The 115343-nt window shown below is 74.0% G+C and carries 107 protein-coding genes and 3 tRNA genes (1 of these 110 running past the window's edge); 72 read left to right on the top strand and 38 right to left on the bottom strand.

Features of this window, described 5'->3' with window-relative positions:
• Positions 1-1565 carry the 3' portion of an energy-dependent translational throttle protein EttA gene (ettA, locus tag O2W15_RS00550; RefSeq protein WP_269177963.1) on the top strand. The gene continues 106 nt to the left of window position 1, outside the view, so only the last 1565 of its 1671 coding nucleotides appear in the window; the start codon falls outside the window, past its left edge; its stop codon occupies positions 1563-1565.
• Positions 1566-1714: 149 nt separating this feature from the next.
• Here ettA and O2W15_RS00545 read toward each other — a convergent pair whose 3' ends face one another.
• Positions 1715-2062 carry a protein-tyrosine phosphatase family protein gene (locus tag O2W15_RS00545; RefSeq protein ID WP_269161887.1) on the bottom strand — a complete coding sequence of 116 codons (348 nt, stop codon included), beginning with the start codon at positions 2060-2062 and terminating at the stop codon, positions 1715-1717.
• Between the two features lie 165 nt (positions 2063-2227).
• Here O2W15_RS00545 and O2W15_RS00540 point away from each other — a divergent pair, with 165 nt between their 5' ends.
• Entirely contained in the window at positions 2228-2641 is a 414-nt protein-coding gene (locus O2W15_RS00540) for an acyl-CoA thioesterase (protein ID WP_269161888.1), read from the top strand.
• A gap of 48 nt (positions 2642-2689) precedes the next feature.
• Here the strand turns inward: O2W15_RS00540 and O2W15_RS00535 are convergent, their stop codons facing one another.
• From O2W15_RS00535 to O2W15_RS00520, 4 genes are read right to left on the bottom strand one after another with little or no spacing between them, the layout of a single operon-like run.
• Complete coding sequence (locus O2W15_RS00535; RefSeq protein ID WP_269177962.1) at positions 2690-3235, bottom strand: MOSC domain-containing protein; 546 nt, start codon at positions 3233-3235, stop codon at positions 2690-2692.
• Positions 3232-3891 carry an energy-coupling factor transporter transmembrane component T gene (locus tag O2W15_RS00530; RefSeq protein ID WP_269161890.1) on the bottom strand — a complete coding sequence of 220 codons (660 nt, stop codon included), beginning with the start codon at positions 3889-3891 and terminating at the stop codon, positions 3232-3234. Before O2W15_RS00530 ends, O2W15_RS00535 begins: the two co-directional genes overlap by 4 nt.
• Entirely contained in the window at positions 3888-4628 is a 741-nt protein-coding gene (locus O2W15_RS00525; protein ID WP_269177961.1) for an energy-coupling factor ABC transporter ATP-binding protein, read from the bottom strand. The genes O2W15_RS00530 and O2W15_RS00525 overlap by 4 nt, the downstream gene beginning before the upstream one ends.
• Positions 4625-5188: a biotin transporter BioY gene (locus O2W15_RS00520; RefSeq protein ID WP_269161892.1), complete on the bottom strand. Its 564-nt coding sequence runs from the start codon at positions 5186-5188 to the stop codon at positions 4625-4627. Before O2W15_RS00520 ends, O2W15_RS00525 begins: the two co-directional genes overlap by 4 nt.
• A gap of 584 nt (positions 5189-5772) precedes the next feature.
• Between O2W15_RS00520 and O2W15_RS00515 the strand changes: the two genes are divergently transcribed.
• Entirely contained in the window at positions 5773-6141 is a 369-nt protein-coding gene (locus tag O2W15_RS00515) for a hypothetical protein (RefSeq protein WP_036336489.1), read from the top strand.
• A 106-nt stretch (positions 6142-6247) separates the two neighbouring features.
• Here the strand turns inward: O2W15_RS00515 and O2W15_RS00510 are convergent, their stop codons facing one another.
• The 4 genes from O2W15_RS00510 to O2W15_RS00495 form a co-directional block, all read right to left on the bottom strand.
• Positions 6248-7771 carry an ATP-binding cassette domain-containing protein gene (locus O2W15_RS00510; RefSeq protein WP_269161893.1) on the bottom strand — a complete coding sequence of 508 codons (1524 nt, stop codon included), beginning with the start codon at positions 7769-7771 and terminating at the stop codon, positions 6248-6250.
• Positions 7772-7927: 156 nt separating this feature from the next.
• Positions 7928-9457 (bottom strand): glycoside hydrolase family 13 protein, encoded by a 1530-nt coding sequence (locus O2W15_RS00505; protein WP_269161894.1) that lies wholly within the window; start codon positions 9455-9457, stop codon positions 7928-7930.
• 109 nt (positions 9458-9566) lie between these two features.
• The gene (locus O2W15_RS00500) at positions 9567-9965 is read right to left on the bottom strand and encodes a globin (protein ID WP_269177960.1); all 399 of its coding nucleotides are present in this window, start codon (positions 9963-9965) and stop codon (positions 9567-9569) included.
• Entirely contained in the window at positions 9962-11365 is a 1404-nt protein-coding gene (locus O2W15_RS00495) for an MFS transporter (RefSeq protein WP_269177959.1), read from the bottom strand. Before O2W15_RS00495 ends, O2W15_RS00500 begins: the two co-directional genes overlap by 4 nt.
• Before the next feature lie 202 nt (positions 11366-11567).
• On the opposite strand from O2W15_RS00495, the gene O2W15_RS00490 reads away from it, so the two are divergent.
• Positions 11568-12560, top strand: a complete 993-nt coding sequence (locus O2W15_RS00490) for an ABC transporter substrate-binding protein (protein ID WP_269161897.1) — start codon at positions 11568-11570, stop codon at positions 12558-12560.
• 28 nt (positions 12561-12588) lie between these two features.
• Here O2W15_RS00490 and O2W15_RS00485 read toward each other — a convergent pair whose 3' ends face one another.
• Entirely contained in the window at positions 12589-14667 is a 2079-nt protein-coding gene (locus tag O2W15_RS00485; RefSeq protein WP_269177958.1) for a prolyl oligopeptidase family serine peptidase, read from the bottom strand.
• Positions 14668-14800: 133 nt separating this feature from the next.
• Here O2W15_RS00485 and O2W15_RS00480 point away from each other — a divergent pair, with 133 nt between their 5' ends.
• Together O2W15_RS00480 and O2W15_RS00475 are read left to right on the top strand one after the other, a co-directional pair.
• Positions 14801-15412, top strand: coding sequence for an HNH endonuclease (locus O2W15_RS00480; RefSeq protein WP_331253852.1), 612 nt, complete (start codon positions 14801-14803; stop codon positions 15410-15412).
• Positions 15409-16266: an SCO6745 family protein gene (locus tag O2W15_RS00475; protein ID WP_269177957.1), complete on the top strand. Its 858-nt coding sequence runs from the start codon at positions 15409-15411 to the stop codon at positions 16264-16266. The genes O2W15_RS00480 and O2W15_RS00475 overlap by 4 nt, the downstream gene beginning before the upstream one ends.
• 10 nt (positions 16267-16276) lie before the next feature.
• Here O2W15_RS00475 and kynU read toward each other — a convergent pair whose 3' ends face one another.
• On the bottom strand, positions 16277-17542 hold the full coding sequence (gene kynU / locus O2W15_RS00470; protein WP_269177956.1) for a kynureninase: 1266 nt from the start codon (positions 17540-17542) through the stop codon (positions 16277-16279).
• 36 nt (positions 17543-17578) lie between these two features.
• Between kynU and O2W15_RS00465 the strand changes: the two genes are divergently transcribed.
• The 3 genes from O2W15_RS00465 (at position 17579) to O2W15_RS00455 (ending at position 19934) form a co-directional block, all read left to right on the top strand.
• Positions 17579-19015 (top strand): amidase, encoded by a 1437-nt coding sequence (locus tag O2W15_RS00465; protein WP_269177955.1) that lies wholly within the window; start codon positions 17579-17581, stop codon positions 19013-19015.
• A 45-nt stretch (positions 19016-19060) separates the two neighbouring features.
• Positions 19061-19393, top strand: coding sequence for an aa3-type cytochrome oxidase subunit CtaJ (gene ctaJ / locus O2W15_RS00460; protein ID WP_269177954.1), 333 nt, complete (start codon positions 19061-19063; stop codon positions 19391-19393).
• Positions 19394-19463: 70 nt separating this feature from the next.
• Complete coding sequence (locus tag O2W15_RS00455; RefSeq protein ID WP_269177953.1) at positions 19464-19934, top strand: DUF5130 family protein; 471 nt, start codon at positions 19464-19466, stop codon at positions 19932-19934.
• Positions 19935-20014: 80 nt separating this feature from the next.
• Here the strand turns inward: O2W15_RS00455 and pepN are convergent, their stop codons facing one another.
• The gene (pepN, locus tag O2W15_RS00450) at positions 20015-22570 is read right to left on the bottom strand and encodes an aminopeptidase N (protein WP_269177952.1); all 2556 of its coding nucleotides are present in this window, start codon (positions 22568-22570) and stop codon (positions 20015-20017) included.
• Positions 22571-22726: 156 nt separating this feature from the next.
• On the opposite strand from pepN, the gene O2W15_RS00445 reads away from it, so the two are divergent.
• The 3 genes from O2W15_RS00445 to O2W15_RS00435 all read left to right on the top strand — a co-directional run bounded on the left by O2W15_RS00445 (position 22727) and on the right by O2W15_RS00435 (position 25232).
• Complete coding sequence (locus O2W15_RS00445; RefSeq protein ID WP_269161905.1) at positions 22727-23392, top strand: mycothiol-dependent nitroreductase Rv2466c family protein; 666 nt, start codon at positions 22727-22729, stop codon at positions 23390-23392.
• Positions 23393-23644: 252 nt separating this feature from the next.
• Positions 23645-24232, top strand: coding sequence for a hypothetical protein (locus O2W15_RS00440; RefSeq protein ID WP_269177951.1), 588 nt, complete (start codon positions 23645-23647; stop codon positions 24230-24232).
• A gap of 232 nt (positions 24233-24464) precedes the next feature.
• Positions 24465-25232: an SDR family oxidoreductase gene (locus O2W15_RS00435; protein WP_269161907.1), complete on the top strand. Its 768-nt coding sequence runs from the start codon at positions 24465-24467 to the stop codon at positions 25230-25232.
• A gap of 6 nt (positions 25233-25238) precedes the next feature.
• Here the strand turns inward: O2W15_RS00435 and O2W15_RS00430 are convergent, their stop codons facing one another.
• Genes O2W15_RS00430 through O2W15_RS00420 form a run of 3 tightly spaced genes read right to left on the bottom strand, consistent with a single transcriptional unit; the run spans position 25239 to position 28564 of the window.
• Positions 25239-27080, bottom strand: coding sequence for a SpoIIE family protein phosphatase (locus O2W15_RS00430; protein WP_442928862.1), 1842 nt, complete (start codon positions 27078-27080; stop codon positions 25239-25241).
• Positions 27081-27134: 54 nt separating this feature from the next.
• Complete coding sequence (locus O2W15_RS00425; RefSeq protein WP_269177949.1) at positions 27135-27890, bottom strand: MBL fold metallo-hydrolase; 756 nt, start codon at positions 27888-27890, stop codon at positions 27135-27137.
• Positions 27887-28564 carry a DUF429 domain-containing protein gene (locus tag O2W15_RS00420; RefSeq protein WP_269177948.1) on the bottom strand — a complete coding sequence of 226 codons (678 nt, stop codon included), beginning with the start codon at positions 28562-28564 and terminating at the stop codon, positions 27887-27889. The genes O2W15_RS00425 and O2W15_RS00420 overlap by 4 nt, the downstream gene beginning before the upstream one ends.
• Before the next feature lie 38 nt (positions 28565-28602).
• Here O2W15_RS00420 and O2W15_RS00415 point away from each other — a divergent pair, with 38 nt between their 5' ends.
• Both O2W15_RS00415 and O2W15_RS00410 read left to right on the top strand, forming a co-directional pair.
• Entirely contained in the window at positions 28603-29088 is a 486-nt protein-coding gene (locus tag O2W15_RS00415) for a ribose-5-phosphate isomerase (protein WP_269161910.1), read from the top strand.
• Positions 29089-29098: 10 nt separating this feature from the next.
• On the top strand, positions 29099-29689 hold the full coding sequence (locus O2W15_RS00410; protein WP_269177947.1) for a hypothetical protein: 591 nt from the start codon (positions 29099-29101) through the stop codon (positions 29687-29689).
• Positions 29690-29737: 48 nt separating this feature from the next.
• Here the strand turns inward: O2W15_RS00410 and O2W15_RS00405 are convergent, their stop codons facing one another.
• Together O2W15_RS00405 and O2W15_RS00400 are read right to left on the bottom strand one after the other, a co-directional pair.
• Positions 29738-30979 carry a GNAT family N-acetyltransferase gene (locus O2W15_RS00405; protein WP_269177946.1) on the bottom strand — a complete coding sequence of 414 codons (1242 nt, stop codon included), beginning with the start codon at positions 30977-30979 and terminating at the stop codon, positions 29738-29740.
• Between the two features lie 70 nt (positions 30980-31049).
• A complete protein-coding gene (locus O2W15_RS00400; RefSeq protein WP_269177945.1) occupies positions 31050-33245 on the bottom strand; it encodes an MMPL family transporter in 2196 nt (731 codons plus the stop codon).
• Between the two features lie 196 nt (positions 33246-33441).
• Here O2W15_RS00400 and O2W15_RS00395 point away from each other — a divergent pair, with 196 nt between their 5' ends.
• On the top strand, positions 33442-33789 hold the full coding sequence (locus tag O2W15_RS00395) for an MmcQ/YjbR family DNA-binding protein (RefSeq protein ID WP_269161913.1): 348 nt from the start codon (positions 33442-33444) through the stop codon (positions 33787-33789).
• Between the two features lie 15 nt (positions 33790-33804).
• Here the strand turns inward: O2W15_RS00395 and O2W15_RS00390 are convergent, their stop codons facing one another.
• Positions 33805-34476, bottom strand: coding sequence for a response regulator transcription factor (locus tag O2W15_RS00390; RefSeq protein ID WP_269177944.1), 672 nt, complete (start codon positions 34474-34476; stop codon positions 33805-33807).
• A complete protein-coding gene (locus O2W15_RS00385; RefSeq protein ID WP_269177943.1) occupies positions 34467-35792 on the bottom strand; it encodes a sensor histidine kinase in 1326 nt (441 codons plus the stop codon). Before O2W15_RS00385 ends, O2W15_RS00390 begins: the two co-directional genes overlap by 10 nt.
• A 261-nt stretch (positions 35793-36053) precedes the next feature.
• Here O2W15_RS00385 and O2W15_RS00380 point away from each other — a divergent pair, with 261 nt between their 5' ends.
• Together O2W15_RS00380 and O2W15_RS00375 are read left to right on the top strand one after the other, a co-directional pair.
• Positions 36054-37841, top strand: a complete 1788-nt coding sequence (locus O2W15_RS00380) for a hypothetical protein (protein ID WP_269177942.1) — start codon at positions 36054-36056, stop codon at positions 37839-37841.
• A gap of 107 nt (positions 37842-37948) precedes the next feature.
• A complete protein-coding gene (locus tag O2W15_RS00375; protein WP_269177941.1) occupies positions 37949-38962 on the top strand; it encodes a sigma-70 family RNA polymerase sigma factor in 1014 nt (337 codons plus the stop codon).
• Between the two features lie 95 nt (positions 38963-39057).
• Here O2W15_RS00375 and O2W15_RS00370 read toward each other — a convergent pair whose 3' ends face one another.
• Both O2W15_RS00370 and O2W15_RS00365 read right to left on the bottom strand, forming a co-directional pair.
• A complete protein-coding gene (locus tag O2W15_RS00370; protein WP_269161916.1) occupies positions 39058-39735 on the bottom strand; it encodes a response regulator in 678 nt (225 codons plus the stop codon).
• Positions 39732-41018 carry a sensor histidine kinase gene (locus O2W15_RS00365; protein ID WP_269177940.1) on the bottom strand — a complete coding sequence of 429 codons (1287 nt, stop codon included), beginning with the start codon at positions 41016-41018 and terminating at the stop codon, positions 39732-39734. Before O2W15_RS00365 ends, O2W15_RS00370 begins: the two co-directional genes overlap by 4 nt.
• A gap of 259 nt (positions 41019-41277) precedes the next feature.
• Here O2W15_RS00365 and O2W15_RS00360 point away from each other — a divergent pair, with 259 nt between their 5' ends.
• The 3 genes from O2W15_RS00360 to O2W15_RS00350 are packed head-to-tail and all read left to right on the top strand — an operon-like array spanning position 41278 to position 43807.
• Positions 41278-41886, top strand: a complete 609-nt coding sequence (locus O2W15_RS00360; protein ID WP_269177939.1) for a DedA family protein — start codon at positions 41278-41280, stop codon at positions 41884-41886.
• Positions 41883-43091, top strand: a complete 1209-nt coding sequence (locus O2W15_RS00355; RefSeq protein ID WP_269177938.1) for a glycosyltransferase — start codon at positions 41883-41885, stop codon at positions 43089-43091. Before O2W15_RS00360 ends, O2W15_RS00355 begins: the two co-directional genes overlap by 4 nt.
• A complete protein-coding gene (locus tag O2W15_RS00350) occupies positions 43088-43807 on the top strand; it encodes a DUF998 domain-containing protein (RefSeq protein ID WP_269177937.1) in 720 nt (239 codons plus the stop codon). Before O2W15_RS00355 ends, O2W15_RS00350 begins: the two co-directional genes overlap by 4 nt.
• 76 nt (positions 43808-43883) lie before the next feature.
• On the opposite strand, the gene O2W15_RS00345 is transcribed toward O2W15_RS00350, so the two are convergent.
• Together O2W15_RS00345 and O2W15_RS00340 are read right to left on the bottom strand one after the other, a co-directional pair.
• On the bottom strand, positions 43884-44189 hold the full coding sequence (locus tag O2W15_RS00345) for a hypothetical protein (RefSeq protein ID WP_269177936.1): 306 nt from the start codon (positions 44187-44189) through the stop codon (positions 43884-43886).
• A gap of 11 nt (positions 44190-44200) precedes the next feature.
• Positions 44201-44274 (bottom strand) — tRNA-Gly (locus tag O2W15_RS00340).
• 76 nt (positions 44275-44350) lie between these two features.
• On the opposite strand from O2W15_RS00340, the gene O2W15_RS00335 reads away from it, so the two are divergent.
• The 6 genes from O2W15_RS00335 (at position 44351) to O2W15_RS00310 (ending at position 50283) form a co-directional block, all read left to right on the top strand.
• A tRNA-Pro gene (locus O2W15_RS00335) sits at positions 44351-44424 on the top strand.
• 95 nt (positions 44425-44519) lie between these two features.
• Positions 44520-45983, top strand: a complete 1464-nt coding sequence (gene tig, locus O2W15_RS00330; protein ID WP_269177935.1) for a trigger factor — start codon at positions 44520-44522, stop codon at positions 45981-45983.
• A gap of 325 nt (positions 45984-46308) precedes the next feature.
• Positions 46309-46959, top strand: coding sequence for an ATP-dependent Clp protease proteolytic subunit (locus O2W15_RS00325; RefSeq protein ID WP_442928863.1), 651 nt, complete (start codon positions 46309-46311; stop codon positions 46957-46959).
• Positions 46960-46961: 2 nt separating this feature from the next.
• A complete protein-coding gene (locus tag O2W15_RS00320; RefSeq protein ID WP_036336713.1) occupies positions 46962-47594 on the top strand; it encodes an ATP-dependent Clp protease proteolytic subunit in 633 nt (210 codons plus the stop codon).
• Positions 47595-47914: 320 nt separating this feature from the next.
• Positions 47915-49186 (top strand): ATP-dependent Clp protease ATP-binding subunit ClpX, encoded by a 1272-nt coding sequence (gene clpX, locus O2W15_RS00315; protein WP_269161923.1) that lies wholly within the window; start codon positions 47915-47917, stop codon positions 49184-49186.
• Positions 49187-49431: 245 nt separating this feature from the next.
• Positions 49432-50283 carry a DUF559 domain-containing protein gene (locus O2W15_RS00310; RefSeq protein ID WP_269177934.1) on the top strand — a complete coding sequence of 284 codons (852 nt, stop codon included), beginning with the start codon at positions 49432-49434 and terminating at the stop codon, positions 50281-50283.
• 43 nt (positions 50284-50326) lie between these two features.
• On the opposite strand, the gene valS is transcribed toward O2W15_RS00310, so the two are convergent.
• A complete protein-coding gene (valS, locus tag O2W15_RS00305) occupies positions 50327-52912 on the bottom strand; it encodes a valine--tRNA ligase (protein WP_269177933.1) in 2586 nt (861 codons plus the stop codon).
• Positions 52913-52931: 19 nt separating this feature from the next.
• On the opposite strand from valS, the gene O2W15_RS00300 reads away from it, so the two are divergent.
• On the top strand, positions 52932-54329 hold the full coding sequence (locus O2W15_RS00300; RefSeq protein ID WP_269177932.1) for a bifunctional folylpolyglutamate synthase/dihydrofolate synthase: 1398 nt from the start codon (positions 52932-52934) through the stop codon (positions 54327-54329).
• Positions 54326-54715 (top strand): DUF4233 domain-containing protein, encoded by a 390-nt coding sequence (locus O2W15_RS00295; protein WP_269177931.1) that lies wholly within the window; start codon positions 54326-54328, stop codon positions 54713-54715. The genes O2W15_RS00300 and O2W15_RS00295 overlap by 4 nt, the downstream gene beginning before the upstream one ends.
• A gap of 5 nt (positions 54716-54720) precedes the next feature.
• Here O2W15_RS00295 and O2W15_RS00290 read toward each other — a convergent pair whose 3' ends face one another.
• Both O2W15_RS00290 and O2W15_RS00285 read right to left on the bottom strand, forming a co-directional pair.
• A complete protein-coding gene (locus tag O2W15_RS00290; protein WP_269177930.1) occupies positions 54721-55215 on the bottom strand; it encodes a Clp protease N-terminal domain-containing protein in 495 nt (164 codons plus the stop codon).
• 43 nt (positions 55216-55258) lie between these two features.
• Positions 55259-55480, bottom strand: a complete 222-nt coding sequence (locus O2W15_RS00285) for a helix-turn-helix domain-containing protein (RefSeq protein WP_036336706.1) — start codon at positions 55478-55480, stop codon at positions 55259-55261.
• Positions 55481-55552: 72 nt separating this feature from the next.
• On the opposite strand from O2W15_RS00285, the gene ndk reads away from it, so the two are divergent.
• From ndk to holA, 19 genes are all read left to right on the top strand, one after another.
• Positions 55553-55972 (top strand): nucleoside-diphosphate kinase, encoded by a 420-nt coding sequence (gene ndk / locus O2W15_RS00280; protein WP_036336704.1) that lies wholly within the window; start codon positions 55553-55555, stop codon positions 55970-55972.
• Positions 55973-56087: 115 nt separating this feature from the next.
• Complete coding sequence (locus O2W15_RS00275; protein ID WP_269177929.1) at positions 56088-58016, top strand: TIGR03960 family B12-binding radical SAM protein; 1929 nt, start codon at positions 56088-56090, stop codon at positions 58014-58016.
• A complete protein-coding gene (locus O2W15_RS00270; RefSeq protein ID WP_269177928.1) occupies positions 58016-58783 on the top strand; it encodes a TIGR03936 family radical SAM-associated protein in 768 nt (255 codons plus the stop codon). The genes O2W15_RS00275 and O2W15_RS00270 overlap by 1 nt, the downstream gene beginning before the upstream one ends.
• A gap of 287 nt (positions 58784-59070) precedes the next feature.
• Positions 59071-62463, top strand: a complete 3393-nt coding sequence (locus O2W15_RS00265; protein ID WP_269177927.1) for an Rne/Rng family ribonuclease — start codon at positions 59071-59073, stop codon at positions 62461-62463.
• Between the two features lie 207 nt (positions 62464-62670).
• Complete coding sequence (gene rplU / locus O2W15_RS00260) at positions 62671-63006, top strand: 50S ribosomal protein L21 (protein ID WP_442928864.1); 336 nt, start codon at positions 62671-62673, stop codon at positions 63004-63006.
• 4 nt (positions 63007-63010) lie between these two features.
• Entirely contained in the window at positions 63011-63298 is a 288-nt protein-coding gene (rpmA, locus tag O2W15_RS00255) for a 50S ribosomal protein L27 (protein WP_036336698.1), read from the top strand.
• Positions 63299-63406: 108 nt separating this feature from the next.
• Positions 63407-64894: a GTPase ObgE gene (gene obgE, locus O2W15_RS00250; protein WP_269177926.1), complete on the top strand. Its 1488-nt coding sequence runs from the start codon at positions 63407-63409 to the stop codon at positions 64892-64894.
• On the top strand, positions 64891-66012 hold the full coding sequence (proB, locus tag O2W15_RS00245; RefSeq protein ID WP_269177925.1) for a glutamate 5-kinase: 1122 nt from the start codon (positions 64891-64893) through the stop codon (positions 66010-66012). The genes obgE and proB overlap by 4 nt, the downstream gene beginning before the upstream one ends.
• A 12-nt stretch (positions 66013-66024) precedes the next feature.
• Positions 66025-66504 (top strand): peptide deformylase, encoded by a 480-nt coding sequence (gene def / locus O2W15_RS00240; protein ID WP_269161934.1) that lies wholly within the window; start codon positions 66025-66027, stop codon positions 66502-66504.
• A 67-nt stretch (positions 66505-66571) separates the two neighbouring features.
• Positions 66572-67822: a glutamate-5-semialdehyde dehydrogenase gene (locus tag O2W15_RS00235; RefSeq protein ID WP_269177924.1), complete on the top strand. Its 1251-nt coding sequence runs from the start codon at positions 66572-66574 to the stop codon at positions 67820-67822.
• Positions 67823-67854: 32 nt separating this feature from the next.
• On the top strand, positions 67855-68739 hold the full coding sequence (locus O2W15_RS00230; RefSeq protein ID WP_269161936.1) for an AAA family ATPase: 885 nt from the start codon (positions 67855-67857) through the stop codon (positions 68737-68739).
• Positions 68739-70178 carry a vWA domain-containing protein gene (locus O2W15_RS00225; RefSeq protein ID WP_269177923.1) on the top strand — a complete coding sequence of 480 codons (1440 nt, stop codon included), beginning with the start codon at positions 68739-68741 and terminating at the stop codon, positions 70176-70178. The genes O2W15_RS00230 and O2W15_RS00225 overlap by 1 nt, the downstream gene beginning before the upstream one ends.
• Before the next feature lie 316 nt (positions 70179-70494).
• A complete protein-coding gene (gene nadD, locus O2W15_RS00220) occupies positions 70495-71274 on the top strand; it encodes a nicotinate-nucleotide adenylyltransferase (RefSeq protein WP_269161938.1) in 780 nt (259 codons plus the stop codon).
• On the top strand, positions 71271-71720 hold the full coding sequence (gene rsfS / locus O2W15_RS00215) for a ribosome silencing factor (RefSeq protein WP_269161939.1): 450 nt from the start codon (positions 71271-71273) through the stop codon (positions 71718-71720). The genes nadD and rsfS overlap by 4 nt, the downstream gene beginning before the upstream one ends.
• Complete coding sequence (locus O2W15_RS00210) at positions 71717-72487, top strand: histidine phosphatase family protein (protein ID WP_269177922.1); 771 nt, start codon at positions 71717-71719, stop codon at positions 72485-72487. Before rsfS ends, O2W15_RS00210 begins: the two co-directional genes overlap by 4 nt.
• Positions 72488-72533: 46 nt before the next feature.
• Positions 72534-73454, top strand: a complete 921-nt coding sequence (locus O2W15_RS00205) for a DegV family protein (protein ID WP_269161941.1) — start codon at positions 72534-72536, stop codon at positions 73452-73454.
• A gap of 138 nt (positions 73455-73592) precedes the next feature.
• Positions 73593-74444, top strand: coding sequence for a ComEA family DNA-binding protein (locus O2W15_RS00200; protein WP_269177921.1), 852 nt, complete (start codon positions 73593-73595; stop codon positions 74442-74444).
• 44 nt (positions 74445-74488) lie between these two features.
• Complete coding sequence (locus O2W15_RS00195; RefSeq protein ID WP_269177920.1) at positions 74489-77062, top strand: ComEC/Rec2 family competence protein; 2574 nt, start codon at positions 74489-74491, stop codon at positions 77060-77062.
• Positions 76980-77939 (top strand): DNA polymerase III subunit delta, encoded by a 960-nt coding sequence (holA, locus tag O2W15_RS00190; protein ID WP_269161944.1) that lies wholly within the window; start codon positions 76980-76982, stop codon positions 77937-77939. The genes O2W15_RS00195 and holA overlap by 83 nt, the downstream gene beginning before the upstream one ends.
• 153 nt (positions 77940-78092) lie before the next feature.
• Here holA and rpsT read toward each other — a convergent pair whose 3' ends face one another.
• A complete protein-coding gene (rpsT, locus tag O2W15_RS00185; protein ID WP_269161945.1) occupies positions 78093-78353 on the bottom strand; it encodes a 30S ribosomal protein S20 in 261 nt (86 codons plus the stop codon).
• 211 nt (positions 78354-78564) lie between these two features.
• Here rpsT and lepA point away from each other — a divergent pair, with 211 nt between their 5' ends.
• The gene (gene lepA, locus O2W15_RS00180) at positions 78565-80412 is read left to right on the top strand and encodes a translation elongation factor 4 (RefSeq protein ID WP_269161946.1); all 1848 of its coding nucleotides are present in this window, start codon (positions 78565-78567) and stop codon (positions 80410-80412) included.
• On the top strand, positions 80409-81065 hold the full coding sequence (locus O2W15_RS00175) for an MOSC domain-containing protein (protein ID WP_269177919.1): 657 nt from the start codon (positions 80409-80411) through the stop codon (positions 81063-81065). Before lepA ends, O2W15_RS00175 begins: the two co-directional genes overlap by 4 nt.
• 4 nt (positions 81066-81069) lie before the next feature.
• Here O2W15_RS00175 and O2W15_RS00170 read toward each other — a convergent pair whose 3' ends face one another.
• The 3 genes from O2W15_RS00170 to selD form a co-directional block, all read right to left on the bottom strand.
• Positions 81070-82035: a zinc-binding dehydrogenase gene (locus O2W15_RS00170; RefSeq protein WP_269177918.1), complete on the bottom strand. Its 966-nt coding sequence runs from the start codon at positions 82033-82035 to the stop codon at positions 81070-81072.
• A 70-nt stretch (positions 82036-82105) separates the two neighbouring features.
• Positions 82106-82684: a hypothetical protein gene (locus O2W15_RS00165; protein WP_269177917.1), complete on the bottom strand. Its 579-nt coding sequence runs from the start codon at positions 82682-82684 to the stop codon at positions 82106-82108.
• Positions 82685-82844: 160 nt separating this feature from the next.
• Entirely contained in the window at positions 82845-83852 is a 1008-nt protein-coding gene (selD, locus tag O2W15_RS00160; RefSeq protein ID WP_269177916.1) for a selenide, water dikinase SelD, read from the bottom strand.
• Positions 83853-84033: 181 nt separating this feature from the next.
• Between selD and O2W15_RS00155 the strand changes: the two genes are divergently transcribed.
• The 10 genes from O2W15_RS00155 to O2W15_RS00110 all read left to right on the top strand — a co-directional run bounded on the left by O2W15_RS00155 (position 84034) and on the right by O2W15_RS00110 (position 95135).
• Positions 84034-85032: a LacI family DNA-binding transcriptional regulator gene (locus O2W15_RS00155; RefSeq protein ID WP_269161951.1), complete on the top strand. Its 999-nt coding sequence runs from the start codon at positions 84034-84036 to the stop codon at positions 85030-85032.
• 378 nt (positions 85033-85410) lie between these two features.
• Positions 85411-86769, top strand: coding sequence for an extracellular solute-binding protein (locus tag O2W15_RS00150; RefSeq protein WP_269177915.1), 1359 nt, complete (start codon positions 85411-85413; stop codon positions 86767-86769).
• Positions 86770-86876: 107 nt separating this feature from the next.
• Positions 86877-87833: a carbohydrate ABC transporter permease gene (locus tag O2W15_RS00145; RefSeq protein ID WP_269177914.1), complete on the top strand. Its 957-nt coding sequence runs from the start codon at positions 86877-86879 to the stop codon at positions 87831-87833.
• Positions 87830-88756: a carbohydrate ABC transporter permease gene (locus O2W15_RS00140; protein WP_269177913.1), complete on the top strand. Its 927-nt coding sequence runs from the start codon at positions 87830-87832 to the stop codon at positions 88754-88756. Before O2W15_RS00145 ends, O2W15_RS00140 begins: the two co-directional genes overlap by 4 nt.
• A gap of 142 nt (positions 88757-88898) precedes the next feature.
• Complete coding sequence (arfA, locus tag O2W15_RS00135; protein ID WP_269177912.1) at positions 88899-90410, top strand: arabinosylfuranosidase ArfA; 1512 nt, start codon at positions 88899-88901, stop codon at positions 90408-90410.
• Between the two features lie 107 nt (positions 90411-90517).
• Positions 90518-91591 carry an ABC transporter ATP-binding protein gene (locus O2W15_RS00130; RefSeq protein ID WP_269177911.1) on the top strand — a complete coding sequence of 358 codons (1074 nt, stop codon included), beginning with the start codon at positions 90518-90520 and terminating at the stop codon, positions 91589-91591.
• Positions 91592-91655: 64 nt separating this feature from the next.
• Positions 91656-91751: transfer RNA gene (locus tag O2W15_RS00125), tRNA-OTHER, on the top strand.
• Positions 91752-91811: 60 nt separating this feature from the next.
• The gene (gene selA / locus O2W15_RS00120) at positions 91812-93149 is read left to right on the top strand and encodes an L-seryl-tRNA(Sec) selenium transferase (RefSeq protein ID WP_269177910.1); all 1338 of its coding nucleotides are present in this window, start codon (positions 91812-91814) and stop codon (positions 93147-93149) included.
• Positions 93140-94909 (top strand): selenocysteine-specific translation elongation factor, encoded by a 1770-nt coding sequence (selB, locus tag O2W15_RS00115; protein WP_269177909.1) that lies wholly within the window; start codon positions 93140-93142, stop codon positions 94907-94909. Before selA ends, selB begins: the two co-directional genes overlap by 10 nt.
• A gap of 94 nt (positions 94910-95003) precedes the next feature.
• Positions 95004-95135: a hypothetical protein gene (locus tag O2W15_RS00110; RefSeq protein WP_269177908.1), complete on the top strand. Its 132-nt coding sequence runs from the start codon at positions 95004-95006 to the stop codon at positions 95133-95135.
• Between the two features lie 25 nt (positions 95136-95160).
• On the opposite strand, the gene O2W15_RS00105 is transcribed toward O2W15_RS00110, so the two are convergent.
• A complete protein-coding gene (locus O2W15_RS00105) occupies positions 95161-95322 on the bottom strand; it encodes a hypothetical protein (RefSeq protein ID WP_269177907.1) in 162 nt (53 codons plus the stop codon).
• A gap of 98 nt (positions 95323-95420) precedes the next feature.
• The gene (locus tag O2W15_RS00100) at positions 95421-96206 is read right to left on the bottom strand and encodes an enoyl-CoA hydratase-related protein (protein ID WP_269177906.1); all 786 of its coding nucleotides are present in this window, start codon (positions 96204-96206) and stop codon (positions 95421-95423) included.
• Between the two features lie 39 nt (positions 96207-96245).
• Here O2W15_RS00100 and hemW point away from each other — a divergent pair, with 39 nt between their 5' ends.
• The gene (gene hemW, locus O2W15_RS00095) at positions 96246-97478 is read left to right on the top strand and encodes a radical SAM family heme chaperone HemW (RefSeq protein ID WP_269177905.1); all 1233 of its coding nucleotides are present in this window, start codon (positions 96246-96248) and stop codon (positions 97476-97478) included.
• Between the two features lie 40 nt (positions 97479-97518).
• Here hemW and recQ read toward each other — a convergent pair whose 3' ends face one another.
• Positions 97519-99363: a DNA helicase RecQ gene (recQ, locus tag O2W15_RS00090; RefSeq protein WP_269177904.1), complete on the bottom strand. Its 1845-nt coding sequence runs from the start codon at positions 99361-99363 to the stop codon at positions 97519-97521.
• 105 nt (positions 99364-99468) lie between these two features.
• Here recQ and O2W15_RS00085 point away from each other — a divergent pair, with 105 nt between their 5' ends.
• Genes O2W15_RS00085 through O2W15_RS00070 form a run of 4 tightly spaced genes read left to right on the top strand, consistent with a single transcriptional unit; the run spans position 99469 to position 102895 of the window.
• A complete protein-coding gene (locus O2W15_RS00085) occupies positions 99469-100407 on the top strand; it encodes an ATP-binding cassette domain-containing protein (protein WP_269177903.1) in 939 nt (312 codons plus the stop codon).
• On the top strand, positions 100404-101144 hold the full coding sequence (locus O2W15_RS00080) for an ABC transporter permease (protein ID WP_269177902.1): 741 nt from the start codon (positions 100404-100406) through the stop codon (positions 101142-101144). The genes O2W15_RS00085 and O2W15_RS00080 overlap by 4 nt, the downstream gene beginning before the upstream one ends.
• A 36-nt stretch (positions 101145-101180) precedes the next feature.
• Positions 101181-102290: a sensor histidine kinase gene (locus O2W15_RS00075; RefSeq protein ID WP_269177901.1), complete on the top strand. Its 1110-nt coding sequence runs from the start codon at positions 101181-101183 to the stop codon at positions 102288-102290.
• Positions 102287-102895: a response regulator transcription factor gene (locus tag O2W15_RS00070; protein ID WP_269177900.1), complete on the top strand. Its 609-nt coding sequence runs from the start codon at positions 102287-102289 to the stop codon at positions 102893-102895. Before O2W15_RS00075 ends, O2W15_RS00070 begins: the two co-directional genes overlap by 4 nt.
• Before the next feature lie 4 nt (positions 102896-102899).
• On the opposite strand, the gene O2W15_RS00065 is transcribed toward O2W15_RS00070, so the two are convergent.
• Positions 102900-103265 carry a type II toxin-antitoxin system VapB family antitoxin gene (locus O2W15_RS00065; RefSeq protein WP_442929948.1) on the bottom strand — a complete coding sequence of 122 codons (366 nt, stop codon included), beginning with the start codon at positions 103263-103265 and terminating at the stop codon, positions 102900-102902.
• A 247-nt stretch (positions 103266-103512) separates the two neighbouring features.
• Between O2W15_RS00065 and hrcA the strand changes: the two genes are divergently transcribed.
• Genes hrcA through O2W15_RS00050 form a run of 3 tightly spaced genes read left to right on the top strand, consistent with a single transcriptional unit; the run spans position 103513 to position 106443 of the window.
• On the top strand, positions 103513-104535 hold the full coding sequence (gene hrcA, locus O2W15_RS00060) for a heat-inducible transcriptional repressor HrcA (protein WP_269177899.1): 1023 nt from the start codon (positions 103513-103515) through the stop codon (positions 104533-104535).
• A 16-nt stretch (positions 104536-104551) separates the two neighbouring features.
• The gene (dnaJ, locus tag O2W15_RS00055) at positions 104552-105688 is read left to right on the top strand and encodes a molecular chaperone DnaJ (protein ID WP_269177898.1); all 1137 of its coding nucleotides are present in this window, start codon (positions 104552-104554) and stop codon (positions 105686-105688) included.
• Positions 105685-106443 carry a 16S rRNA (uracil(1498)-N(3))-methyltransferase gene (locus tag O2W15_RS00050; protein WP_269177897.1) on the top strand — a complete coding sequence of 253 codons (759 nt, stop codon included), beginning with the start codon at positions 105685-105687 and terminating at the stop codon, positions 106441-106443. The genes dnaJ and O2W15_RS00050 overlap by 4 nt, the downstream gene beginning before the upstream one ends.
• 84 nt (positions 106444-106527) lie before the next feature.
• Here the strand turns inward: O2W15_RS00050 and O2W15_RS00045 are convergent, their stop codons facing one another.
• The 4 genes from O2W15_RS00045 to O2W15_RS00030 all read right to left on the bottom strand — a co-directional run bounded on the left by O2W15_RS00045 (position 106528) and on the right by O2W15_RS00030 (position 111533).
• Complete coding sequence (locus tag O2W15_RS00045; RefSeq protein WP_269177896.1) at positions 106528-108141, bottom strand: PhnE/PtxC family ABC transporter permease; 1614 nt, start codon at positions 108139-108141, stop codon at positions 106528-106530.
• On the bottom strand, positions 108138-108827 hold the full coding sequence (locus tag O2W15_RS00040; protein WP_269178513.1) for a phosphonate ABC transporter ATP-binding protein: 690 nt from the start codon (positions 108825-108827) through the stop codon (positions 108138-108140). The genes O2W15_RS00045 and O2W15_RS00040 overlap by 4 nt, the downstream gene beginning before the upstream one ends.
• Positions 108828-108880: 53 nt before the next feature.
• Positions 108881-109831: a putative selenate ABC transporter substrate-binding protein gene (locus O2W15_RS00035; RefSeq protein ID WP_269177895.1), complete on the bottom strand. Its 951-nt coding sequence runs from the start codon at positions 109829-109831 to the stop codon at positions 108881-108883.
• A 142-nt stretch (positions 109832-109973) separates the two neighbouring features.
• Complete coding sequence (locus tag O2W15_RS00030) at positions 109974-111533, bottom strand: GAF domain-containing protein (protein ID WP_269177894.1); 1560 nt, start codon at positions 111531-111533, stop codon at positions 109974-109976.
• Between the two features lie 150 nt (positions 111534-111683).
• On the opposite strand from O2W15_RS00030, the gene O2W15_RS00025 reads away from it, so the two are divergent.
• The 5 genes from O2W15_RS00025 to O2W15_RS00005 all read left to right on the top strand — a co-directional run.
• Positions 111684-112055, top strand: a complete 372-nt coding sequence (locus tag O2W15_RS00025) for a histidine triad nucleotide-binding protein (RefSeq protein ID WP_269177893.1) — start codon at positions 111684-111686, stop codon at positions 112053-112055.
• A gap of 28 nt (positions 112056-112083) precedes the next feature.
• Positions 112084-112905, top strand: a complete 822-nt coding sequence (locus tag O2W15_RS00020; protein ID WP_269177892.1) for an enoyl-CoA hydratase/isomerase family protein — start codon at positions 112084-112086, stop codon at positions 112903-112905.
• 96 nt (positions 112906-113001) lie between these two features.
• Complete coding sequence (locus O2W15_RS00015) at positions 113002-114132, top strand: PhoH family protein (protein ID WP_269177891.1); 1131 nt, start codon at positions 113002-113004, stop codon at positions 114130-114132.
• Positions 114133-114134: 2 nt separating this feature from the next.
• On the top strand, positions 114135-114632 hold the full coding sequence (gene ybeY / locus O2W15_RS00010) for an rRNA maturation RNase YbeY (RefSeq protein ID WP_036333675.1): 498 nt from the start codon (positions 114135-114137) through the stop codon (positions 114630-114632).
• Positions 114629-115343 (top strand): CNNM domain-containing protein (locus tag O2W15_RS00005; RefSeq protein WP_269177890.1); only part of this gene is annotated, 715 nt, incomplete at its 3' end. The genes ybeY and O2W15_RS00005, both read left to right, overlap by 4 nt.

Below are 115343 nucleotides of genomic sequence, written 5' to 3'. Positions count from 1 at the left end.
TCGTCGGCCCCAACGGTGCCGGCAAGTCGACCGTCCTGAAGATCATGGCCGGCATGGAGACCGCCTCCAACGGGGACACCGTGCTGGCCCCCGGCGCCTCGGTCGGCATCCTCGAGCAGGAGCCGCCGCTCAACGAGGACCTCGACGTCCGCGGCAACGTCGAGGAGGCGGTGAAGGACCTCCGCGCGGCGCTCACCCGCTTCGAGGAGGTCAGCGCCGCCATGGGCGAGCCCGACGCCGACTTCGACGCGCTGATGGGCGAGCAGGGCGAGCTCATGGAGGTCATCGAGAACGCCGACGGCTGGGAGCTCGACAACCGCATCGAGCAGGCCATGGACGCGCTGCGCTGCCCGCCCGGCGACGCCGACGTCCGGGTGCTCTCCGGTGGTGAGCGCCGCCGCGTGGCGCTGTGCAAGCTGCTGCTGGAGGCCCCCGACCTGCTGCTTCTCGACGAGCCCACCAACCACCTGGACGCGGAGAGCGTCGCGTGGCTGGAGCAGCACCTGGAGAAGTACGCCGGCACCGTCGTCGCCGTCACCCACGACCGGTACTTCCTGGACAACGTCGCCCAGTGGATCCTCGAGCTCGACCGCGGCCGGGCCTACCCCTACGAGGGCAACTACTCCACCTACCTGGAGACCAAGCAGACCCGGCTCAAGGTCGAGGGCGCCAAGGACGCCAAGCGCGCCAAGCGGCTGAAGGACGAGCTGGAGTGGGTCCGCTCCGGCGCGAAGGCCCGCCAGGCGAAGAGCAAGGCGCGGCTGGCCCGCTACGAGGAGATGGCCACCGAGGCGGACAAGTTCCGCAAGCTGGACTTCGAGGAGATCCAGATCCCGCCGGGTCCGCGGCTGGGCAACGTGGTCATCGAGACCAAGGACCTCACCAAGGGCTTCGGCGACCGGGTGCTCATCGACGAGCTTTCCTTCACGCTGCCGCGCAACGGCATCGTCGGCGTGGTGGGGCCCAACGGCGTCGGCAAGACCACGCTGTTCAAGATGCTGGTCGGCGAGGACAAGCCCGACGACGGCGACATCAAGATCGGCGAGACGGTCAAGGTCGCCTACGTCGCGCAGGACCGCAGCGGCATCGACCCGGCGAAGAGCCTGTGGGAGGTCGTCTCCGACGGTCTGGACCACATCAAGGTCGGCAACGTCGAGATGCCCTCCCGCGCCTACGTCTCCGCGTTCGGGTTCAAGGGCCCGGACCAGCAGAAGAAGGCCGGCGTGCTCTCCGGCGGTGAGCGCAACCGGCTGAACCTGGCGCTGACCCTCAAGCAGGGCGGCAACCTGCTGCTGCTCGACGAGCCCACCAACGACCTGGACACCGAGACCCTGACCAGCCTGGAGGGCGCGCTCCTGGAGTTCCCCGGCTGTGCCGTGGTGGTGAGCCACGACCGCTGGTTCCTGGACCGGGTGGCGACGCACATCCTGGCCTACGAGGGCGACTCGAAGTGGTTCTGGTTCGAGGGCAACTTCGACGACTACGAGAAGAACAAGGTCGAGCGGCTCGGCCAGGACGCCGCCCGCCCGCACCGCGCCACCTACCGGAAGCTCACGCGGGACTGACGAAGGACCCCGCTGCCCCCCACGCCTCGTACCTCGGCGCGGGCCCCTGCAGCGGGGCCGGGCGTCACCGGACGGCCGGTCGGAGCTCCGTGCTCCGGCCGGCCGTCGCCGTCTGCGGGCCCCTCGTCAGCGGATGCGGGGGCGCTCCGTCAGGCGGTGAAGCTGGCGACGAAACGGGCCTGGCCGCGGGTCTCGACCGCGTGCCTGCGGTAGTGGCCGCGCACGAAGGCGACCGCCCGGGCCGGGGGGAGCCCGTCCAGGACAGCCAGGCAGGCCAGCGCCGTCCCGGTGCGCCCGGTGCCGCCCGAGCAGGCGACCTCGACCCGCTCGGTGTCCGCCCGCCGCCACAGCTCGCGCAACGCGTCGTGCAGGTCGACAGGAGCGGTGGGCAACCGGAAGTCCGGCCAGCACACCCAGCGGGTCGTCCACGGGACGGGGCACGGCGGGCGGCCCAGCAGGTACAGGCCGAAGGCCGGTGGGGGGCTGCCGTCGGGCAACGGTCGCCGCAGGCCCCGACCGCGGACGCGGCGTCCTGACGGCAGCACCAACACGCCTGGCTCTGTCTCCGCCCACGGGTCCACGACGGCACCGTAGGCCTGCACGGCCCGGTACGGAACAGGGGCGGTGCGGACGGCGGCGGGCCATGAGGCAGGGTGACGGGTGTGAGGCACACCGTCGCCGTCCCGATGCGCTGGTCGGACATGGACGCCTACCAGCACATCAACAACGTGGCCTTCCTCGGCTACTTCGAGATGGCCCGGGTGGACCTGTTCTTCGACCAGCCCACCCACGACGAGAAGACCGGCCTGCGCCGGGGGATCGTGGTCGCGTCGCACGAGATCGCCTACAAGCGGCCGGTCCTCTACGACGCCGAGCCGCTCCAGGTGCAGATCTGGGTCTCCGGCGTCCGGGCGGCCGCGTTCACCTGCCACTACGAGCTCTTCGATCACGGCCGGCTGGCCGTCACCGGCAGCACCCTGCTGGTGACCTTCGACTTCGCGCTGGACCGGCCCCGTCGGCTCAACCCGGAGGAGAAGACCTTCCTCAGCCGCTACCTGGACGAGCCCGCGGCCTGACCCCCACGGCGCCCTGCCTCCTCGCCCCAGGGTGCGCAGGCCGCGGCGTCAGTCGGGGAGGGGGAGCATCCGAGGCTCCGGACGGCCGGTACCGGTCGGCGCCCCCCGCCGGGTGGCCTCCTCCTCCGACACCGGCCGGACGACGGCGCCCTCGGCGATCTCCGCCCCGCCGAAGACGGCCGCGTTGATGCCGCCGCGGCGGACCATCGGCTTCACCAGCCGGGCCCCGGTCAGCCGCTCGAGGTGGGCACAGGGCGGGCAGCGCTTCATGCCGAACAGCAGGGCGTCCCCGACCGCGAACCAGTGACCGACCAGCGCGGGCAGGTCCACGCCGGCCGTCACGAGGTTGCGGCGGGTCTCGCCGGGCGTCAGCGGCACGCCCGCCTCGGCGGCGACGGCGGCGACGTCCTCCCGATCGATGAGCGTCACCTGCTTCTCCAGGTCCGGGTACTGCGCCCAAGTGCCGCCGCCGAGGGCGTAGCGGTCGCCGTCCAACCCCCGCCCGGCCAGCAACCACGCGGCGGGCACCCGCTGCATCGGCCCGGCCGCCACCGGGGTGCGCCAGATCTCGTGCAGAGTGCCGGGCTCGGTCACGGGGCCTCCAGGACGGGGGAGCGCCGGCGGCGCGGCGGGGGGACGTCGTCGGCCCCGCGGGCGTCGAGCGCCTCGCTCACGTCGTGGGCCATCTGCAGCACCTGCACCAGCAGCGGGGCGATCGTCGTCCGCAGCGCACGCAGCCCGCGAGGCTGACCACCACGGGCCGCCTGGGCGGCCCGGATGCGGTCGGTGCGCTCGATCAGCACCGGGATGAACCGCAACGCCATGGTGATGGCCAGCCCCACCCGCGCCGGCCGGACGCCGACCAGCCGCAGCGGCGCGCACAGCCACTCGACCACCGCCACCATCGCGTTCACCCGGGTCGTCGCCGTCACCACCGCCGCGGCCAGCACCAGCGTCAGCAGCCGGAGGCTGACGTGCGCGCCGGTGCGCACGTCGGTGGTCAGCGCGTGCACGACGAGCAGCGCCAGCAGCCACCAGCGCACCGCGCGGGCCTGCCGGGCCAGGACGGCGACCGGCAACCGGGCCACGAGCAACCCCACGGCGAGCACCCCGGCCAGTGCCGCGCCGGCCGCGGTGAGCGTCGGCAGGGCGAAGAGCAGGACGGCGAGGACGGCCAGGCCCAGCAGCTTGACCCCGGCCGGCAGCCGGTGGACCGCGCTGCTGCGCGGGACGTAGAGCGCCAGGGTCACCGGTCGGCCATCAGCGTGCGGTAGGCGGCCACGGCCGGGCCCGGAGCGGCATCCTCGACGACCCGGCCGCGGTCGATGACCAGCACCCGGTCGAAGCCGTCGAGCAGGTCGAGCTGGTGGGTCACCACGACGACCTGCTGCTCGAGCCCGGTGACCAGCTCGGCGATCCGGCGGGCGTTGACCAGGTCGAGCAGGGTCGTCGGCTCGTCGAAGACGATGCGAGCCGGCCGCATCACCAGCACGCCGGCGATGGCCAGGAGTTGCTTCTGCCCGCCGGAGAGCAGGTGGGCCGGGTGGTCGGCGTGTCCGGCGAGTCCGTGGCGGGCGAGCACCTCGGCGACGCGGACGGCGCGCTCCTCGGCCGGCACGGCCTGATTCTCCAGCCCGTAGGCGACGTCCTCGGCGACGGTCGGGTGCACGATCTGCGCGTCGGGGTCCTGGAACACGAAGCCCACCCGGCGACGGACCGCACGCACCTGGGTGCGGGTGTCCAGCCCGTCGACGAGCACCTGGCCCTCGCTGGGCACCACCAGCCCGTTGAGCAGCCGGGCGAAGGTGCTCTTGCCCGACCCGTTGGCGCCGATCACCCCGACCCGCTGCTCGCCGAGCGTGAGGTCGATGCCGTCGAGCACCACCCGGTCGCCGTACCGGTGCCCGACCCCTCGCAGCTCGATGCCGCGGGTCGGGTCGGCGACGTCGACGTCGGTGCCGGCGGCACCGGGACGACGGAACCTCACCGGGTGCCGACGGCCCGTCGTGGTCGCTCGATCACCGGGTAGCTGCGCCGGACGACGTCGGCGATGGCCGCCGCGGCGAAGGCCTTGACCAGGTCGCCGGGGACGAAGACGGCGGCGCCGCTCCACAGCGCGGTCTCCCAGGGCAGGCCGGCGACGACCTTGAGCACCGGGACGCCGACCGCGTAGATGACGACGATGCCGCCGAGGACGTTGGCCAGCATGCCGAGGGCGACGTTGTAGCGGTCCCAGGTGCGCTCGGTCAGCCAGCCGATGACGGCGGCGGCGAGCGGCCAGCTGAACAGGTACCCGGCCGAGGCCCCGGCGAAGGGCGCCAGGCCGCCGGCGCCGCTGGCCAGCAACGGCAGCCCGACCGCGACCAGGACGAGGAAGAGCAGCACGGCGAGGAAGCCGCGGCGGGCGCCCAGCACGCTGCCGGCGAGCATGACGCCGAGGGTCTGCGCCGTGATCGGCACCGGACCGACGTTGATGGCGGGCAGGGTCCCGAGCACCGCGATGATGGCGGCGAAGAGGGCGATGTAGGCGAGGTCCCGGGTCTTCACGGCGTCTCCTCCAGCGGAGCGGGCGGAGGCCCGCATTCCCGGCGGAAGGTACCCGAGGCCGGTCCACCGCCGACAGGCCGGGGCGCGGTCACGACGGCGCCGGAGAGCGGTCTCGTCGGTGGTGGCTCGGTGGTCCACGAGGGTCGCGGGGCTGCGTGCGCTCAGTGTCGAGGCGCTCACCTGCAGGTACATCACCCGGTTTGCCGGGCCTCTCGGAGCCGTGTTGGCTGGGGTCCTGAGCCCCTCGGCGAAGGCAGGACAGGGCAATGGCAACCGGGTGGTGGGCATCGCTGTGGTCGTGGTCGCGGCCCCCGCTGCAGGATGCACCTCCGGGGTCGCCGCAGCCGGGCCCGGTGCCCGACGACGGTGCCCGGCCACACCGCCCTGACGCCCCGCCCGCCGGCGACGAGGTGGCCCCGCACCGTGCTCAGCCCAGTGCGGCGCACGCCGGGGTGGCCCTGCCGCCTCCCCGGAGCCCCGTGCACGTCCGGACCGCAGGTCCGTCCGCTCGACCCGGGTCAGCCCCTGACCCGGTGCGCAGCACCCCGCTGCGACCCCCACCGAGAACGACAGGAGCCTCATCCGTGGCACAGCTCGACAACGTCATCGCCGATCTGCTCGCGATCGAGGGCGCCAGCGGCGCCGCGATCGTCGACATCGACAGCGGCATGGCCCTCGCCGTCGGCGGTTCGCCCGGCTTCGACCTCAACGTCGCCGCCGCCGGCAACTCCAACGTGGTGCGCGCCAAGCTCCGCACCATCTCCGACCTCGAGCTGAACGACGAGATCCAGGACGTCCTGATCACGCTGGAAGGTCAGTACCACCTGATCAACGTCCTCAAGGGCCAGGGCAACGCCGGCCTGTTCATCTATCTCGTGCTCAACCGCGCGACGGCCAACCTGGCGCTGGCCCGCCACAAGCTGCGGGCGGTCGCCGGCGGCGTCAGCGTCTGACCCCGGCGTGGCGCCGCCTGCCCGGGCGGCGCCACCCGGCGCAGACCACCGACGCGGATCGACCCGGCAGCGCTCACCCAGGGCGTGGCCCGGTCGGCGTCTGGCCTCAGGCGGTGGCTGCCTCGACGATCCGGTCGCGGACGGCGTCCGCGGCCAGCTGGGTGGTGTCGATCCAGCGCGCGACCCGGCCGCCGGAGACGATGCCGACGCGGTCGCAGCACTCGGCCAGCTCGTCGGGGTCCACCGACACGACGACGACGGACGTGCCGTGCGCAGTGGCGTCGTCCAGCATCCGGCGCACCTGCTGGCGGGCCCGCACGTCCAGCCCTCGGGTGGGTTCGTGCAGCACGAGGACGTCCTGTGCGGAGGACGCCATCCACCGGGCCAGGGCGATCTTGTGCTGGTCGCCACCGGACAGCGCGCCGAACATCGTGCGGATGCTCAGCGTCTTGACGTCCATCTGGTGCACGGTCCGGATGACCGCGCGCAGCGTGGCGATCTCCTTGCGCACGTCGGTCAGCGCGCCCCACTGCTCCTGGGTGAGCGTCCGGGCGATCGTCTCCCCGGGGTCGACCCCGTAGGCGTCCTCGTCGGGGCGGTAGGCGGGCAGCCGCAGCAGCTCGTCGCCGGCCGCCGAGCCCAGCGACCGGGGTTCGCCGTGCAGCAGCAGCTCGTCGGTGATCGCCGGGAGCTCCCCGGACAACGCGCCGACGAGCTCACCGACGCCGGAGGAGCGGTGCCCGGTCAGCCCGATCACCTCGCCCCGGTGCAGCAGCAGGTCCACGCCCTCGACCGCGCCGGGCACCCGCAGGTTGCGCACCTGGAGCGCCACCTCGTCGGAGGCCACCCGCCGCGGGGTGAGCACGGCGGCCTCGTCCGCCGGCGCCGGCTGCGGCGCCACCCGCCGCGTGGGCAGCGGCACCTGCTCGCCCACCGTCACCGCGGCCAGCTCCACCGGGTCCAGCGCGTCGGCCGGGCTGTCCAGGGCGATCAGTCCGTCGCGGAGCACCAGCACCCGGTCGACGACCGCGAGCATCTCCGGCAGCCGGTGGCTGATGTAGAGCACGCCGCGCCCCTGTCGGCTGAGCCGGCCGGCGACGGCGTGCAGGCCGTCCACCTCCACGGGCAGCAGCGCGGCCGAGACCTCGTCCAGCACCACCAGCCGGGTGTCCTCGGCCAGCACGCGGGCGATCTCCACCACCCCGTGCACGAAGTGCGGCAGGTCGCCGACCAGGGTGTCGGGGTCGACGTCCAGGGAGACCTCGGCGAGCAGCACCTGGGCCTGCCGGCGCAGGTCGGACTGCGGGCGCCCGGCCAGGGTGGTGCCGCGGAAGACCGCCTGGGCGACGGTGAGCCCCGGGTCGATCCGGACGAGCTGCTCGACGACCCCGACGCCGAGGTGGCGAGCGTCCTCCGCCGACAGTGGGGCGTAGGGGTGGCCCAGCAGGGTCATGGCGCCGGAGTCGGCCGCGGTGATGCCGGCGAGGACGTCGCCGAGGGTCGACTTGCCTGCGCCGTTGGCGCCCACCAGCCCGACGATCTCGCCCTCGCCGAGGCTGAACGAGACGTCCCGCAGGACGCGTCGGGCCCCGAAGGACTTGGTCAGGCCCGCGACCTCCAGCAACGGCATGGGCGGGCGGGCCTCCCCCGGAGAGCGCCCCCGGCACGGCCGGTGGACGACGGTTCCAGCGCCCCCGCGACGCTGTGTAACGACAGCGATGCTACCCGCTGGGGGGTGACGCGCCTCCCGAGACGGCCGGTCTCGGGAGGCGCGCCGCGGGTTCCTTCAGGCGCTGAGCCAGACCGCCGCGTCGACCGGCACCGACCCGTCGGTGACCGGTGCGCTCGCCAGCAGCAGCTTCCCCTCCGGCAGCGGGACCGGGGCGGCGGAGAGGTTGAGCAGGCACACCAGCCCACCGGGTCGCCGGAACACCAGGCAGCCCTCCGGGGCGGGCAGCCACTCCACGCCGTCCCCGGCGAGGACCGGGGAGCTGCGGCGCAGCGCCAGCGCCGCCCGGTACAGCGACAGCATCGAGTCGGCGTCGTCCGTCTGGACCTCGGCGGTCAGCGGCGCCCAGCCGGCGGGCATCGGCAGCCAGGTGTCGGGGGTGCTGGAGAACCCGTACGGCGGCTGGTCGCCGGACCAGGGGACCGGCACCCGGCAGCCGTCCCGGCCGCGCTCGGTGCGGCCCGACCGCTCCCAGATCGGGTCCTGGAGCACCTCGTCGGGCAGGTCGACGTCCGGCATGCCGAGCTCGTCGCCGTTGTAGACGTAGGCGACGCCGGGCAGCGCCAGCTGCAGGAGTGCCGCAGCCCGGGCCCGCCGGGTGCCGACCTCGCCGCCGCCGTAGCGCGTGACGTGCCGGGGCCGGTCGTGGTTGGACAGCACCCAGCAGGCCGGCGCCGGGGTGGCGGCGACCGTGGCCAGCGAGTGCTCGACCGCCGAACGCAGCTCCGCAGGCTCCCACTCGGCGGTCAGCAGCCGGAAGTTGAACGCCAGGTGCAGCTCGTCCGGGCGCAGGTACTGGGCCAGCCGCTCGTCGTCGAAGACCCAGACCTCGCCCACCGCCATCCGGTCGGGGTACTGGTCCAGCACCGCACGCACCCGCTGGTGCAACGCGTGCACGTGGTCCTGGTCGAACCGGAGGTCGCCGGGGCCGTCGTCGGCGAACAGGCCGGTGTCCTCGGCCGGCACCATGTCCGGCAGCCCGGCGGGCTTGGCCATCCCGTGCGCCACGTCGATCCGGAAGCCGTCCACCCCGCGGTCCAGCCAGAAGTGCAGGGTCTCCTCGAGGTCGGTGACCACCTCGGGGTTGTTGTAGTCCAGGTCGGGCTGCTCGGGGGCGAACAGGTGCAGGTACCACTGACCGTCGGGCACCCGGGTCCAGGCCGGGCCGCCGAACACCGAGGGCCAGTTGTTCGGCGGCTGCGCGCCGTCCGGGCCGGACCCGTCGCGGAAGAAGTAGCGGTCCCGGGCCGGCGAGCCGGGCGGGGCGGCCAGCGCCTCGGTGAACCACTCGTGGTCGTGGGAGCTGTGGTTGGGCACCAGGTCGATGGTCACCCGCAGGCCCAGCGCGTGGGCGTCGGCCAGCAGCGCGTCGAAGCCGGCCAGGTCGCCGAAGACCGGCTCCACGCCGCGGGGGTCGGCGACGTCGTACCCGTGGTCGTGCATCGGTGAGGGGTAGAAGGGCGTGATCCACAGCGCGTCGACCCCGAGCTCGGCGAGGTACGGCAGGTGCGTGCGGATGCCCTCGAGGTCACCGACGCCGTCGCCGGTGGCGTCGGCGAAGCTGCGCACGTAGACCTGGTAGAACACCGCGTCCCGCCACCAGTCGGCGGTCGTGGGGGAGACGGGCGTCGGGTGCTGGCTCAGCGGAGGCTCCTCGGGAGGTCGGTGCAGGTGCGGCCGCGGCGCAGGGGGTCGGTCAGCGGTTCTGCATGCTGTGCGCCGCCATCTCCAGGTAACCCCACAACGTGGCGTCCTGCTCGGCGGTGAGGCCCAGGCTGTCGACGGCGGCGCGCATGTGGGTCAGCCACGCATCGCGCGCCTTCTCGTCGACGGCGAAGGGTGCGTGCCGCATCCGCAGCCGGGGGTGCCCGCGCTGCTCGGAGTAGGTGCGCGGCCCGCCCCAGTACTGCTCCAGGAACATCCGCAGCCGCGTCTCGGCGCCGTCCCAGTCGTCGGCCGGGTACATCGGGCGCAGGATCGGGTCCTCCCGGACCGCGCCGTAGAAGTGCGCGACGAGGGTGCGGAAGGACTGCTCGCCACCGATCTCGTCGTAGAAGCTGCCCGCCGAGGGCAGCGGCCGGCTCGTCTCGCTCATGACTGCGATGGTCCTCCAGGGACGGGCGCGGGGCTCACGCGGGCCGTGGTCTCCCCGGGTCGGCTGCGCCGCAGGGCGATCAGCGGGACGACGACGACGACCAGCCCGATGCCGCCCGACAGCGCCACCACCGTGCTCGGTGCCAGGGCCTCCGCCCCGAGCCCGGCGAGCACGACACCGAGCCCCTGGACGCCGGCGAGTCCCGCGGCCGCCACCCCGAACGCCCGTCCGCGGTAGGCGCTGGGCACCGCCTGCACGAAGGCGACGTTCAGCGGGATCGAGCAGGCGCCGCCGATCCCGGCGACGAAGAAGAGCGCCACCACGGTGGCGAACGCGGCGGTGCCGGTGCCCAGCCACACCGGCACCAGCCCGGCCAGCAGCACGCCGCCGAGGGACAGCGCCACCAGCGGGGCCAGCAGCCGCTCGCGGACGTGCGGCGGGCAGAACCGGCCCACGACCAGGCCGCCGAGGGCGGTGCCGGCCGGCGCGGCGGCCAGCAGGACGCCGGTGGCGGCGGTGGTGCCCTGCAACTGCAGGCCCAGCGGGGTGGCGATGCCCTCGGGCGCGTTGACGAACAGCGCGGCCACCCAGAGCACGCCGACGATCGACAGCAGCCGGGGCGTGGCGGCGACGAACCGCATGCCGCTGGCGGTCTCCCGCCACAGCGACCGGACCTCCGTCCCGGCGTCGGCCGACCCCGGTGCGGGGCGGGGCTGCAGGCCGAGGGCCAGCCAGCCGGCGGAGACGGCGAAGGTGGCGGCGTTGAGCAGCAACGCCGCCGAGGGGGAGAAGTGCAGCAGCAGGGCGCCGCCGAGCAGGAAGCCGATCAGCTGGGAGACCTGGGCCGTGACGCCGGTCAGTGAGGTGGCCACGGCGTAGCGGTCGCCCTCCAGCACGTCGGCCATCAGCGCCGAGCGGGCCGCCTCGAACGGTGGCGAGCACAGCGAGACCAGCAGCAGCAGGCCCAGCAGCAGCGCCAGCGGCAGGCCGGGGACGGCCATGGCGGCCACCAGGACCGCGCGGGCGAGGTCGCTGGTGATCAGCACCCGGTGCCGCGGCAGGCGGTCGGCCAGCGCGGCCAGCAGTGGGCCGCCGAGGATCCACGGCAGGTAGCTGATGCCGAAGGTGATCGCCGACAGCAGCGCCGACTCGGTGCGCTGGTAGACGAGCACGGTCAGTGCGACCCGGGCGAGCTCGTCGCCGATGGTGGAGAGCAGGTAGGAGCCGAAGAGCGGCCGGAACTCGCCGACCGCGAAGACCTGCCCGTAGGTGGCCGGGCGGGTGGTCCCGCGGTCGGACCGAGGACGGCGGCGGCTCAGCAGCGTCCCCTGTCGCCGGGGGCGGCGATCACCGCTCGTACCCGTTCCATGACGCGGGAGTGTGGCAGGTCGGTGTTGCACCGTCGATCACCGGCGGCGGGGCCGATCGGCGTGCCGCCCGCGTTCCGGTACCGACATGCCCGGCAGTCGCCCGGCGGGGGCTGCCGCGTGGCGGAAGGGCCCGTTGACGTGACCTGGCTCACGACCTAGCGTCCGCCGCCACCCACCCGAACGACAACCCGGCGCGTTGCCCGGCGGGCGTCGAGATCCCCTGGAGGAACGCGTGCGCAGGACGTCGAGGAGCTCGATGGTGCTGGGCTCGATGGTGATCGGCGCCCTCGTGCTGACCGGTTGTGGCGGCGAGGAGGAGGCGGCCGAGCCCGTGGCCGGCGCGGGCTCGGACGAGCTGACCACCGTGCGCGTGGGCGCCATCCCGATCGTGGACGTCGCGCCGCTGTACCTGGCCCAGGAGGTCGGGATCTTCGCCGACCACGGACTGGAGGTGGAGCCCTTCCTGGCGCAGGGCGGCGCCGCCATCGTCCCGGCGGTGCTCGCCGGGGAGGCGGAGTTCGGCTTCTCCAACATCACCAGCCTGCTGCAGGCCGAGTCGCGTGGGGTGCCGCTGGCCCTCGTCGCCCCGGGCTCCGGGGCCACCGGCAACGCGGAGGAGGACTTCGCCGCGGTGATCGTCCCGGCCGACTCCGAGGTGCAGGAGCCGGCCGACCTGGCCGGGAAGAGGGTCGCCATCAACTCGATCAACAACATCAGCGACACCGTCGTGCGGGAGACCGTCCGGCAGGACGGCGGCGACCCCTCGTCGATCCAGTTCGTGGAGCTGGCCTTCCCCAACATGGTCGCCGCGGTCGCCGACGGCTCGGTCGACGCGGCCTTCGCGGTCGAGCCGTTCGCCACCGTCGGGGTGAGCCAGGGCATGCGCGTGGTCGCCGCCCCCTACACCCAGACCGACGAGGCGCTCACCGTCGCCGGCTACTTCACCTCCGACCAGTACGCCGCCGAGAACCCCGACACCGTGCAGGCCTTCGCCGACGCGATGGTGGAGGCGCAGCAGTACGCCACCGAGCACCCCGACGAGGTGCGCGAGGTGCTGGGCTCCTACACGAGCATCGACCCGGCGATCGCGCAGGAGCTGACGCTGCCCGCCTACCAGACCGAGATCGACCGGGACTCGGTCGAGGTGCTGCTCGAGCTCGGCGTGGAGGACGGGGTCATCCCCGAGGGCGTCGACCTGGAGAACGTCTTCGCCGACCTGGAGTGAGCGCCTCCGGCTGGTGCCCGCCCCGCCCTCAGGCCGGGGCGGGCGCCAGCCCGGTGTACTCGGCCAGGAAGGCCAGCTGGTCGGCGGCCAGACCCACCGTGCGGCTGACCGCCCGGGCGCCGTGCCCCACCGACAGCTCCCGGCGCAGCACGATCGGCGCCTCCGCCGTCGTCGCGTGCTGCAGGGCCGCGGCGAGCTTGCGGGCGTGCAGCGGGTCGACCCGGGTGTCGGACTCGAAGGTCGTGAACAGCACCGCCGGGTAGTCGGTGCCCTCGACCACCCGGTGGTACGGCGAGTACCCCAGCAACCAGCTCAGCTCGGCCGGGTCGGCGGCGGTGCCGTACTCGTCGTTCCAGGTGCGGCCCAGCCCGAACAGCTCGTACCGCACCATGTCCAGCAACGGCGCGCTGCAGACGACGGCGGACACCAGGTCGGGGTGCTGGGTGGTCATGGCGCCGACCAGCAGCCCGCCGTTCGAGCCACCCATCACGGCCAGCTGGGCCGGCGTCGTCCAGCCCTCGGCGATCAGGTGACCCGCGGCCGCGGCGAAGTCGTCGAACACGTTCTGCTTGCGCTCCCGCATCCCGGCCCGGTGCCACTCCTCCCCGTGCTCCGAGCCGCCGCGCAGGTTCGCCACCACCCACACCCCGCCGGCGGCCACCCAAGCCAGGGCCTGCGCGGTGTAGGCGGGGGTGAGCGAGACGTTGAACCCGCCGTAGCCGTAGAGCACGGCGGGGCGCGGGGTGTCGGGGGTGCCGGTGCCGGAGAGCACGAACAGGTGCACCGGCGTCCCGTCCGGTGAGGTCGCGTGGGCCTCGACCACCCGCACGTCGGGCACCGCGCCGGCCACCGGGGCCTGCTCGTGGCTGGTGAGCGCGGCCGGGTCGGCGGAGTCCCAGCGCAGTACCGACGGGGGCGTGGCGTAGTCGGTGAAGCCGACCCAGGCGGTCGTGCCGCCCTCCGGGGGTGCGCTGACGCCGGCGACGCTGCCCGGGCGGAGGGCGGTCACCTCGGCCACGCGGCCGGAGCCGTCGGCGGCCCACAGCGAGAGCCGGTCGGTGGCGTCGACCGCGTGCACGGCGAGCACCCGCAGGTCGCCGTCCGGGCCGTCGACCAGGGCGACGTCGCCGAGCACGCCGTCGTCGGACTGCGGGACCACCTCGTGCCAGGCCGCCGGCGCCCAGCTGGCCGGGTCGGCCGGGTCGGCCACCACCAGCCGGCTGCGGGGCGCGTCCCGGTCGGTGTGCAGCCACAGCCGGCCGTCGCGGGCCACCCAGGCCGAGGTCTGCGCGTCCACGCCGACCTGCAGCTCGCGGAGGACGCCGTCCCCGGCCAGGTCGGCCAGCCAGACGTCGTCGCGCGGGGCGGTGCCGACCGAGGCGGAGACGACCAGCCAGCGGCCGTCGGCGCTGGTGCGGGCGCCGAAGTAGGTCGAGGGGTCACTGCCCTCGCCGTGCACCAGGACGTCGTCGGCGGGGTCGCTGCCCACCCGGTGGCGCCACACCCGGCGGTGGAACTGCTCCTCACCGGCCGGGACGAGCTCGGGGGCCAGCCGGCGCACGTAGAACAGCTCCTGACCGCCGGGCAGCCAGCCGACGGGGGAGTAGCGGCAGCGGTCGATCGGGCCCTCGACCAGCTCGCCGGTGGCGACGTCCAGGACGAACAGCTGCGACTCCTCGTCGCCGCCGACCGAGACCTGGTAGGCGAGCCGGTCGCCCTCCCACGAGGGGGACCAGGCGTCCAGCGTCGTGGTGCCGGCCGGGTCCAGCGCCGTCGGGTCGACCAGCACCCGCACGCTGCCGTCGGGCTCGGTGACCCGCAGCACGGCGTGCTCCTGGCCGGGGTCACGCCGGGTGGAGAACGCCCGGCCGTTGCGCCACACCGGGATGCCGACCGCACCGGCGTGCACCAGTTCGGCCAGCCGGTCGGCGAACGCCGGACGGCCGGGGAGGCCGGTGAGGAGGCCGGCGGCCAGCTCGTCCTGTGCGGCGGCCCAGGCCACGGTGCGTGGGTCCTCGGCGTCCTCCAGCCAGCGGTAGGGGTCGGCGACCGGGTGACCGTGCAGGTCGTCGACCAGGTCCAGGCGGGGGGCGTCGGGGTAGCGCACGCGCCGACCGTAGCCGCGGCCACCGACAGTCGTCGGGTCGGTCGATGGCCGAGACCGCCGTCGCCAGTGCAGGATGGCAGGTGCCCGTGGGCTGTCGAAGCCGTCGGTGGCCGGGGGCACTCGGAGGTGTCCCGTGTCGATCACCGCACTCGGGTCGTCGTCCGGGCCGGGTCCCGCCGGCTCCCGACGCGACGTCCTCGCCCGTCCGCACGCGCCTGCCTCGGCGGCGTGCACGACCGGTGCGACGCTCCTGCTCAACGCCACCTACGAGCCGTTGTGCGTGGTCTCCAGCCGCCGCGCGATCGTGCTCGTCCTGGCCGCCAAGGCCGAGGCCGTCGACGTCACCGACGACGAGGTGCACGCCGAGCGGGTCACCGTCGCCGTGCCCGTCGTCGTGCGGCTGACCCGCTACGTGCGGGTGCCCTACCCGGTCTCGGTGCCGCTGTCCCGCCGGGCGGTGTTCACCCGGGACGGGCAGACCTGCGTGTACTGCGGGGGCTCGGCCACCAGCATCGACCACGTCGTGCCGCGCAGCCGCGGTGGCACACACACCTGGGACAACGTCGTCGCGGCCTGCCGGCGGTGCAACCACACCAAGGCCGACCGGTCGCTGGCCGAGATGGGCTGGTCGCTGCCGCACCCGCCCGGCGCCCCCAGCGGTGCCGCCTGGCGGCTGCTCGGGCACCGCACGGTCGACCCGCGCTGGCGGGAGTGGCTCGGCATGCCCGACTCGGTGAGCGCGTGACGATCGCCCCTGCCCGGCGTCTCTGGGCACTCGGCGAGCCGTTCCACGCGCTGACCTACTTCGCCGACGAGTCGCGCACCGCCTACGTCGAGGCCGGGCTGCGCGGCTTCTGGGCCGGGTACTTCGCCGGCCGCGCCGCGCCCCTCGGGCCGGTCGGAACGGCGCTGGTCACGGCGACGTTCGGTTCGTTCGCCCCGGACTTCGTCGCCCGGCGGGTGCCCGAGGTCTGGACGACGACGCCCCCGGCCGACGCCCTGACCGCCCGGCTGGCCGGGGTGGACGCCGCGGCCCGCCGGGCGCTGCCCGACTGGCTCGGCTCACCCGAGGCGCAGGAGGCCGCGACGCTGGCCCGCCGGGCCGCGGAGGCCGTCGACGTCCTCGCCCGCCCGCTGGCGGCGGCGAACGCGGACGTGCCCTGGCCGGTCGAGCCGCACCTCGTGCTGTGGCAGGCGCTGACCACGCTGCGCGAGCACCGGGGCGACGGCCACCTGGCCGTCCTGCTGCAGCAGGACCTGCTCGGCCAGCCCGCACTGGTGCTGACCGCGGCGGCCGGGACGACGTCGGCCGACTGGCTGCAGAAGGCCCGCGGCTGGTCGCCCGGGCAGTGGGCGGCCTGCGCCGAGGAGCTCACCGGGCGCGGCCTGCTGGCCGACGGTGGGCTCACCGCCGACGGGGTGGCGCTGCGCGCGGCGGTCGAGGCCGACACCGACCGGCTGGCGCAGGGCCCGTGGACGGCGCTCGGCCAGGCCGGCTGCGATCGGCTGGCCGAGCTGCTCGAGCCGGTGCGCCGGGCGGTCGTGGCGGCGGGGGAGTGGCCGGCGCACAACCCGATCGGCGTCCCCGACCTCGAGTGAACGCTCTCCGTCAGGTGACCCGGGCGCGCTCCACCGGGTAGCCCTCGTGCACCCGGTCCGTCAGCACGGTGCGCAGCCGGTCCATCGCGTCCCAGACGTCGACGAACCGGGTGTAGAGCGGCGCCGGGCCCAGCCGGAGCCGGTCGGGCGTGCGGAAGTCCGGTACGACGCCGCGGTCGATCAGCGCCTGCGTGAGCTGCCACGCCTGCGGGTGCCCGAGGCTGACGTGCGCCCCGCGCCGGGCGGCCTCCCGCGGTGAGGCGACGGCGACCCCGTGCCCGGCGAGCCACTCGTCGGCCAGTGCGATCACCAGCTCGGTCAGGGCCTGGCCCTTGGCCGCCAGCCGCTCGATGCCTGCCTCGGCGGACAGCCGGGCGCCGACCTCCACCGCCGCCATGGCCAGCACCGGGGGAGTGCCGACGGCGAACCGGTCCACGCCGTCGGCCGGGTCGTACGCCGTCCCCATCGCGAACTGGTCGCGCTGGCCGAACCACCCCCAGATCGGCTGGCGCAGCTGCTCCTGCAACTCACGGCGCACGTAGAGGAAGGCCGGGGCCCCGGGGCCGGCGTTGAGGTACTTGTAGGTGCAGCCCACCGCCAGGTCGGCGCCGGCCGCCGTGAGGTCGGCGGGCACGGCACCGGCGGCGTGGCTGAGGTCCCACACGACCAGCGCCCCCGCCTCGCGGGCCAGCCGGGTCACCTCGGCGATGTCGACCAGCGCACCCGACCGGTAGGCCACCTGCGAGAGGACGACGACGGCGACCCGCTCGTCCAGTGCCCCGGCCAGCACGTCCAGGTCCAGGCCGGTGTCGATGTGCGCCTCGACCTCACGCACCGTCATCCCGCGCGCCTGGGCCACCCCGGCCACGATGTACCGGTCGGTGGGGAAGTCGTCGGCGCAGCAGACCAGCACGTCCCGGCCCGGGCGGGCGTCGGCCCCGGCGACCAGGAGCTTGTAGAGGTCGACGCTGGTCGTGTCGCCGACCAGCACCTCGCCGGGCTGTGCCCCCAGCACGCCCTCGGCGAGGACGTCACCGATCCGGCCGGACTGCTGCACCCAGTCGCGCCAGGAGCCGACCAGCCCCTGTCCCCACTCCTGCTCGACGGCCCGGGCCACCGCGGCGGGGGTCTCCCGGGGCAGCCGGCCGAGGGAGTTGCCGTCCAGGTAGAGCAGCCGGTCGGGGCCGTCGTCGTCGGTGCCGGTGAACCGCGCCCGGAACCCGGCCAGCGGGTCAGTGGCGTCGGCGGCTTCGGCGGCGGCGCGGGAGAGGTCCACGAGGAGATCCTGCCCGTCGCGGCTAGCGTCCGGGTGGTGACCTCCTCGCCCGGCACACGACTGCACGACCTCACCGCGCTCGAGCAGGCAGCCGCGGTCCGCGCCAAGGAGGTGAGCCCCACCGAGCTGGTCGAACACTCCCTCGCGCGCATCGAGGCGCTGGACCCCGCCATCGGGGCCTTCCTGACCGTCACCCCCGACCGGGCGCGCGCCGCAGCGGCGGCGGCCGACCGTGCGGTGCTGGACGGCGGGGACCTGCCGCCGCTGCACGGGGTCCCGACCGCGATCAAGGACCTGGCCAACACCGCGGGGGTGCGCACCACCTTCGGCTCGGCCGTGCTGGTCGACTTCGTGCCGGCCGTCGACGACGCCGTGGTCACTGCGCTGGCCGCCGCGGGCACGATCAGCCTGGGCAAGACCAACACCCCCGAGTTCGGCTTCCCCTGCTACACCGACAACGACCTCGTCGGACCGGCCCGCTGCCCGTGGGACCCCTCGCTGCTGGCCGGTGGTTCCAGCGGTGGTGCGGCTGCTGCGGTGGCCGCCGGGCTGCTGCCCTTCGCCCACGGCTCCGACGGCGGTGGCTCGATCCGCATCCCGGCCGGGATCAACGGGCTGTTCGGCATCAAGCCCAGCCGCGGCCGTGTGAGCAACGCCCCGCTGGGCAGCGAGACCACCGGCCTGGGCGTGCAGGGGCCGCTGGCGCGCACCGTGCGGGACGCCGCCGCGATGCTCGACGCGATGGCCGGGCCGGTGCCCGGGGACCCGTTCTGGGCTCCGCCGCCGCCGGCCGGGGAGACGTTCCTCGGCTACGCCGACCGCCCGCCGGGCCGGCTGCGGATCGGCCGCTACCTGGACTCCGGCATGCCCGGCGCCGACCTGGACCCGGAGGTGCGGGCGGCGTTCGAGGACGCCTCCACGCTGCTGTCCGAGCTGGGCCATGAGGTCGAGGACCTGCCGGCCGCTCCGCTCACGCCGGAGGTGTTCCCGGCCTTCGAGGTGGTCTGGGCGCTGTCCGGCACGACGCTGCCCGTGCCGCCGTCCCAGCTGGACCGGCTGCGGCCGCTGACCCGCTTCCTCCGGGACCGCGGACTGGCGCTCAGCGCGAGGGACGCGATGCAGGCGATGTTCACGCTGCGGGTCTTCGCCCGCCGGTTCGTCCAGGCGACCAGCCGCTACGACGTGCTGCTGGCCCCGATCTGCACGCTGCCACCGCGACCGGTCGGCTGGTTCGACGGGGACGGCGACGGTGCGGCGGACTTCGAGCGGCAGAAGCGCTACGCGGCCTTCCCGGCGGTCTACAACGTCACCGGTCAGCCGGCGGTCAGCGTGCCGCTGTGGTGGACGGCGGGCGGGCTGCCCATCGGGACCATGCTGGTGGGCCGCCCGGCCGACGAGGCGACGCTGATCTCGCTGTCCGCGCAACTGGAGGAGGCGCGGCCGTGGGGGCACCGACACCCCGCGATGTGGTGACCGTCCTGCCGGGCCGGTGATCGGGCGTCCCGGTAGATTGCGGCCATGCCCGTGCTCGAGACCGTGCTCATCTACGGCGTCATCCCGCTGGTGATCGTGCTGCTGTTCGCTGCGGTGACGCTGTTCCCCGGCCGCAGCAAGGACCGCACCAAGTACCGCCCCGGGCAGTCCTGGGACTACGCACCGCTCTGGTACGAGCCGCACCCCGACGTCCCCGGCGTGGTCGGTGGCCACGCCGAGGACGCACCCGGGGCCGGGCACGCCGCTCCGCGACTGGGCGCCACCTCCGCTGCGCTGGCCATCGGTCAGCGCCCGCACGTGGCCGACCCCGACACTGTCCGGCGCACCGCCGCCGGCGGCGCCCGCGGGACCTGGTGACCCGCCGGTGAGCACCGCGTCGTCCCACGTCCCGTCGCAGTCCGCGTCGCAGTCCGGAGGCACCCCCCAGATGACCCAGCAGCTCAACCGGCAGCCCGCCGCCGACCAGCACGGTCCCAGCGCGACGCAGGAGACCGGGAACAGCTCCGTGATGGAGCCCGGCTCGGGGCCGTTCAGCTACCGCGACCTCGCCCGGCTCGACGAGGCGCTGACCATGTCCTCCCGGGAGACCGGGCTGCGGTTCACCCTCTACGTGGGCGAGCTGGGCTCCGACACCCGGGCCACGGCGGAGGACCTGCACTCCCGCTCCGGCGGGGACACCTCCAACAGCGTCCTGGTCGCCCTCTCGCCGGGGCAGCGGGTGCTGGAGATCGTCACGGGCACCGCGGCCGCCCGCCGGCTGCCCGACCGGGCGTGTGCCCTCGCCGTGCTGTCGATGACCAGCCGGCTGGGCGCCGGCGACCTGGTCGGGGCGATCATCAACGGCCTCCGGCAACTGTCCGACGCCGCCGGTCACCCCGCGCGCCGCAAGGCCGACTGAAGAAGGACCACGGCCCCGCAGCGGGCTGAACGCCAGCGGCCCAGGACTCGTCGAGTCCTGGGCCGCTGGCGTTCAGCGGGTCATCCCTGGCCGGCTGCGGCGTCCCGCTTGCGGGCCCACAGGGCCCGGGCGATGCCGTCCCGGCCCTCGCTCACCAGCCGGCGCAGCGGCGCGGGGGCGTCCTGATCGGTCAGCCAGGCGTCGGCCGCGACGAGCGTCCGCTCCTCGACGACCTTGGGGAACAGGTACTCCACGGCGTTCTTGGCGATCTCGCCCGGACGCCGCTGCCACAGCCCGCGGATGTCGGCGAAGTACCGGTCCACGTAGGAGGCGGTGAGCTCCTGCTGGGCCGGGTGCCAGAAGCCGGCCACCATCGCCTCGTGCACGGCGTTGGCGATCGACTCGTCGGTGAACGCCCGCTCCCAGGTCTCCGCCTTCGACTCCGGCGTCGGCCGCAGCGCCCGGGCGGTCGCAGCCCGCCGGGCACCGGTGGCGGTGGCGTCCCGCTCGGCCTCCGCGTCGATCTCCGGATCGCCGGCGGCCCCCACGGCGACCAGGCCGTGCAGGAACGCCCAGCGGGCGTCGGTGTCGACGGTGAGGCCCTCGACGGCCAGGGAGCCGTCGAGCAGCCCCCGCAGCGCCGCCACGTGCTCGTCCCCGCGGGCCGCGGCCGCCAGGGTGCGCGACCACTGCAGCTGGGCGTCGCTGCCGGGCGCCGCGCTGTGCAGGGCGGCCAGTGCCTTGTCGGCCAGCATCGTCCAGCCGGTCGGTGCCCAGGCCGGGTCGGCGTAGGAGGCCAGTGCCGACTGCACCCGGGCGAGCAGCGACTGGACGACGCTGATCTCGGTCTCCGCGTCGACGCCGGCGAGCACGAGCTGGACCCAGTCACGGGCCGCCAGCTCACCGTCGCGGGTCATGTCCCAGGCCGCCGACCAGCACAGCGCCCGGGGCAGCGAGTCGGGGATCGTGCCGATCTGGCTGCGCAGCGTGGCCAGTGACCGCTCGTCGAGGCGCAGCTTGGCGTAGGTGAGGTCGTCGTCGTTGACCAGCACCAGGTCCGCGGCGGGGTGGCCGACCAGCTCGGCCACCTCGGTACGCGCCCCGTCGACGTCCAGCTCCACGCGGTGCGACCGGGCCAGCCCGTCGGGGCCGGAGCTGTAGAGGCCGACCGCCAGCCGGTGCCGACGCAGCACGGGGTGCTCGGGGACGGCGGTCTGCTCGATCGCGAACGAGGCGTACCGGCCGTCGGCGTCGAGCTCGTACACCGGGCGCAGGGTGTTGACCTGGCTGGTCTGCAGCCACTGCGCCGACCAGTCCGACAGGTCGCGACCCGACGCCTCGGAGAGCTCGCTGAGCAGGTCGTCGAGGGTGGTGTTGCCGTACTCGTGCTTGCGGAAGTACCGGCGCACCCCGGCGAGGAAGTCGTCCTGACCGACGTAGGCCACCAGCTGCTTGAGCACCGAGGCGCCCTTGGCGTAGGTGATCCCGTCGAAGTTCACCTCCACCGCGGCCACGTCGACCATGTCGGCCGCGATCGGGTGGGTGGAGGGCAGCTGGTCCTGCGCGTAGGCCCAGGACTTCTCGGTGTTGGCGAACGTCGTCCACGCGGTCGTGTACTCGGTGGCCTCGGCCTGGCACAGCGTGGAGATGTAGGTCGCGAAGGACTCGTTGAGCCACAGGTCGTCCCACCAGCGCATGGTCACCAGGTCGCCGAACCACATGTGCGCCAGCTCGTGCAGGATCGTCTCGGCGCGTCGCTCGTAGCGTGCCCGGCTGGTCTTGGACCGGAAGACGTAGTCCTCCAGGAACGTCACGCAGCCGGCGTTCTCCATCGCCCCGGCGTTGAACTCGGGGACGAAGAGCTGGTCGTACTTGTCGAACGGGTACGGGTAGTCGAAGACCCGGTGGTAGAAGTCGAACCCGGCCTTGGTGACCGCGAAGATCTCGTCGGGGTCGAGGTGCTGGGCCAGCGACGCCCGGCAGTAGATGCCCAGCGGGATGCCGTCGTGCAGGTCGGTGACCCGGGCGTACGGGCCGGCGACCAGGGCCACCAGGTAGGTGGAGATGCGCTTGGTCGGGGTGAAGTGCACCAGCTGCGAACCGGCCTCGCCGGCCTCGATCGTGCGGTCACCGGTGTTGCTGACGACCTGCCAGTCGAACGGCGCCGTGACGTGCACGGTGAACGTCGCCTTGAGGTCGGGCTGGTCGAAGCAGGCGAACATCCGCTTCGCCTCGGCCGGCTCGAAGTGCGTGTAGAGGTAGACCTGCTCGTCCTCCGGGTCGACGAACCGGTGCAGGCCCTCGCCGGTGCGGGAGTACCGGCAGTCGGCGTCGACGACCAGCTCGTTGGTGGCAGCCAGCCCGGGCAGGGCCAGACCACCCTCCTCGGTGTAGCCGCTGACGTCGAGCTCGACGCCGTTGAGCGTCGCCGAGCGCACCCGGTCGGCCACCAGGTCGACGAAGGTGTCGGCGCCGGGGGAGCGGGCCTCGAAGTGGATGGTGGTGACCGAGCGGAACGTCTCCTCGCCGGGATGGCCCTGGCCGTCGGTCACGTCCAGGAAGAGGTCGTAGCTGGAGACGGCCAGCAGCGCGGCGCGGGCCGCGGCGTCGTCACGAGTCAGGTTGGGAACTGCCACGCCCCGGAGCCTCCCATGCGGGGCCGACGGTCTCCTCTCCGTGTGGTCCCGAGGAGAGCGGGGAACAAGCCGGGGACGGCCCGACTTGGTCGGCCCAGACGACCGGGTCTCGTTCGACCGACCGCCCGGAGCACCGACGACAGACTGAGGAGCACCATGACCGAGGCAGTGCAGAGCTCTCCCGTGAAGGCCCGCGTCGACTTCTGGTTCGACCCGCTGTGCCCGTGGGCGTGGCTCACCAGCCGGTGGGTGCTGGAGGCGGCGAAGGTCCGTGACATCGACCTCCACTGGCACGTGATGTCGCTGTCGGTGCTCAACCGCGGCCGCGACCTGCCGCCGGACTACCAGGAGATGATGGCCAAGGCGATCGGCCCGGTGCGGGTCGCGGTCGCCGCCGCCCAGCAGCACGGCGACGCCGTGCTGGGCGACCTGTACACCGCGATGGGCACGCTGCGGCACCACGACGGGGTCGAGATCGAGGAGATCATCGCCCCGGCGCTGGAGCGCGTGGGCCTGCCCGCCGAGCTGGCCGAGGCCGCCGGCTCGACCGAGTACGACGAGGCGCTGGAGAAGAGCCACCACGAGGGGATGGACCCGGTCGGCGACGACGTCGGCACCCCCGTCATGCACATCGACGGCGTGGCCTTCTTCGGTCCGGTGATCAGCAAGGTGCCGACCGGTGAGGAGGCCGGCAAGGCCTTCGACGGCGCCGTCCTGCTGGCCAACCTGCCCGACTTCTGGGAGCTCAAGCGCACCCGCCTGTCCGGGCCGGACATGTCCTCGGTGCCCGCCGACGCCCTGGAGCTGACCGGCACCCGCTGACGGGCCGGCACCCGCGGCGCGAAGGTGCCGTGAGCTGGACCGCAGCGGGTGGCAGCTGCCCCACCCGCGCCTGGACGGCCGCCTCCCCCGACGGGGAGGCGGCCGTCGTCGTCCATGCAGACCGTCCCGTCCCACCCGCGACACCTCGACGGCGTGTCCGGGCCTGCGCTGCCGACCAGGGGTGGACCCGCCTCTAGACATGCCGCAGCCAGACCGGGCCGACCGGTCCGCCGAACAGTGACGGAGACCCTCATGCCCCGCCTGTCCACGCGCCGCGTCGCCGCCGTCACCATGGCCGGCCTGACCACCTGCGCAGCCACCCTGGTCGTTGCGCCGGCGGCCCTGGCTGCGCCGGTGCCGCTGCCGGCACCCGTGCTGTCGGCGACGACCGTCGTCCCGGGACAGCCGTTCACGTTGACCTTCACCGGGTGCCTCCCCGACAGCGCGGACGGGTCGCCCACCGGCGTCTATTACTCGAACACCGACGAGTACGCCTACTTCGGCAACGGGGGCGAGGCGCTCCCTGACGGCAGCGTCACCTTCGACGAGTGGTTCCAGCCGGGGACCCCGTTGGGGGAGTACACGATCCAGGGCGTCTGCGACCGGTACACCTCCAGCCAGGCCTACCCGCCGGTCACCGTGACGCTGGCCGCGACCGCACCGGCCCCGCCGTCCGAGCCCACCACCCCGGAACCGGGAGAGGACGAGGACAAGGGCGAGAAGAAGGACAAGGGCGAGAAGAAGGTCAAGGGCGAGAAGAAGGTCAAGGGCGAGAAGAAGGTCAAGGGCGAGAAGAAGGTCAAGGGCGCGAAGAAGGGCGAGGCCACGGGCGAGGAGTGAGGGGGAGGAGCCGCAGGGGAACGTGCGGGTCGGCGGCCATCCGGTCGCCGGTCGACGGCCGGTCCCCTCGGCTCCTGAGCACGCCCGTCGCGGCGGAGCGCCGACCGGAACCGCGCCACGACCGAGGTCCTCGGCTGGAGGCCGCTCCCCCTTCCGGGGAGCGGTCTTCGCCGTTCGCGTACCGAGCCGGCCGGGGCATCGCCTGCGCAGCGCGCTGCGGCAGGATGGCCCGATGGCACCCCCTGTCCGGCAGCGCATCTTCATCACCGGCGCGAGCGCCGGCCTCGGTCAGGGCATGGCCCGGGAGTTCGCCGCCCGAGGCCGTGACCTGGTGCTGGTGGCCCGGCGGCTGGACCGCCTGGCCGAGCTCCGCGACGAGCTGCTGACCTCGCACCCCGGCATCCGGGTCGTGATCGGAGAGCTGGACGTCGACGACCCCGAGGCCGTCGCGGCGACCGTGCCCCGGCTGGCCGGGGAGCTCGGCGGCATCGACCGGTTCATCGCCAACGCGGGCCTCGGCAAGGGCGCCCCGGTGGGCACGGGCAAGGCGCGGCCGAACCGGCAGGTGCTGGTCACCAACGTGCTGGGCACGCACGCCTGCTGCGAGGCCGCCGTCGAGCTGTTCCGCGCCCAGGGGAGCGGGCACCTGGTGGTCATCTCCTCGGTCGCCGGGGTGCGCGGCATGGGTGGCACCCGGACCGCGTACGCCACCTCCAAGGCCGCGGACGCCGTGCTCGCCGAGGGCATCCGCGCCGACCTGCTGGGGAGCCGGCGCACCCGCGCGATCCGGGTCAGCACCATCCACCCGGGCTTCATCGAGACCGACATCAACACCGGTCGTCGCGGTCCGTTCACCGTCGACCTGCAGACCGGCGTCACCGCACTGACCGCGGCCATCGAGCGGGAGCCGGTGCGCGCCTACGTCCCCGAGTGGCCGTGGCGCCCGATCGCCGGCCTGCTGCGCGTGCTGCCGCTGCCGGTCGTCCGCAAGCTCGCCTGAGAGCCGTCAGGCTCCCGGCGCTGCGGGGATGACGTCCGGGACGTGGCCCGGTCCGGCCACCGCCGGGCGGGGCCGGTCCTGCCGGTGCAGGCGCACCGCCACCAGCGCGACGTCGTCCTCAGGACGGCCGTGCACCAGTCGCTCGAGGACGGCGTCGCACAGCGACCCCAACGGCAGGTGGGCGAGGTCGGCCAGCGCCTCCCGCAGCCGGTCCAGGCCCACGTCCAGCCCGATGGGGCCCTCGGGCCCACGTTGCTCGATCAGCCCGTCGGTGTAGAGGAACACCGTCGTGTCGCGGTCGAGCTCCGTCACGTGCTCGACGCGCCTCGTGGCCGAGTCCACGCCCAGCAGCAGGTCGGCCCGCCGGCTGTCCAGGGTGGTCACCCGGCCCTCGACGTCCAGCAGCAGCGGGGGCGGGTGCCCGGCGCTGGACCAGCGCATCCGGGTGACGCCGCGCTCGCGTTCCTCGTCGGTCTGCTCGAAGCGGGCGATGGCGGCGGTGGCGATCGTGCCGACGGCCAGCACGTCCATCGCGCGGTCCAGTCCGGAGAGCACCTCGGCCGGTCCCGCGTCGCTGTAGACGGCGATGCCCCGCAGCAGGCTGCGCAACTGGCCCATCGCGGCCGCCGCCTCGATGTCGTGCCCGGCCACGTCGCCGATCACGACCATCGTGGTGCCCCCGGGCTGGATGAACGCGTCGTACCAGTCCCCACCCACCCGGGCGGCCTGCACGGCGGGCAGGTACCGGACCACGACCTCGCTGTGGTCGGGCTGCGGTGGTTCGGTGAGCAGGCTGCGTTGCAGGTGCTCGGCGACCTGGCGCTGCTGGGTGAACAGGCGCGCGTTGTCCAGGGCCGTGCCGGCCCGGGCCGCGACATCGGTGACGGCGCGCAGCTCCCGGGGGGTCCACGGGGTGGAGCCGACGTCCCGGAAGAGGCTGAGCAGACCCACGGTGCGGCCACCGGCCAGCAGCGGGACGGCGGCGACGCCGCCGGGCCGCAGGGCGGCCAGCAGCTGCTGCGCCTGCGGGGTGACCACCAGCGCCGCGGCGAACGAGTCGACCTGGTCGGCCCGGCCGTCGCCGAGGAGCACCGGCCGCCCGCTGCGGATCGCCCGGCGTGCCGGCGAGTCCGCGGCCAGGGCGCCGGTCCGGGACTCGGCGTAGACCTCGGCGGCGTGCTGCATCTCAGGGCGCCGGTGCACCACGGCGAGGTCGGCCAGGGCGCCGCTGGCCGCGTCGTACGTGCTGACGATGACCCAGTCGGCGAGCCGGGGGACGACCAGCCGGGCCAGCCGGCGGACGCCCTCGCCGACGTCGAGGGTGGTGCTCAGTGCGGCCGACGTCTCGGTGAGCAGGTCCAGCAGCTCCACCGCCGGGGCGTCGTCGGCTGTCGCCGGGGAAGGCGTGGGTGCCCCGGCGCGGCGTCGCTCGGCGGTGATGTCGTGGAACTCGACGTCCATGCCGTCGGCGCCCGGGCGCACCGACATCCGGTACCAGCGGTCGTGCGGTGGGTAGTACTGCTCGAAGTCCACCGGCTCCCGGGTGTCCATCGTGTGCCGGTAGGCCCGCTCCACGTCGGTGCCCAGGGTCAGCGGGTGGATCTCCCACTGCGTGCGGCCGAGGAGGTCCTCGCGCCGTTCCTGCAGCAGCGTCTCGGCGGCTCGGTTGACGTACACCCAGCGGAAGTCGCGGTCCATGCAGACCAGCGGGATCGCGACCGACTCCGCCCAGGCGCCGGCGCGGCGCGCGTCAGGGAGAGGGTGGGCACGGGGCCGGTCCTGCACGGGGTTCCTCCGGCTCGGCGGGGAGAGCCCGCCGCTGCTCGGATCAGGCACCACAGCTCCCATCACACACCACGGACCGGGACGACGGACCTCGGCCCCTCGCGTTCGTGGGGTGCGTCAGGCTCGGGTACGGGCGGTCGCCCGGGTGGCATCGTCGAAGGGCGGGTGTGCAGCGGGGTCGGTCAGCCAGGTCGCCAGCTGGGCCAGCTCATCGCGCTGGGCGGCCACGAAGGCCGCGTCCACCACCCCGCCGTGCCCGGGGACGACCGGCCCGCGCACCAACTCGAGCAGCGCCGTGACCGTCTGCGCCCACTCCAGCGGGTAGGCGTCCTCCATCGCCGGTGGCGACCCGTCCTCGACCAGGTCCCCGGCGAAGAGGACGTCGTCCACGGTGACCACCAGGTCCGCGCCGGTGTGCCCGCGCCCGAGGTGCCGCAGCGTCACGGTGCGGCCACCCACGTCCAGCCGGGCGAGGTCGTCGACCAGGTGGTCGGGCGGGTCGATCGGTACGGTGGCGACCAGTTCGGCGGCGGGGTCGCCGTCCTCCCGGAGACCGGTGACCACCGAGGCGCGCTGCTGCTCACCGGTCGCCTCGAGCTCCTCGGCGCAGCGGCGGTGCCCCCAGACGGCGGCCGGCCGGAACGCCGCGTTGCCGAAGCAGTGGTCGTAGTGCGCATGGGTGTTGACGACGGTCCAGGGGTGCGGGGTGACGGTCCGGACCGCCTCGGCCAGGGCCCGGCCCTCCCCGAGGTGGGAGCGGGTGTCGATGACCAGGCAGCCGCCGTCGCCGACGACCAGCCCGCAGTTGAGGTCGAGCTCGCGGTGCCGGCGGACGAACACCCGGTCGCCGATCTCCCGCCAGCCGGCGGTCACCAGCAGATCCGCAGCGGCCGGCCGCGGGAGTCCGTCGTCCCGTCGCCCACCCGCTCGGCGGTGCCGGCGGCCAGCCGCTGGGCCGACCAGGCAGCGGCGCAGGCGTCCAGCGCATCGACGAGCGGGACGCCGGCCGGTGCCCCGGCCAGTGCCTCCTCCACGTCCATGACGGCGCGCAGGGCCTGCAGTCGCTGCACCGTGCCGCGGGCGGTGCCCTTGCGGTCGGTGACCCCGCCGAGCCCGAGCCGGAACGCCAGCTCGGGGTGCACCTCGACCACCCGGTCGGTCGGGGGCTGACCGAGGACGTCGTCCAGGGCGCGGATGGAGCGGACGAGCATGAACGCCTGGGCCGACGGCGCACGCGGTGGATCGGTGGCCGCGCGGGAGATGGCCCGGGCCTCGGCGTAGTCGTCGGTGGCCAGCACCGCCCGCACCGGGGTGGGGAAGACCGAGCTGGCCGCGCCGGTGGGGCGCAGGAGCCCTGCGGCCGCGACGTCGCAGGCCCGGACGCCGTCCTCCGACAGCCCGATCGGCATGTCGATGGCGACCACCTCGACGTCCGGCACCGCCAGCACCGCCGCCGCGTCGTCCAGCGCCCGCAGCTCCACCGTGCGCCCGTCGAGCAGCGCACCGACCCACTTCCCGCGCCAGCCGTCCACTCCGAGCACCGCCACCGGGCCAGCCTGCCAGGAGTCGGTGAGAAGATCGGCACATGCGCGTCTTCCTCGGCACGGACCACGCCGGCCTCGAACTGAAGTCCCACCTGATGCAGGTGCTCGCCGACGAGGGCTTCGAGCCGGTCGACTGCGGGGCCTTCGACTACGACCCGCAGGACGACTACCCGCCGTTCTGCTTCGAGGTGGGGGAGCGGGTCGTCACCGAGCCGGGCAGTCTCGGCATCGTCATCGGCGGCTCGGGCAACGGCGAGCAGATCGCCGCGAACAAGGTGCCCGGGGTGCGCGCGGCGCTGATCTGGAACGAGAGCACCGCCCAGCTGGCCCGCCAGCACAACGACGCCAACGTCGCCGCCGTGGGCAACCGCCAGCACAGCGTCGAGGAGGCGACCGCGCTGGTGCTGACCTATCTGCGTGAGCCGTTCAGCGGCGAGGAGCGGCACTCCCGCCGAATCGGTCTGCTCACCGAGTACGAGCAGAACCGGCAGCGTCCGGCAGGCGGGCTGCCCACCCGCAACCCGTGAGCCGGACCCGGTGACCGGGGACGACCTGCGCGCCGCGGTCGCCGCGGTCCAGCAGGTGTTCGCCCGGGTGCCCGACGGTGCGGCGGCGGTGCCGACACTGGGCACCGACGTCGTCGGCGTCGCCGCGCACATCACCTCCTGCCTGACCTGGTACGCCCAGGACCTGGTCGCCGGGCCGGTGGAGGTGAGCGCCTTCGACGTGGTCCGCCGGCCCGACGCCGATCTCGCCGAGACCTGCCTGCAGTTGGGTGCGGCGACCGAGGTGCTGGCCCGGGTGGTCGACGCGGCCGGCCCGGCCGAGCGGGGCGCGCACGACTGGGGTCTGGCCGACGCCTCGGGCTTCGCCGGGATGGGCTGCGCGGAGCTGCTGCTGCACACCGGTGACGTCGCGGCGGACCGTGAGCTGGACTGGACCCCGCCGTCCCGGCTGGCCGAGGCGACCCGGGCACGGCTCTTCCCGTGGGCGCCGGCCGACGCCGATCCGTGGGCGGCGCTGCTGTGGGCCACCGGCCGTGGCGAGCTGCCCGGCCGGGAGCCGGTCACCTCCTGGCGCTGGCACTGCGCCCCACTGTCGGAGTGGGACGGCACCCAGCCCGCCTGAGGACGACCCCTACTGGCGAGTTCGCGGCGACACCCTGCAGCGGGTCCGTCAGAAGGAGTCGGGGCACCAGGGGGCGACCGGCCAGCCGAACGCCGTCGACGCCTGGGTCACCGCGCCCGGGCTGATCTCGGTCACCCGGCCGGCGGCCTGCAGGGAGGCGAGTGAGACACCGCCCAGGTAGGCCGCAGCCAGCGCTTCGACGTCCAGGACCAGGTCCGGGTCGCGGTCGGTGCGGTCACTGTAAGCACCGGCCGGGTGTCCCCAGACGTGCCAGCGCCCGTCGTTCCAGTCACAGGACCGATCGCGCACCTCGAAGACCATGTCCAGCGGGGCCGGGTACCGGCGGGCGGACAGCGCAGCGCCCACGTCGACCAGCCGCACCCAGAGCGTGTCGACCGGGCGGGCGTGCCAGGCCCGGCCGTCGACCAGCAGGTGCGGCAGCGCATCGTCGGCGGGGCCCTGCGGGTACTCGATCGTGCGCATCAGGTCGTGCGCGAGCAGGAAACGCCACAGCGCGGCGTACGCGGTCGGGCTGCTGGCCCGGACCTCCTCGACGGTCAGCGTGCCGTCGGGTTCGCTGGTGTCGGTCCAGGTGGCCCGCAGCCGGTAGCTGGCGAACCCGGTGACCGTCCCGTCGGCCTCGGTGTGCAGCGCCAGCTGGCGGGGCGGACCGCCGGCGGCGAGCTCGGCGGAGTCGTGCAGCCGTCGCTCCCACCACCGGTCGTCGCGGGCCATGTTCCCCGGCACGAACCGGCGCACCCGCTCGTGCAGCGCCGCGGCCGCCGGGCGGAACTCCTCGACCTCGACCAGCCGCACGGTGCCGGTGCCGCAGTCGACGTCCGGCCGCAGGTGCAGCCGCTCGGTCGACCCGGTCCAGCCGCCCCGCGAGGCGACCGGGGCGTACCCGAACCGACCGTAGATCGGCCACTCGGCGGCCCACAGTGCCGCCACCGGCTCGCGGCCGGCCGCGTGCACCTCGCGCAGCTGGCGTCGCATGACCGCCGTCAGCACCCCGCGTCGCCGGTGGGTGGGGGAGACGGTCACCCAGGTGACGCCGGCGGTCGGCACCACCGCCCCCGGCACGGTCATCTCCAGGCTGTAGATGCCGGCGGTGGCGGCCACCCGCTCGCCGTCGAACAGGGCGAGCGAGCGGTCCAGCTCGGCCGTCGGGGCCGGGGAGTCCATGTAGGGGCCGGCGTGGTCGTGGCCGAAGGTCGTGCGCATGCCGCGGACGAAGCGCGGCCACTCCTCGGCGGTGATCGGGCGGAGCTGGTCGGCGATGTCGGTCACGAGGCGTGTCTACCCGGCGGGACCGACGGTCGGCCAACCAGTTCCGGCCGTGCGCACCGCGCACCGGGCCTCAGTGGCTGCTGGCCGGCAGCCAGCCCAGCCACCGCGGCAGCCACCAGGTCCGCTCGCCCAGCACCGCCATCGCCGCCGGCAGCAGCACCCCGCGGACCACGGTGGCGTCGATCAGCACCGCGACCGCCAGGCCCACCCCCAGCTGCTTGAACTCCAGCATCGACAGCGTCGCGAAGATGCTGAACACCGCCACCATGACCACCGCGGCGCTGGTGACCACGCCGGCCGAGCGGGAGACCCCGGTGGTCACCGCAAGCCGCAGCGGGATGCCCGCCTGGGCCGCCTCGCGGACCCGGGAGACCACGAACACGTGGTAGTCCATCGACAGCCCGAAGAGAACCACGAACAGGAACAGCGGGATCCAGGAGACGATCGCCCCGGTGGAGGTGAAGCCGAGCAGGCCCTCGGCCCAGGTCGACTGGAAGACCAGCACCAGCACGCCGTAGGCGGCGCCCACCGACAGCAGGGTGAGGACGGCGGCGATCAGCGCCACCGCCAGCGACCGGAACGCCACGGTCAGCACGACGACGGTGAGCGCCAGCACGAACCCGATCACGATCGGCAGCCGCTGCGCCATCGTGTCGCCGAAGTCGACGTCCCCGGCGGTGGCCCCGGTGACGGCCGTCGCCGTGCCGGACACGGAACCGAGCGTGGCGGGCAGGAGGTCCTCACGCAGCTGGGTGAGCCCGGCCCGGGCCCCGTCGCTGCCGGCCGCACCGGCGCCCGCCACCGACAGCCGGGCGACCGTGCCGTCGGGGCTGACCTCGAGCTCGCCGGCCGCCGTGGCGTCCGGCAGCCGGGCGACCAGCTCGTCGGCAGCGTCCTGGACGGCGGGCACGTCGAGCCGCTGCTCGTCGGTGCGCCAGACGACGACCTGGTCGGTGCTGCCCTCCTGCGGGAAGGCCGTGGCGATGGCGTCGTAGGCCCGGACCACGTCGCTGTCCCGGGAGAGCGCGTCGATGCCGGGGTTGGAGGTGGCCATGCCGATCGCCGGCGCGGCCACCGCCAGCAGCGTGGCCACCCCCACCGCCAGCGAGGTCCGCGGCCGGGACACCACCCGCCGGACGACGGCCGACCAGACCCGGCTGTCGTCCGTGCGGCCCACCAGCCGGCCCAGCAGAGGGACCCGCGGCCGCTCGATGCCCCGCCCCAGCAGCGCCAGCGTCGCCGGCAGCACGGTCAGGGAGCCGATCACCGACACCAGCACCACGAGGATCGTGCCGGTCGCGAACGAGGTGAACACCGGGCTCCCGGCCAGGTACATGCCCGCCATCGCCACCGCGACGGCGAGGCCGGAGGTGAGCACGGCCCGCCCGGAGGTGGCCGCGGCCAGCTCGACGGCCAGCGCGGTGGGTGCGCCGTGGCGCCGTTCCTCCCGGGCCCGTCGGACGTAGAACAGCGCGTAGTCGACCCCGACGGCCATCCCGATCAGCAGCACGACGCTGGCGGTGCTGGCGTCGACCGGGGTCAGCTGGGACACCAGGGAGACCAGGCCCAGGGCGCCGCCCACGGCGGTGAGCCCCAGCAGCAGCGGCACTCCGGCGGCGAACAGGGCACCGAAGGCCACCAGCAGCACCACCAGGGTCACCGGCAGGCTGAGCAGCTCCGCGCGCAGGAAGTCCTCCTCCAGCTGCTCGCCGACGACGGCGTCCAGCGAGCTGCCGCCGGACTCGACGACCTGCAGCCCCGGGTGGTCGGCCTGCACCCCGGCGACCGCGTCGAGCACCGGCCGCACCGCATCGACGGCCGCATCGTCGGCGGCCGAGCCGGTGCGGTCCCCGACGTCGAGGGTGACCGGCACCAGCAGCGCCGTCCCGTCGGCGGAGGGGACCGGGTCACCGACGTCGGCCACCTCGTCGAGCCCGCTGACGGCGGCGGCGACGTCGGCGGCGGCCGCGGTGCCCTCGACGCCGATCCCCGAGCCGTCGCGGGTCTGCACGAGCACCTGCTCGGTCGGCGGGTCGGGGAACCCAGCCCCGTCCAGGACGACGTCGGCCCGGCCGGACTCACCGCTGCCGCTCTGCGCAGCGGTGAGCGTCTTGGTGCCCATGGCGCCGCCGATGACGACGGCCAGTGCGACGGCCAGCACCCAGAGCCCGAGCACGGTCCAGCGGTGGGTGGCGCTCCACCGGGCCACCCGGACGGCGAACCCGTCCCGCGGGGGAGGTGGCGCGGTGGCGGGCAGGGTGGTCATCACGGGGACGCTCACGATGGGGCCTTCCAGCTCGGGCGCCGCAGAGGTGCGGCGTCGCTGGACCGAGCCTCGCGGCCCGAGATGATCATGTCGTTGCTGCTGGCCCCCCGAATGAGGTCGGGCTGGCACCATCTCGGTTGGCCGGTCAGCCCGACGAGGGCTGCGTCCTGTCGGTGGCCGGTGGCACCCTGCCGCCATGGCAGCGACTTCCGACGACGTCCGGACGATCGCTCTGGCCCTGCCGGAGGCCACCGAGCGCCCGGCGTGGGACATGGCCTGCCTGCGGGTACGCGACAAGGTCTTCGCGTCGATGCCGCCGGCGGAGGAGTGGGTCGCGATCCGGCTGGCGCCCGGGGAGAACGCCGAGCTGGCTGCCGAGCGGCCGGGGGTGTTCTCGGTGCCGCACCACTACCGCAACAGCAGCATGGTGGTCGTCCAGCTCGCGGCGGTGGACCGGGCAGAGCTGGCCGAGCTGCTCACCGAGGCGTGGCGGCTGCGGGCACCGGCCCGGCTGCGGGCGGCCTTCGACGCCGCTGCCGGCTGAACCGGTGCGCCCCGCTCAGCTGCGCAGGTAGGCCAGGGTCGCCATCACCCGGCGGTGCTGGTCGTCGTCCTGGCTCAGGCCGAGCTTGGCGAAGATGTGCTGGGTGTGCTTCTCCACGGCCCCTTGGGTGACGACCAGCTCGCGGGCGATCGCGGCGTTGGAGTGGCCCTCGGCGATCAGCCCCAGCACCTCCCGCTCGCGGGGGGAGAGCGAGCGCACCGGGTCGTCCCGCCGGCGCCGGGCGAACAGCTGGGCGACGACCTGCGGGTCGAGCACCGTGCCGCCGGCCACGACGTCGTCCAGGGCGGTGAGGAACTGGTCCACCTGCGCGACCCGGTCCTTGAGCAGGTAGCCGACCCCGCCGGCGCCGTCGGCGAGCAGCTCGTCGGCGTAGGCCACCTCCACGTACTGGGAGAGCACCAGCACCGCAGTCCTCGGGACGGCGCGGCGCGCCTCGACCGCGGCCCGCAGCCCCTCGTCGGTGTGGGTCGGGGGCATCCGGACGTCGACGACGGCGACGTCCGGCCGGTGCTCGACGACGGCCCGCACCAGTGACGGCCCGTCGGCGACGGCGGCCACCACCTCGGTGCCCGCCTCGCCGAGCAACCGGACGAGGCCCTCACGGAGCAGCACCGAGTCCTCGGCCAGCACGACCCGCATCCGGGGGCCGCCCCCGGTCACCGGCACGGCAGCTCGCCGATCAGCCGGGTCGGCCCGCCCCGCGGGCTGTCCACGGTCAGCACCCCGTCGACCGCGCGCAGCCGATCGGTCAGCCCGGCCAGCCCGTGGCCGGGAGCCAGCACGGCACCGCCGCGGCCGTCGTCCTCGACCACCACCCGGAGCCGGTCGGCCTCGCAGACCACCGTCACCCGGCTCACCGTCGCCTCGCTGTGCTTGGCGACGTTCGCCAGCGCCTCGCTCACCAGGAAGTACGCGGAGTTCTCCACGGCCGGTGCCAGCCGCTGTCCCGGGGGGAGGGCGATGGCCAGCTCGACCGGCACGGGGGAGCGGGCGGCGAGGGCGGCGAGCGCGGCGGCCAGGCCGCGGTCGGCCAGCACCGGTGGGGCGATCCCGCGGGACAGCGCCCGCAGCTCCTCCAGCGTCTCCCTGGTCTGCGCCGCCGCCTCCTCCAGCGTCGCGCGGGCGCCGTCCGGGTCGCTGTCGACCATCCGGCGGGCCCGGTGCAGGTCCATGCTGAGCCGGACGAGCCGCTGCTGGGGGCCGTCGTGGATGTCCCGCTCCAGCCGGCGCAGGGCGACGGCCTCGGCCGCCACCGCGGCGTCCCGGCCCTCCGACAGCCGGCCGATCTCGGCCTGGGTGGCGGCCCGGGAGGTCAACAAGACCCGGCCGAGCTGCGCCTCGGCGATGGCGCACCCCCGGACGACAGCCGGCAGGGTGAGGGCGAACAGCACCCCGATCGCGGTGTAGAGCAGCACCCGGTTGGTGGAGGTGTCGGCCAGCCCGATCAGCTCGGGCAACGTGTAGTTCTCCGCCTGCCCCGACTCGTCGTAGGGGATCGACCAGTCCCACGTCATGGAGGTCAGACCGGCCAGTGCCATCGCCCACCAGACGATCGTCACGACGAAGACCGGGATCGACACGGTCATGTGCAGCACAGCGTGCAGGACGTCGAGCCAGGACTGGGGGTCGCGCAGCGGGGTGATCAGGCGGCGCAGCAGCGGGGCACCCGGCTGCGTGCGCCGGTAGACCGGCCGGGGCAGTTCCCTCCGCAGGACGTCGGGCAGTTGCCTCCGCTCCAATGTCGCGAAGGCGCGGGCGACCAGCAGGGCCAGCACCAGGACCAGGAGCCCGATCCAGATGCCCAGGGTGACCACCCCGACGGTCAGCAGCGTGACCACCAGGACGAACGCGAGGATCGACAACCAGAAGTTGACCAGCACGTACCCGGTGTCCATGCCGAGCTGGCGCCACCAGCCGCGCCGGGGCTCGTGCGCCACGGCCTGGCCGGCCCGGGCGGGCAGTTCGGCGGTGGTCGTCGTCATGCGGACCAGCCTGACCTGCGGTGACGCGCCGCCCCAGCCCGCTGGCTGGCCGGTAGGGACTCGGGCTGGCCCGACCTGTGCGCGCTCATCTCAGGCGCAGATGCTCCCGGCCCGCCCCGGCCGTGTCCAGGACGCCGACCCGAGCAGCGGGTTTCGCGCCGACGGCGGACGCATCTACTGTCGGGGTGCCCCCGACCGTGTTCGTGCCCGCCCGCCCCGGGACCCCGGCTCCCTGGTGGCCGCGGGCACAGGAAGTAGCCGATGCGCCGCACCGCAGTCCTCCCTCGTCCCGCTCGCGGTCCCGCCGTCCCGGCGCTCGCCCTGGTCACCGCGCTGGTGCTCGCCGGGTGCACCGGCTCGGACGACGGGGACTCCGGCGGCTCGGCCGACTCGGGTGGCTCGGACGACCCCGCCGTCGCCGGGGCCGTGACCACGGCTCCGGATGCGGCGCGCACGCTCGTGCCCGACGCCGACCCGGTGGCCGCCGCCGTCTCGACCAGCCGGGCGCTGTACGAGAGCTCGGACGTGGCCGTCGTCGCCGGTGGCGGTGATGCAGACGCAGAGCTGCTGGGCGCGGTGGCGGCGGTGGGTCTCGGTGTGCCCCTGCTGCTGGGCTCCGACGACCCCGCCGACGTGCTCGGGGCGGAGCTGGACCGCCTCGGCGTGCAGACCGTGCTCGCCGTCGGCGACGACGCCGCCGACCTGGTCCCGGGTGGCTCGGACGACGTGGACGTCGTGGCCGTCCCCGCCGACGCCGAGGCGCTGGCGGAGGCGACCGGCCTGGACCTCGCCGAGCCCACGACCGTGCCGGACGCGGAGCGGGCGACTGCGGTGGCCGGGCTGGCGCCGGACGCGCTGCCGGTCCTGACGGCGGAGGCTCCGCCGGCCCCGGCGAGCCCCACCGAGACGGCGGCGGAAGGCTCGGAGACCGAGTCCGAGGCGTCGGAGACCGAGTCCGAGGCGTCCGAGTCCGAGCCGGCGGAGCCGACGGGGGAGCTGCCCGAGGTGCAGCGCCCCGAGCCGCTGGAGGACGTGGTGGTCCTCGCGAGCGGGGACGCGCAGTCGCTGGCGGGGATCGCGACGGCCCGGGCCGCCGGTGCCGAGGTGCTGCTCACCGGCGGGGTGGTCGACCCGCGTGTGTCGGCGGAGGTCGTCGAGCGCCTCGCCGCCGAGCCCACGGTCGTCGTGCTGGGTGCTGACCTGGCCGGGGCGCCGGGGATCGAGTGGAAGCTGGACACCGTGGCCACCGGCACGCAGCTGCCCGGCGGTGGTCAGCTGCTGTTCCCCGAGCACACGCTGATCGCCCTCTACGGCGTCCCCGGCAGCGGTGCCCTGGGCCTGCTGGGCGAGCAGGACCTGCCCGGTGCCATCGCGCGGGCACAGCAGTACGCCGACGAGTACCGGCCGCTGGTGGACAACACCGTCGTCCCGACGTTCGAGATCATCGCCACGGTGGCCTCGGCCTCGGCCGGCCCGGACGGCAACTACTCCGCCGAGCAGGACGTCGAGACGCTGCGCCCCTGGGTCGAGGCCGCCGGTGAGGCCGGCCTGTACGTGGTGCTGGACCTGCAGCCGGGCCGCACCGACTTCCTCACCCAGGCCAAGCAGTACCAGTCGCTGCTCGAGCTGCCCTACGTCGGCCTGGCGCTGGACCCGGAGTGGCGGCTGAAGCCGGGTGAGGTGCACCTGCGCCAGATCGGCCAGGTGGACATCGACGAGGTCAACCAGGTGGTGACCTGGCTGGCCGACCTGGTTCGGGAGAACGCCCTGCCGCAGAAGCTGCTGGTGCTGCACCAGTTCCAGGTGCGGATGATCGTCGACCGCGAGCGGCTGGACACCTCCCGCGACGAGCTGGCGATCCTGGTGCACGTCGACGGCCAGGGCTCGCAGCCGGCCAAGCAGACCACCTGGGAGGTGCTGCACCGCGGCGCCCCGGAGCCGCTGTACTGGGGTTGGAAGAACTTCATCGACGAGGACGAGCCGATGATCTCCCCCCAGGAGACCATCGAGACGGTGCAGCCGACCCCGGAACTGGTCACCTACCAGTAGCCCGACTCCTTCACTCTGTCGTAGCCCTCGGGCAGGATCGGCCGGGACGTCGCAGCGCGCCTCGTCCGGGGCCCACCAGGCGACGACGGAGAGCAGGAGTGCTTGCGATGACCGGTGTCGTCACCGAGCGGCCGGGCGCTAGCCCGGCCGCCGCGCTGGAGCCGCGGCTGGCCGAGCACCGGCGCGAGCTCACCGGGTACTGCTACCGGATGCTCGGGTCGTCCTTCGACGCGGAGGACGCGGTCCAGGAGACGATGGTCCGGGCCTGGCGGTCGCTGGACCGGTTGCAGGGCAGCGGTGCACTGCGCTCCTGGCTGTACCGGATCGCCACCAACGTCTGTCTCGACGCCCTCGACGGCCGCAAGCGCCGGGCGCTCCCGGTCGACCTGTCCGACGAGTCCTCGGCCCCCGTGCCCGCGTCGTTGGCCGGGGTGCTGGCCGACGGCGCGTGGGTCGAGCCGGCGCTGGACCGCAACGTCCTCCCCGTCGGGGGCGACCCGGCCGACATCGCCGTGCAGAAGGAGTCGGTGCGGCTGGCCTTCGTCGCCGCGCTGCAGCTGCTGCCGCCGCGGCAGCGGGCCGTGCTGATCCTGCGGGACGTGCTGCGCTGGAAGGCCGACGAGGTGGCGGCGCTGCTCGAGACCTCCGTCGCGGCCGCCAACAGTGCGCTGCAGCGTGCCCGCGCCACGCTCGCCGCGGCCCAGGCCCGGGAGAAGGCCCCCGACCGGGACGTCGCCGCCCCGGACGCCGAGCTGCTGGCCCGCTACCTGGACGCCTTCCTGCGCTACGACATCGAGGCCCTCGTCGCCCTGCTGCACGAGGACGCCGTGATGGACATGCCCCCTTACGCGATGTGGCTGCGCAGCGCCGCGGACATCGGCACCTGGTTCGCCGGCCCCGGCGCGGAGTGCCGCGGCTCGCACGTGGTGCCGCTGGAGCTCAACGGGAACCCGGCCTTCGCCCAGTGGCGGCCCAACGGGCCGGACGGCGCGCACCGGCCGTGGGCCGTGCACGCGCTGACCATGGCCGACGGGCGGATCACCCGGATGACGGCGTTCCTCGACACCCGGTTGTTCGACCTCTTCGGCCTGCCGCACGACCCGGCCGTCGCCGACCGGTGAACCCGGCGGACGACGTCGTCCTCGTGGTCGACGAGGACTGAGCGGATGGGCCGGCTCCGGTACGCGGTGACCTGCTGCGACGGCGCGCCACCAGCTCAGCGGTCCGGGTCTCCGGGGCGGACCAGCCCGTTCTCGTAGCCGTAGACCACTGCCTGCACACGGTCGCGGAGGTGCAGTTTCTGCAGCACCCGGCTCACGTGGCTCTTGGTCGTCTGCTCGGCGATGAACAGCTCTGCGGCGATCTCGGCGTTGGAATGCCCGCCCGCCATCAGGGTCAGGACCTCCCGCTCCCGCTCGGTCAGCCCGTTCATCGCCGGGTCGGGCGGTCGGGCGGTGATGCGGGCGTCGACGAACTGCTCGATCAGCCGGCGGGTCACCCCCGGCGCCAGGAGGGCCTCACCGCCGGCGACCACGCGGATCGCCCGCAGGACCTCCTCGGGTTCGCTGTCCTTGAGCAGGAAGCCGCTGGCGCCGGCCTGGAGCGCGGCGTAGACGTAGTCGTCGAGGTCGAAGGTGGTCAGCACCACGACCCGCGGCCGGTGGCTGTTCGGCTGGTCTGCGGCGAGCATGCGCCGCGTCGCCTCGAGCCCGTCGAGGACGGGCATCCGCACGTCCATCAGCACGACGTCGGGGCGCAGGCTCCGGGCCGCCGCGAGCGCCCGTTCCCCGTTCTCCGCCTCGCCGACGACGGTCATGTCCTCCTGGGCGTCGACGACGGAGCGGATGCCCAGCCGGATCATCGACTGGTCGTCGACGACGAGCACGCGGATCACGGAGCAGCCCCTGGTCCGGCCGCCACGCCGTGGTCGGGCAGGTCGGTCGCGACGGGGACCTCCGCCGCCAGCGGCAGGTGGGCGTCCACCTGCCATCCGCCACCGGGTACGGGGCCCGCGCTCGACCAGCCCCCCAGCAGCGCTGCGCGTTCGCGGATGCCGATCAGCCCGTGGCGAGCCCGGGTGGGGTCGCGGAGGTCCATGCCCGGACCGGGCGGAGCGACCGGGGAGGCGGTCGGTGGGTTGGTGACCGTCAGCTCGATCGCGTGTCCCTCCGGTGCGAGCCTGACGTCGACCGTCGCCGACGCACCCGGGGCATGCCGGACGACGTTGCTCAGCGCCTCCTGGACCACCCGGTACGCCGCCGCCTGCACGATCTCCGGGACCTCCCGGGTCGCCAACGCCGGGTCCACTGTCAGCCGGCCCGCCGTTCCGCCGCGCGCCGTCCCGGCGATCAGCTCGGGCAGGTCGGCCAGTGTCGCGGTCGGCGTGACCGGGGCGTTCGCCCCGTCGTCCCGCAGCACGCCGAGCAGCTGGCGCATCTCCGCCATGGCGGCCTTGGCCGAACCCGCGATCTGCTGCAGCTCGGCGGCCGCCTCCGGGCCCAGGTCGGGGAGCCGGAAGCGTGCGGTGCTGGCCTGCATGTGCACGACCGACATCGTGTGCGCCACCACGTCGTGCAGCTCCCGGGCGATCCGGGTGCGCTCCTCCACCAGTGCCCGCCGGGCCTGCTCGACCGCCACGTCCCGCTGGGCCGCCGACAGCTCGCCGGCCAGCCGGGACCGCTGCTGCCACACCGACCCGGCCACCAGCACGAGCAGGGCGCTGGCCGCGTAGACCGCGACGGTGATGTCGCCGGCGGTCTCGCTGCCCCACTCCACCACCTGGGCGGCCATCAGGAGGGCGAGGCCCAGGAGCGAGGCTCCCCAGACCAGGGCAGCGAGCCGCCAGCCGCGGGAGACCGCCAGCAGCCCGACGTGCGCCACGAGGAGCAGGACACCGGGGATGGTGAGCGGCCAGGCCTGCCCGTCGACGGGGTCGAGCGCCAGGGCGGTGGCCGCCGCCGCCACGAACTGGACGGCGGTGGCGAGCAGTGGACGGCGCAACGCCAGCGGGAGCGCGAGGCCCTGCGGCAGGTGGATCAGCAGCGCGGCGGTGAACGGCAGCCCGTAGATGCCCGTGGTGGTCGGCAGCTGCAGGAGGACCAGCAGGATCCCGGCGATCGCCGTGCCGGCCGTCCAGGACCTCGCCGGGGCACGGTCGTCCGGCCGGGTCACCGCCATCCGTCCTCCACCTGCCACTTCTCCGCCGTCCGGACGGGCACCCGCCCGCCGGCGATCCCTCCCGCGGGCTCGCCTGCATGCACGCTAGAGCGTCGCGCAGGGATTGTCGTCCCTCTCCCGAGCGGGGGGACCCCCTACCGCGGTACGGGTCCGCGCCCCTGGTGCAGCCACCGCGGAGCCATGCCGAACAGCTCCGCAGGCCGACGACCACGGCGTCCTCGCCGTCCTAGCTTCTCCTCGCCGCCGGACGGTCCGGCGGTTGATCCGCCCCGTTGCCCGGGGCGGGTCGGGAGGGAGCAGCGACCAGGTGCAGCCCTATCTCGTCCTGGCGCTGCTGATGCTGCTGGAGGGACCGGCCACCACGGTGGCGGCCGGTTCGATGGTCGGCGCCGGTGTGTTGGCGCTGCTGCCCGTGTGGCTGCTGGCCGTCTCCGCCGACGTCGTCGGCGACAGCCTGCTGTTCGTCCTCGGCCGGAGCGGGCGGCACGGGCGCATGCTCCCGCTGCTCGCGCGGCTCGGTGTCTCCGGAGCCCGCGCCGCGCGGCTCCGGAAGGACGTGCGTCGACGCCTCCCTCGCGTGGTGGTCGGCGCGAAGCTGGTCGACATCGGCGCCGTCCCGGCGTTCCTGGCCGCCGGTCTGGCCGGCGTCCCCTACCGCCGCTTCGTCGGCTGGGTCGCGTTCACCAGCTCCGCGCGAGCGGCCGTGCTGGTCGCCCTCGGCCTGCTGGCGGGTCCGCACATCTCGGGGATCGCCAGCTCGCCCTGGGCCTTCGTCTCGCTCAGCGCGGCCCTGGGTGTCGGTGTGCTCGCCGTCTCGCTCGTCGCCAAGAGGTTGTTCTCCCTACGGACTCGAGGAGTTCCCCAGTGAAGATCCTGATCGCCGCCGACACCTATGCGCCCGACGTCAACGGCGCGTCCTACTTCGCCCAACGGCTGGCCGCCGGCCTGGCCACCGAGCACGAGGTGCACGTGCTCGCCCCGTCCCGGAGCCATCACAGCACCTCCGCGCAGGCCACCGGAGGCGTCACCGAGCACCGGGTGCGTTCCCTGCCGGTGCTCGTCCGCCGCGGCTTCCGGATCTGCCCGCCCGCCGGGTTGCAACGCCGCGTCCGAGCAGTGCTCCGGACGGTGCGACCGGACGTGGTGCACGTCCAGAGCCACTTCCTGGTGGGACGGGCGGTGCTCCGTGCGGCGCGCGCGCTGGGCATCCCCGTGGTCGCCACCAACCACTTCATGCCGGAGAACCTGCTGCACTACGTGCCCGGTGGCGCCGCCGTCCGGCGCCGGGCGCACCAGTGGGCGTGGCGGGACGCCGCCGGCGTGCTCGCCCTCGCCGACGTGGTCACCAGCCCCACGCCGTTCGCCGCGGCGTTGGCCGAGTCGGCCGGTGTCCCCGGGCCGGTGCTGCCGATCTCCTGCGGGCTGGACCTGGACCGCTTCACCCCCGGGCGCGACGGTGCCCGGTTCCGCCGCAGGTACGGACTGCCCTCCGTCCCGGTCCTGGCCTCCGTCGGCCGGCTGGACCCGGAGAAGAACGTGCACGAGCTCATCGAGGCGCTCGCCCTGGTCCGGGCGCGGTCGGACCTCCACCTGCTCGTCGTCGGGGACGGTTCAGAGCGCACCAGGCTCGAGGCGCTGGCCGCCGAGCGGGGCGTGGCGGGTGCGGTGACCTTCACCGGCGTCCTGAGCGACGCCGAGCTGCCCGACGCCTACGCGGCCGCGGACTTCTTCGGCATGGCCGGCACCGCTGAGCTGCAGAGCCTGGTGACCCTGGAGGCGATGGCCACCGGGCTGCCGGTGCTGGGCGTCGACGCCGGTGCGCTGCCGCACCTGGTGCACCACGGGCGGACCGGCTGGCTCTACCGGCACGGCGACGTCGAGGAGCTCGCCGAGCGGCTGACCGCCCTGCTGGACGACCCGGCGTCCGCCCGGCGGATGGGCCGGCGCGCCCGGGCCGTCGCCGCAGAGCACGACCTGGGCGCCACGCTCAGCGCGTTCGTCGGCCTCTACGACGCCTGCCTCCGCTCCCGCACGGCGGACCAGCCCCGCCGCGATGTCCTGGTGCCGACATGACCGCGCTCTCGGCGCCGCCGCGACCCGGGCCGGCGACGGCCGTCGCGGCGGACGTCCACCCGGCGCCGGGAACCAGCAGCCGGTCCGCGCCGTGGTTGCCGGTCGTCCTGCTCGGGGTGGCCGTCGCCGTCCTGGCCGGGATCGGCACCGACGTCGTCGGCGGCGACACCCTCGACGGCATGCTCAGCGACGCCGTGCACCGGCCCGCCGGCGGCTGGTGGCTCGCGGGGTGCATGGTGGGGCTGGAGATCGCGGCGGCCGGTACGGCCCTCGGGGTGCACCGCCGCCTCCCGGCCGGTGCCGGGCGGACCGCGGTGCTCGGACTGCTGGCCCTGTGGTCGGTCGGCCTCGCCGCGGTGGCCGCGTTCCCCACCGACCTGCCCGGGCTCGACACGACGGCGTGGGGACGGGTGCACCAGGTGGCGGCCGGCGTGGCGATGGTGGTGCCGCCGGTCGTCGGGCTCCTGGTCGCGGCGACCTGTTCGCCCCCGGCTCGCCGCGCCCTGCGCGGTGCGGCGGTCGGCCTCGGCGGGCTGGGCGTGTCCTTCCTGGCCCTGCACGTCCCCGTCGTGTTCGCGGGCGCCGATCCGATGCCGGGCATCGGGCTGGTCGAGCGGCTGCTGCTGGCCGGCACGGCGGCCACGGCGGTGCTCGTCGCCGCGGGCCTGGCCGGTGTCGAGGATTCGCCGCCCTCTGCCGAGGGAGGTCTCCGGTGACCTGGCCGACCGACCTGATGGACACCGTCCTGGGCTCCCTCTGGGTGTACCTGGCCATCGTCTGAAGTGACGCCTGTCAGGCGGACACCTCGTTTCGTGTCAGGCCCCGGACGGGTGCACCGGGTGTGTGTCGGGCGACGTCGGCGAGGCCCTGCTGGACGGTGCGGTAGGCCGACAGGCCCAGCGCCGCGGGCACCTCGGGCAGGTGCAGTTCCCACTGCAGGCCGGCGCCGGCGGCCTGCGCCGCGCGCAGCAGGACCTCGAGATCGCCCAGGCCGGGTTGCGGTGCCCGCTCGGCGCCGTCGTCACGCGGCGGGCGCTGGCTCGGGGCGACCTGGGTCGGCGCCCGCTGCGTCCACTGGGTTCGGCCAGGTGAGGCCAACAGGGCGAGTGTGGAGCGGGTGACCGGGATCGAACCGGCATGGCCAGCTTGGAAGGCTGGGGCTCTACCATTGAGCTACACCCGCATGCGTACCGCGGCAGCCTAACTCGTGCCCACGCGGCGGTGTCCGCAGGCCGTCGGCCTAGACTCGCCGGTGGCCACGGGGTGTAGCGCAGCTTGGTAGCGCACCTGCTTTGGGAGCAGGGGGCCGCAGGTTCAAATCCTGTCACCCCGACACCGCCGCGAGGTCTGGAAGACTCGCGGGCACGATCGGCCGCCGTCCCCACGGAGGCCGCGCCCACCCCCGTCGTACCTGAGGAGCACGCCGCTGTGAAGAGCACCATCGAGAACCTGGGCCCGACCCGGGTCCGGCTCGCGATCGAGGTGCCGTGGAGCGACCTGGACCACGCCTTCGGTGAGGTCTACAAGGAGCTGGGCAAGCAGGTGCGCGTTCCCGGCTTCCGCCCCGGCAAGGTCCCCAACCGGGTCCTCGACCAGCGCATCGGCCGCCCGGTCGTGCTCGAGCAGGTCGTCCAGCACGCCGTCCCGGAGGTCTACTCCGAGGCGATCCGGGAGAACCAGGTCCGCGTCATCAGCCAGCCCGACGTCGAGGTCACCCGCCTCGACGACGGCGAGGCCCTCGCCTTCACCGCCGAGGTCGACGTCGCCCCCACCCTCGAGCTGCCCCCGCTGGACTCCCTGGCGGTGACCGTCGACGACGTCGAGGTCACCGACGAGGAGATCGACCAGCAGGTCACGATGATGCGGGAGCGCTTCTCCACCCTCTCCGGTGTCGAGCGCGCGGCCGAGGACGGCGACTTCGTCTCCATCGACCTGGAGGCCACGCTCAACGGTGAGGTGCTCGAGGACGGCAGCACCACCGGCATGTCCTACGAGGTCGGCTCGGGCAACCTGATGCAGGGCCTGGACGAGGCCGTGCGCGGGCTGTCCGCCGACGAGAGCGCCACCTTCTCCACGGCCCTCCTCGCCGGCGACCAGGCCGGTGAGATGGCCGACGTGACCGTCACCGTCCGGTCGGTCAAGGCCAAGGAGCTGCCGGAGCTGGACGACGAGTTCGCCTCGGTCGCCAGCGAGTTCGACACCCTGGCCGAGCTGCGCGAGGACGTCCGCACCCGGCTGGCCCGCACCAAGGTGCTGCAGCAGGGCGGGCAGGCCCGCGACAAGCTGGTCGAGCACCTGCTCGAGACCATCGAGGTCCCGGTCCCGGAGAAGCTGGTCGAGCAGGAGCTCAGCTGGCGCACCCAGGCCATGGAGCGCGAACTCCAGCAGGCCGGCATGGACTGGGACGCCTACTTCTCGATGGCCGAGGTCGAGAGCCGCGAGGCCTACGACGCCGAGATGCGCGAGAACGTCGAGAAGGCGGTCAAGACGCAGTTCGTGCTCGACTCGATCGCCGACGCCCGCGAGGTCACCGTCGACAACGAGGACCTCTCCGCGCAGATCATGGCCCAGGCCCAGCGCAACCGGGTCAGCCCCGAGCAGTACGCCCAGCAGCTCCAGCAGGGCAACAACATCGCCGAGTTCGTCGCCGACGTGCGGCGTACCAAGGCGCTGGCCCAGCTGCTGGAGGAGACGACGATCACCGACGAGTCGGGCAACGTCGTCGACCTGGAGGCGCTGCGTCCCCGCACCGTCGCCGCCGACTCGGCCGACGCCGAGGACGATGCTGCTGAGGCCGCCGAGGACGATGCTGCTGAGGCCGCCGAGGCCGAGGCCGTCGAGTCCGACGCGGTCGAGGAGACCGACACCGAGGAGACGGCCGGCAAGGCCTGACCCACCGCGACACCCTGCGCCGCCCGTACCCCGTTGGGTACGGGCGGCGCTGTCGTTCCGGCGTGCCGTCCGGGTCGTCGCCTCGCAGGTCGGCGCCGGTGCCGCTGCGCCCACGGCGAACACCGGCCCGCGCCGGGAGGAACCGGTCGGGGGTGCGCGTTAGGGTCGACGTGACACTCAGGCACCCCTGAAGGACGACCACACGAGGCCGCATCGACGACCGGCACCGAGGGTCGTCCGCAGCGTCGTCGGTCGCCCCCCGACCACCGGCCAACCCGTTCCACGAGACCGACTGCACCGCAGTCCTACGGAGGTCACCGCACCCGTGAGCAACTCAGACCTGATCACCGCCAGCGCGCCGCTGATGCGCGCCGGCGGCTCGATGATGAACCTCAACGACTCGGTCTACGAGCGCCTGCTGCGTGAGCGGATCATCTTCCTCGGCAGCCAGGTCGACGACGTCATCGCCAACCAGCTCGCCGCGCAGATGCTGCTGCTGTCCGCAGAGGACCCCAAGCGCGACATCCACCTCTACATCAACTCGCCCGGCGGCTCCGTCACCGCCGGCATGGCGATCTTCGACACGATGCAGTTCATCGACTGCGACGTCGCCACCTATGCGATGGGCCTGGCCGCCTCGATGGGCCAGTTCCTGCTCACCGCCGGGACCAAGGGGAAGCGCTACTCCCTGCCCCACACGCGGATCCTGATGCACCAGCCCTCGGCCGGCGTCGGCGGCACCGCCTCCGACATCGCCATCCAGGCCGAGCTCTTCCGGAGCACCAAGCACCAGCTCAACGAGCTGCAGGCGCAGTTCACCGGGCAGACGGTCGAGCAGATCGAGAAGGACTCCGACCGCGACCGCTGGTTCACCGCGCAGGAGGCCCTCGAGTACGGCTTCGTCGACCACGTGGTGACCCGCGCAGAGTCCATGACCTCGACCGACAACCCGGTCACCGACGGACCGGAGAAGTGACCATGAGCAGCAGCTTCGAGATGCCCTCCAGCCGGTACATCCTGCCCTCCTTCGTGGAGCGCACGAGCTACGGCATGAAGGAGTCGAACCCGTACAACAAGCTCTTCGAGGAGCGCATCATCTTCCTCGGGGTGCAGGTCGACGACGCCTCGGCCAACGACGTCATGGCCCAGCTGATCACGCTGGAGTCCAACGACCCCGACCGTGACATCACGATGTACATCAACAGCCCCGGTGGCTCGTTCACCGCGCTGACGGCCATCTACGACACGATGATGTTCGTCCGCCCCGACATCCAGACCGTCTGCATGGGCCAGGCCGCCTCCGCGGCCGCCGTCCTGCTGGCTGCCGGGACGAAGGGCAAGCGTCTGGCGCTGCCGTACTCCCGCGTGCTGATCCACCAGCCCTCCGGCGAGGCCGGCGGTCAGGTCACCGACCTGGAGATCCACGCCCGCGAGATCGAGCGGGTGCGGGTGCAGATGGAGAGCATCCTGGCCAGGCACACCGGGCAGAGCCAGGAGCAGGTCCGCAAGGACATCGACCGGGACAAGATCCTCACGGCCCAGGAGGCCATGGAGTACGGGATCGTCGACCAGGTCATCCAGAGCCGCAAGCTCAACGCCCTGCCGGCCTGACGCAGGGATGGGACGGGCCGAGGGCGCGCGTGTCGCGCTCTCGGCCCGTACCGTTCTCCCATCCGGCGTCCCGGTGTCCTCTCGACGACTCAGCCGGGTCGCGGGGGAGGGCCGGGACGGGTGTTACGGGCCGGGCGACCCGGGTGAGTTCCTGCCCGGGAACGTCGGATCAGCCGGGTAGGTTCGGCGAACGCCCGATCCCCGGTCCACGACCGCAGGGGCACCGGACGCCAGCAGGAAGGGCGTCGACGAGGGCATGACACAGCACGAACCAACGGGGCCGCAGCAGCGTCGTCCCATTCGAGGTGGAGGTCAGCCAGGTGGCACGTATCGGTGAGAGCGGCGACCTGCTCAAGTGCTCGTTCTGCGGGAAGAGCCAGAAGCAGGTCAAGAAGCTCATCGCTGGCCCTGGGGTGTACATCTGCGACGAGTGCATCGACCTCTGCAACGAGATCATCGAGGAAGAGCTCTCGGAGTCGTCGGACCTCAAGTTCGACGAGCTGCCCAAGCCCAAGGAGATCCACGACTTCCTCGAGCAGTACGTCATCGGCCAGGAACAGGCCAAGCGCACGCTCGCCGTCGCCGTCTACAACCACTACAAGCGGGTGCAGGCCGGCGGTGACCGTTCCCGCGACGAGGGCGTCGAGCTCGCCAAGTCCAACATCCTGCTGATGGGCCCGACGGGCTGCGGCAAGACGCACCTGGCGCAGACGCTGGCCCGGATGCTCAACGTGCCCTTCGCGATCGCCGACGCCACGGCGCTGACCGAGGCCGGCTACGTCGGCGAGGACGTCGAGAACATCCTGCTGAAGCTGATCCAGGCGGCCGACTACGACGTCAAGCGCGCCGAGACCGGGATCATCTACATCGACGAGGTCGACAAGATCGCCCGCAAGAGCGAGAACCCGTCGATCACCCGGGACGTCTCCGGCGAGGGCGTGCAGCAGGCACTGCTGAAGATCCTCGAGGGCACGACCGCGTCGGTGCCCCCGCAGGGCGGGCGCAAGCACCCGCACCAGGAGTTCATCCAGATCGACACCACGAACGTGCTGTTCATCGTCGGTGGCGCCTTCGCCGGGCTCGAGGAGGTCATCGAGGCCCGCACCGGCAAGCAGGGCATCGGCTTCGGTGCCGAGGTGCGCGGCAAGGCCGAGGTGGAGAAGGCCAACGCCATCGCTCAGGTCATGCCCGAGGACCTGCTGAAGTTCGGCATGATCCCCGAGTTCATCGGCCGGCTCCCGGTGATCACCACGGTGCAGAAGCTCGACCGCACGGCGCTGATGAACATCCTCACCGAGCCGAAGAACGCCCTGGTGCGCCAGTACCGCCGGCTGTTCGAGCTCGACGGGGTGGAGCTGGAGTTCACCGACGACGCGCTCGAGTCGATCGCCGACCAGGCCATCCTGCGGGGCACCGGTGCCCGTGGGCTGCGGGCGATCCTGGAGGAGGTGCTCCAGTCGGTGATGTACGACATCCCCAGCCGCGAGGACGTCGCCACGGTCGTCATCACCCGCGAGGTCGTGCTGGAGCACGTGAGCCCCACCCTCGTGCCCCGCAAGCCCGCCCGCGCCCCCCGCGAGAAGTCCGCGTAGTCCCAGCACCACCCGACGGCCCGCTTCCCCACCGGGGGAGCGGGCCGTCTCTGTATTCCATGACTCGGCGTGCGCAGACTGACAGCTGCGAGCTGCCCGACTGACAGTGCGCGCCCGCCGTCCACAGATGTGCGGCGCGGCCCCGGCGCCCGAGCCGCGAGCGGCAGGCTGTTGGCGTGCGGCACGACGTCGAGGCTCTGGTCGGACCGCGAGGATGGACCACGTGGGCGCAGTTGACGGCGCAGGTGAGCCCGACGACCGTCCGCTCGTGGGTCGCGAGTGGCCGGCTGCTGCGTCTCGGTGGTGGCTGCTATGCGCTACCGGGGTCGACAACCGACTGGCGGATCCGGGTGGCTGCCGCCGTCCGGTCGCGGGAGGCCGTGGTCAGCCACGCGACCGCCCTGGCGCTCTGGGGCCTCGTCCCGCCGCCCGCCGGGCCTGTCCACGTCACCGTGGCGCCGGGCCGCAGTGGTCGGGGTGCCCCGGGGGTCGTGCTGCACCGGGTGGCTGACGCCGACTGGCACGTGCGGCCGGTCGGCGGGTTGCCGGTGACGTCGGTCGAGCGCTCGGTCGTCGACGCGTGGGCTGATCCCTCCGGTGCCGGGCGCCCCGCTGTCCGCGCAGCAGCGATCACCGCGGTCCGCCGGCGGCTGTGCACGGCGCGACAGTTGACCGATGAGCTGGCTCGGCGTCCCCGGTTGCCCGGGCGAGCTGCCTTGACCGAACTCGTCCGGTTGCTCGCCGACGGGTGCCAGAGCGAGCTTGAGATCTGGGGTTGTCTGCAGGTACTGCGTGCTCCCGGCATGCCGGCGTTCGTCCAACAGCGTCCGATCACGGTGGCGGGGGAGCGGTTCCTCCTCGATGCCGCCTGCGAGGACGTGCTGCTCGCCGTGGAGATGGACGGGGCCGCCTGGCACGGCTCTCGCGAGCAGCGGGAGCGGGACATCCGCCGAGACGCCCTGGTGGCCACGGTCGGGTGGCAGACCCTCCGGTTCAGCTACCGGAGGCTCACGGTCGAAGCCGCCGCCTGCCGCACCGAGATCCTGACTGTTCACACGGCCCGGCGCCGCCTCTTCGGGCTCGACGTCGTGCGCTGAGTGCCAGGTCCAGCCTCGGCACCTGGCACTCAGCGCACATCGGTCAGTCGGTGGGGGTGTCGGCGAGGACTACGTCGACCTGGAGCGTTCCGTCGCCGGCGACGACGGTCAGTTCTGCGATCCGGCCGGCGTCCACCAGGTCACCCCGGGCGGCCTCGACCGCGGCCACCCGCGCCTCGGGCACGGTCACCGTCGTCGTGGCGACGTCGGTGCGCATCGAGGTCTTCGCGTCGGACTTCGCCTTGCGGACGAGCGACAGCACCTCCGCGGCCGCCGACACCACCGCCGGGTCGCCACCGGTCGGCAGCTCGGTCGCGGTCGGCCACAGCGCCCGGTGCACCGAGCCGGTCTGCCACCAGGACCAGACCTCTTCGGTCACGAACGGCAGCACCGGGGCGAGCAGCCGCAGCTGCACCGACAGCGCCAGCGCCAGCGTGGCCTGGGCGGAAGAAGCCGCGGGGCCAGAGCCGTAGGCGCGGGTCTTCACCAGCTCCACGTAGTCGTCGCAGAAGGACCAGAAGAACGACTCGGTGACCTCGAGCGCCCGGGTGTAGTTGTAGGCCTCCATCGCCGCGGTCGCCTCGTCGACCACCTGGGCCAGCGAGGCGAGCAGCCCGCGGTCGATCGGCTCGGTGACCGCCTCGGCCGTCAGGTCGGGAGAGGCGCCCAGCCCCAGCACGAACTTGCCGATGTTGAGCACCTTCATGGCGAGCCGGCGGCCGACCTTCATCTGCGCCTCGTCGAAGGGCGAGTCCGCACCCGGCCGGGCGCCCGCAGCACGCCAGCGCACCGCATCGGTGCCGTAGCGCTCCAGCACGTCGATCGGGGTGGTCGCGTTCCCCTTGGACTTCGACATCTTCTTGCGGTCGGGGTCGACCACGAAGCCGGAGATGGTCGCGTGCGTCCACGGCACCGCGCCGTGCTCGAAGTGCGCCCGGACGACGGTGGAGAACAGCCAGGTGCGGATGATGTCGTGCGCCTGGGGCCGCTGGTCCATCGGGAAGACGTGCGCGAACAGCTCCGGGTCGGTCTCCCAGCCCGAGGCCACCTGCGGCGACAGCGACGAGGTGGCCCACGTGTCCATGACGTCGGGGTCGGCCATGAACCCGCCCGGCACGCCCCGCTGGTCGACGCTGAAGCCCTCGGGGACGTCGGAGGACGGGTCGACCGGCAGCGCCGACTCCGGCGCCAGGATCGGCGCGGAGTAGTCGGGCTCGCCCTCGGAGTCCAGCCGGTACCAGACCGGGAACGGCACACCGAAGAAGCGCTGCCGGCTGATCAGCCAGTCGCCGTTGAGCCCCTCGACCCAGTTGTCGTAGCGGTGCCGCATGTGTTCGGGCACCCACTGGATCTCCCGGCCGCGGGCCAGCAGCGCGTCGCGCAGGTCGCCGTCCCGCCCGCCGTTGCGGATGTACCACTGCCGGGTGGTGACGATCTCCAGCGGGCGCTCGCCCTTCTCGAAGAACTTCACCGGGTGCGTGATCGGCTTCGGGTCGCCGACCAGGTCACCGGACTCGCGCAGCAGTTCGACGATCCGCTGCTGCGCGCTGAAGGAGGTCTTGCCGGCCAGCTCGGCGTACACGTCGGCGGGGACGTCGGCCGGCGGGTCGGCGATGAACCGGCCGTCCCAGCCGATGACGGCGCGGGTCGGCAGCTGCAGCTCCCGCCACCAGGTGACGTCGTTCAGGTCGCCGAAGGTGCAGATCATCGCGATGCCCGAGCCCTTGTCCGGCTCGGCCAGCCGGTGCGCCACGACGGGCACCTCGACGCCGAACAGCGGCGTCGTGACGGTCTTCCCGAACAGCGGCTGGTAGCGCTCGTCGTCGGGGTGGGCGACCAGGGCCACGCAGGCCGGGAGCAGCTCGGGGCGGGTGGTCTCGATGAAGACCGGGCCGCTCGGGCCGGCGAAGCCGATCCGGTGGTAGGCGCCCGGGCGCTCCCGGTCCTCCAGCTCGGCCTGGGCGACGGCGGTGCGGAAGGTGACGTCCCAGAGGGTCGGCGCCTCCTGGGCGTAGGCCTCACCGCGGGCCAGGTTGTGCAGGAACATCTTCTGCGCGGTGGCCCGCGAGGACTCCGAGATCGTCCGGTAGACGCCTCCCCAGTCGACCGAGAGGCCGACCCGGCGCCACAACTTCTCGAACTCCGCCTCGTCGACGGCGGTGAGCTGCTCGCACAGCTCGACGAAGTTGCGCCGGGAGATCGGCAGCTGGTCCTTGCCCGGCTTCTCCGGCGGGGTGAAGTCCTCGTCGTAGGGGAGCGAGGGGTCGCAGCGCACGCCGTAGTAGTTCTGCACCCGGCGCTCGGTGGGCAGGCCGTTGTCGTCCCAGCCCATCGGGTAGAAGACGTGCTTGCCGCGCATCCGGTGGTACCGGGCGACGATGTCGGTGTGCGTGTAGCTGAACACGTGGCCCACGTGCAGCGACCCGCTGGCCGTCGGCGGCGGGGTGTCGATCGCGTAGGTCTGCGACCGGGGGGCGGAGAGCGCGGCGTCCCGGTCGAAGGCGTACGTGTCGCCCTCGGCCCAGCGGGCCACCCACTTGTCCTCCAGCCCGTCGATCGAGGGCTTCTCGGGTACGCCGCCGGTGCTCCCCGGGGGAGTGCTGTCCAGGGATCGGGTGTCGGCAACCATGACTGGCATCCTAGGAGCGATGAGCACCTCCCTTTCCCGTGACCTGGCCCGGGTCGAGCAGGCGCTCCTGGCGCGGTGGCCGGAGAACCGGCTCGAGCCGTCGCTGACCCGCATCTCCGCCCTGGTCGACCTGCTCGGCTCACCGCACCGTGCGATGCCCGTCGTCCAGGTCACCGGCACCAACGGCAAGACGACGACGGCGCGGATGGTCGATGAGCTGCTGCGCGGCTTCGGCCTGCGCGTCGGCCGGTTCACCAGCCCGCACCTGGAGTCGATGCGCGAGCGGATCGTGCTCGACGGCGAGCCGCTGCCGGCCGAGCGCTTCGTCGAGGTCTACGACGACATCGCGCCCTACGTGCAGATGGTCGACGCGGGCAGCGACGTCCCGATGTCCTTCTTCGAGGTGATGGTGGCGATGGCCTACGCCGCCTTCGCCGAGGCGCCGGTCGACGTCGCCGTCGTCGAGGTCGGCATGGGCGGCACCTGGGACGCGACCACCGTCGCCGACGCCCGGGTCGCCGTCGTCACCCCCGTCTCGCTGGACCACGCCGAGTACCTCGGGCCGGACGTCGCCACGATCGCCACCGAGAAGGCCGGGATCATCAAGCCGAGCACCGGGGACGGCGTGCTGCCCGACGGGCGCCCGGACGGCGGCGTCGTCGCGGTGCTCGCCCACCAGCCGGCCGGCGCGCTGGAGGCGCTGGTGCGGCGGGCGATCGAGGTCGACGCGACCGTCGCCCGCGAGGGCACCGAGTTCGGCGTGCTGGAGCGCCGGGTGGCCGTCGGCGGCCAGCAGGTGCGGCTGCAGGGGCTGGGCGGGGAGTATGACGAGGTCTTCCTGCCGCTGTTCGGCGCGCACCAGGCGCAGAACGCCGCCGTGGCGCTCGCCGCCGTGGAGGCGTTCCTGGGCGCGGGGTCGGCCACCGGCCCGGTCGCCCAGGACGTCGTCCGGGAGTCCTTCGCCGCGGTGCGCTCGCCCGGCCGGCTGGAGCGGGTCCGCACCTCCCCGGCGGTGCTGGTCGACGCCGCACACAACCCGGCCGGCATGGCGGCGACGGTCGAGGCCGTCCGGGAGTCCTTCGACTTCACCCGGCTGGTCGGCGTCGTCGGCTGCGTGCAGGGCAAGGACGTGACCGGCATGCTCGCCGAGCTCGAGGGCCTGTGCGCCGAGCTGGTGGTCACCCAGAACAGCTCGCCGCGGGCGATCCCGGCCGATGAGCTGGGGGCGCTGGCGGTCGACGTCTTCGGTGCCGACCGGGTCAGCGTGCACCCGCTGCTCACCGATGCGCTGGAGTCGGCGATCGAGCTGGCCGAGGCCGGCCCGGACGACGCCCTGGGTGGCTCCGGCGTGCTGGTCACCGGCAGCGTGGTCACCGCGGGGGAGGCCCGGGCCCTGCTGTCCGGCGCGCAGCGGTGACGGCACCGGACCCGGTCCGTGCCGGCAAGGCCCTCGGCGGGGCCGCGGCGGCGATCCTGCTGCTGGAGGGGATCGCCGTTCTCTTCGTGCCGCGGGGCATCGCCCAGACCGGAGAAGGGCTCACCGGCACCCGGCTGACCGTCCTGCTCGTGCTGGCCGTGCTGCTGATCCTGGCCAGCGGGCTGCAGCGTCGTCCGCAGGGTCTGGTCATCGGCTCGGCACTGCAGGTGCCGTTGCTGCTCACCGGGCTGCTCAGTGGGGCGATGTGGCTGGTCGGCGGCGTCTTCGTGGCGATCTGGCTGTACCTGTTGCAGGTCCGCAAGGAGCTGCTCGGCTCGCCCTTCGGGCCGCCGCCGGCGGCACCTCCGGCACCGCCGGCCGGCTGACGGCGCTACGCCGCCGAGGCGTCCCCGAGCTGACCGCGCAGCCGGTCGGCGTCGGTGCCCAGCTGCTGGAGCACCTGCCGCACCACCGGGTCGCCGACGGCGAGCAACCCCGCAAGCACGGCACCGCTGTCGATGACCCGGGCCCGGCGGCGCAGCTTCGACCGCAGGACGTGGCGCAGCGACTCCTCCAGGGCCTGCTTGCTCCCATCGGCGAACGGCAGGTGACCAGTGGGCTCGCGGCCACCGCGGTCCAGCGCGCCCGGGCCGAAGGCGGACTCGGCAGCAGCTCGCACCTGGTCCAGGTCGATGCCGATGGCGGCCAGTGCGTCGGCGTCCAGCGCGCCGTTCGAGCGTGCCAGGGCCGCCTCGACGGATCCCAGGTCGGCGCCGGTCGCCCGCAGCGCCTGGCCCCCTCGACCGGGGTCGGCCGTCAGGGCCAGGAGGAGGTGCACCGGCTCGACCTGCTCGGCGTGCAGCCAGCGAGCCTGTGCCTGTGCCATGACGACCACCTGACGGGCCTCTCGGGTGAAGCGCTCGAACACGTCATCGGTCCCTTCTCGAGGTGGCGTGCTTCTTGTGGACGGCCTGCTTGCTGACGCCGAGGGCATCAGCGATCTGCTGCCAGGACCAGCCGCGCGCCCGGGCGTTGCCGACCTGGAGCACCTCGAGACGGTCGGCGAGGTCGCGCAGCGCACGGATGGCGCGGAGCCCGGTGTCCGGGTCGTCGGCCGCGGCGGCGGTGGTGACGTCGGTGGGGGAGGCCATGTCGTCAACCTAGATTGACAGCGGTGACCTGTCAACCTGGATTGACAGTTGACGTCCCGTACGCTCCCGGGCGTGTCTGCACCCACTGCTGAGCGTTCGCTGGTCCTGGTCAAGCCCGACGGCGTTGCCCGCGGCCTGGTCGGCCAGGTCATCGCCCGCCTGGAGGCCAAGGGCCTGCGCCTGGTCGCCGCCGAGCTGCGCACCCTGACCACCGAGGTCGCCGAGGAGCACTACGGAGAGCACCGCGAGCGGCCGTTCTTCGGCTCGCTGGTCGAGTTCATCACCGGGGGACCGCTGCTGGCCCTCGTGGTCGAGGGGCCGCGGGCCATCGAGGCCTTCCGCGCCCTGGCCGGCGCCACCGACCCGGTGAAGGCCGCCCCCGGCACGATCCGCGGCGACTTCGCCCTCGAGGTGCAGGCCAACATCGTGCACGGCTCCGACTCGCCCGAGTCGGCCGCGCGCGAGATCGCGCTCTTCTTCCCGGCTCTCTGAGGAAGCACCCCCTCGCCCCCCACCGCTCGCGAGCTCGCGGTGGGCCCCGGCGAGGGGGTCTGAGGGCCGAAGTCGCGACTTCGGCCCCTGGCGCAGCGGCTACCCTGGGCGGGTCATGACTGTGGAATCGCTATACCCCCGCCTCGAGCCACTCCTCGCCCAGGTGCAGAAGCCGATCCAGTACGTCGGTGGCGAGCTCAACGCCCAGGTGAAGCCGTGGGACGACGTCGCCGTCCACTGGGCGCTGATGTACCCCGACGCCTACGAGGTCGGGCTGCCCAACCAGGGCCTCATGATCCTCTACGAGGTGCTCAACGAGCGCCCCGACGCCCTGGCCGAGCGCACCTACGCCGTCTGGCCGGACCTGGCCGGGCTCATGCGCGAGCACGGGGTCGGCCAGTTCACCGTCGACGCCCACCGCCCGGTGCGGGAGTTCGACCTGCTCGGCGTCAGCTTCGCCACCGAGCTGGGGTACACGAACCTGCTCGAGGCGCTCGACCTCGCCGGCGTCCCGCTGCACGCGGTCGATCGCGACGAGAGCCACCCGGTGGTCGTCGCCGGTGGGCACGCCGCCTTCAACCCCGAGCCGGTCAGCGACTTCGTCGACTGCGCGGTGCTCGGTGACGGTGAGCAGGTCGTCGGGGACATCACCGACGTCGTCTCCGCCTGGAAGGAGCAGGGCCGCCCCGGTGGGCGGGTCGAGCTGCTGGCCCGGCTCTCCCGGGTCGACGGGGTCTACGTGCCCCGCTTCTACGCGGTCAGCTACGCCGCCGACGGCACGATCGCCGAGGTGCGGCGCACCAGGGACGACGTCCCGGTCAAGGTCGGCAAGCGCACCGTGATGGACCTCGACGAGTGGCCCTACCCCAAGCAGCCGCTGGTCCCGCTGGCCGAGAGCGTGCACGAGCGGATGAGCGTGGAGATCTTCCGCGGCTGCACCCGGGGCTGCCGGTTCTGCCAGGCCGGGATGATCACCCGCCCGGTCCGCGAGCGCACGATCACCGGCATCGGCTCGATGGTCGACGCCGGCCTCAAGGCCACCGGCTACGAGGAGGTGGGCCTGCTCTCGCTGAGCAGCGCCGACCACTCCGAGATCGGCCAGCTGGCCAAGGAGCTCGCCGACCGGTACGAGGGCACCAACACCGGCCTGAGCCTGCCCAGCACCCGGGTCGACGCCTTCAACGTCACCCTGGCCAACGAGCTCTCCCGCAACGGCCGCCGCTCCGGGCTGACCTTCGCCCCCGAGGGCGGCAGCGAGCGCATCCGCCGGGTGATCAACAAGACCGTGTCCAAGGAGGACCTGGTCCGCACGGTCACCACGGCCTACGCCAACGGCTGGCGCCAGGTGAAGCTGTACTTCATGTGCGGCCTGCCCACCGAGACCGACGAGGACGTGCTGGAGATCGCCGAGCTGGCGGTCGAGGTCATCCGCGCCGGCCGCGAGGCCAGTGGCAGCAAGGACATCCGCTGCACCGTCTCCATCGGTGGCTTCGTGCCCAAGCCGCACACCCCCTTCCAGTGGGCGGCGCAGGCCAGCGCCGAGACGATCGACCACCGGCTGCGGATCCTGCGCGAGGCGATCAACGCCGACCGCCGGATCGGCCGCTCCATCGGCCTCCGCTACCACGACGGCAAGCCCGGGGTGATCGAGGGACTGCTGTCCCGCGGCGACCGCCGGGTCGGCCGGGTCATCGAGCGGGTCTGGCGCGACGGCGGGCACTTCGACGGCTGGAGCGAGCACTTCTCCTACCAGCGCTGGGTCACCGCCGCGGCCGAGGAGCTGGCCGCGTTCGGGGTCGACCTGGACTGGTACACCACCCGGGAGCGCACCGAGCACGAGGTGCTGCCCTGGGACCACCTGGACTCCGGGCTGGACAAGGAGTGGCTCTGGGACGACTGGCAGGACGCGATCTCCGAGGACGAGGTCGGCGACTGCCGCTGGACCGGCTGCTACGACTGCGGCGTGTGCCCGACCATGGGCACCGACATCCAGATCGGGCCCACCGGGCGCAGCCTGCTGCCCCTGACCCCCGTCGGCCGGTAGTGGCCCGCACCCCGGACGGCCCGCCGCCGCCGCCCACCGTGCAGAAGCTGCGGCTGCGCTACACCAAGCGCGGTCCGCTGCGCTTCGCCTCGCACCGCGACCTCGCCCGGGCCCTGGAGCGGGCGCTGCGCCGCGCGCAGGTGCCGATGGCGTTCTCCGCCGGCTTCAGCCCGCACCCGAAGATCTCCTACATGGGTGCGGCGCCGACCGGCGCGGCCTCGGAGGCGGAGTACTTCGAGATCGGGCTCTCCGCACGGCGCGACCCGGAGCAGGTGCGGGTCGCGCTGGACGCCTCGCTGCCCCCGGGCATCGACGTCCTGGAGTGCGTCGAGGCCGTCGAGGGCAGCGGGTCCCTGGCCGACCGGCTGAACGCCACCCGGTGGCGGATCGACCTGCCGGGGGTGGACGCCGACGAGCTCTCCGCGGCGGTGCAGGCCTTCCTCGCCCAGGAGGTGGTGCTGGTCGCGAAGCGGACCAAGAACGGCACCAAGGACGTCGACGCGCGGGCGGCGGTCGTCTCCGCCGCGGTCGCTGTTGAGGCAGGTTGTGCCATACTGCTCGTGGTCGTACGGCAGCTCACGCCGACCGTGCGACCGGATGACGTGATGGCCGCTCTGGCTGCCGTCGCCGACCTGCACCCGCCGTTGCCCGCCCGGGCCGTGCGTGAGGCGCAGGGCCGGCTCGACGACAGCGGTGACGTCGCCGATCCGCTGGGGCCCGACCGCGAGGCCAGTTCCCGCTGCCAGGGGGAGCCGGCTCAGGTCTGATCCGGCGGGACCGGAAGTGCCGGGCGTCGCCTGCGACACGTCTGCCAGCCGTGGCGCTGCATCACCTGAACTCTCGAACCACCTGAACTCTCGAACCACCGCACCACCTGTGTTCAGCACGCTGCACCACCGGGCCCCAGCCGCACCGGCCGGGGCGCGCACCAGACTTCGCGGGCCGGGCAGAACCGCCGCTCCCAGCGGCCGCCCGATCCGCCCAACCCACGTTCCTGCGCGGCCGCCAGTCGGAGACGATCGGCGCCCGGGAACGCACAGGAGGCGAGCCCTTCGTGGCCGACCACAACGACAACGAGAACAGCACCGACACCAGCGCCGCGGACGGATCGGCGCCTCCCTCCGATCTGCTCGGCGGCCTCGCCGCGGAGCCGGCCGCGGATGACGGGTCGCCCGCGGAGCCGGACGCCGAGCCATCGGCCGACGACCTCTCCGAGGAGCAGGTCGAGGTCCCGGTCGCCGAGGCGGTCACCCCCCAGCCCGAGCACGAGCTCCCCAGCTTCGGCGCCCAGTTCAGCTCGCCCGAGCCCACCACCGTCACCGCCCGGCCCCGCCGCCGCGCCACCCGGCCGGCCGTGACCGCCGACCCCGACTCGGTCGAGCCCCCGGCACCGCAGCTCTCGCCGGTGGCCCCCGCCTTCGTCAGCTTCGTGGCCCCCGAGCCCGAGGTCGCCGCACCGCGTCGCCGCAGCCGCCGCCCCCAGGCCGAGTCGCCGACGGAGTCGACCGACGCGGACGCCGGCCGGACCGACGACCGCCCGGTCACCGACGAGCGCGACGAGGAGCAGGCACCGCCGCGGCGGTCCCGCAGTCGCCGCCGCAGCGCGGCCGAGAGCGAGCCGGTCGAGGCCCAGGACACCGAGACCACCGAGACCACCGAGACCACCGAGACCGACGAGCGGGACCTCGAGGACTCCGACGACCGTGACGGCGAGGACGGCGGCTCCTCGGGCAGCCGTCGTCGGCGCCGGGGCCGTCGGGGCCGCGGCCGTGGCCGCACCGGCGAGGACGGCGCCGACGGCGACCGCGACGACGAGGACACCGACACCCCGGCCGGTGCCGAGGAGTCCGACGACAGCACCGAGCCCGAGGGTCAGGACGACGACGGCGAGGACGACGACGCCGCCGAGGGTGGCTCGGGTTCGAGCACCCGCCGTCGCCGCCGGCGCCGTCGCCGCGGCAGCAGCGGTGAGAACGGCAGCACCGAGGACAGCACCGAGGACGCCGACGACCGGCCGGAGCGGGCCGGCCGCAACGGCCGCACCTCCAGCGACGACGACGTCCGCGGCGTGGCCGGCTCCACCCGGCTCGAGGCCAAGCGCCAGCGCCGCCGGGAGGGCCGCGACGGTGGCCGTCGCCGCGCGCCGATCCTGAGCGAGTCGGAGTTCCTGGCCCGGCGCGAGGCCGTGGACCGGGCGATGGTCATCCGCCAGCAGGGGGAGCGCACCCAGATCGCCGTCCTGGAGGACGACGTCCTGGTGGAGCACTACGTCACCCAGGCGCAGGCCACCTCGTTCGCGGGCAACGTCTACCTGGGCCGCGTGCAGAACGTGCTGCCCAGCATGGAGGCCGCGTTCGTCGACATCGGCAAGGGCCGCAACGCCGTCCTGTACGCCGGTGAGGTCAACTGGGACGCCGCCGGCCTGTCCGGGAAGTCCCGCTCGATCGAGACCGCGCTGAAGTCCGGCGACAAGGTCCTGGTCCAGGTGACCAAGGACCCGATCGGTCACAAGGGCGCCCGGCTGACCCAGCAGGTCAACCTGCCCGGCCGGTTCCTGGTCTACGTGCCCGGTGGCTCGATGACCGGCATCAGCCGCAAGCTGCCGGACAAGGAGCGCCAGCGGCTCAAGGACATCCTGAAGAAGATCGTCCCCGAGGACGCCGGCGTCATCATCCGCACGGCCGCGGAGGGCGCCTCGGAGGAGGAGCTCACCCGCGACGTGGCCCGGCTGCAGGCGCAGTGGGAGGTCATCCAGACCAAGGCCTCCTCGACCAGCAACGCGCCGACGCTGCTCTACGGCGAGCCGGACCTGGCGATCCGGGTCATCCGCGACGTCTTCAACGAGGACTTCAAGCGGCTGGTCGTCCAGGGCGGCGACGCATGGGACACCGTCGAGGCCTACGTCGCGCACGTCTCTCCGGAGCTGTCCGAGCGGCTGCAGCGCTACACCGGCACCGGTGACGTCTTCCGCGACCTGCGGATCGACGAGCAGCTGATGAAGGCGCTGGACCGCAAGGTGTGGCTGCCGTCGGGTGGCTCGCTGGTCATCGACCGCACCGAGGCGATGACGGTCGTCGACGTGAACACCGGCAAGTTCGTCGGCTCCGGCGGCAACCTCGAGCAGACCGTCACCCGGAACAACATCGAGGCCGCCGAGGAGATCGTCCGCCAGCTCCGGCTGCGCGACATCGGCGGGATCATCGTCATCGACTTCATCGACATGGTCCTGGAGAGCAACCGCGACCTCGTGCTGCGGCGGCTCACCGAGTGCCTCGGCCGCGACCGCACCAAGCACCAGGTCGCCGAGGTGACCTCGCTGGGCCTGGTGCAGATGACCCGCAAGCGCGTCGGTCAGGGCCTGCTGGAGGTCTTCTCCGAGCCGTGCGAGCACTGCCGCGGTAGGGGTGTCCTGGTGCAGGTCGACCCGGTGGACGAGAAGAAGCGGTCCAGTGGCAACGGCGGCAACGGTGGCGGGGGCAACGGCGCGGCCGGCAACGGTGGCGGCGGTCGCAACCGGGGTGACTCGGGCATCGGGTCCGGCTCGGGCAGCGGCTCGGGCAGCGGTGCCGGTTCCGACAAGGGCTCCGACAAGGGCTCCGACAGGGGTCGGGACAAGGGCCGGGACGACCGGGCCAAGGACGCCGACGTCCCGACCCCCGACGCGAAGGACACTGCACCCGCGACTGCGGAGGTCGGCCCGGAGGGTGACGCAGCCGACGTGACGGGCGCCGACGCCGCCGAGACCGGTGGCGGTCGCGGGCGTCGCAGCCGGGGTGGCCGGGACCGTGGCTCCCGGGGCGGCAACGCCACCGAGCGCGGCTCCGTGGACGCCGGTTCGCCGGCCCCGCAGGCCGACCAGAGTGCGGCGGCGGACGAGACGGCCCCGGAGACGGCGGACGAGGGCACCGCGCCGTCCCGTCGCGAGGACCCGGCCGCGGGCTGGGACGTCGCGGACGCCATGGCGCTGCAGGGCGGGGCGTCCTTCGACGAGCCCGCTGCGGGTGAGCAGGCCGCGGGGGAGCAGGTCGCCGAGCCGACGACCGAGCCGACGACCGAGTCGACGACCGAGCCGGCCGGTGAGGGCCGTGGTCGTCGCAACCGGGGCCGTCGCGGTCGTGGGCAGTCGGCCGAGGCCCGTGGGGCCGAGGACGCTCCGGTCGCCGAGGCACCCATCGCCGAGGCACCCGCTGACGAGGAGCCGCTGCCCGCCGGCGAGACGGCCGTGCAGGTGGTCGCCGAGGAGTCGACGCCGGACACCGTCCTCGCCGCTGCGGTGGCGGCGCCGACGGCTGCCCCGGACGTCCCGGCCGCGGCTGCGGAGCAGTTGGAGCCGACCGTCGTCGTGGCGCCCGAACCGGTCGCCGAGCCGGTGGCCGACCAGGACGTGCCGGCGGTCCGGCCGCGGCGCCGCAGGGCCGCCTCGCGGCCCGCAGGCCCGCCCGCCTGACCGAGGACCCCGGGCAGGGCGCCGCCCCGCCCGGGGCCCGGGTCGGACCGCTCCTACGCGGTTCGACCCGGGCACGGCGCCTCGGGTACGCTGGACGGGTTGCTCCACCACGGGCCGCGCACTCCGGTGCCGCCTGGGGGGCGCGAGCAGCACGTCCAGCATTCGGCCCTCGTGGCGGTCGTGCGCGCAGGACACAGTGCTGGACACATGGAACCGATCGAGGAGTCAGTGGTGTACGCAGTCGTCAAGGCCGGTGGAGCGCAGCACAAGGTGGGTGTCGGTGACACGTTCACCATCAACCGCCTCAGCGGAGAGGCCGGTGACACCGTCACCCTTCCGGCCATCCTGCTGGTCGACGGCGACACCGTCACCGCCGACGCTCAGACGCTCGCCGGCGTCACCGTGACCGGCGAGATCGTCGAGCACGGCAAGGGCCCGAAGATCCACATCCACAAGTTCAAGAACAAGACGGGCTACCACAAGCGCCAGGGGCACCGTCAGCCCCTGACCAGCGTCGTGGTCCGCGACATCACGAAGGGCTGACGACATGGCACACAAGAAGGGCGCATCGTCGTCCCGTAACGGTCGCGACTCGAACGCCCAGCGCCTGGGCGTCAAGCGCTTCGGTGGTCAGGTCGTCAAGGCGGGCGAGATCATCGTCCGCCAGCGCGGCACCCACTTCCACCCGGGTCTCGGCGTCGGCCGTGGCAAGGACGACACCCTGTTCGCGCTCGTGCCCGGCTCGGTGACCTTCGGGTTCCGCCGCGGCCGCCGCGAGGTCGCCATCACGGCCGTCGGCGCCCCGGTTGCCGCCCGTGAGACCGCCTCGGTCTGAGCACCACCCAGCACCACCAGCTCTGACCGGGTGGCGGCGCCGACTCTCGGCGCCGCCACCCGTTGCCCTTTCCGGACAGTTCGGCCGTAACGCAGAGAGGCGGCGATCATGGCCGCTTTCGTCGACCGCGTGACGGTCCACGTCTCGGCAGGCAAGGGTGCCAACGGGGTCAGCTCCGTGCACCGCGAGAAGTTCAAGCCGCTGGGCGGCCCCGACGGGGGCGACGGCGGTGACGGCGGCGACGTCGTCCTCCAGGTCGACCCCAGCGTGCACACCCTGCTGGACTTCCACCACCGTCCGCACCAGAAGGCCGGCAACGGCAAGCAGGCAGCCGGCGACTACCGCAACGGCGGACGCGGGGCCGACCTGGTCCTCGGCGTGCCCTCCGGCACCGTCGTGAGCGTCGGCGGTCAGGTCGTCGCCGACCTGGTCGGCGCCGGCGCCCGGCTCGTCCTCGCCCGCGGCGGCAAGGGCGGTCTGGGCAACGCGGCGCTGGCCAACGCCCGCCGCAAGGCCCCCGGGTTCGCGCTGCTCGGCGAGCCCGGCGAGGCCGTGGACGCCGTCCTCGAGCTGAAGAGCATCGCCGACGTCGGTCTGGTCGGGTACCCCTCGGCCGGCAAGTCCTCGCTCGTCGCCTCGATGTCGGCCGCCCGCCCCAAGATCGCCGACTACCCCTTCACCACGCTGGTGCCGCAGCTGGGCGTGATCCGCTCCGGCGACACGACCTACACGATGGCCGACGTCCCCGGGTTGATCCCCGGCGCGTCCGTGGGCAAGGGCCTGGGTCTGGAGTTCCTCCGGCACGTCGAGCGCTGCGCCGTCCTGGTGCACGTGGTCGACATGGCGACGATGGAGCCCGGCCGCGACCCGGAGACCGACATCGAGGCGCTCGAGCACGAGCTGCGCGAGTACGGCGGCGAGGACCTCGACCTGGTCGGCCGGCTGCGGATCGCCGTGCTGAACAAGATCGACGTCCCGGACGGCCGCGAGCTCGTCGACCTGGTGCGCGCCTCGTTGGAGGAGCGCGGCCTGCAGGTCTTCCCGATCAGCGCGGCCACCGGGGAAGGCGTGACCGAGCTGGGCTACGCGCTCGCCGCCGCCGTCCGGGAGCACCGCGCCTCGCTGCCGGACCTCCCGCCGGCCCCGATCACCATCACCCCGCGCGCCGTCGACGACGGCGGCTTCACCGTCGAGCGCGACCCCCGCACCGACGGGTGGGTCGTGCTCGGGGTGCGCCCGGAGCGCTGGGTCCGGCAGACCGACTTCAGCAACGACGAGGCCGTGGGCTACCTGGCCGACCGGCTCAACCGGCTCGGCGTCGAGGAGGGGCTGGCCAAGGCCGGCGCCGTCCCCGGTGACGCGATCACCGTCGGCGACGTCACGTTCGACTGGGAGCCCACCCTCCCGGCCGGCACGCTGACCATCGAGGAGACCGCGGGCCTGGGTGGCCGCGGTACCGACACCCGGCTGGAGGACAACACCCGGCTGTCGGCCGAGGAGCGCCTGCTGGCCAAGAAGGCCCGCCGGCTGCCGTACGAGGTCACCGAGGGCGACGGCTGGATCGACGCCGGCCTCCTCGACGACACCGACCGGTGACCGCCCGCGCGGAGATCGCCGCCGCGCAGCGGGTGGTGGTCAAGGTCGGGTCCTCGTCGCTGACCACGCTGCCCGGCGGGCTGGACGAGACCCGGCTGCGGGCGCTGGTCGACGTCCTCGGCGCGCTGCGGGCCGCCGGCCGGCAGGTCGTGCTCGTCTCCTCCGGGGCGATCGCCGCGGGGCTGGCGCCGCTGGGGCTGGCCGGCCGCCCCCGCGACCTGGCCACCGCGCAGGCGGCTGCGAGCGTCGGGCAGCTGCGGCTGGTGCAGACCTACGCGGATGCCTTCGCCGCCCACGACGTGACCGTCGGCCAGGTGCTGCTCACCGCCGACGACCTGACCCGGCGCAGCCACTACCGCAACGCGCAGCAGACGATCGAGCGGCTCCTGGCGCTCGGCGTGCTGCCGATCGTCAACGAGAACGACACGGTCGCCACCGAGGAGATCCGGTTCGGCGACAACGACCGGCTCGCCGCGCTGGTCGCCCATGTCGCCATGGCCGACGCCCTGCTGCTGCTCTCCGACGTGGACGGCGTCTACGACGGCGACCCGCGCACCGGTCCGGCCGCGCTGGTCGACACCGTGCACGGCCCGGCGGACCTGGCGGCGGTGACGCTCGGCTCGGCCAGCCGCAACGGCGTCGGCACCGGCGGGATGGCCACCAAGGTGGAGGCCGCGTTCATCGCCTCGGCGGCGGGGGTGCCCGTCGTGGTCACCTCCACCGCGCAGGCGGCGGACGCACTGGCCGGGGAACGGGTGGGCACGCTGTTCGCCCCCACCGGGCGGCGTCCCTCGGCCCGGCAGTTCTGGCTCCGCTACGCCAGCCGCCCCCGCGGCCGGGTGCTGCTCGACGAGGGCGCGGTCCGCGCCGTCCGGGAACGGCACGCCTCACTGCTGGCCGCGGGCATCACCGGGGTGACCGGGGAGTTCCTCGCCGACGACCCGGTGGAGCTGGTCGGCCCGGACGGCGAGGTGGTCGCCCGCGGCCTGGTCGCCTACGACGCCCGCGAGCTGCCGGCGCTGCTCGGGCGCAAGACCGGTGACCTGGACCCGGAGCACCGCCGCGAGGTCGTCCACCGCGACGAGATGGTCCTCGTCGGGCGCCGCACTCCCGGCTGAGAGACTGCCCCCGTGACTGTTCGCCCCATCCGCGAGATCGGTGACCCGGTGCTGCGCACCCCGGCCGACCCGATCCGCGCCTTCGACAAGGACCTCGCCGCGCTCGTCCGCGACCTGGAGGAGACCGTCGACCACCCCGGCCGGGCCGGGGTGGCGGCGACCCAGATCGGGGTCGGCCTGCGGGTCTTCTCCTACAACGTCGACGGCGTCATCGGGCACATGGTGAACCCGGTGATCGCCGAGCGCAGCGAGGAGACCCAGGACGACGACGAGGGCTGCCTGTCGATCCCGGGGCTCTACGCCCCCACCGTCCGGGCGATGCACTGCGTCGCCGAGGGGTTCGACGTGCACGGTGAGCCGCTCCGGATCGAGGGCAGCGGACTGCTCGCCCGGTGCCTGCAGCACGAGGTCGACCACCTCGACGGGAAGCTCTTCGTCGACCGGCTGACCGGCGATGCCCGCAAGCAGGTCCTCCGCGCCCTGCGCAGCTGAGGGAGGCCCCCGCCGCCCGCTGGCTCGCGGCGGGACCCGGCACGGGGGCCGCGCGTAACCTCGGTACGTGTCCGACGCCGACTTCCCGCTGATCGGGGCCGCCGCGGTCCGCGCCCGTGCGGCCGCCCGCGTGCTGCGCACCCTGCCCACCGAGACCAAGGACGCCGCGCTCGCCGCGATGGCGCAGGCGCTGCTGGAGCGGGCCGACGAGGTGCTCGCCGCCAACGCCGCCGACGTGGAGGCCGCCGCGGCGGACGGCACGCCGGCCTCGGTGCTGGACCGGCTGCGGCTGGACCCGGCCCGGCTGGCCGCGGTGGCCGACGCGCTGCGACACCTGGTCTCGCTGCCCGACCCGGTCGGCGACGTCGTCCGCGGGTCGACGCTGGCCAACGGGCTGCAGCTGCGCCAGGTGCGGGTGCCGCTCGGTGTGGTCGGGATCGTCTACGAGGCCCGTCCCAACGTGACCGTCGACGCCGCCGGGCTCTGCCTGAAGAGCGGGAACGCGGCGCTGCTGCGCGGGTCCGGCTCGGCGCACCGCACCAACACCGCGCTGGTCGCCGTCCTCACCGAGGCCGCCGAGAAGGCCGGGTTGCCCGCTGGGTCGATCGCGCTGCTGCCGGCGGACCGGGCGTCGGTCGGGGAGCTGCTCAACGCCCGTGGGCTGGTCGACGTGGTCATCCCGCGGGGCGGGGCCTCGCTGATCAACCGGGTGGTGCGGGAGGCGACCGTGCCGGTGATCGAGACCGGCGTCGGCAACTGCCACGTCTACGTCGACGCCTCCGCCGATCCGGCGATGGCCGAGGCGATCGTGCTGAACGCCAAGACCTCGCGGGTCAGCGTGTGCAACTCCGCGGAGACCCTGCTGGTGCACCGGGACGTCGCCTTCCTGCCCCGGCTGCTGGCCGCGCTGGCCGACGCCGGGGTCACGCTGCACGGCGACGAGGCCGCGGCCGAGGCCCACGAGGGCGTCGTCCCCGCCACGGACGAGGACTGGGCCACCGAGTACCTGTCGCTGGACATGGCCGTCCGGGTGGTCGACGACCTCCCGGGGGCGCTGGACCACATCAGCCGGTGGGGGAGCGGGCACAGCGAGGCGATCGTCGCCGACTCCGCCCGGGCGATCGCCGAGTTCACCGCCGGGGTCGACGCGGCCGCCGTGCTGGTCAACGCCTCCACCCGGTTCACCGACGGCGGCGAGTTCGGGTTCGGCGCCGAGATCGGCATCTCCACCCAGAAGCTGCACGCCCGCGGTCCGCTCGGGCTGCCGGAGCTCACCTCCACCACCTACGTCGTCACGGGCAACGGCCACACCCGCTGACCCCGGCACGCACCCGCTCAACGAGGAGCCGCATGTCCCGCACGCCCACGCACGCCGCCCAGTTCGCCGACGTGGCGGACGTGACGACGCGGTTGTCGGCCGCGGGGTACCTGCCCGACGCCCAGATCGCCACGACCGTCTTCCTGGCCGACCGGCTGGGCAAGCCGCTGCTGGTCGAGGGCCCGGCCGGGGTGGGCAAGACCGAGCTGGCCAAGGCGATGGCCGCCGCGACGGGCTCGGAGCTCATCCGGCTGCAGTGCTACGAGGGCCTGGACGAGGCGCGGGCGCTGTACGAGTGGAACTACAAGAAGCAGCTGCTCCGGATCTCCGCGGCGGGCACCGGCGGTGCCGACTGGGACACCGTGCACGACGACGTCTTCGGTGAGGAGTTCCTGCTCGCCCGGCCGCTGCTGACCGCGATCCGGCGCACCGACCCGACTGTGCTCCTCATCGACGAGACCGACAAGGCCGACGTCGAGGTGGAGGGCCTGCTGCTGGAGGTGCTCAGCGACTTCCAGGTGACCATCCCCGAGCTGGGCACCATCACCGCCACCCGCCGCCCCCTGGTGGTGCTCACCTCCAACGCCACCCGCGAGCTGTCCGAGGCGCTCAAGCGGCGCTGCCTGTACCTGGCGCTGGACTACCCGAGCGCCGAGCGGGAGCGGGAGATCGTGCTGTCCCGGGTGCCCGACCTGGCTCCGGGCCTGGCCGACCAGCTGGTGCGCACGGTCCGGGCCCTGCGGGCGCTGGAGCTGAAGAAGTCGCCGTCGATCTCCGAGACGCTGGACTGGGCGCAGACGCTGCTGGCCCTCGGCCTGGACACCCTGGACGAGTCGGCGATGCGTTCGACGCTGGGCGTGGTGCTCAAGCACGCCAGTGACCAGGCCCGGGCCGCCGCCGAGCTCCGGCTGAACTGATGCCGCCGGGAGCCGCCGCCGTCGAGCCGGGTGGGCTGGTCGGGCACCTCGACGGCTTCGTCCGCGCGGTGCGGGAGGCCGGCGTGCCGGTCGGGATCAGCCAGGCGGTGGACGCCGCCCAGGTGCTCACCGTCGTCGACCTGCTCGACCGGGAGCAGCTGCGGCACGGCCTGGCCGCGGTGCTGCTCCGCCGGGCCGCCCAGCGGGATGTCTTCGACGTGCTGTTCGACCTCTGGTGGCCGCTGACCGACCGGCCGGTGCCCATCGCGGACGACGACGGAGCGGAGGACGGCGGCGAGGACGGCGAGCCCGGCACCGACGGACCGCTGCCGGTGGGCGATCCGGGCGCCCTGGCCGCGGCGCTGCGCGCCGAGCTGCTGCGGCTGCTGCTGGAGGGGGACGAGGAGGCCTTGCGCCGGTTCGCCCGGCTCGCGGTCGACCAGCTGGGCGCCGGGGCGCCCACCCCCTCGGGGCAGTCGTTCTTCAGCTACCGGGTGCTGCGCGCACTGTCGCCGGACACGCTGGTGGCGCAGCTGCTGGCCGGGATGCTCGCCGGCGGTGAGGCCGGCGGGCTGGCCGAGCAGGTGGCCCGGTCGACGGCGAAGGAGCGGATCGCGGCGTTCCGGACGGCGGTGGAGGCCGAGGTGCGGCGCCGCACCGCCGCGGAGAAGGGGCGGGACAAGGTCGCCCGCAACGCCGTCCGCCCGATGGCCGACCAGGTCGACTTCCTCCGCGCCCAGCAGGCCGACCTCGCCGAGCTGCGCCGCACCGTGGCGCCGCTGGCGCGGCGGCTGGCCGTGCGGCTGTCGGCCCGCCGGCGGCTGGGCCGGGCCGGGCGGCTGGACTTCCGCCGCACGGTGCGCGCCTCGCTGGCCACCGGCGGGATGCCGCTGGTCACGCACCACCGGCCGCGGGCGGTGCACAAGCCCGAGCTGGTGGTGCTCTGCGACGTCAGCGGCTCGGTGGCTGGCTTCAGCCACTTCACCCTGATGCTGACCCAGGCGCTGCGCGAGCACTTCAGCGGCGTGCGCGCCTTCGCCTTCGTCGACTCGACCGACGAGGTGACCCGGTTCTTCACACCCGGGGCCGACGTGGTCGACGCGATCGCCCGGATCGGCCGGGAGGCCGACGTGGTCAGCTTCGACGGGCACAGCGACTACGGCAACGCGCTGGAGGTCTTCGCCGAGAAGTGGCCGGCGGCGGTCGGCCCGAAGACGTCGCTGCTGGTGCTCGGCGACGGTCGCACCAACTACCGGCACCCGGGCCTGCCGACGCTGGCGGACCTGGTGCGGCGGTCGCGGTCGGCCCACTGGCTCAACCCGGAGCCGCGCCGGCTGTGGGGGAGCGGCGACTCGGCCGCCGACCGGTACGCCGACGTCATCCCGATGGTGGAGGTCCGCACCGCGGCGCAGCTGGCGGACTTCGTCACCACCCTCTGAGCCGGGGCCTCGGTCGCCCGGGGTGTGTCCCCGTACATGACGACACGCCGACGGAATCGTTCCCATGGGAGCTCCTCCCTGCGGACCCGGGACCCAGACGGCATCGTCCGATCGGGCACGACGGCAGGGTGGACGACGGGGCCGGAGCACGGGGTGCGCGATCACGCGGCGTTCCCCGGGTGGCGAGCGGCGGCACGGGGGAGCCGGTCGCCGACCGGCGCACACCGGCAGCACCCGGCCGTCGTGCCCCTCCCGCTGGTCGCCGGAGCCGGTGGTCGGACGACCGGCTCCGGCAGCGCCGGGCTAGGCTCGATCGGTGGCAGGACGTCGACTCGGGGTGATGGGCGGCACGTTCGACCCCATCCACCACGGGCACCTGGTGGCCGCCAGCGAGGTCGCCGGGCTGTTCGGGCTCGACGAGGTCGTCTTCGTGCCGACCGGTCAGCCCTGGCAGAAGTCCGACCGGGGCGTGAGCCCTGCCGAGGACCGCTACCTGATGACCGTGATCGCGACCGCCTCCAACCCGCGCTTCTCCGTCAGCCGGGTCGACGTCGACCGGGGCGGGCCGACGTACACCATCGACACCCTGACCGATCTCCACCGCCTGCACCCCGACGCCGAGCTGTTCTTCATCACCGGCGCCGACGCGCTCGCCCAGATCGTGGGCTGGCGGGAGACGGACAAGCTCTTCCAGTTGGCGCACTTCGTGGGCGTCACCCGGCCCGGGTACCAGCTGGCCGACGCCGACCTCCCGCGCGGTGCGGTCAGCCTGGTCGAGGTGCCGGCGCTGGCGATCAGCTCCACCGACTGCCGCGACCGGGTGCGCCGGGGACGGCCCGTCTGGTACCTGGTGCCCGACGGTGTGGTCCAGTACATCGAGAAGCGCGGGCTGTACCACCCCGGCGCGGCCGGGCCCGACGAGCTGCTGCCCGACACCGCCCCGCGGGTCGGTGGCTTCCCGGCCGAGCGGCTCGTGGCCCTCGACCACCGGGAGACCGCGGCCACCGACCACCGTGAGACCGCGGCCCCCGACCTGAGCGACACCCCCACCCACGGGGACGATCCGTCCCCCGACCTGCAGGAGATCCCCCGATGACCGCCTCGGACGAGGCACGCGAGACCGCGCTCATCGCAGCGCAGGCCGCCGCCGACAAGCTCGCCACCGATGTCTCGATCGTCGACGTCAGTGACCGCCTGGCGATCACCGACGCGTTCGTCCTGACCTCGGCGCCCAACGAACGTCAGGTCCAGTCGATCGTCGACGGGGTGGAGGAGCGCCTGCGCGAGCACGGTGTGAAGCCGGTCCGCCGCGAGGGCATGGCCGAGGGGCGGTGGGTGCTGCTGGACTTCGTCGACGTCGTCGTGCACGTGCAGCACGCCGAGGAGCGCGCCTACTACGCCCTCGAGCGGCTCTGGAAGGACTGCCCGGTGATCCCGTTCACCGACGGCGCGGTCCCTGCCGCCCCGACGCCCGCTGAGCAGGAGGCTGCCGCCGCCGATGAGGGCAGCGGCGAGGACGCCCCGGGCGAGTCCGGCCGGTGACCGGGGGCGCCGACGCCCCGGCAGTGCCCCGGCTGCTCGTGTGGCGGCACGGCCGTACCGAGTGGAACGCCGCCGGGCGCTTCCAGGGCCAGCTCGACCCGCCCCTGGACGCCGAGGGGCGGGCCCAGGCCGCACGCACCGCACCGCACGTCGCCGCCCTGCTGGAGGGCCAGGAGGTGCTGCTGGTCTCCAGCGACCTGCAGCGCGCGGTCGACACGGCCGGTGCGCTGGCCCCGCTGCTGGGCGTGCAGCTGCGCATCGACGAGCGGCTGCGCGAGCACGGGCTGGGCAGCTGGGAGGGCCTGACCCGGCACGAGGTGGCCGACCGGCACCCGGGGCAGTACGCCGACTGGATGGCCGGCCGCCCGGTGCCCGAGCGCGGCGGAGAGGCGCAGGCCGACGTCGCCGCGCGGGCACTGGCGGCCGTGGCCGACCTGCCGCCGGCGGCCACGGCCGTGCTGGTGACCCACGGCGGGACGGCCGGCCGGCTGATCGAGGCGCTGCTGGGGCTGGGGGCGGAGCACAAGCGGGTCTTCGGGCCGCTGGGCAACTGCCACTGGAGCGAGCTGTCCTTCCAGGCCTCGGGCTGGCGGCTGATGCGGCACAACCTGTCGGCGCCGACGCCGGAGGGCGTGGAGGGCGGCGCGCGGGCGACCGGTGACCGTGGTCCCTTCCCCGAGCCCTCGGCCACCGACGCCCCCGACGCGCCGCGGGCGGGAGCCAGCCCCGAGGAGGGCGCACCGGCGACCGACGCCGACGCCGGCTGACCAGCCACTCCCGCGGCGCCGCGCACCACGCGGCTAGCCTCGCGCCATGTCCGTCGCCGTGGTCACCGACTCGACGGCCTACCTGCCGGCCGACGTCGTCGAGCACTTCGGCATCGAGGTCGTGCCGCTGTACGTGGTGCTCGCCGGGCGGTCCGGCCGGGAGGGCAGCGACGTCACCTCCGCCGAGGTCGCCCGTTCGCTGGCCGTCCGGGGCGGGCACGTCAGCACGTCCCGCCCGACGCCGGGGGACTTCGTCGCCGTCTACCGGCGGCTGCTGGACGGCGGCGCCGACCGGCTGGTGTCGGTGCACCTGTCCGGGGAGCTGTCGGGCACGTGGGACGCCGCCCGGGTGGCGGCGGCGCAGGTCGGTGAGCACCTGGTGACCGTGCTGGACTCCCGGTCGGCCGCGATGGGCACCGGGTTCGCCGTGCTGGCCGCCGCCCGGGCCGCGGCGGACGGCGCCTCGGCCGCCGAGGTGGCCGAGGCGGCGCGGCAGACGGCGGCGGCGACCCGCACCTTCTTCGTCGTCGACACCCTGGAGCACCTGCGGCGCGGCGGGCGGATCGGTGCAGCGGCCGCCCTGCTGGGCAGTGCCCTCGCGGTGAAGCCGGTGCTGCACGTGACCGACGGCCAGGTGGTCGCCCTGGAGAAGGTGCGCACCTCGGCCCGCGCGCTCAACCGGCTGGTCCAGCGCGCGGCCGACGTGGCCGGTGACGCGCCGGTGGCGGCGGCGGTGCACCACCTCGCCGCCCCTGAGCGCGCGCAACGGCTCGCCGACCAGCTCGCCGCCCGGCTCCCGGCGCTGACCGAGCTGTACGTCAGCGAGCTGGGGGCCGCCGTCGGGGCGCACGTCGGGCCCGGAGCGGTCGGGGTGGTCGTCGACCCCACGCCCCGGCCCGCGACCCAGGCGGGACAGCGGCCGGCGGACGCGCCACCGCCGGACCCGTCGGCGCACGGGCAGGACTGAGGGCGGGAGCTCGGGCACCCGGCCACGGTCCGGCGGTCCCGGCACTGCGCGGGGGTCGCCGTCCACAACGGTGCCCGCCGTCCACAACCTGCCCGCGGGCCTCGGCGGGGGCGGCGCCGGCTCCCTAGCGTCCGTGCCGTGCGCCCTCCTGCCCGTCGCAGCGACGACTCCGACGTCATCCGGGCACGGCTCCGGGCCCTGCTGGCGGAGGGGCAGTCCGGGGGCTGGGTCCCCGACGCGGGCGAGCCGGGTGGGCCGTCCGACGACGGTGGCTGGCCGGAGGACGAGGACGACCGGGCGACCCAGCCCGTCGAACCCGCACACCTGCCCGCGGGGCTCGGCCGGCACCGCGCTCCCGGGCGTGCTGCCCGCCTCGACCCCGGTCGTCCGGGCGCCTGGGCGCTGTGGGGAGTCGCGGTGCTGGCGGCGGTCGTCGTCGTCGGCTGGACGTGGGTCGACCGCCCGGTCGTCGACCAGGTGCCGGCGGCTGCGTCGAGCGGTGCTGCGGTGGCCACCGCGAGCCCGGTGCCACCTGCCTCGGCTGCCCCCGCACCCGGCGCACCGACCGGCGCGGTCGTGGTCTCGGTCGTCGGGTTGGTCGGCACCCCGGGCCTGGTCACGTTGCCGGCCGGGGCGCGGGTGGCCGATGCGCTGGCCGCGGCCGGCGGGCTGTTGCCCGAGGCCGACCCGGCGTCGGTGAACGCGGCTGCCGTGGTCACCGACGGTCAGCAGATCGCCGTCGGGGTGCCCGGGGCGGTGGCCGGCGCGGAGCCGGCGGGCGGTGCAGCGGCGGGCGGGGCCCTGTTGGACCTGAACACCGCGACCGTCGCGGAGCTCGACGCGCTGCCGGGGATCGGCCCCGTGCTCGCCCAGCGGATCGTCGACCACCGCTCCGCACACGGGCCGTTCACCAGCGTCGACCGGCTGGACGACGTCAGCGGCATCGGACCGGCGATCTTCGCCGACCTGGCCGAGCGGGTGCGGGTCTGATTAGGCCAGCGCCGGGTGCCGGGCGCCCGGTCCACCGGGTGCCGGTGACGGAGCGGTGGTCGTGGCTCGACCTCCGGCTCGTCCCACCCGCGGCCACCGTGTGGGTGCTGACCCTGCTGGCACCCCAGCTGCCCGTCGGGCTGCTCCTCACCCTCGCGGTGGTCGCGACCCTCGGTGCCGCTGGTCTGCTGCTGGCCGGCGGACCCGGCCGCGCCGGCACGCTCCGAGGGGTCGCGGTGCGCGGGGTCGTCATCGGCTGCCTGGCCGCGGTCACCGTCACCGGGGCCGCCGCGGCGGTCCGGGCCCAGGCGCGGGCGGCGTCACCCCTGCTGACGCTCGCCGACCGTGGATCGGTCGTCGAGGTGGTCATGGAGCTGACCGACGACCCGCGGCCGGTGGCCGGTGCCGGACCGGCCCGGGTGCTCGTCAACGGCACCGTCTCCCAGGCCGCCGGCCGGACCGTGGCCGACGACCCGGTGCTGCTCTTCGGCACCGCAGAGGAGTGGGCCGGGCTGCTCCCCGGTCAAGCGGTGCGAACCCACGTCCTGGTTCGACCGGCCGAGCCGACCGACGACGTCGTGGCCGTGCTGTCGGCGCGGTCACCGCCCGATCCGGTCGGTGGGCCGGGTCTCGTGCAGGACGCGGCCGGGTCCCTGCGGGCCGGGCTGGCCGACTCGGCTGCCCGCACCCTGCCCGACCGCCCGGCAGGCCTGCTCCCCGGCCTGGTCGTGGGCGACACCAGCGCCATGGACCCCGCTCTGGTGGAGGAGTTCCGGGTCGCGGGCCTGGCGCACCTGACGGCCGTCTCCGGGGCCAACGTGGCGATCGTGGTGGCGCTGGTGCTCTGGCCGCTGCGGGCGCGGGCGGTCGACCGGCGGTGGCAGGCGCTGGCCGCGGGCCTGGCGATCGCCGGGTTCGTCGTCCTCGCCCGCCCGGGGGCCAGCGTGCTGCGGGCTGCGGCCATGGGCGCGGTGGCGGTGCTGGCGCTGGCCTCCGGCCGGGCCCGTGCCGCAGTCCCGGCGCTGGCGGCCACCGTCCTGGTGCTATTGCTCCTGGCACCGGGGCTGGCGACCGACGTCGGGTTCGCGCTGTCGGTCTCCGCCACGGCGGCGATCGTGCTGCTGGCGCCGGGCTGGTCCCGGGCGCTCCGCCGCCACCGCGCGCCCCGTCCGCTGGCCGATGCCGTCGCGGTCAGTGCGGCCGCCGGCGTGGTCACCGCGCCCCTGATCGCCGGCCTCTCCGGGCTGGTCAGCCTGGTGTCCCTGCCGGCCAACCTGCTGGCCGCGCCCGCAGTGCCCCCGGCGACCGCGCTGGGCGTGCTGGCCGCCCTGGTGTCGCCCGCAGCGCCCTGGCTGGCCGACGGGCTCACCTGGCTCGCCGGTTGGCCGGTGCGCTGGCTGGTCGTCGTCGCCGAGCGCGCCGCGGCCGTGCCCGACGGCGCCACCGGCTGGCCGGCCGGCACCCGGGGCGCGGTCCTGCTGGCCGTCGTCCTGACCGGCGTGGTCTGGGCACTGCGGCGCTGGCCCCGGCTGCGCCCGCTGGCGCTGGCCGCCCTGGTGGGCGTCGTACTGGTCGGCTGGCCGTTGCGCCAGCTCAGCCGGGGCTGGCCGCTGCCGGACACGATCGTGGTGGCCTGCGACGTCGGCCAGGGTGATGCGCTCGTGCTGCCGACCGGTCCGGGCGAGGCGGTGCTGGTCGACGCGGGGCCGGACCCGGCCCTCATCGACGGCTGCCTGCGCCGGCTCGGGGTGCAGCGGCTGCCGCTGGTCGTGCTCTCGCACCTGGACGCCGACCACGTGGGCGGGCTGGCCGGCGCGCTGGCGGGGCGGGACGTCGGGGAGGTGGCCACCGGGACGCTGGCGCCCGACGACGAACGGGTGTCCCAGCTGGACCGGGCGGTGGCCGACGCGGGTGCGCGCCACGTGGTCCCCCTGCCGGGTGACCGGCGCACGGTCGGCAGCGCCGACCTCGAGGTGCTGGCCCCCGATCCGGCCGAGGCCGTCGCCGGGGCAGAGCCCAACGACCTGAGCCTCGTCGTCCGGGCCACCCAGCGCGGAGTCCGGGTGCTGCTCACCGGTGATCTCGGCGCGGAGGCGGAGGCGCGCCTGGTGGCGGCCGGCCTCGACCTGGGCGCCGACGTGTTCAAGGTGCCGCACCACGGCAGCGCGGACGCCGATCCGGGCTTCCTCGCCGCCAGCGGGGCGGCCGTCGCGCTGATCTCGGTGGGCGCCGACAACAGCTACGGCCACCCGACCCGGCGGCTGCTGGACTGGCTGGCCGACGCCGGGATGCGCACCCACCGGACCGACCGGGACGGCGACGTCGCGGTGGTCGGCCGGGCGGGGGAGTGGGGAGTGGCGGTGCGGGGGCCGGACGCCGTGCTGCGCGCCACCGCTGCGGCCGAGCCACTCGCCCCGGGTACGCCGGGTGCGCCACGACCGGGCGCGGGAGCGCCCCGGACCCGTCGGCGCCCCGTGGCAGCATGGCCCCGTGGCAACAGCGGCACCTCCGGCTCCGACCTCCCGGCTCCGGGTCGTGGTGGGCGAGGAGGAGCTGCTGCGCGCGCGGGCGGTCTCCGCCGTGCGCGCGGCGGTCCGCGAGCGCCACCCCGACAGTGAGGAGCACGAGCTCCCCGCGGCCGGGCTGGCGATCGGCCAGCTGGCCGACGTGCTCGCGCCCTCCCTGTTCGGCGGACACCGGCTGGTCGTCGTCACCGGGGTGCAGGAGTCCGCGGCGGCGCTGGCCGACTCCCTGGTGAGCTACACGAAGGAGCCCGACCCGGAGCTCACGCTGGTCGTCGTGCACAACGGCGGGAAGCGCAACGAGGCCCTGCTGAAGGCGTTCAAGGCGGCCGGGGCGGCGGTCGACGAGTGCCCGAAGATCAGCTCGGCGGGGGAACGGGTCGCCTTCGTGCGCAACGAGGTGCGCTTCGCCGGCGGCAAGATCACCCCGGACGCGGTGACCGCGTTGCTGGACGCGGTCGGCAACGACCTCCGCGGGCTGTCGGCCGCCGCCAGTCAGCTGGTGTCGGACTTCGGTGGGGTCGTCGACGCCGACGCCGTCGCCCGCTTCCACCGGGGCCAGGCCGAGGTCACCGGGTTCACCGTCGCCGAACGGGTGCTGGTCGGTGACATGGCCGGCTCGGTGGAGATGCTGCGGTGGGCCCTGGACCGCGGGGTGGCGCACGTGCTGATCGCCGATGCGCTGGCCGACGGGGTGCGCACGGCGGCCCGGGTCGCGTCGCTGAACACCAGCAACATCGGTGAGCTGGCCCGTCAGCTCAAGCTCCCGCCGTGGAAGGTGAAGAAGGCGCAGGCGCAGGCGCGGGGCTGGAGCATCGACGGGCTGCAGCAGGCGATCGGGGTGGTCGCCGAGCTCAACGCCGACGTGAAGGGCGCTGCCGCCAGCGCCGACTACGCGCTGGAACGGGCTGTCCGTCGGATCGTGGGCATCCGTGCCGCCGCGGCCGGCGGTCGGGCCCGCGCGCTGCGCTGACGTCTCGAGCCCACCGTCCGTCCACCCCGGCCCGGCGTCGTGGCCGGCGGCTCGCTCGGCCGGAGCTGGTGCCCGGAGGACGGGGCGGGTCCAGAGACGCGACAAGCCCCCTCCCAGCAGGGAGGGGGCTCGTCGCGGAGCGGTGCGCGCAGCTCAGAGGCTGGCGGCCTTCTTGGCCAGCGCCGACTTGCGGTTCGCAGCCTGGTTCTTGTGGATGACGCCCTTGCTGGCCGCCTTGTCCAGGGCCTTCGAGGCGGTCGCGAGGGCGGCATCGGCCGCTGCCTTGTCCCCGGCGTCGGCGGCCGTGCGGAAACGCCGCACCTGCGTCTTCAGGGCGGAGCGGACAGCGACGTTGCGCTGACGAGCGATCTCGTTGGTCTTGATCCGCTTGATCTGGGACTTGATGTTCGCCACGCGTGAGCCTCGGATGTGTCGCAGGGAGGTGTACTTCTGACAGTGCGTCCACGGCACAACGAAGCGCAGCGCGGACCGGCCTCACAAGATACCAGCCCGCCGCCGGTGACCCAACCGCGCAGGCGCGAGGCAGCTGCACAGGAGGCGCCCGACGACGCCATCCCGGGCAATCGCTCTACCGGGGCGGAGTCCGTGGGACGATGGGCGCACTGTGACGACTCCTGCCTCCACCGATCCCGCCCGGATCCGGAACTTCTGCATCATCGCCCACATCGACCACGGCAAGTCGACGCTGGCCGACCGGATGCTCGAGGTGACCGGGCTCGTCGAGGGGCGCAACATGCGCGCCCAGTACCTCGACCGGATGGACATCGAGCGCGAGCGCGGCATCACCATCAAGGCGCAGAACGTCCGCCTGCCCTGGACGCCCCGCACCGGCGACGACACCGGCACCGAGTTCGTGCTCGACATGATCGACACCCCGGGCCACGTCGACTTCACCTACGAGGTGTCCCGCTCGCTGGCCGCCTGTGAGGGCGCCGTCCTGCTCGTCGACGCCGCTCAGGGCATCGAGGCCCAGACGCTGGCGAACCTCTACCTGGCGCTGGAGAACGACCTCACGATCATCCCGGTGCTCAACAAGATCGACCTGCCCGCGGCGCAGCCGGAGAAGTACGCCGCGGAGATCGCGCACATCATCGGTTGCGACCCCGACGACGTGCTGCGGGTCAGCGGCAAGACCGGGCAGGGCGTGCCTGAGCTGCTCGACCGGATCGTGCAGGAGATCCCCGCGCCGACCGGCGACGCCGACGGCCCCGCCCGGGCGATGATCTTCGACTCGGTCTACGACATCTACCGCGGCGTCATCACCTACGTGCGCGTCGTCGACGGCCGGATCTCCGCGCGCGACAAGATCAAGATGATGTCGACGGGCGCCACGCACGAGCTGCTGGAGATCGGCGTCATCGCCCCGGAGCCCAAGCAGGTCGCGAGCCTGGGCATCGGCGAGGTCGGCTACTTCATCACCGGGGTGAAGGACGTCCGTCAGTCCCGCGTCGGTGACACCGTCACCCTCCAGCACAAGCCGGCAGCCGAGTCGATCGGCGGCTACCGCGACCCGAAGCCGATGGTCTACTCCGGGCTCTACCCGATCGACGGCAGCGACTACCCGCTGCTGCGGGAGGCACTGGACAAGCTGCTGCTCAACGACGCCGCGCTGACCTACGAGCCGGAGACGTCGGCGGCCCTGGGCTTCGGCTTCCGGGTCGGCTTCCTGGGCCTGCTGCACCTGGAGATCGTCCGCGAGCGGCTGGAGCGCGAGGCGGGCATCAGCCTGATCTCCACCGCACCCAACGTCGTGTACCGGGTGGTCATGGAGGACGGCTCCGAGATCACGGTGACCAACCCGAGCGACTGGCCGGGCGGCAAGCTGGGCACGATCTACGAGCCGATCGTCAAGGCCACGATCATCGCGCCGAGCGACTACACCGGCGTGATCATGGAGCTCTGCCAGGGCCGCCGCGGCCAGCTCGGTGGCATGGACTACCTGTCGGAGTCCCGGGTCGAGCTGCGCTACACGTTGCCGCTCGGCGAGATCATCTTCGACTTCTTCGACGCGCTGAAGTCGCGCACCCGCGGCTACGCCTCGCTGGACTACGCCGAGGCCGGTGAGCAGGAGTCGAAGCTGGTGAAGGTCGACATCCTGCTGCAGGGCGAGGCCGTCGACGCCTTCTCCGCGATCGTGCACGCCGACAAGGCCTACAGCTACGGCGTGCTGATGGCCGGCAAGCTCCGTGAGCTCATCCCGCGCCAGCAGTTCGAGGTGCCGATCCAGGCCGCCGTCGGCGCCCGGGTGATCGCCCGCGAGACCGTCCGCGCCATCCGCAAGGACGTGCTGGCCAAGTGCTACGGCGGTGACATCAGCCGCAAGCGCAAGCTGCTGGAGAAGCAGAAGGAGGGCAAGAAGCGGATGAAGATGGTCGGCCGCGTCGAGGTCCCCCAGGAGGCCTTCGTGGCCGCGCTCTCCACCAACGAGTCGACGGCCGCCAAGCCGAAGTGAGCGGGCGCGTCACCGCGGTCTGTGTCTCCGGCGCCGACCTGCTGCCGCTGCCCGGCCGGCGCCCCGACCGCAGCGGCATCGACAAGGCGCCGGTGGCCGGCCGGGTCGCCGTCGGCGAGCTGGGGCTGGACGGCGACGTCCAGGTCAACAAGAAGCACCACGGCGGCGAGGGCCAGGCGGTCTACGCCTACGCCCAGGCCGACGCCGACTGGTGGGAGGCCGAGCTCGGCCGGGAGCTGCCGCCAGGGCGCTTCGGGGAGAACCTGCGCACCACCGGGCTCGACCTGCGCAACGCCGTCCTCGGCGAGCAGTGGCAGGTCGGGACGGCGCTCCTCCAGGTGACCGCCTGGCGCACCCCGTGCGCCAACTTCGCCCGGTTCTGGGGCGTGCCCGACCTGGTGAAGCGGTTCGCCGCGCACGGCGCCACCGGTGCGTACCTGCGGGTGCTGCAGACCGGTGAGCTCGGTGCGGGGGACGAGGTCCAGGTCGTGTCCCGTCCCGACCACGGGATCACCGTGGAGACCGCCTTCCGGATCGTGATGACCCAGAAGTCGCGGCTGCCCGAGCTGGTACCGGTCGTCCGGTACCTGCCGACGAGGGCCCAGCCGGCGCTGGCCGCCAAGATCGACAAGCGGGTCGCCGCCCGGGCCTGACCGGTCAGATCGTGAAGACGATCTTCCCGGCGGTGCGGCCCTCGAGCATCCGCGCGAAGCCGTCCCGGGCCTCCGACAGCGGCAGCTCCACGTCGATCTGCGGCCGCACCCCGGTGATCCGGCACATCTGGATCAGGTCGTCGAGCTCGTCCCGGGTGCCCATCGTCGAGCCGATCACCGACAGCTGGGTGAAGAACACCCGGTTCAGCTCGGCGCCGGGGTTGAAGCCGGTGGTCGCCCCGCAGGTCACCACCACGCCGCCGGGCTTGAGCGACTTGATGCTGTGCGACCAGGTGGCCTCACCGACGGTCTCCATCACGCCGTCCACCCGCTCGGGCAGCCGGGCGCCGGTCTCGAACGCCTGGTCCGCGCCCAGCGCGAGCGCCGCCGCCCGCTTCCCCTCGCTGCGGCCGGTGACCCAGATCCGGTAGCCGGCTGCGCTGCCGAGCTTGATCAGCGCCGTGGCCACGCCGCCACTGGCCCCCTGCACGAGGACCGTCGACCCGGGCCGCAGCCCGGAGCGGACGAACAGCATCCGGTAGGCGGTCAGCCAGGCGGTGGGCAGGCACGCCGCCTCGGCGAAGGAGAGCTCGGCCGGCTTGGGGACGACGTTCCGCTTCGGGACGACGACCCGCTCGGCCATCGTCCCCTGGTGCACCTCGGAGAACAGCGACCGCTTCGGGTCCATCGTCTCGTCACCGGTCCAGCCCGGGCTGGCGACGACGCCGTGCACCACGACCTCGTTGCCGTCCGGGTCGGTGCCGGCCGCGTCGGTGCCCAGGATCATCGGCATCCGCTCCTGCGGCAGGCCGATGCCCTGGAGGCTGAACAGGTCGTGGTGGTTTAGCGAGACGGCCTTCACCTGGACCGTCGTCCAGCCCTCGGGGGCCTCGGGCTCTGGCCGGTCACCGACCTCCAGCACGGAGAGCGGGTCCTCGGGGGCGGGGGTGGCGACGAAGGCAGCGAGCATGAGCGGACGCTAACCGAGTGCCGCCGCCGCTGCGACGCGGGTCACCCCCGCCCCTCGCGGGGCGGTCCGCTCAGCAGGTGACCCGTTCCTGCCGGATGTCGGCGTCGGCCGGCGCGTTGAGCGTGAGCACCGCCGACCCGACGCCGGGCACCACGGCGAGCATGCCGCCGGTCACCCGGGCCGGGCGGACCTGCAGGGTGACGGTGCAGCCCATCTCGTCGGTCCAGGACTGCTCGGTGACCTCGCCCTGTCCCGTCCAGGACAGGTGCACGATGGCGTACCCCCGGACCGTGCCCTCGGCGGAGCCGCAGTCGTAGCGGAGCCAGCCGGTGGCCCGTGCGGACTGCAGCCCGGTCACCTGCGCCGGCACCGAGCCCTCGGTGAGGCACTCGTAGCCCCCGATGAACACCTCGCCCCGGGCGAACGCCGGCACGCCGGCCGGTGCGTAGGCCTCGAACAGGCTCTCCGCGCCGCCCTCGCCGGTCCGGTTCTCGCCGTACAGCAGCGCGGTGGCGTAGCCGATGGCACTGGCCGGCGGCCCGCTCCCGGAGTCCTGGCCGGGCGGCGACGCCGCGGCCGGGCCGGCGCCCAGCAGGAGCAGCGCCAGCCCGGTGCTGCCGCAGATCCAGGATCGTGTCGTCGTCCGCATGACCTGTCCTCTCGACGGGCCGGTCGATCAGCCGGCCGCCTCGTCGCGGCCGCGGGCCCGCCGGGAGGATGCAGCGGTCGAGGCCGGTCGGGGACGTCGTCCGGCGCGGGAGTGACCGGTCGCCCGGCGCGTCGCCGGGGACACGCTGGCGCCCTGGAGGTCAGCGGACGACGACGGCGAACTCCTGCTGGGCGACGAACTCACCGATCACCGGGGCGCCGGGCACCTCGCCGCCGAGCAGCAGCCCGCCGGAGGTCTGGGCGTCGGCGAGCAGGAGCGCCTCGTCGTCGCTGACCGCGGACAGGTCGGCGTGCGGGCGCACCCAGTCCAGGTTCCGCCGGGTGCCGCCGGAGACCCAGCCGTCGGCCAGCGCCTGCCGGGCCCCGGTCAGGTAGGGGACGGCGGCGGCGTCGACCACCGCGGTCACCCCGCTGGCGCGGGCCATCTTGTACAGGTGGCCGAGCAGGCCGAAGCCGGTGACGTCGGTGCCCGCCCGGATCCCGGCGGCGACGGCGGCCACCGACGCCTCGGCGTTGAGCGCGGTCATCGAGGCCACTGCCTCGGCCGACACCTCGCCGGTGTTCTTGTGCCGGCTGTTCAGCACGCCCACGCCCAGCGGCTTGGTCAGCGACAGCGCCGTCCCCGCGACGGCGGCGTCGTTGCGGATCAGCCGGTCCAGGTCGACCAGGCCGGTGACCGCCATGCCGTACTTCGGCTCGGGGTCGTCGATGGAGTGGCCGCCGCCGACGTGGCAGCCCGCCGCGTGCGCGACCTCCAGCCCGCCGCGCAGCACCTCCGCGGCCAGCTCGGCCGGGAGCACGTCCCGCGGCCAGCCGAGCAGGTTCACGGCCATGACCGGGGTGCCGCCCATCGCGTAGACGTCGGAGAGCGCGTTGGCCGCGGCGATCCGGCCGAAGGTGTACGCGTCGTCGACCACGGGGGTGAAGAAGTCGGTGGTGAGGACCAGCCCTTGGCCGCCGGCGATCCGCACCACGGCGGCGTCGTCCCCGTCGTCCAGGCCGACGACCAGCTCGGCCGCGGGGTGGTCCGGGCCGGTGGCGGTGAGCCCGGCGACGACCGCCTCGAGCTCGCCGGGCGGGATCTTGCAGGCGCAGCCGCCACCGTGCGCGTACTGGGTCAGCCGGACGGGCGGTGCAGTGGCGGTCACGGTCGTCGAATCTAGGCCGCTGTCCGGCCTGGTGTGGTCACCCGGGTGTGTGGGACGACTCGTCCAGGCGCCCCGGGGGTTCCGCGCTGTGGCAGTCTCCGGAGGACCAGTGCGGCCGGGACCACCCCGGACCTGCCGAGTCAGCGCCGGAGCGCCTGGTCGCGACGGGAGGAGCGGGTTCGTGGTCGCCACGCTGCACGACGTGGCCCGCCTTGCGGGGGTCTCCTTCAAGACGGTGTCGAACGTGGTGAACGACTACCCGCACGTCCGCCCCAGCACCCGGCAGCGCGTGCAGGAGGCCATCGCGGAGCTGGGGTACCAGCCGAACCTGTCGGCGCGCAGCCTCCGGTCGGGTCGCAGCGACGCGATCAGCCTCGCCGTCCCCGAGCTGCGGTTGCCGTACTTCGCCGAGCTCGCCGACGAGGTCATCCGGGCGGCCGAGCGCCGGGGCCTGGTCGTGCTCATCGAGCAGACCAACCGGGACCGCAAGCGGGAGCTCGACCTGCTCGGCAGCGCCCGGCTCCGGATGGTGGACGGGCTGCTGTTCAGCCCGCTGGGGCTCAGCGCCGAGGACGCCTCGCTGGTTGAGATCGACACCCCGCTGGTGCTCCTCGGGGAACGCATCTTCCACCCCTCGGTCGACCACGTGACCATGCAGAACGTGGCGGCCGCGCGGGCCGCCACCGAGCACCTCCTCGCCCGCGGTCGCCGGCGCATCGCGGTCGTCGGGTCCCACCCCGGCGAGGTGATCGGCTCGGCCGGGCTGCGCCTGCAGGGGTACCGGGCGGCGCTGGACGCGGCGGGCATCCCGTTCGACGAGCGGCTGCTGGGCCCGGCGGAGCTGTGGCACCGGCGGGAGGGTGCCGAGGCGGCGCAGGCGCTGATCGCCTCGGGGGTGGACTTCGACGCCGTGTTCGCCTTCAACGACACCCTCGCCCTGGGTGCCATGCACGCCCTGATCGCGGCCGGCCGGCGGGTCCCCGACGACGTCGCGGTGATCGGCTTCGACAACACCGACGACGGCATGTTCTCCCAGCCGACGCTCACCACCGTCGACCCGGGCCGCCGGGAGATCGCCGAGCGGGCCGTCGAGGCGGTCGTGCAGCGGATCGCCGACCGGGGCATCGCCCCGCAGCACGTGGAAGTGGGCTACTCGATCGTCCAGCGCGAGTCCACCTGAGGCCTCGATCGCCGGGCGTCGGTCGCGGGCGCCGTCCCCGGGGTGAGCCCTCGAGCCGGTCGCTCGGGCAGTCCTGCGGCGCCTCCGCCTGCCCCGTCGGCGCGTTGCGAAGAGCCTCTTGACACCGGTCGTGGGATGGGCCACATTGCTCTTCACAACGTTGTAGAACGTGCTCCAGGGCACAGTCGCCAACGTGTGCGGCGCTCCGGCGTCTGCTCCCGGTCACCACCCAGCGACCGGGCGAACCTGCGCGCGGCGCTGGGCGACACCCTCGCCCACTGCAGCTCGCCGCACCTCGCTCCGCCGGGAGTCGAACGTGCAGCCGGCTCCAGCCACCGACGACGGCGTCCGTGGCCGTCACTCCGAGAGGGACCTCCCGTGAACAAGAAGATCATGACCGCACTGTTCGGTGCGGGGACCGTCATGACCGGCCTCACCGCCTGTGGCGGCGGCGGGGACGGCGAGGCCGCAGCCAGTGGCGGCGGCGGTGGGTCGTGCAGCGTGCCGATCGCCAACGAGGAGGCGCCGGTCGTCTCCGTGTGGGCGTGGTACCCGAACATGAAGACGGTGGTGGAGAACTTCAACGACACCCACACCGACGTGCAGGTCTGTCTCACCAACGCCGGCCAGGGGGCCGACGAGTACGCCAAGTTCCAGACCGCCGTCTCGGCCGGCCGCGGCGCCCCGGACGTGATCATGCTGGAGACCGACACCGTCCCGGTCTTCGCCCTCCAGGAGGCGCTGGTCGACCTGAGCGAGTACGGCGCCAGCGAGGTCGAGGGCAACTTCGGCGAGGGTGCCTGGCGCGACGTCTCCAGCGGCGACGCGGTGTACGGCATCCCGATCGACGGTGGCCCGATGGCGATGATGTACCGCCAGGACATCTTCGACCAGTACGGCATCACCCCGCCCACCACCTGGGACGAGTACCGGGCCGCGGCGGAGACGCTGAAGGCGGCCGGTGGGCCGCTGATGGGCGACCTCCCGGCGAACGTCCCCGCCCCCACCGTGGCGCTGATGCAGCAGAACGGCGCGGAGCCGTGGACCTACGACTCGGCGAACCCGACCGAGCTGGAGATCGACCTCAACAGCCCGGAGAGCAAGGAGGTGCTGGACTACTGGGCCGGCCTGGTCGAGGACGGGCTCATCGGCACCCAGGACCAGTTCACCACCGAGTACATCTCCGGTGCGATCAACGGCGACTACGCCACCTACATCTCCGCCGCCTGGGCCCCCGGCTACCTGACCGGCGCCGGTGCGGGTGAGGGCGCGGACGCGGGCACCTGGCGCGTCGCCCCGCTGCCGCAGTGGGACCCGGCCAACCCCGTCTCGGTCAACTGGGGTGGTTCGGTCCTCGCGGTGACCAGCCAGGCGGAGGACCCGGAGCTGGCCGCGCAGGTCGCGAAGGAGCTCTACGCAGACGAGCCGTCGCTGACCGACGGGTGGACGTCGCAGACGATCTTCCCGCTGAACCAGTCGGTGCTGAACTCGCAGGAGTTCATCGACCACGAGTCGGAGTTCTTCGCCGGCCAGACGGCCAACAAGGACGTCTACATCCCGGCGGCGAACGCCTACGAGGGGTCGACCTACAGCCCCTTCGGCACCACGTTCTACGCCCAGTTCACCGAGGAGATCGCCGCCATCAACGCCGGTGAGAAGACCGGCTCGGAGGCGCTGGACGACCTGCAGGCCGAGATGGAGGCCTACGCCGAGCAGCAGGGCTTCACGCTCAACTGAGGCCGTCGGCCCAGCCGGACGACTCCGTCCGGTCCCGGAGGGGGCGCAGCACCCCCTCCGGGACCGGACACCCCCACCTCCCCAGGACGAACGAGAGCGAGACGGTGATGGCAACGCTGGACACGGCAGAGCGGCCGGTGTCTCCGCCGGCAGGCGCCACGTCGGCCACCGGACGCCGGGGTACGGCCCGGCGCAAGAAGCGCGGCAACCGGATGGTGGGCTGGCTGTTCCTGGCCCCGTTCGCCGTGGTCTTCCTGCTGTTCCTGGTCGGCCCGCTGCTGTACGCCTTCTACCTCAGCCTCTTCACCAACGGGCTGGCCACGGGCGAGGAGTTCGCCGGTCTGGCGAACTACAGCCGGGCCTTCACCGACCCGGCGTTCCTGTCCGGTGTCTGGTTCGTCGTGCGCTTCGCCGTCGTGGTCATCCCGGCCCAGATGCTGGTCGCCCTGATCGCCGCCCTGGTGCTCGACTCGCTCACCAGCCGCTTCGCCAAGTTCTCCCGGCTGATGATCTTCATCCCCTACGCGATCCCCGCCGTCATCGGTGCGGTGCTGTGGGGCTTCCTGTACAGCCCGAACTTCGGGCCGCTGGAGCAGCTGTTCGGGGAGAGCGCACCGTTCCTGCTGAGCCCGGACAACCTGTTCTACGGGCTGACCAACGTGGTGACCTGGCAGTGGGCCGGCTACTACATGATCATCATCTACGCGGCGCTGCAGGGGATCGACCCGGCCATCTACGAGGCGGCCCGGATGGACGGCGCGAAGGCCTGGCAGATCGCCACCCGGATCAAGATCCCGATGATCAGCTCGGCGCTGGTCCTGATCCTGGTGTTCGCCGTCATCGGCACCCTGCAGTTCTTCACCGAGCCACAGGTGCTGCTGCCGATCTCCAACGGGTCGATCACCACCGACATCACCCCGAACGTCTACGCCTTCAACCTGGCGTTCCGGTTCGCCCAGTTCAACTACGCCTCGGCCATCTCCTTCGCCCTGGGCATCGTGGTGTTCATCGGCGTCTACCTCTTCCTCTTCCTGACCCGCAAGCGTGGGGGGTTCCTCAAGTGAGCGTCCTGTCCACCTCCGTCCGCGCCGACGACGCGGTCCACGCCCTCCGGGAGGGCCGCCGTGCCCGACGCCCGCGTCGGCGTCGTACCGGCTCGCACCTGTTCCTCGCCTTCCTCGTCCTCTACTTCGTGCTGCCGCTGTGGTTCCTCGTGGTGGCCAGCACCAAGAGCCCCGGTGGGCTGTTCAACTCGCCGAACGGTGCCCTGTGGTTCGGGGAGGAGTTCGCCCTCTTCGACAACCTCTCGACGCTGTTCACCTACAACGACGGCATCTACCTCAGGTGGCTGGGCAACTCGCTGCTCTACGCCTTCGGCGGCGGCATCGGGGCCACCGTCCTGGCCGTGCTCGCCGGGTACGCGTTCGCCAAGTTCGACTTCCCGGGCCGGCGGATCTCCTTCGCGCTGCTGCTCGGCGCGGTGATGGTGCCGATGACCGCGCTGGTCATCCCCACGTTCGTGATGCTGTCGGAGGTCGAGCTCACCAACACCCCGTGGGCGGTGATCCTGCCGTCGATGCTCAGCCCGTTCGGCGTCTACCTGATGCGCGTCTACACCGCCGACGGCGTGCCCGACGAGCTGCTGGACGCGGCCCGGATGGACGGCGCGGGGGAGTTCCGGACGTTCTTCCAGGTCGCGCTGCCCCTCATGCGCCCGGCGATCGTGACGGTGCTGCTGCTGTCGGTCGTGGGCACCTGGAACAACTACTTCCTGCCCCTCGCCGTCCTGTCGGACTCCGAGCTCTTCCCGATCACCGTCGGGATCAACCTCTGGCAGGGGCTCGCCGGGGCCAACAACGGCGGCGGCGTCTCGCTCTACACGCTGATCGTCGTCGGGTCCCTCGTGTCGATCATCCCGCTGATCGCCGCCTTCCTCGGCCTGCAGAGGTACTGGCAGGGCGGCCTGTCCATCGGCAGCCTCAAGTAATCCCCCCGGTGGCCCGCCACCGGCGCCGGGCCACGGCCGGCGCGGCACGTCCCCGTGCTGCGCGCCCCCTCCCTCTGGCGTGCCTGCTCCAGGCCCGTCACCCCACCGCGCGGCCCGGCCGCTCCCACGTTGAGGAACCCCCATGTCCACCGCACAGCTGACGCTCGACCCCCGCTTCACGATCGGAGCCGTCCACCGACGGGTCTTCGGCTCCTTCGTGGAGCACCTGGGCCGCTGCGTCTACGACGGCCTCTACGAGCCCGGCCACCCCACGGCCGACGAGGAGGGCTTCCGGACCGACGTGCTGGAGCTGGTCCGCGAGCTCGGGGTCTCGACGATCCGCTACCCCGGCGGCAACTTCGTCTCCGGCTACCGGTGGGAGGACGGCGTCGGGCCCCGGGAGGACCGGCCGAAGCGCCTGGACCTGGCGTGGCACTCGCTGGAGACCAACCAGGTCGGCCTGCACGAGTTCGCCCGCTGGAACGACAAGGCGGGCAGCGAGCTGATGCTGGCGGTCAACCTCGGCACCCGCGGTGTGCTGGAGGCCCTCGACCTCCTCGAGTACAGCAACGTCCGGTCCGGGTCGGCCCTGTCGGACCAGCGGATCGCCGACGGCACCACGGAGCCCTTCGGCGTGAAGATGTGGTGCCTGGGCAACGAGATGGACGGCCCGTGGCAGCTGGGGCACCGCAGCGCGGAGGACTACGGGAAGGTCGCCGCCCAGGCCGCCAAGGCCATGCGCCAGCTGGACCCGTCGGTCGAGCTCGTGGTCTGCGGCAGCTCCAACTCCGCCATGCCGACGTTCGGGGCGTGGGAGCGCACCGTGCTGGAGCACACGTACGAGGACGTCGACTTCATCTCCTGCCACGCCTACTACGCCGAGCGCAACGGCGACCTGGCCGGCTTCCTCGCCTCGGCCGTCGACATGGACCACTTCATCGAGTCCGTCGTCGCCACCGCCGACCACGTCAAGGCGGAGCTGCGCAGCGCCAAGACGATCAACATCGCCTTCGACGAGTGGAACGTCTGGTACCAGGAGCGCTTCCACGCCGAGGACCAGATCACCGACATCGAGAAGTGGCCCTACGCACCCCGGCTGCTCGAGGACGCCTACCACGTCGCCGACGCCGTCGTCGTCGGCAGCCTGCTCATCTCGCTGCTCAAGCACGCCGACCGGGTCACCTCCGCCAGCCTGGCGCAGCTGGTCAACGTCATCGCGCCGATCATGACCGAGCCCGGTGGCCCGGCCTGGCGGCAGACGACGTTCTTCCCCTTCGCGCTGACCTCCCGCCTGGCCCGGGGCACCGCGCTGCGCGTCGAGCTGTCGAGCGAGACGTACCGGACGACCGAGCACGGCGACGTCCCCCTGGTCGACGCGGTCGCCACCCACGACCCGGAGACCGGCGCCACGGCGGTCTTCCTGGTCAACCGGGCGATCGAGGGGCCGACGACGGTGACCGTCGACGCCCGCAGCCTCGGCGACGTGCGCGTCCTGGAGACGCACACCCTGAACGACGACGACCCCTACGCGGTCAACACCCTGGCCGAGCCGACCCGGGTCGCCCCGGTGGCGAACAAGAGCGCCCACCTGCAGGACGGCGTCCTCACCATCGAGCTGCCCCCGGTGTCCTGGACGGCGGTCTCCCTTGGCTGACCCCCGGCCCGCCTGCTCAGCGGCCCCGCCCGCCGAGCACCCGATCACCTCTCCCTCGTCCGCCCTGCCCGGATCCCCGGCATCCCCGACCACCAGGAGTGCGCCCGATGGCGACCGTCACCTATGAGCGAGCGACCTGTGCCTACGCCGGCTCCGATCGGCTGGCGGTCGACTCGCTCGACCTGACCGTGGCCGACGGGGAGTTCCTGATCCTGGTCGGGCCCTCCGGCTGCGGGAAGTCCACGTCCCTGCGGATGCTCGCCGGCCTGGAGCAGGTCGACGAAGGGCGCATCCTCATCGACGGCAAGGACGTCACCGACGTCGAGCCGAAGGACCGGGACATCGCGATGGTGTTCCAGAACTACGCGCTCTACCCGCACATGACCGTCGCCGAGAACATGGGCTTCGCGCTGAAGATCGCCGGGATGGGCAAGGAGGAACGCCGCGCCCGGGTCGAGGAGGCGGCCAGGCTGCTGGACCTCGAGCCCTACCTGGACCGCAAGCCCAAGGCGCTCTCCGGTGGCCAGCGACAGCGGGTCGCCATGGGCCGGGCCATCGTGCGCAAGCCCAAGGTCTTCCTGATGGACGAGCCGCTGTCCAACCTGGACGCCAAGCTCCGGGTGCAGACCCGCACCCAGATCGCCTCGCTGCAGCGCCGGCTGGGCATCACCACCGTCTACGTCACCCACGACCAGGTCGAGGCGATGACGATGGGCGACCGGGTCGCGGTGCTCAAGGACGGCGAGCTCATGCAGGTCGGTGCTCCCCGCGAGCTGTACGACCGGCCGGCCAACGTCTTCGTCGCGGGCTTCATCGGCTCCCCGGCGATGAACCTCTTCGAGGTGCCGGTGACCGACGGGGGCGTCCGCTTCGGCGACCGGGTCCACCCGGTGGCGCGGGAGGTCCTGGCCGCCAACGCCGGCGACACGATGACCCTGGGTGTCCGCCCGGAGGACTTCGACCTCTCCGATTCGGGGGCCGCGGTCGAGGTCGACGTCGTCGAGGAACTGGGCGCCGACGCCTACGTCTACGGCCGGCTCACCCAGGGGGGAACCGAGTCCCTGGTCACCGTCCGCGTCGACGGCCGGCAGCCACCCCGCCGGGGGGAGCGGGTCCACGTCGTGCCGCGGGCCGACCACGTCCACCTCTTCGGCAGCGACGGGGTCCGGCTGGCGGACTGACCGCCGGGTCCCGCCGGACGGGTGGGACCTGCCGGTGCAGCCGCCGGGACGTAAGGTCGGCGGTGGAGACGTCAGGGTGTCTGGTGGCCCCCGCGGCCTCTAAAGCCGACGTGGCCGAGCAACTCGGTCAGGCGGGTTCGATTCCCGTCCGTCTCCGCCAGCCGCTCCGCGGAGCCGGCCCTCGGGCCGGCTCCGCGACGGCCACCTACGCTCGGCCGCGATGACCACGGACGCCACGACCACCGCCGCGACCACCGACCCGCGCCGGCGGGTGCCCCGGACCGACGCGGTGCTCGCCGACCCCGCCGTCGCCGCTGCGGTGCAGCGACTGGGCCGGGAACTGGTGAAGCGCGCCGTCCAGGTCGCGCAGCAGCGCGTCCGGGAGGGCGAGCTGTCGCCGGACGGCGTCGTCGCCGCCGTGCTGGCCGGGCTGCCCGGCACCGCCAGCAGCCTCTCGCCGGTGCTCAACGCCACCGGCGTGCTCGTGCACACCAACCTGGGCCGGGCACCGCTGTCGAGCGCGGCCGTGGCCGCGGTGGTGGCGGCCAGCGGCACCACCGACGTCGAGCTCGACCTCGGCACCGGCCGCCGCGGTCCCCGGGGAGAGGGAGCGCTGTCGGCGCTGCTGGCCGCCGTGCCCGCCGCCGAGGCCGCGCTGGTGGTGAACAACTGCGCCGCCGCGCTGGCGCTGGTGGCCACCGCGTTCGGCGGTGAGCTGGTCATCGCCCGCGGGGAGCTGGTCGAGATCGGCGACGGCTTCCGCATCCCCGACCTGCTGGTCAGCACCGGTGCGCGGCTGCGCGAGGTCGGGACGACGAACCGGGTCTCGCTCACCGACTACACCGACGCCCTCGGCCCGGACACCGGCGCGGTGCTCAAGGTGCACCCCTCGAACTTCGTCGTCCGCGGGTTCACCCGGTCCGCCGACGTCGCGGAGCTGGCTCCCGCGCTGGCCGACACCGGGGTGCCGCTGGTCGTCGACGTGGGCAGCGGGCTGCTCCGCCCGCATCCGCTGCTGCCCGACGAGCCGGACCTGCAGACCACGCTGGCCGCCGGCGCGGACCTGGTGCTGTGCAGCGGCGACAAGCTGCTCGGCGGCCCGCAGGCCGGCATCGTGCTCGGCTCGGCAGCGCTGGTCCAGCGGCTGCGCCGGCACCCGCTCTACCGGGCGCTGCGGGTGGACAAGACGACCCTGGCAGCCCTGGAGGCGACGGTGCGCGGCCCGGTGCCGCCGGTCCAGCAGATGCTGGACGCGGACCCGGCCGTGCTGCAGGCCCGGGCCACCGCGGTGGCCGGCGCGCTGCGGGCCCGCGGGATCGAGGCGGTGGCCGTCCCGTCGACTGCGCGGGTCGGCGGTGGGGGCGCCCCGGAGTTCGAGCTGCCCAGCGCCGCCGTCGCGCTCGACCCGCGGTTCGCCGAGCCGCTGCGGCACGGCGACCCGCCGGTGGTCGGCCACCTGGACGACGACCGCACCCTGCTCGACCTGCGCAGCCTGCTCCCGGCCGACGACGAGCGGCTGATCACCGCCGTGACGGAGGTGGCCCGCCGGTGGAGCTGACCGCTGCTGCCCGGATGGACGTCCTGGCGACCGCCGGCCACGTCGACCACGGCAAGTCGACGCTGGTGACGGCCCTGACCGGGATGGAGCCGGACCGCTGGGAGGAGGAGCGCCGGCGCGGGCTCACCATCGACCTGGGGTTCGCCTGGACGACGCTGCCCTCCGGTCGCCGGCTCGCGATCGTCGACGTGCCCGGGCACGAGCGGTTCGTGGGCAACATGCTCGCCGGGGTCGGTTCGGTGCCCGCCGCGCTGGTCGTGGTCGCCGCGGACGACGGGTGGTCGGCGCAGACGGCCGAGCACGTCGCCGTCCTCGATGCCCTCGGGGTGCGGCACGGGCTGCTCGCCGTCACGAAGTCGGACCTCGCCGACCCTGCACCGGTGCTCGCAGACGCCGCCGAGCGGCTGGCCGGGACGTCGTTGGGCCGGGTGCCCGCCGTGGCGGTCAGCGCGCGGTCCGGTTCCGGGCTGCCTGAGCTGGCCGCTGCGCTGGAGCAGGTGCTGGCCGGTCTGCCCGCACCCGACCCGGCCGCGCCGGTGCGGCTGTGGATCGACCGGGCGTTCACCATCCGGGGCGCGGGGACCGTCGTGACCGGCACCCTGGCCGCCGGAAGGGTGACCACCGGCGACCGGCTGGACCTGGGCGGGCGACCGGTGACCGTGCGCGGGCTGCAGTCCCTCGGTGCGCCGGTCGAGGCGGCTTCGGCCACCGCCCGGGTCGCGCTCAACCTGCGCGGGGTGGCCGTCGAGCAGCTCTCCCGCGGCGACGCGCTGCTCACCCCCGACGCGTTCCGGCGCACCGCGGACCTCGACGTGACGCTGGTGCGACCGGTCGAGGAGAAGCTGCCCGCGGAGCTGGTCGTGCACATCGGGTCGGCGACGGTCGCGGCGCGCGTGCGTCCGCTGGACGGGTCGGCCCTGCGTCTGCGACTGGCCACCGAGCTGCCGCTGCGGGTGGGGGACCGGCTGCTGCTGCGCGACCCCGGCGCCCGCCGGGTGCACGGTGCCGACGTGCGCGACGTGGACCCACCGGAGCTGCGCCGCCGCGGCGCTGCCCGGACCCGCGCGGCCGAGCTCGCCGAGCAGCCGCTGGGTGAGGCCGGGGCGCGGGCGGACCTGGTGCGGCGGCGGTTCGTGCGCCGGGCGGACTTCGTGGCGATGGGCTGGCCGGTGCCCGCGGACGCCACGGCCGTCGGCCCGTGGCTCCTCGCTCCGGGGTTGGCCGACGAGCTGGCCGCCCGGGTGCCGCAGGTGGTGGCCCGTTACCGGCAGCTGCGCCCGCTGGAGCCCGGCCCGCCGACCGCGGTGCTGCGGTCGGCGCTGGAGCTGCCCGACGTCGAGCTGGTGCCCGCGCTGGTGCGGGAGCCCCTGGCGCTGCGGGACGGCCGGGTCGTCTCCGGTGCTGCGGCGCTGCCCCCGGCGGTGCAGCAGGCGGTGGACGGCATCCGCGCCCGGCTGGTGCAGGAGCCGTTCGCCGCCCCGGAGGCCGGTGACCTGGTGGCCGCGGGGCTGGGGCCGCGCGAGCTGGCCGCGGCGGTGCGGGACGAGCAGCTGGTGCGGATCACCGAGGGCATCTACCTGGCACCGGGGGTCGCCGAGCAGGCCCGGGCCAGGCTCGCGGCGCTCCCGCAGCCGTTCACGCTCAGCGAGGCGCGCAAGGCGTGGGGGACTACCCGCCGGGTCGCCGTCCCGCTGGCCGAGTGGCTCGACGCCCGCGGGGTCACCGTCCGCCAGCCGGACAACACCCGCCGCCTGCGCTGACCCGCCGTCTCACCGGACGGGCGTCGCCGGCTCCGTCAGCCGGACGGCGTGAGGTGGGACGTGGATCCCGGACGCTGCTGCTCTGGCTGCACTGGTGCACCAGAGCACCAGCGTCCGGGACCACCCGGTGGCCGGCCCCCAGCGGGCGGGGCGCTTCGCGCGGGTCACCGATGAGCGACATGCCGACATCCAGCTCGGCCCGCTGATCGCCACGTACGTGCTCTGAGCCCACCTGGTGCCGGGCCGACCACTCAGACCGGGCCGCCGCCGGCCGCCAACTGGCGGAGGTCGACGTGTGCCGGCGTCTCCACCGGCAGCGGTGGGTCGGCGTCGTGCACCTCGACGAGCTGGTCGAGGGTCACCGGCTCCGGGAGCTGCCGGTACTGGGCCCGCGGGTGCGCCTGCTCGGTCACGGCCCCAGCGTGCGGCCGCGGAGTGCAGCGCGACAAGGGGTCTGGGCACGCTTGTGCTCTGGCTGCACTGGTGCGCCAGAGCACGAGCGTCGGCAGGGTCAGTCGCCGGCCGGCACCCAGCGGGCGGGGCGCTTCTCCCGGAAGGCGGCGATGCCCTCCTGGCCCTCCTCGCCGGCGAAGAACCGCGCCGACAGCTGCAGCAGCGCCGGGATCTGCCCGGGCAGGTCGGTGCCCGACCGCAGCAGCCGCTTCGTCTCGGCCAGCGCGGTCGGCGCCCCGGCGGCCAGGGCGGTGACCTGGGCGGCGACGGTGGCGTCGACCTCGTCGTCCGGCACGGCCAGGTCGACCAGCCCGCCGGCCGCGGCCGTCGCGGCGTCGAAGACCTCGCCGGTGAGCATCAGCCGGTGGACGACGTTGGGCAGCATCCGCGGCCGGCACACCGCGGAGATCACCGCCGGGACGACGCCGATCCGCACCTCGGTGAACGCGAAGGTGGCAGCGGCGCCGGCCACCACGACGTCGCAGGCCGCGGCCAGCCCCACCCCACCCGCACGGGCCGGGCCGCGGACGGCGGCGAGCACCGGCTTCGGCGCGTTCCAGATCAGTTCCAGCAGCTCGGGGAACTCGTTGACCCCCTGGTCGGCGGCGGAGCCTCCGGTGGCCTCGGCGAGGTCCATGCCGGAGCAGAACACCCGGCCGGTGTGGTCGAGCACCACCACCCGCACGGCGTCGTCGGCGAAGGCCTCGGTGAGGGCAGCGCGGAGCTGGGCGCGCATGGCGCGGGAGAGGGCGTTCCGGTTGGCGGGGGAGTCGAGGGTCAGCCGGGCCACGCCGGCGGACACGTCGACGGAGAGCACGCGGTCGTCATTGGTCGCGGAGGTCACGCCGCCATCTTGCCGGGGGCGGTCACACTGGGAGCAGCGATGACCACGACCCTCCCTCTCCTCGGCCAGACCCCGGCGCTGCCCGCGGACCCCTCGATGCTCCCGGCGTCGGCCCGGGACGGCCTGCCGACGACGCCGTTCGGCCTCTACGTGCACGTGCCGTTCTGCGCCACACGCTGCGGCTACTGCGACTTCAACACCTACACCTCCGACGAGCTGGGCCCGGGCGCCAACCGCAGCGAGTACGCCGGCACCGCCATCGCCGAGCTGCGGCTGGCCGCCGAGGTGCTGGGGCCCGACCGCCCGCCGGTGCAGACGGTCTTCGTCGGTGGCGGCACCCCGACGCTGCTGCCGGCGCAGGACCTGGTGGCCGTCATGGACGCCGTCCGTGAGCTCTTCCCCGTGGCCCCCGACGTCGAGGTGACCACCGAGGCCAACCCCGAGTCGGTGACGCCGGAGTCGCTGGCCACCCTGCGGGCCGGTGGCTTCACCCGGATCAGCCTGGGCATGCAGTCCGCCGCCGAGCACGTGCTCGCCGTGCTGGACCGCCGGCACACCCCCGGCCGGGCGGTGCAGGCTGCGCACGAGGCCCGGGCCGCCGGCTTCGAGCACGTGAACCTGGACCTGATCTACGGCGCACCGGGGGAGACCGACGCCGACTGGCAGGCCTCGCTCGACGCCGTGCTGGCCGCGCCGGTCGACCACGTCAGCGCCTATGCGCTGATCGTCGAGCAGGGCACCCGGCTGGCCCGGCGGGTGGCCCGGGGCGAGCTGCCGATGCCGGACGACGACGTGCTGGCCGACCGCTACGAGATGGCCGACCGCACGTTCGGAACGGCTGGGCTCGGCTGGTACGAGGTGTCGAACTGGGCCCGCGACCGGGCGGCCCGCTGCCGGCACAACGAGCTGTACTGGGCCAACGCGAACTGGTGGGGGATCGGGCCCGGCGCGCACTCGCACGTCGGCGGGCTGCGCTGGTGGAACGTCAAGCACCCGGCCGCCTACGCCGACCGGCTGGCCGCCGGTCTGCACCCGGCCGCCGACAGCGAGCTGCTGACGCCTGCGGACCAGGCGCTGGAGACGGTGATGCTCGGGCTCCGGCTGCGTGACGGGCTGCCGCTGACCGCACTGAGCGCGGCGGGGCGGGCGCGGGCCGCGGACTCCGTCGCCCGGGGGCTGCTGGCGGCCGCGCCGCACGAGGCGGGGCTCGCCGTCCTCACCGACCGTGGCCGACTGCTCGCCGACGCCGTCGTCCGCGACCTCACGGACTGAAGAAGGACCCGCGGCCGCACCCTGCAGCCGGGCCGAGGGGTCAGCCGTGCAGGGCGGCCAGGACCTGGTCGCCGAACTTCTCCAGCTTCGTCGCGCCGACGCCGCCGATCGTGCCCAGGGCGGCCAGGGTCGCCGGCTCCTCGGTGGCGATCTGCCGCAGGGTCGCGTCGTGGAAGACGACGTAGGCGGGCACGCCCTGCTCCTTGGCGGTGGCAGCCCGCCAGGCCCGCAACCGCTCGAAGGCCGGGGCGGCCGACGCGGGCAGTTCGGGAGCCGTGGACCGGCTGCCCCGGGCGCGGGCGGTGGCGGCCCGGGTCGGGCGCTCGGGCTCGCGGCGCATCAGCACCTCGCGTTCCCGGCGCAGCACCGGCCCGCTGGCCTCGTTGAGCGCCAACGTCCCGTACTCGCCCTGCACCGCGAGCAGCCCCTGCGCCAGCAGCTGGCGGACGACGCCGCGCCACTGGCCCTCGGACAGGTCGGTGCCGATGCCGAAGACGGTCAGCTCGTCGTGGCTGTGCTGGGTGACCTTGTCGGTGCGCTTGCCCAGCAGGATGTCGATCGACTGGCCGGCGCCGAAGGACTGCCCGCGCTCGCGCTGCAGCCGCAGCACCGTGGACAGCAGCATCTGCGCCGGGATGGTGGCGTCCCAGGACTCCGGGGGGCTCAGGCAGGTGTCGCAGTTGCCGCAGGGCGCGCTCTCCTGGCCGAAGTGGGCCAGCAGCCGCACCCGCCGGCACTCGACCGTCTCGCAGAGCGCCAGCATCGCGTCGAGCTGGGCGGACAGCACCCGCCGGTGCGCGAGGTCGCCCTCCGAGGACTCGATCATCTTGCGCTGCTGGACGACGTCGGCCAGCCCGTAGGCGAGCCATGCGGTGGACGGCAGTCCGTCCCGGCCGGCGCGGCCGGTCTCCTGGTAGTAGCCCTCGACCGACTTGGGCAGGTCCAGGTGGGCGACGAAGCGGACGTCGGGCTTGTCGATGCCCATGCCGAACGCGATGGTCGCGACCATCACCAGCCCGTCCTCGCGCAGGAACCGGGACTGGTGCGTCGCGCGGGTCCGCTGGTCCAGCCCCGCGTGGTAGGGCAGCGCGGGGATGCCCTGGCCCACCAGGAACTCGGCCGTCTTCTCCACCGAGGCGCGGGACAGGCAGTAGACGATGCCGGCGTCCCCGGGGTGCTCGGTGCGCAGCAGGTCCAGCAGCTGCTTGCGCGGCTCGTTCTTCGGTGCGATCCGGTACTGGATGTTCGGCCGGTCGAACCCGGCGACCACGTGCAGCGCGTCGTCGAGCTGGAGCCGGGTGCTGATCTCGGCGTGCGTGGCGGGGGTGGCCGTCGCCGTCAGGGCGATTCGGGGCACGTCGGGCCAGCGCTCGTGCAGCATCGACAGGGCGAGGTAGTCGGGCCGGAAGTCGTGCCCCCACTGCGCCACGCAGTGCGCCTCGTCGATGGCGAACAGGGCGATCCGGCCCCGTTCGAGCAGGCGGGCGGTCGGTGAGGCGCCACCGCCCAGGGACTCCGGGGCCACGTAGAGCAGGTCGAGCTCCTCGGCGAGGAACGCCTCCTCGACGTCCCGGCGCTCGGCCCGGTCCTGGCTGGAGTTGAGGAACCCGGCGCGCACGCCCAGCCCGCGCAACGTGTCGACCTGGTCCTGCATCAGCGCGATCAGCGGGGACACGACGACGCCGACGCCCTCGCGCAGCAGCGCCGGCACCTGGTAGCACAGCGACTTCCCGCCACCGGTCGGCATCAGCACCAGCGCATCGCCGCCGGCGACGACGTGGTCGACGACCTCGCGCTGCGGTCCGCGGAAGGCGTCGTAGCCGAACACCCGGCCCAGCACCTCGAGCGCAGGGTCCCCGAGCGCGGGGGCTTCGGTCACGTCCACAGCGCGAGCGTAGGCGGGCAGGGGCCGCCGGTCTGACATCCGTCATGAGGTGTGGACGACGTCTCGCACTCCCGGCGGGGCCCCGTGGGCGGCCAGGCTCGGGGCATGCCCGAACCACTCGCCCTGGACGTCCGCGGACTGACCGTCCGGTACGGCAGCGCGACCGCCGTCCACGACCTGACCCTCGCCGTCCCCCGCGGCGAGACCGTCGCCCTGCTCGGTGCCAACGGCGCCGGGAAGTCCTCCGTCGTCAACGCCGCGCTCGGGCTGTTCCGCCCGGCGGCCGGCACGGTCCGGCTGCTCGGGCGCGAGCCGGCCGCGGCGCTGGAGGCCGGTGGCGTCGGGGCGATGCTGCAGCACGGCGGCCTGCCCAGCGAGGCGCGCGTCGGCGAGGTGCTCGCCCTGGTGCGCCGCCGCTACGACGACCCGTGGCCGCTGGCGGACCTGGTCGCCACGGCCGGCATCGGCGGCCTGCTCGACCGCGCGGTCGACGCGCTCTCCGGTGGGCAGCGCCAGCGGGTGCTCCTCGCCCTGGCCCTGGCCGGCGCGCCGCCGTTGCTGCTGCTGGACGAGCCGACCTCGGCCATGGACGTCGAGGGCCGGCAGGCCTTCTGGACGACGATGCGCGGTCTGGCCGGGCGCGGGCACACCGTCGTCTTCGCCACCCACCACCTCGACGAGGCCGACGCGGTCGCCGACCGGGTCGTGGTCGTCGCCGGTGGGCGGGTCCTCGCCGACGGGACGGCGGCCGCGATCAAGTCGCGGATCGCCGGGCGCACCGTCCGGTTCCGCTGCCCCGGGCCGCGGGACGGGCTGACCGGGCTGCCGGGCGTCACCGGCATCAGCGGGGACGCCGACCTCGTCGAGCTCGCCACCTCCGACGCCGAGGCGACCCTGCGCGCGCTGCTCGACAGCCGCACCCCGCTGCCCGACCTCGAGGTGCGCGGCGCCAGCCTCGAACAGGCCTTCCTGCACCTCACCACCCAGCCGGACGCCACCCGGCCGCACGCCACGCCGGACGCCACCGAGGGAGCCCTCCGATGACCGACCTGCTGCTCTTCCAGCTCCGCCGGGTGGGCCGGAACAAGCAGTACCTGTTCTTCACGGTGCTGCTGCCGGCGCTGTTCACGATCTTCTTCACCAAGGTCATCGGCGGGCAGGCGCCGGCCGGGGAGTACCAGGACCTCGCCGGCGCCGTCCTGGTCTCGATGATGGCCTACGGGGCGATCGGTGCCGCGCTGGGCGCGACGATCCGGATCGCCTTCGACCGCTCCTCCGGCTGGCTGCGGCAGCTGCGGGTGACGCCGGTGCCCACCGGGTCGGTGTTCGCCGTCGACGTCGTGGTCGGGGCGCTGCTGGTGCTGCCCAGTCTGCTCGTCGTGGCGCTGGTCGGGCGGTTCGTCAACGGCGTCGAGTTCGGCCTCGGCACGTGGCTGGCGCTGGTCGGCTCGCTGTGGGCGGGGTCGGTGGTGTTCGTGGCGCTCGGTCTGGCGGTGGGGCTGGCCCTGGACGCCCAGGCCGCCGGCGCGGCGATCGGGATCCTCGGCACCGTGCTCGCCGCGCTGGGTGGACTGTGGTTCCCGGTGGAGATGTTCCCGGACGGGATGGCGGCGCTGGCCCGCGCGATGCCGTCCTACTGGTTCGCCGAGCTGGGCCGCGACATCACGGCCGGGACGTTCACCGGCCCGCCGGTCATGGTGCTGGCGGGCTACGGGGTCGTGTTCGCCGCCGCTGCGCTGGTGGTCGCCCGGCGGCGCCCGCTGCACGCGGTGGCGGGCTGAGCCGTGACCGGGCGGCCGACCGCTAGCGTCCGTCTCATGGACCGGTCGAACTGGTGGGGGCAGGCGATCTGGGCAGTGCCCTGGCTGCTGTTCCAGTTCTTCCCGATCGTCGACCTCGTCACCACCGACCGCCCGACGGCGGCGCGCTGGGTCGGCGCGATCGGGCTGCTCGTCTTCACCGTGGTCTACCTGCGGGTGATGGGCCAGCTCGGCCGGCCGCGGGCGCTGCGGCCGGAGTTCGCGGCGACCGCGGTGCTCGCCGTCGCGCTGGCGGTCGGGTTCGGGCCCGCTTTCGCCGGGTTGATGATCTACGTGTCGGCGGCCGCCGCGGCCACGCTGCCCGCGCGCTGGGTGTGGCCCGCTGTGGTCGCCGCGGCACTGGTGTGCCTGGCGGTGCCCCTGGCCTCGGGGGACCCCGGCCTGCTGTTCCTGTCGCCGATCTGCCTGCTCACCGCCTTCGGGATCCGGGGCACCGGCTATCTGATGACCGTGAACCGGGAGCTGCAGGAGGCCCGCGAGGAGCTGGCCCGCAACGCCGTCACCGAGGAGCGGCTGCGCTTCGCCCGCGACCTGCACGACCTGCTCGGGCACTCGCTGTCGCTGATCGCGCTCAAGAGCGAGCTCGCCCGCCGGCTGGCCGAGGCCGACCCGGCCCGCGCCCGACAGGAGATGGCCGACGTCGAGGCGGCGGCCCGCCGGGCGCTGGCCGAGGTGCGGGACGCCGTCAGCGGCTACCGGCAGGTCACCTGCGCCCAGGCCCTGGCGGAGGCGCGCTCCGCGTTGACCGGGGCCGGGATCGACGTCCGGCTGCCCGACCGGGTGCCGGCGCTGCCGGGCACGGTCGACGCCGCGCTCGGCTGGGTGGTGCGCGAGGCGACGACGAACGTGCTGCGGCACAGCCGGGCCGGCACGGTGACGATCGGCCTGGCCGAGGACGGGGTGCACGCGGTGCTGACGGTGACCGACGACGGTCGTGGCGCGGAGGACCCGATCACCGTGCTGGGCACCTCGCCCGGGTCGGGGCTGGCCGGGCTGCGCGAGCGGGTCGGTGCGCTGGGCGGTGAGCTGGCAGCCGGCCCGGTGGACGGCGGCGGGTACCGACTGCAGGCCACGGTGCCGCTGCTCCCGGTGTCGGTGAGCGCGTGACGATCCGGGTGCTGCTGGCCGAGGACCAGGCGCTGGTGCGGGGCGCGCTCCGGGCGCTGCTCGACCTCGAGGAGGACATCGAGGTGGTGGCCGAGGTCGGCCGCGGTGACGAGGTGCTGGCGGCCGCGCGTGCCTGCCGGCCGGACGTGGCGCTGCTGGACATCGAGATGCCGGGGAAGGACGGGCTCGAGGCGGCCCGGGAGCTGGCCGCTGCGCTGCCGGAGGTGCGCACCGTCGTCCTCACCACGTTCGGCCGGCCGGGGTTCCTGCGCCGGGCGATGGAGGTCGGCGCCGCCGGCTTCCTGGTCAAGGACTCGCCGGTGGCCGAGCTGGCCCGGGGCATCCGGGCGGTGATGGCGGGGGAGCGGGTGATCGACCGGGACCTGGCCGCCGCTGCGCTGGCGATGGGCGCGACACCGCTGTCGGGTCGCGAGGCCGACGTGCTGCGGGCGGCGGCCGACGGGGCGACGGTCGCCGACATCGCCGGGCGGCTGTACCTGTCCGAGGGGACGGTGCGGAACTACCTGTCCTCGGCGATCGGCAAGACCGGGGCGCGCACCCGGGTGGAGGCGGCCCGGGTGGCGGAGGAGAAGGGCTGGCTCTGAGCCGTCAGCGCGCCTGGCCGGCGTCGGCCGGGCTGGCGTCTGCGGAGCTGCTCTCGGTCGGCGTCTGGGCCGGCATCAGCGAGTCGAGGTCGAGCACCCGCACGTGGATGACGTTGCGCTGCTGCAGGGCCGCGCGCAGGGCCCGGTGCAGGCCGTCCTCCAGGTAGGTCTCGCCGTTCCACTGCACCGCGTGCGGGAACAGGTCGCCGTAGAAGGTCGAGTCGTCGGCGAGCAGCGTGTCGAGGGCCAGCTCGCGCTTGGTGGTGACGAGGGTGTCCATCCGGATCTGCCGGGGCGGGATCATCGCCCAGTCGCGGGTGGAGAAGCCGTGGTCGGGATAGGGGCGCCCATCGCGCACCGCCTTGAAGATCAGGGCTGAGCCTCCCGCTCCCCGGCCCCCCGGTGGGGTCCGTCGACCGGAACCACACTAGTGGGGTCCAGCGGCCATCGCCGACGCTCGTCAGCAGGGATCGTTCCCATCTCCGGGGGCGGGCACCGCGAGCCGGAGGACGCCGGGATGGTGCGGTCGTATGCTGGCACTCGGTCCACGCGAGTGCCAGGCACCTGCCCGGGCGACCACCGCGGACCACGTCGATCCGGTACGGGAGGTGTCAGCCGTGGCGCACGACGACCGGCGCCTGCGGGTGCTGCGGGCGATCGTCCAGGACTACGTCTCCACCAACGACCCGGTGGGGAGCAAGGCGCTGGCCGCCCGCTACGACCTCGGGGTGAGCCCAGCCACGATCCGCAACGACATGGCGGTGCTGGAGGAGGAGGGCTACATCACCCAGCCGCACACCAGTGCCGGCCGGGTGCCCACCGACAAGGGCTACCGCTTCTTCGTTGACCGGCTCAGCGCGATCAAGCCGCTGTCGGCCGCTGAGCGGAAGGCGATCGAGAAGTTCCTCGACGGCGCCGTCGACCTGCACGACGTCCTGGGCCGCAGTGTCCGGCTGCTGGCCCAGCTGACCCGCCAAGTCGCCGTCGTCCAGTACCCGACGCTGGCGCGCAGCGCCGTCCGGCACCTGGAGCTGGTGCCGCTGTCGACGTCCCGGCTGTTGATGGTGCTGATCACCGACACCGGCCGGGTCGAGCAGCGCGTGGTGGAGGTGCCGGTCGACACCGAGGCCGAGACCGTCGCCGAGCTGCGCACGCTGCTCAACACCGCCTTCACCGGCGCGAAGCTGGGGGAGGCCAGCGACAAGGTCGGTGACCTGGTCGACGCCTCCGCCCCGCACCTGCGCCCGCTGGTCGCCGCGGTGAGCGCGACGCTGCTGGAGACCCTGGTCGAGCCCTCGGAGGACCGGCTGGTCATCGGCGGGACGGCGAACCTCGCGCAGGGCAGCGCGCTGGACTTCCCCGGCACCTTCCGCCCGCTGTTGGAGGCGCTGGAAGAACAGGTGGTCGTCCTGCGGTTGATGGCCGAGGTGGGGCCCAGCACCGTGACGGTGAGCATCGGTGAGGAGAACGAGCACGAGGCGCTGACCGCCGCGTCGTTCGTCTCCGTGGGCTACGGGTCCGGCGACCAGGCGCTCGGTGGCCTGGGTGTCGTCGGCCCCACCCGGATGGACTACGCAGGGAACATCGCCGCGGTACGAGCCGTGGCCCGCTACGTCGGCCACCTGTTGGCCGAGAGCTGAGGACTGAGAACGCTTCATGGCAACCGACTACTACGGCGTGCTGGGTCTTGCCCAGGGAGCCAGCGACACCGAGATCAAGCGCGCCTACCGCAAGATGGCACGCGACCTGCACCCGGACGTCAACCCGGACCCGGGTGCGAAGGAGAAGTTCGGGGAGGTCAGCCGCGCCTACGAGGCGCTGACCGACCCGGAGAAGCGGCGGATCATCGACCTGGGTGGTGACCCCTACGACACCAACGGCGGACGGAGCGGCAGCCCGTTCGGCAACGCCGCCGGTTTCGGCGGCCTCGGCGACATCATGGACGCCTTCTTCGGCGGGGGCGCCGGCCGCGGGCCGCGCGGCCGCACCCGCGAGGGCGAGGACGCGCTGATCCGGGTCGACCTCGATCTCGACGAGACCGTCTTCGGGACGACGACGGAGGTCACCGTCGACACCGCCGTGCTCTGCGACGCCTGCACCGGCGCCGGCACCGCCCCCGGCACGCACCCGGAGACCTGCTCCACCTGCAACGGCCGCGGCGAGGTGCAGAGCGTGCAGCGCTCCTTCCTCGGTCAGGTCATCGCCAGCCGCCCGTGCCCCACCTGCCAGGCCACCGGCCAGGTCATCCCCAACCCGTGCCCCAAGTGCGCCGGTGACGGGCGGGTGCGCTCCCGCCGCACCATCCCGGTCAAGGTCCCGGCCGGCGTCGAGGACGGCATGCGCATCCGGCTGGCCGGTTACGGCGAGGTCGGCCCCGGCGGCGGCCCGGCCGGTGACCTGTACGTCGAGGTGCGTGAGCGCCCGCACGACGTGTTCACCCGCGACGGCGAGGACCTGCACTGCCGGGTCACCCTGCCGATGACCGCGGCGGCGCTGGGCACCACGCTCAAGCTCGAGACCCTCGACGGCGTCGAGGACCTCACCATCAAGGCCGGCACCCAGTCGGGCACCGTGCTCACGCTGCGCGCACACGGCGCCCCGCGGCTGCACGGCACCGGCCGGGGCAACCTGCTCGTGCACCTGGACGTGCAGACGCCCACCCGGATCGACGGCCGTCAGCAGGAGCTGCTGCGCGAGCTCGCCGGGCTGCGCGGTGAGGACCTCACCGACGGCAACAGCGCGAACCACGGTGGCCTGTTCACCCGGGTGCGCGACGCGTTCAACGGCCGATGAGCCAGGGCCCGGACGCACTCGCGGCCGACGGCGCCCCGCTCTTCCTGCTCGACGAGCTGCCGGACGGCGACGTCCTGACCGTGGACGGCGCCGAGGGCCGGCACGCCGTGGACGTGCTGCGGCTCGGCGCCGGGGAGCGGGTGCGGGTGAGCGACGGGCAGGGGCTGCTGGTCGAGGGCTCCGTGCTCGCGGCCGCCGGGTCGGCGTTGCAGGTGCAGGTGCTCGCCCGGCACGACGTCCCCGCCCCGCAACCGGAGTTCGTGCTCGTGCAGGCGCTGCCCAAGGGCGACCGGGGCCCGCTCGCCGTCGACCTGGCCACCGAGCTGGGTGTCGACCGGATCGTGCCGTGGACCGCAGCCCGCTGCGTCACCCGGTGGCGGGAGGACCGGATCGACAAGGGCCTGGCCAAGTGGCGCTCGGTCGCCCGGGCCGCGACCAAGCAGGCCCGCCGGCCGCGGGTGCCCGAGGTGACCGAGCCGATGAGCACGCGCCAGGTCTGCGGCATGCTCGCCGACGTCGACCTGGCCCTGGTGCTGCACGAGCAGGCCCGTCAGCCGTTCGCGCAGCTCGAGGTGCCGACGACCGGGGCGATCGCCGTCATCGTCGGCCCCGAGGGCGGGCTGACCGACGGCGAGGTGGTCGCCTTCCGGGCGGCCGGCGCGCAGTCGGTGCGCCTGGGTGCGGAGGTGCTGCGGACGTCGACCGCCGGCGCCGCCGTGCTCGCCGCACTGAGCGCCCGCACCCGCTGGAGATGACGCTCGACTGAGCAGTTGTGGTCGCCGACACGACCGGACACGCCGGGGACGACGACCACGACTGCGCACTCGACGGAGCGGGCCTCAGCGCAGGGCGGAGCGGGCGCGGGCGCTGACCAGGTCGACCGCGGCGGTCAGCAGCACCAGCGCCACCAGCACGGTGGTCACCGCACCCCAGTCGAAGGCCGCCACCCGCGAGGCCAGCAGCGCCCCCAGCCCGCCGGCGCCCAGCAGCCCGACCAGCACGGTGTCCCGGATCGCCACCTCCCAGCGGTACAGCGCGAACGACAGCACCGGCCCGGTCGCCGCCGGGAGCACCCCGTACAGCCAGCCACCCACCGGCCCGGCCCCCATCGCGGTGAGCGCCGCCCGGGGGCGCGGGTCCAGCTCCTCGGTCGCCTCCGCGGCCAGCCGCCCCAGCACGCCGAGCGTGTAGACACCCAGCGCCAGCGCCCCGGGCAGGATCCCGGGCAGCAGCACGAACAGCAGCACCAGCGCCCACACCGGCGGCGGCACGGCCCGCAGCAGAAGCAGGGCGAGCCGGACGACGGTCCCCGCCAGTCGACGTCCGGCTGACGCCCGGGCCGGGCGGGCGGCCACCCCGGCCAGCAGCACCGCCCCGACGGTGGCGACGGCGATCGCGATCACCGACATCTGCACCGTGTCGACCGCGGCCGCCGCGACCGCGGAGAGCAGCGGCCCGTCGACGTCCGGGGGCCAGGCGGCGGCGAGCACGTAGCGCAGCTGCTCGCCGGTGCGGTCGGAGACCAGCGTGGCCGGCGAGATCGCCAGGTACCACCACGACCAGACGACCCCGGCCAGCGAGCCGAGGACCGCCGTGGTGAGCGCGGGGTCCCGGCGCAGCCGGTCCCCGGACGAGCGCGGTGCGGCCACCCGCCGCCGCACCGCGCGGCCGCCGACGTCGGCGAGCAGGCACAGCAGCGCCAGCGCGTACACGCAGGACCACACCTGCTCCCAGCGCAACGAGCTGAACGACAGCAGCAACTGGTAGCCCAGCCCACCGGCGCCGATCAGCCCGAGCACCACGGCCGAGCGGACCGCGCACTCCAGCCGGTAGAAGGAGTAGGACAGCAGCCCGCCCGACGCCGGGGGCAGCAGCCCGTACAGCGCGGCCGTCGTCCGGCCGGCACCCGCGGCGAGCAGCGCCGAGTACCCGGTACGCGGCACCTCGTCGAGCAGGTCGGCGAAGACCTTCGCGGTCACCGCCCCGTACGGGACGCCGATCGCCAGCACCCCGACCCACGGGTCCAGCCCCAGCAGGTTGACCAGCAGCAGCCCCCACACCGCCTCGTGCAACCCCCGGGGGACGGCGAGCGCCCCGCGGGACAGCGTCCAGCCCAGCCGGCGTCGTCCCCAGGTGGTGCGGGCGACCGCCACCGCGCCGACCGCGCCCAGCAGCACCGCCAGCGCCGCCCCGAGCGCGGCGTAGGCGACGGTGACCAGCACCGAGTCGGCGAGCACCCGCAGGAACGCACCGTCCAGGGCGGGGGAGAGGGCGGCGGAGGCGAACCGGCCGAACTGCCCGGTGCCGGCCGGGTTGACCACGTCGCCGGCGAACGCCCCGGCGCCGGCCAGCGACCAGCCGACGACGGCGAGCGTCCCCAGCCCCCACGCCCAGCGGGCCCGCGCCCGGTGCAGCCGGGGGGCCACCGGCGACCGGTCCAGGACGGCGGTCACCGCGGGGCGCCGTAGAAGTCGGCCAGGTCCCCGACCGTGAGCGCGGCCGCGGGTGCGTCGAGCACCACCCGCCCCTCGACCAGGCCGACCACCCGGGTGCAGTGCCGTAGCGCCAGCGCCGGGTCGTGCAGCGAGGCGATCAGCGCGCCGCCCCGGTCGGCGGACAGCCCGGCGAGCAGGGCGAGGGCGCGCTCGGCCAGCACCGGGTCCAGCGCCGAGGCCGGCTCGTCGGCGAGCACCAGCTCGGGCTGCTGCACCAGCAACCGGGCGAGCGCGACGCGTTGCCGCTGGCCGCCGGAGAGCCGTTCGGTGCGCTCGAACACCCGGTCGGCAAGTCCGACCCGGTCCAGCGCCGCGAGCACCTCGGGCAGCCCCTGCGGGTGCACCAGCGACCACGCCGCCCGCCACGCGGGCCAGCTGGACAGCCGCCCGGCGTTGACGTTGTGCACCACCCGCAGCTGACCGACCAGCTCCAGGTGCTGGTGCACCGTGCCGACCCGGGCCCGCAGCTGCCGCTGGGCCCGGCCGCGCAGCGCAGCGACGTCGTCCCCGAGCACCTGCACGGAGCCCGCGGTGGGCAGCACCGAGCCGTTGACCAGCCCGAGCAGCGTCGACTTGCCGGCCCCCGAGGGCCCGACCAGCGCCACCCGCTGGCCGGCGTCGACGGTGAGGTCGACACCGGCCAGCGCGCGGGTGCTGCCGTAGCGGACCTCGACGCCGTCCAGCCGGAGGACGGCGCTCAGCTGATCAGCCCCAGGTCGCGGCCGACCGCCTCGATCTGGTCGTAGTTCGACGCCTCGGTGGGGAGGAACGCCCCGGCGCCGAACAGCTCCAGCACCTCGTCCCCGGCGGGCAGGCCGGTGAAGTACTCGAGCAGCCGTTCGGGCAGGTCCGCACCCAGCCGCTCGACCGCCTCCGGGCTGAGCAGCCAGTGGTAGTCGTGGTACTCCGGGGTGCGGGCGTACTGGACCACCGCGGCGGGGTCGACGGTGCCGTCCTCGACGCGGGACCGCCACACCTGCTCGTTGAGCACCCCGGCCTGGTAGCTGCCGGAGGAGACCAGCGAGATGGTCGCGTCGTGGGAGCCGGAGAACCCGGGGCCGCCGGGGAAGCCCTGCGGGTCGACGCCCTGCTCGGACAGGAAGTACGCGGGCATCAGCCGGCCGGACGTCGACGTCTCGCTGCCGTAGCTGAACCGCAGGTCGGCCAGCGGGCCGAGGTCGTCGGCCGGGGTCAGCCCGGTGCCGGTGTTGACGATGAACACCGAGGTGAACGACTCGTCGATGTCGCGCTGGGCGATCGGCTCGGCGCCGGGGGTCTGCAGTCGGGCTTGCACGCCGGTGAGCCCGCCGAACCAGACCAGGTCGAGGTCACCGGTGCGGAAGAGGGAGACGGCGGCGCCGTAGTCGGTGACCGGCTGGTAGTCGACGTCGAGGTCGAGTGCTGCGGACATCGAGTCGGCGAGCGTGCTGTACAGCCGTTGCAGGACCTCGGGGTCCTGGTCGGGGATGGCGCCGATGGTCAGCGAGCCGCGGCTGCCGGTCGAGCCCCCGGACGACGACACGGGGGAGTCCCGGCTGCAGGCGGCGAGCCCGGCGGCGAGGACGGCGGCGCTCCCGGCGAGGAAGCCGCGCCTGTTCAGTGCGTGTTCTCCGAAGCCACCCGACCGGACGGCGCGACGGCTGCTCACTACGTCCTCGGATGGGGCTGCGGTGCGGACACGGGGGACCTCCAAGGGAGAGGGACGACGGGGACCGGCCCATCGTCGCCCACGCCGTCCTCCCGGGCCGCGCCGACCACCACAATGGCCATTCTGGTGGTCGGCGGGACGGTCAGGCCAGTTCGACGATGCTGCGGGTGACCGCCGCCTGCTCGGTGAGCACGCCGCCGATCAGGTGCTGGGTCTCGTTGATCCGCTCCACGATCTCCCGGATCGAGGCGAGTGCGCCGACCACGTTCTGCACGTCGCCCTGGATGGCCGCGACCCGGCTGCTGACGTCCTCGGTCGCCTGGGCGGTCTCCCGGGCGAGCTCCTTGACCTCGCCGGCGACCACGGCGAACCCCTTGCCGGCCTCCCCGGCCCGGGCGGCCTCGATGGTGGCGTTCAGCGCCAGCAGGTTGGTCTGCTCGGCGATGCCGGTGATCACCTTCACCACCTTGTCGATCTCCGCGCTGGAACGTCCCAGCCCCGCCACGAACTCGGTGGCCTCGCCTGCGACGCGTTGACCGTCACCGGCCACCTTGGTGGCCTCGGCGACGTTGCGCTCCACCTCGTCGATCGAGGCGACCATCTCCCGGCCGGCGTCGGCGATGCGCTGGGTGGCGGCCAGTCGCTCCAGCGTCTGGGAGATCAGGAAGGCGGTGTTGCGCAGGGCGTCCCGCCGGCTGTCGGCGAGGATCAGCGTCCGCTTGGCGAAGAAGTCCATCGTGCCGACGATCCGGCCGCCGACGGTGATCGGCAGGCACACCCCGGAGCGGACGCCGGCGTTGCGCGCGGCCGGGGCGCGTACGCAGTCGTGCACCTGGCCGAGGTCCTCGACGAACACCAGCTCGCCGGCGGCCCAGGTGCGGCCGGCGACGCCGACGCCCTTGGCGAAGCCCGCCTCCAGCGTGATCCGCCGGAACTCCGGCCCCAGGTCGCCGGACTCCTGGGCGAACCGCAGGTCGTTCGTCGAGGCGTCCAGCGCCCAGTAGGAGCCGTAGTGCCAGTCGAACTCCCGCCGGATGGTGTCCAGCGCGACGGACAGCGTCTCCTCCTGCGTGCGCGCCTGGGCGAACCCGCGGAGCAGGCTGTTGATCGCTGCGACGTCGCCTGCGGCACGCTTCTGGTCAGCGGCCTCGGCCACCCGGCCGAAGGCCTGGGAGACCAGCAGCCCCACCGCCCGCAGCGCGTCGAGCCGTTCGGCCGACGGAGCCAGGGTCTCCATGGTGAAGAAGTCCATCGTCCCGACGACCCGGCCCTGCTGGATGATCGGGAAGCACACGCCGCTCTTCACCCCGACCCGTTGGGCCACCGGGGCGCGCACGCAGTCGGTCATCTCGCCGAGGTCGGCGACGAAGAACAGGTCCCGGGCCTTCCAGGCCCGCCCGGAGAGCCCGACACCCTCGGCGAAGGAGGCGCTCCTGGTCACCGCGCGGAACTCGGGTCCGGCGTCACCGGACTCCACGGCGAAGTGCAGCTGCCCGTCCTCCGGCGCGACCATCCAGTAGGAGCCGTACGCCCAGCCGAAGCTGTCCCGGACGGTGTCGAGCGCGGCCCGGGCCACCTCCTCGCAGGTGGTGGCCCGGTCCAGCGCGCCGAGCGCCCGGGTGACCGCGGCGATGTCGGAGCGTGCCTCGTCGAGTTCGGCGGTGTGCTGCAGAGCGGTGCGTCGTGACGCGGCGATGCGCATGGTGCCTCCACGGTCCGGGCAGCCGTGGCGTCGACGTCCCTGTGGTCGTGGTCGGCCGGTGGCGGCCCACCTTCAGTCGAACGACCAAGTCGTGCACTGTTCAACGAACTCTCTCGGTCCGCCGTCCACCCACGTCCTAGAGTCGGGCCGGTGAGCGAGCCGACGAACGAGTGCCTGTTCTGCCGCATGGTGGCCGGGGAGATCCCGCCGGACGTCGTCCGGGAGACCGACCGCACGCTCGCCTTCCGGGACATCAACCCGCAGGCGCCCACGCACGTCCTGGTGATCCCCAAGGAGCACCACGCCACCCTCGGTGCGCTGGCCGGGGCCGACCCCGAGCTCACCGCCGAGCTGGTCGCGGCCGCACATGCAGTCGCCGTCCAGGAGGGCCTCGTGACCGCGGACGTGCCCGAGCCCGGCTACCGCGTGGTGGCCAACACCGGGCCGCAGGCCGGGCAGACGGTCCACCACGTGCACCTGCACGTGCTCGGCGGCCGCGGCCTGGGCTGGCCGCCCGGCTGAGGCCGCTCGGGCCTGCCAGAGTGAGGGTGTGTCCGAGACCGCTGCCCCCGTCCGGCTCGAGCGGGACGGCGATGTCGCCGTCGTCGTCCTGGACAACCCACCGCTGAACCTGTTCGACCAGGCGGTGTTCGACGCCTGGGAACGGGTGACCGGCCAGCTGGTCGAGCTCACCGATCCGGCGCGGCCCGACCGGGCCCGTGCGGTGCTGGTGGAGGCGCGTGGCCGGGTCGTCTCCGCCGGTGTCGACGTGCACCTGTTCGCCGAGATCGCCGAGGGCCCGGACGCCGTCGCCCGCGGCGGGGCGCTGTGGGCCCGGCTGCTGCGCACGGTGCAGACGCTGGAGGCCCTCCCGGTGCCGACCGTCTTCGCCGCCCACGGCCTGACCCTGACCGCGGCGTTCGAGATCTCCCTGGCCTGCGACGTGCTGCTCGCCGCGGAGAGCGCGTCCTTCGGTCTGGTGGAGATCGTCGTCGGGCTCACCCCGTCGATGGGCGGGCCGCAGCGGCTGGCCGAGCGGGCCGGCCCGGCGCGCGCCCGGGAGCTCGTGTTCACCGGTGAGCGCTACCCGGCGGCGGTCCTGGAGCGCTGGAACGTGGTCAACCGGGTCCTGCCCGACGACGGCTTCCCCGAGGCGGCCCGCGAGTACGCCCGCCGGGTCGCCGCCGGCCCCACCGTCGCGCACGCGGCGACCAAGCGGCTGGTCGCCACCGCGGTGCGGCACGGCGTACCCGCGGCGGACGACGTCGTGCCGGCCGTCTCGGGGCTGTTGTTCGGCACCGAGGACCTGCGCGGCGCCGTGGCGTCCTTCCTCACCGACGGTCCGGGGAGGGCTCGCTACACCGGCCGCTGACCCGGTCCGCTGTGGAGCCGGGCTTCAGCGGCCGTCCGCGCGGGTACGCTGGGCCGGGTCACAACCCCCGTCGCAGGAAGGCAGGGTCGAGCGTTCTTGCCCGACACCTCACCAGACGCCGTACCGGAGACCATCGCGTCCTCCCGTGAGCTCTCCGCGCGTGCCGCGGGAGCCGGCGTCCCGGAACCGGCCGTACCGGCCGAGGTCCGCACCTCGATCACCGTCCCCGACAGCGTCTCCATGGTGGCCCTCCTGGGCTCCGGAGACGAGCTCCTCCGCTTGGTCGAGACCGAGCTCGCCGCCGACGTGCACGTCCGCGGCAACGAGATCGCGATCACCGGTCAGCCGGCGGACAACGCCTTCGCCGTCCGGGTCTTCGACGAGCTGATCGCGCTCCTGGCGACCGGCCAGGCGCTGCGGCCGGACTCGGTCCGCCGGGTCGTCGGCATGCTCCGCGCCGGCGGCTCCGAGCGCCCCGCGGACGTGCTCAGCCTCGACATCATCAGCCGCCGGGGCCGCACCATCCGGCCGAAGACGCTGAACCAGAAGCGGTACGTCGACGCCATCGACGTCCACAGCGTGATCTTCGGCATCGGCCCGGCCGGCACCGGCAAGACCTACCTGGCGATGGCCAAGGCCGTGCAGGCGCTGACCACCAAGCAGGTCAACCGGATCATCCTGACCCGTCCGGCGGTGGAGGCCGGTGAGCGACTGGGCTACCTGCCGGGCTCGCTGTCGGAGAAGATCGACCCCTACCTGCGGCCGCTGTACGACGCGCTGCACGACATGGTCGACCCGGAGTCGATCCCGCGGCTGATGCAGGCCGGCACCATCGAGGTCGCCCCGCTGGCCTACATGCGCGGCCGCACGCTGAACGACGCGTTCGTCATCCTCGACGAGGCGCAGAACACCACCGCCGAGCAGATGAAGATGTTCCTCACCCGGCTGGGGTTCGGCTCGAAGATGGTCGTCACCGGTGACGTCACCCAGGTCGACCTGCCCGGGGGCGCGCAGAGCGGTCTGCGGATCGTGCGCGAGATCCTTGAGGGCATCGACGACGTGCACTTCTCCACGCTGACCAGCTCCGACGTCGTCCGGCACCGGCTGGTCGGCGACATCGTCGACGCCTACGAGCGCTGGGACGCCACCCGGCAGCCGCCGGCGCCGGCGGCCGGTTCCCGTCCGGCCCGGCACGGCCGTCCCCAGACCCGGCAGCAGGGGAGCTGAGCGTGCCCGTCGAGGTCGCCAACGAGTCCGAGATCTCCGTCGACGAAGGAGCGCTGGCCGGCGTCTGCCGCTACGTGCTCGACGCCATGGAGGTCAGCCCGCTGGCCGAGCTGTCGGTGCTCTGCGTCGACGGCGACTACATGGCCACCCTGCACGAGCGGTGGATGGGGGAGAAGGGCCCGACCGACGTGCTGGCCTTCCCGATGGACGAGCTGGACACCGCCCGTCCCGACGACCCCGACCCCGGTCCGGCGCTCCTCGGTGACGTGGTGCTGTGCCCGGCCGTCGCCGTCCGGCAGGCCCGCGCCGCCGGTCACTCGATGGCCGACGAGCTTCTCTTGCTGGCCACCCACGGCGTGCTCCACCTGCTGGGCTACGACCACATGGAGCCCGACGAGGAGAAGGAGATGTTCGGCCTGCAGTCGAAGCTCCTCGAGGGCTGGCGCGCCACTCCGCGGGAGTCGGTGACCGGCGAGCCGATGGAGCCGGAGACCCGATGAGCTCGACCGCGATCGTCCTGCTGGGGATCGCCGTCGTCCTGGTCCTCGTCGCCGGCGTCTTCGCCGCACTGGACGCCGCGTTGCAGCGGCTGTCCAAGGCCGCGGTGGAGGAGATGCGGCGGGACGGGATCAAGCGGGCGGGCCCGCTGGCGCAGGTCATGGAGGACCGAGCCCGGCACGTGGCCTTGCTGCTGCTGCTGCGGATCGCCTGCGAGACGGCCGCGACCGTCATCGTCGCGGTCATCCTCGACGGGTTGTTCGACGGCGTCGCACTCGGCGTGCTGACCGCCATCGCGGTGATGACGGTGGTCAGCTACGTGCTCATCGGCGTCGGCCCGCGGACGCTGGGCCGGCAGCACGCCTACGGCATCGCGTTGTCCGCGGCCTCGCTGATCCGGCTGCTGGGTCGCCTGCTCGGCCCGATCGCCACGCTGCTGATCCTCATCGGCAACGCGATCACCCCCGGCAAGGGCTACCGCGATGGCCCGTTCAGCAGTGAGGTCGAGCTGCGCGAGCTCGTCGACATGGCCGAGGAGCGCGGCGTCGTCGAGGCCGGCGAGCGCAACATGATCCACGGCGTCTTCGAACTCGGCGACACCATCGCCCGCGAGGTGATGGTGCCTCGGCCGGACGTGGTCTGGATCGAGCGCGGCAAGACCCTCCGGCAGGCGCTGGCGCTGTGCCTGCGCAGCGGCTTCAGCCGGCTCCCGG

It is taken from the genome of Modestobacter sp. VKM Ac-2979 (assembly GCF_026967995.1).
Taxonomy (GTDB): domain Bacteria; phylum Actinomycetota; class Actinomycetes; order Mycobacteriales; family Geodermatophilaceae; genus Modestobacter.
This window is presented reverse-complemented; position numbering and strand designations above follow the sequence as displayed.

Bases quoted from the DNA above. Each gene is read 5' to 3' on its own strand.
- rplU (WP_442928864.1), top strand. From the start codon at position 62,671: ATGGAACCGATCGAGGAGTCAGTGGTGTACGCAGTCGTCAAGGCCGGT.
- O2W15_RS00435 (WP_269161907.1), top strand. From the start codon at position 24,465: ATGGCACCCCCTGTCCGGCAGCGCATCTTCATCACCGGCGCGAGCGCC.
- O2W15_RS00500 (WP_269177960.1), bottom strand. From the start codon at position 9,965: ATGAGCGAGACGAGCCGGCCGCTGCCCTCGGCGGGCAGCTTCTACGAC.
- O2W15_RS00395 (WP_269161913.1), top strand. From the start codon at position 33,442: ATGGCAGCGACTTCCGACGACGTCCGGACGATCGCTCTGGCCCTGCCG.
- O2W15_RS00320 (WP_036336713.1), top strand. From the start codon at position 46,962: ATGAGCAGCAGCTTCGAGATGCCCTCCAGCCGGTACATCCTGCCCTCC.
- O2W15_RS00130 (WP_269177911.1), top strand. From the start codon at position 90,518: ATGGCGACCGTCACCTATGAGCGAGCGACCTGTGCCTACGCCGGCTCC.
- O2W15_RS00085 (WP_269177903.1), top strand. From the start codon at position 99,469: ATGCCCGAACCACTCGCCCTGGACGTCCGCGGACTGACCGTCCGGTAC.
- ctaJ (WP_269177954.1), top strand. From the start codon at position 19,061: ATGCCCGTGCTCGAGACCGTGCTCATCTACGGCGTCATCCCGCTGGTG.
- rpmA (WP_036336698.1), top strand. From the start codon at position 63,011: ATGGCACACAAGAAGGGCGCATCGTCGTCCCGTAACGGTCGCGACTCG.
- O2W15_RS00455 (WP_269177953.1), top strand. From the start codon at position 19,464: ATGACCCAGCAGCTCAACCGGCAGCCCGCCGCCGACCAGCACGGTCCC.
- O2W15_RS00385 (WP_269177943.1), bottom strand. From the start codon at position 35,792: ATGACGACGACCACCGCCGAACTGCCCGCCCGGGCCGGCCAGGCCGTG.
- valS (WP_269177933.1), bottom strand. From the start codon at position 52,912: ATGGTTGCCGACACCCGATCCCTGGACAGCACTCCCCCGGGGAGCACC.
- O2W15_RS00225 (WP_269177923.1), top strand. From the start codon at position 68,739: ATGCCGCCGGGAGCCGCCGCCGTCGAGCCGGGTGGGCTGGTCGGGCAC.
- O2W15_RS00080 (WP_269177902.1), top strand. From the start codon at position 100,404: ATGACCGACCTGCTGCTCTTCCAGCTCCGCCGGGTGGGCCGGAACAAG.
- O2W15_RS00275 (WP_269177929.1), top strand. From the start codon at position 56,088: ATGACTGTGGAATCGCTATACCCCCGCCTCGAGCCACTCCTCGCCCAG.
- rsfS (WP_269161939.1), top strand. From the start codon at position 71,271: ATGACCGCCTCGGACGAGGCACGCGAGACCGCGCTCATCGCAGCGCAG.
- O2W15_RS00170 (WP_269177918.1), bottom strand. From the start codon at position 82,035: ATGCTCGCTGCCTTCGTCGCCACCCCCGCCCCCGAGGACCCGCTCTCC.
- O2W15_RS00400 (WP_269177945.1), bottom strand. From the start codon at position 33,245: ATGACCACCCTGCCCGCCACCGCGCCACCTCCCCCGCGGGACGGGTTC.
- O2W15_RS00380 (WP_269177942.1), top strand. From the start codon at position 36,054: ATGCGCCGCACCGCAGTCCTCCCTCGTCCCGCTCGCGGTCCCGCCGTC.
- O2W15_RS00430 (WP_442928862.1), bottom strand. From the start codon at position 27,080: ATGGGAGCTGTGGTGCCTGATCCGAGCAGCGGCGGGCTCTCCCCGCCG.
- O2W15_RS00440 (WP_269177951.1), top strand. From the start codon at position 23,645: ATGCCCCGCCTGTCCACGCGCCGCGTCGCCGCCGTCACCATGGCCGGC.
- O2W15_RS00230 (WP_269161936.1), top strand. From the start codon at position 67,855: ATGTCCCGCACGCCCACGCACGCCGCCCAGTTCGCCGACGTGGCGGAC.
- O2W15_RS00030 (WP_269177894.1), bottom strand. From the start codon at position 111,533: ATGCGCATCGCCGCGTCACGACGCACCGCTCTGCAGCACACCGCCGAA.
- O2W15_RS00365 (WP_269177940.1), bottom strand. From the start codon at position 41,018: ATGGCGGTGACCCGGCCGGACGACCGTGCCCCGGCGAGGTCCTGGACG.
- O2W15_RS00285 (WP_036336706.1), bottom strand. From the start codon at position 55,480: ATGGCCTCCCCCACCGACGTCACCACCGCCGCCGCGGCCGACGACCCG.
- O2W15_RS00145 (WP_269177914.1), top strand. From the start codon at position 86,877: ATGGCAACGCTGGACACGGCAGAGCGGCCGGTGTCTCCGCCGGCAGGC.
- O2W15_RS00165 (WP_269177917.1), bottom strand. From the start codon at position 82,684: ATGCGGACGACGACACGATCCTGGATCTGCGGCAGCACCGGGCTGGCG.
- O2W15_RS00050 (WP_269177897.1), top strand. From the start codon at position 105,685: ATGAGCCAGGGCCCGGACGCACTCGCGGCCGACGGCGCCCCGCTCTTC.
- O2W15_RS00300 (WP_269177932.1), top strand. From the start codon at position 52,932: ATGAGCACCTCCCTTTCCCGTGACCTGGCCCGGGTCGAGCAGGCGCTC.
- O2W15_RS00510 (WP_269161893.1), bottom strand. From the start codon at position 7,771: ATGCCGTTGCTGGAGGTCGCGGGCCTGACCAAGTCCTTCGGGGCCCGA.
- selA (WP_269177910.1), top strand. From the start codon at position 91,812: ATGACCACGGACGCCACGACCACCGCCGCGACCACCGACCCGCGCCGG.
- O2W15_RS00375 (WP_269177941.1), top strand. From the start codon at position 37,949: ATGACCGGTGTCGTCACCGAGCGGCCGGGCGCTAGCCCGGCCGCCGCG.
- dnaJ (WP_269177898.1), top strand. From the start codon at position 104,552: ATGGCAACCGACTACTACGGCGTGCTGGGTCTTGCCCAGGGAGCCAGC.
- obgE (WP_269177926.1), top strand. From the start codon at position 63,407: ATGGCCGCTTTCGTCGACCGCGTGACGGTCCACGTCTCGGCAGGCAAG.
- O2W15_RS00445 (WP_269161905.1), top strand. From the start codon at position 22,727: ATGACCGAGGCAGTGCAGAGCTCTCCCGTGAAGGCCCGCGTCGACTTC.
- O2W15_RS00415 (WP_269161910.1), top strand. From the start codon at position 28,603: ATGCGCGTCTTCCTCGGCACGGACCACGCCGGCCTCGAACTGAAGTCC.
- O2W15_RS00205 (WP_269161941.1), top strand. From the start codon at position 72,534: ATGTCCGTCGCCGTGGTCACCGACTCGACGGCCTACCTGCCGGCCGAC.
- O2W15_RS00075 (WP_269177901.1), top strand. From the start codon at position 101,181: ATGGACCGGTCGAACTGGTGGGGGCAGGCGATCTGGGCAGTGCCCTGG.
- O2W15_RS00290 (WP_269177930.1), bottom strand. From the start codon at position 55,215: ATGGCACAGGCACAGGCTCGCTGGCTGCACGCCGAGCAGGTCGAGCCG.
- arfA (WP_269177912.1), top strand. From the start codon at position 88,899: ATGTCCACCGCACAGCTGACGCTCGACCCCCGCTTCACGATCGGAGCC.
- O2W15_RS00350 (WP_269177937.1), top strand. From the start codon at position 43,088: ATGACCGCGCTCTCGGCGCCGCCGCGACCCGGGCCGGCGACGGCCGTC.
- hemW (WP_269177905.1), top strand. From the start codon at position 96,246: ATGACCACGACCCTCCCTCTCCTCGGCCAGACCCCGGCGCTGCCCGCG.